The following is a 110,867-nucleotide window of genomic DNA, read 5'->3' on the forward strand; positions in this document are numbered from 1 at the left end:
TGGTGCGGCTGGCCAAGAGGACGGGTCTCCATTTGCGCCAGAGTTATGTGCGGGTCGGCAAGCTGGCGCTGATCAGCCACCAGCGCTATGCCCACGCCAAGCAGTTCAAGCGGGCCAACAAGGCGCTACGCAAGCTCAAGACCTATCTCGGCCGGACCATTCGCGACATTGGTCGCCAGATCGCCGGCGATCAGGGGCTGGACGCGCTGTTCAAATGGCCGCTCTACCAGGCCGCCACCGTTCTCGAGCAACGCCAGCGCCAGCGCGGCCGCAAGATCTACAGCCTGCACGCACACGAGGTGGAATGCATCGGCAAGGGCAAGGCGCATGCGCCCTACGAGTTCGGGGTGAAGGTGTCGGTGGCCACCACGCTGAAGCGCTCCAGGGGCGGCCAGTTCGCCCTGCATGCAAAAGCACTGCCCGGCAATCCCTATGACGGCCACACGCTGGCAAGCGTCATCCCCGACATGGAAAAGACCATCGGCAACGAGATCGGCCGCATCCTCGCCGACGCCGGCTATCGCGGCCACAACGCACCGCAGAGCCACAAGCTCAGGGTCTTCACCGCGGGCCAGAAACGCCGCGTCACCCCAGCCATCAAGCGCCAGATGCGACGGCGGTCGGCGGTCGAGCCCGTCATCGGCCACATCAAGAGCGAACACAGAATGGGCCGCAACTACCTCGCCGGCCAGCAGGGCGACACCCTCAACGCCATCCTGGCCGCCGCCGGCTACAACTTCTCCCTCCTGCTCAGGTGGCTGAAGGGGTTTTTGTCGCTCTTGATTGCCCTGCTTCAAATCCGGCCGAAGCCGGTCGCCGCTTAGGGCTCGGATTGTTCACGGTCGACGATTTGATGCGGTAGTCGCCTATGAGCGGTCAAAACGAACGCAGCTGGTTCGCCGATCGACCAAACGGCGAGCGCACTGTGCTTTGCTCAGACCGCCACCGAGTGCCTCGCCGTTCCCCCTTTGAAATATGTATCGAACTTGGCCGCGATGGTTCGAATGAAGGGGCGACTTTCAGTCCGTACGAGGAAACTGTCACCATCGAATTCAAGCGCTCGGGCAGGATCGTGGAGTGCGATGGACCTCGAGCGATGAAGGAGCTGCTCGCCGGCTTTGCCGAACCGCTCCACCAGGTCGACTGCCGAGAAGGCAAAATCACACATCAGCCGCTCGATGATCCAGCCACGGACGCGATCGTCGTCGGAAAGGGCAACGCCGCGGACGGCAGCCAACCCGCCATCCGCAACCATGCGCCCGTACCCGGCAGTCGAAGCCATGTTCTGCACGTAGCCTTGGCGAAAACGACCGATGGACGAAGGGCCAAGTCCGATCAGTGTCGGGCAGCGATCCTCAGTGTAGCCCTGAAAATTGCGATGCAAAACCCCTGCGCGGGCCGCTATGGCCAGCGCATCGTCGGGCTTCGCGAAATGATCGAGTCCTATTGCCTCATATCCCTTGGCGACAATTGCCCGCGCCGCGAGTTGAGATTGGGCGAAACGCTCAGTGGGACTCGGCAGCCATGCCTCGTCGATCATCGTCTGATGCTTCTTGAACCAGGGCACATGTGCGTAGCCGAACAGGGCCATCCGGTCTGGCTCCAAGGTCAGTGCCTGCGCCACCGTGGAACAGATCGTCTCGCGTGTCTGATTCGGGAGCCCGTAGAGCAGGTCCAGATTGACCGATTCGACGCCCCGCGAACGAACCCCGTCGACGACTGCCTTGGTCTGCAAAAAACTCTGCTCACGATTAATTGCTTTTTGCACTTGCGGATCGAAATCCTGCACGCCGAGGCTCGCCCGCGTTACGCCGATTTGAGCAAGTGCATCAAGGCGCGCCTTGTCCATGTCGTTGGTTTCGATTTCGATGCTGACCGTAGCATCCGGGAGAAGGTCGAAGCTGTCCCGCAAGGCCGCTCCAAGAGCAACCATATCATCGGGCCTCAGAATAGTTGGCGAACCGCCACCGAAGTGGATTGCACGGACATGTGCCTTGCCGCTCACCAGACCGGCAATCGTGACGATTTCGGCATTCAGCGAGCGCAGATAAGCGGCCACCGGCTCATATTGGTGCGTCTGCTTGGTGTGGCAGGCGCAGAACCAGCAGAGCTTGTCGCAGTAAGGAATGTGCAGGTACAGCGAGATTTCGTCGCCGCTTTCCAGCGTCTCCAACCAGCCACGGTAAATGGCAGCATCGATCCCCGAATGGAAATGCGGCGCCGTCGGATAGCTGGTGTAGCGTGGGACGTTCTCGCTGAGTTTGACAGCTATTTCCGATTGCATCTCGCGTTCACCGTGTTGCCCGCCGGAACACTGCACGCATCGCTGAAGCAGACCCTGATCTCGATCAGCCGCGCTCATGGACAAACCGCCGCAGGATTTCTCTACCCTGGATGGGTATCCTGCCGGCAGTTAGGATCGGGTAAGGCGAACGCATGACCTTTCGGCAAGACATTCATAGTTCCGGCATTCCTGTTCTTTGCTTCCCTTGCGAGGCACGGCGTCGCGGTGTCTGCGGTGCGCTCGATCCAGACAATTTGGTTGGGCTCGCCAAGACTTGCTCGCGTCGCCGGATCGAGTCAGGAATGGAGTTGACCGGCGAGGCACAGAACGTCGACAGCTACTCCAACGTGCTTTCAGGCGTGGTAAAGCTATCAAAGAGCCTGTCGGATGGGCGCCAGCAGATCGTCGGTCTCCAGTTTGCACCGGATTTTCTGGGACGTCCTTTCAAGGAGGAAAGCTCGATCAATGCGGAAGCGGCAACAGCAGTCACGCTGTGTTCGTTTCCGCGAGCGGCCGTCGAACGGATGATGAAGGCGTCACGGGAATTCGAGCATCGCCTGCTCAAACAGACGCTGAATGAACTCGATGAGGCGCGCGAGTGGATGGTGACGCTGGGGCGCAAGACAGCTCCGGAAAAGGTGGCGACTTTTCTCCTCATGATGGCCCGGAATATCGATTCCAGTCTCGATGCGGCTTCCGGGTCGGCCTCCTTCGATCTGCCGCTGACGCGTGCCGAAATGTCTGATTTCCTTGGAATCACCAGCGAGACCGTGAGCCGCCAACTGACGCGATTGCGGGCTGACGGGGTGATTCGGATTGAGAACGCACGCCATGTGACGGTGGACAGCATAAGCCGTCTGGAGAAGCGCTGTGGCGGCGGACGCGAGCGGCCCTAAGCGGCGAGGCCATGTCGCATGACTCCGGGGCGGGCCGTGTTTGCCTTTTAATGCGATGTCGCCGCGCCTTCGACGAAGCGGCGTCACGGTTGTCGAGACAAACAGCTTTCGGGCTTTGATAGGAACGTGACCAATCGCCAGGTGTGTTTCGGCACATACCGGCGAAGCATGGTCCTTAATCTGCCACGGCTCGGCGGAACGATCGCGTTCGTTTCCAATGGGATCCGAACAACGTTTGGCAGGGCATCGGCAATAGCATCCAACGCGCGCAGAGCCTCAGCTTTCGCCTCAGCGATCGCGTCTGCGCCCGCCCAACCCAGGGAACGCCTTCCATGAGGGAGTGAGCCCGCGCTGCGTTCCTCGTTCATTCGCCACCTGCTGATTGCGCCGCACAAAATCGTGCGGCCTGACATAGATCAGGGCGAGGGGGCGGCGGCTGCGCGATTAGTGCGCTGCGGATTTGGCATCCACCAGATTCGAGATCGGGATCTGCAATGAAATTCGGCACAGAGATCGTCCTTCTAAGCGTGTTCGCTTTTGCGGCCCTGGTGGCCGCCGGCTTCGGCGTGGATGAACCTTTCCGCCGACACATGTGGGTGTTGTTCTTCGCAGTGGCTGGTTTCACTGCGATCCTGTTGCGCAACACGGAGTTCAGGCCAGCAGCTCCGATTGACCCATCCGCTTACATGGATGGTCCGATCCGCTACGGCGCGATCGCCACCGTGTTCTGGGGTGTCGTCGGCATGCTGGTCGGCGTGGTGATCGCGCTGCAGCTCGCCTACCCCGATCTCAACATCCAGCCCTGGTTCAATTTCGGTCGTTTGCGGCCGTTGCACACATCCGGTGTCGTTTTCGCCTTCGGCGGCAACGCGCTGCTTTGCACGTCTCTGTATGTCGTGCAGCGCACCTGCCGCGCGCGCCTCTTCGGCCGTGATCTCGCCTGGTTCGTCTTCTGGGGCTACCAGCTGTTCATCGTCATGGCCGCGACCGGCTACCTGCTCGGCATCACCGAGGGCCGCGAGTACGCCGAACCCGAATGGTATGTGGATGTCTGGCTGACCATCGTCTGGGTCGCCTACCTCATTCTGTTCCTTGGCACGATCCTGAAGCGCAAGGAACCGCATATCTACGTGGCCAACTGGTTCTACCTGTCGTTCATCGTGACCATCGCGATGCTGCATGTGGTCAACAACCTGTCCATACCAGTCTCGTTCCTGGGCTCCAAGAGCTACTCCGCCTTTTCAGGGGTCCAGGACGCCTTGACGCAATGGTGGTACGGCCACAACGCGGTCGGCTTCTTTCTCACCGCCGGCTTCCTCGGCATGATGTATTATTTCGTGCCCAAGCAGGCGAACCGGCCAGTCTATTCGTACCGGCTGTCGATCGTCCATTTCTGGGCTATCATCTTTCTCTACATCTGGGCCGGGCCGCATCACCTGCACTACACCGCCTTGCCCGATTGGGCGCAGACGCTCGGCATGGTGTTCTCGATCATGCTGTGGATGCCGTCCTGGGGCGGCATGATCAACGGCCTGATGACGCTGTCCGGCGCCTGGGACAAGCTGCGCACCGATCCGATCATCCGCATGATGGTGATGGCCGTCGCCTTCTATGGCATGTCGACCTTCGAAGGCCCCATCATGGCGATCCGGGCGGTCAATTCGCTGTCGCATTATACCGACTGGACCATCGGGCACGTCCATTCGGGTGCGCTCGGCTGGGTCGGCATGATCTCGTTCGGCGCGATCTACTACATGGTCCCGAAGCTCTGGAACCGTCAACGGCTCTACTCGCTGAGGCTCGTCACCTGGCACTTCTGGCTGGCGACACTCGGGATCGTCGTCTACGCCGCGGTGATGTGGGTGTCCGGCATCATGCAGGGCCTGATGTGGCGCGAATATGGCGAGCAGGGCTTCCTGGTCTACTCCTTCGCCGAAACCGTCGCCGCCATGCACCCCTACTATGTCATGCGCGCCATCGGCGGCGCCATGTACCTCTCCGGCGCCCTGATCATGGCCTGGAACATCACCAGGACCATCCTCGGCCACCAGCGCGAGGAGGAGCCGATGCCGAGCCCCGTCGCCATCCGACCTGCGCGATCAGGAGCCAGGTAATGGGCTTGATGGACAAACACGCAATCATCGAGAAGAACGCCACGCTTCTTCTCGTTGGCTCGCTGCTCGTGGTGACGGTCGGCGGCATCGTCGAGATCGCGCCTCTCTTCTATCTCGACAACACGATCGAGAAGGTGGAAGGCATGCGCCCCTATTCGCCGCTCGAACTTGTCGGGCGCAACATCTATATGCGCGAGGGCTGCTACCTCTGTCATAGCCAGATGATCAGGCCGTTCCGCGACGAAGTTGAGCGCTATGGCCACTACAGCCTGGCTGCCGAGTCCATGTACGATCACCCCTTCCAGTGGGGATCGAAGCGCACCGGGCCGGATCTCGCCAGAGTTGGCGACCGCTACTCGAATGCATGGCATGTCGCGCATCTTACCGACCCGCGCTCGGTGGTGCCGGAATCGATCATGCCGAGCTATGGGTTCCTGAAAGACACGCCGATCGACGTGAAGGATTTCTCGACGCATCTGGTCGCCAACAGGCTTGTAGCCGTCCCTTACACCGATGACATGATCGCCCACGCCAATGCGGATCTGGCGGCGCAGGCCGATCCCAATGCCGACACATCAGGCCTTGAGGCGCGTTACCCAAAAGCCAAGATCGGCGACTTCGACGGCAACCCGCAACAGGTCACCGAAATGGATGCCCTGCTCGCCTACCTGCAGATGCTTGGCACACTGGTCGACTTCAAAAATTACGACGAAGCCGCCGGCTACCGCTGAGGAGAACGCTGATGACCTACAATTTGATGCGGGCGTTTGCCGACAGCTGGGGCCTGGTTGCGATGGCGCTGTTCTTCGTGGGGTGCATCGCCTTTGCCCTACGCCCCGGCAGCCGAAGGCTGGCCGACGAAGCGGCCCGCATTCCGCTCGAGGACGAGTGATCATGAGCGACGAGCATATCGATGAAATCTCTGGCGTCTCGACCACCGGTCACGAATGGGATGGTATCCGGGAGCTGAACAACCCGCTTCCCAGATGGTGGGTTATCACTTTTTACGTCACCATTGTCTGGGCGATAGGCTACACCATTGCCTATCCAGCATGGCCTCTGTTGCACTCGGCGACAACGGGTGTGCTCGGCTATTCCAGCCGCAACGAGGTCAGGAACGAGCTGACCGCGGCTGAGGCCGCCAAGGGCAAATATATCTCGGCGGTGGAGTCCAAGAGCGTCTCGGAAATCGCCGCGGACGACGGCCTGCGCGAATTCGCAATCGCCGCCGGTGGCGCCGCTTTCAAGGTCAATTGCGTACAATGTCATGGCTCCGGCGCCCAGGGTTCCAAGGGCTTTCCCAATCTCAACGACGACGACTGGCTGTGGGGCGGCAAGGCCGAGCAGATCCAGCAGACGATTACGCACGGCATCCGCTTCGCATCCGATCCGGACACGCGCCTGTCGGAAATGCCGGCCTTCGGCGACATCATTACCGCCGACCAGATCGCACAAGTCAGCGCCTACGTGGCCAGCCTTTCCGGCAAGGTCCGCGATGCAAGTCTGATCCAACCCGGCGCCAAGGTCTTTGCCGAGAATTGCGTGGCCTGTCACGGCGACAATGCAAAAGGCAACAGGGAATTCGGCGCCCCCGACCTGACCGATGCGATCTGGCTCTATGGATCCGGTGAGACAGCCATCGCCGCACAGGTCCGTGCGCCAAAACAGGGCGTCATGCCGGCCTGGGTTGGCCGTCTCGGCGAGATCAAGGTCAAGGAACTTGCAGTTTATGTCCATTCGCTTGGCGGCGGAGAATAGGAATGGAAGGTCCTATTCTTCGGTCCCCCCTGCCAAGCGGACGAGGCCCGGCGTGAGCCGGGCCTCGACACCATCCCTAATGCGATCTGCACAACCCGGCAAGGCTATCCTACGGCGAGGCTTTACGACAGGTGCCCCTGACATTGGCTGGGAAAGTGGAGTTGCACATGCGTGACAAGACGCAGTTGACAGGGCTCGAAACAGAAACTGTCAATTCCGCCAAAACCCGCAAGCCGCTTTATGCCGCGCGTCAAAAGATCTTTCCGAAGCGCGCCTCGGGCAACTTTCGTCGCTTCAAATGGCTGGTGATGACGATCACACTTGGCATCTATTACCTGGCTGCGTGGCTGCCTTGGGCTCGCGGTCCATTTGCCCCGGACCAGGCAGTCCTGCTCGATCTCGCGAACCGGCGCTTCTACTTCTTCTTCATCGAGATATGGCCCCAGGAATTCTTCTATGTGGCCGGCCTCCTGGTCATGGCGGGCGTCGGTCTTTTCCTGATCACCTCGACTGTCGGCCGTGCCTGGTGCGGCTATGCATGCCCTCAGACGGTGTGGGTCGATCTGTTCCTCGTCGTCGAACGTGCGATAGAGGGCGACCGTAACGCTCGCATGAAACTCGATGCAGGCCCCTGGACCGCCCGCAAGCTGATGCTGCGCTTATCGAAGCACGCCGTCTGGCTGGTCATCGGTGCGGCGACCGGCGGCGCCTGGATTTTCTATTTTGCCGATGCGCCGACGCTGGTTGGCGAACTCTTCACCGGCACCGCGCCACCCGTCGCCTACATCACTGTCGCCGTGCTGACGGCTACCACCTACACGTTCGGCGGTCTGATGCGCGAGCAGGTCTGCACCTACATGTGCCCATGGCCGCGCATCCAGGCAGCGATGCTCGACGAAAGTTCGCTCACCGTCACCTATAATGACTGGCGCGGCGAACCGCGTTCGCGTCATGCGAAGAAGGTGCAAGCTGCAGGGCAGTCCGTCGGCGACTGCGTCGACTGCAATGCCTGTGTCGCGGTCTGCCCGATGGGGATCGACATTCGCGACGGCCAGCAGCTCGAATGCATCACCTGCGCGCTCTGCATAGACGCCTGCGACGGTGTCATGGACAAGCTCGGCAAGGAGCGCGGGCTGATCGCCTACGCGACGCTCTCCGACTACAACGCCAACATGATGCTGGCGACCGCGGGCGGCTTCAGTTCAATCAATCCGTCGCTGGTCAGGACCGCTGATGGCCTGTTCTCCGACAAGGTGGCGCATTTCCATGTCAGCAAGATCTTTCGGCCGCGCACCTACGTCTACATGGGCTTGTGGTCGCTGATCGGCCTCGGCCTGCTCTGTTCGCTGCTGACGCGCGATCGGCTCGAAGTCAACGTGCTGCATGACCGCAATCCGCAATTCGTCACGCTGACCGACGGATCCATCCGCAATGGCTATACCGTCAAGCTGCTCAACATGATCCCCGAGCCGAGGACGATCGTCGTAACCATGCAGGGCCTTGAAGGCGCTGACATGGTCGTCGTCGGCGACGACATCCCCGCAGGCCGTTCCTTCGCCATTCCGGTCGAACCCGACCGCCTGAAAATGCTGAGGGTCTTCGTTCGCCAGCCGGCGGACCAGATCCGCGCTCCGGCACAGACCTTCAAGTTCCGCGTCGAGGACAGAGCCAGCTTCGAGTCGAACGAGTACACCGCCACCTTCAACGCGCCGGAGCCCCCCAAATGACTGCCAATGTACAAAAGCCTCGTGAATTCACCGGCAGGCACATGCTGGTCATCATCCTGGCCTTTTTCGGCGTGGTCATCGCGGTCAATCTGACCATGGCAACGCTCGCCAGCACAAGCTGGACTGGCCTCGTCGTCGAAAACACCTATGTGGCGAGCCAGCAATTCAACAAGCAGGCCGAGGAGGGGCGCGCGCAGGCAGCCCTTGGCTGGACCGGCAAGCTGACCATTGCATGGGGCGAAGTTCGCTACGGCCTCACCGACGCCGCCGGCAAGCCGGTTCCCTTGCACGGCGTCAAAATGCTGTTTCGCCATCCCGCGTACGAGAAGGAGGACAAGTCGGTCACCCTCGCACCCGCCTCGGGCCAGGAATTCGCAGCCCAGCACATGCCGAAGGACGGCGTCTGGATTGTCGAAGTCGACGCCGACGCCGGTCTGGATAAACCGTATCGCGACGTCCGCAGGATCATGATTTCCCATGGAGCGCTGCAATGAGTTGTTGTGCACCGGGCGCCGAAATGGCGCTTGATCTGGGCAGCACCACGTCGGTCCTGCCGTCTAGTCAAGAGATCAGGCTGGCGAGCCGATCGCTTGGAGATGATCTCCGCCAAACCGATCTTTCGGTGCCGAGCGTTCATTGCGCAGCTTGTATCCAGACGATCGAGACGGCGTTGGGAACGCTCGATCGCGTCGAGAGCGCCCGCGTCAACCTGTCGACGAAACGGGTCTCGGTCCGCTGGCGTGGCGACGAGGTTCCACCGTTCGTCGCCGCGCTTGGACGGCTCGGCTACCAGGCGCATCTCTTCGCCCCCGAGATTGATGAAAAGGACAGGACGCTTTCGGAGTTGATCCGCGCCGTCGCGGTTGCCGGGTTCGCGGCGGGCAATATCATGCTGCTTTCGGTCTCTGTCTGGTCCGGGGCCGAAGGGGCTACCCGCGACCTGTTTCACTGGGTCTCCGCATTGATCGCCATCCCAGCGCTCGCCTTCGCCTGCGGCATCTTCTTCCGCTCGGCCTGGAATGCGCTGCGTCACGGCCGCATGAACATGGATGTGCCGATCGCGGTCGGAGTATCCCTTGCCTACGCCATGAGCCTCTATGAGACGATCAACCATGGCGACCACGCTTATTTCGATGCATCGGTGTCGCTGCTGTTCTTCCTGTTGATCGGCCGCACGTTGGATCACGTGATGCGCGAACGTGCCCGCACCGCGGTGAAAGGCCTGTCGCAGCTGGCCGCACGCGGCGCCATGGTGCTGCGCGGCGATGGCGCGCGCGACTATCTGCCGGTTGGCGAGATCGAACCGGGGATGCAGCTGCTGATCGCGGCCGGTGAAAGGATCCCCGTCGACGGCAAGATCATCCACGGAGCGTCTGATCTCGACTGCTCGCTGGCCTCAGGCGAAAGCGCGCCGAAAAACGTGGCGCCGGGCGAAGCCGTGCAGGCCGGCGTGCTCAATCTTACCGGCCCGCTGACGATCGAGGCGACCGCCGCCGCGAAGGATTCGTTCCTCGCCGAAATGGTTCGGCTGATGGAAGCCGCAGAGGGCGGTCGCGCGCACTATCGCCGCATCGCTGATCGCGTGTCGGCACTCTACGCGCCCGTGGTTCATCTCACCGCCTTCGTGACATTCCTGGGTTGGATGGCGGCGACGGGCGACTGGCACCGGGCGATGACGATCGCCATTGCCGTTCTGATCATCACCTGCCCGTGCGCGCTCGGCCTCGCCGTACCGATCGTTCAGGTGGTCGCCGCGCGGCGTCTGTTCGAGAACGGCATCATGGTCAAGGACGGTTCGGCCATGGAGCGCCTGGCGACGATTGATAACGCAGTGTTCGACAAGACCGGAACGCTCACGCTCGGACAACCCCGGCTCCTCAATGCATCGTCGATCGATCCGGCCATGCTGGCAATCGCGGCAGACATGGCCGCGCACTCGCGTCACCCGTTTTCAAAGGCCATAACCGGCTTTGCCGCTCCTGGCGGGCAACACAAATTCGATGCCGTCACAGAGCATCCGGGGTTCGGGATCGAAGCCACTGTCGCCGGAAGCATCTGGCGGCTGGGTCGACGCGGATGGGCTGGATGGAAGGCCCGGACCGGTGGTGAAGGCAACCATGGCTATGGCGGAACGGTGCTGACAAAAGACGGGTTCATTGTCGCGACCTTCGATTTCGAGGATGCGCTGCGCGCCGACGCGGCGGCGGCGATCAAGCGATTGAACGATACTGGGGTGTCGATGCAAATGCTGTCGGGCGATACCGCAGGTGCCTGCGGTGAAGTTGCAAGAATGCTGGGTGTCGAGGACTTCGTTCCGTGCCTGCTGCCGTCGGGCAAGGTCGAGCGCATCGAGACCCTGGCGAAAGACGGACACAAGGTTCTGATGGTTGGCGACGGCCTCAACGACACGCCGGCGCTGAGCGCGGCGCATGTCTCGATCGCTCCGGCCACCGCCGCCGACATTGGCCGCAATGCCGCCGACTTCGTATTCCTGCGCGAAAGCCTTCTGGCAGTGCCTCTCGCGCTGGACGTCTCGCGCAAGGCGGGACACCTGATCCGCCAGAACATCGCGATTGCGATCGTCTACAATGCCGTCGCCGTGCCGATCGCCATCCTGGGCCACGCCACGCCTTTGTTAGCGGCGATTGCCATGTCTGCCTCATCGGTGCTTGTTATTGGAAACGCATTGCGCTTGCACGGCTTCGGGGCGAATGCGACGCTGCAAGTTATTCAAAAAGTCGGACGCTCCGCAGTCAGCTATTCGGCATAATCCTCGTGACGACGTTGCTCTATCTCATACCAGTGGCCCTTTTTCTGGGTGCACTGGGTGTGTCCGGCTTCGTCTGGGCATTGCGAAGCGGTCAATACGAAGATCTCGACGGAGCCGCCGAGCGGATACTAATTGATCGGGACGACAAACCGGAACGCTGATTTCAATCCGCTGTGCATAAGATGCGCGGATCGCGCTCGTCAGTCGAGCCGGCTCGGTCGGGAACAAGCTGTCCATGCTCCATGCTCCATGCTCCATGACCATCTTGACCTAAGCTGCACACTACATTTGTGAAAAGCCTCTGTCGTGCGAAGGACTGCCTCCCATTGCACCCAGTATGAGGCGTGTGATGCCACGAGAGTACCTCGCGTGGCCGGACGAGAGCTTGGCAATGTGCGCACGGGTTCCAAAGTGGAACGTCACGGTCGATCACCTGACCGTGAACCGCCAGTGCCGATTGGTCATGTCTGGCTGATCCAGATCAGGGTCATACTCATCGGCGTGGTCTATTGACCAGTCTTCGACGGAGAAATGCATGACTTACGGAAAGATTGGTCGTCATTATCAGCACCTTCACGGTTCTGGGTTTTCTGTCGTGTGGTCGGCCATGCCTTGTGCTTACGGCGCAGCCATTAGCTGACCGGCGTCGTGTGTATCTCGCTTGCTGGCTGACCATCCGCGTGGCTGCGCGGACAGGGGGCCGATCAACAGCTTTCGCCTTTGATGGGTTGTGTGCGTCGTTGCCGATCCATCCCGATTCCCGGCCCGCGCCTTGAGGCTATGCGACGGTACCGGAACCCAGCGCACGTCACGCGGTTCCGCGCGCGTGGTGTCCGCTCGTCACGACGATGAACGAACAAGCGGCTGGAGTACCATGAACACCGTACACATCATCGACTGCCACAATGCAAATGACTACTTCGCCGACAGGCAAGAGGGACCGATCGTGCAGCACTTGTTAAAGGCTGTCAACATCCGCGCGGAGCTCCACATGGCGTTGAACCGAACGAAATTTGGTGAGGCTGTAGTACGAGCGATGGAGGCGGAGTGCGACGTGCTTCACATCGCCGGGCACGGCAATGGTGACGGGATCGCTTCGTCCAGTGGGCGAAGTGGCCTTCTTTGGGCTGACTTCGTAAAAATGTTCCAGGGCTCGCATCCAGCGCCGAAGATCCTCGTGATGTCAACGTGCTGCGGAGCATCATCGGGGTTGGGACGTGCGTTTTCGAAATCGATCAACCGTCCGAAGTTGATCATTGGTTCGAGTGACGCGCGCTATTTCGACGACTATGTCGCCGCGTGGGCTTTGCTCTATCGGCGACTGAATTGCAAGGACATCGACATCGAAGCCATGCAGCAGGTTCTTGATGAGATATGCGCGGTCGTGGATAAAAGTTTCCGCTACCTTGGCTGGGATGACGAGAGAGAGCGCTACGTTCGATACCCTCACCCTCGCAAGAGAGCCCGCTTCGACGTCGTGGAGCGTGAGTAGTATGCGCAAGGGTTCCAGGTGGAATGTGGCGATCGATGCGGCGCGGCCGTCGCTGACCAGCGTCGCGAGTGTCTCGCTTGCTGGCGGCGATCTGCGCGGCTGCGCGGCGAAAGGGCGGGATCGGTTAGCCGCATCCACCTCTGAGCGCTTTGAGTGCTTCGTTGCCGATCGATGCGAATCTCCCGGCCCAGCGCCTTTAGGCAATGCGGCGGGCACGGAGCTCATGTCACTCGGCTCAGTTCCACCGTTACACGAGGATAGGCGACCGGATGGCGGCACGCTGATGGGCTCTGACGATAATTTTGACATCGTTGTCGTTGGAGCCGGCCCGGTCGGCCTTTCGTTCGCTGCGTCGCTTGCCCAAAGCGAACTCAAGGTGGCAGTTGTTGAACAGAACACATTCGATAGTCTGGCGAATCCGGCTTTCGATGGTCGCGAAATCGCGCTGACCAACGCTTCGATCAGAACCCTTCGCGAGCTCGGCGCCTGGGATGTCATCCCGGCTTCGGACAAATCAGCACTTCAAGGCGCGCGCGTGCTCAACGGCTCGAGCGCATTCGCTCTTCGTTTCGATCCTCCCAGCAACTCTGGAGAACCGCTGGGGGTTTTGGTTCCAAATTGCCGGATCCGCGAGGCGCTGTTCAAAATCGTCCGCTTGCAGGATCGCGCCCGGCTGTTGTGCGGCCACTCGGTCGTCGATGCAACAAACAGCCAAGAAGGAGCAGTCGTAACGCTCTCTAATGGCGCGCGTTTAACTGCTCGGCTGGTTGTTGCCGCGGATTCGCGTTTGTCCGCCACGCGTGATCTGCTAGGCATCGGCGCCGATATCAACCGGCTTGGCCACTCGATGCTGATTTGCCGAGTGAGGCACGAGCGCGCCCACCACCAGTTCGCCATCGAATGGTTCGATCACCATCAGACGATAGCGATATTGCCCCTCGCGGAGGGCATGTCGTCGCTGCTGCTCACATTGCGCTCAAACGAGGCCTATAGACTGCTTGCCTTCGATGATGATTTGTTCCTGTCGGAGTTGACGAAACGGTGTCGAGGGCGCCTTGGAAAAATGACCTTGGCAAGCAAGCGCCACACCTATCCGCTGGTCACGACCTGGGCGCACAAATTCCGGGCGCCGAGCGCCGCACTCATCGGCGACGCTGCCATCGGCATGCACCCGGTGACCGCTCACGGATTCAACATCGGTCTCAGCAGCCAGAAGCAACTCGCCCGTGGAATCATGACTGCGTGCCGCGACGGCCGCAATGTTGGCGACCCCGACATGCTGCATATATACGAAAGGCGGCTGCGCCTGTCGGCGGCGCCGCTCTACCATGCAACGAACATATTGGTTGGACTCTACTCCAGAGACCACCTGGCGGCACGGCTTGCAAGGCATCTGGGGCTTCGCTTTGCCCAACATGTTCCCCTTGTCCGGCATGGGATTTCGGCGGAGCTCCAGCGGTGATACTGCACCAGCAGTCGCATTTTTGCGCGTGCTGGGCGAGCGATGAGAGAGTGCATGATGCACCGGAGTAATCCTGCTCCCCGACGCTGATCTCCGATTGAAGAATTAACCCGTCCTTCAGGGGGGCTGCATAGGCTGCGGACAAGCAGGAGTAAGCAAGCTGACCCGTCCAGCCTTGGAAAAAGAAGATCCGCTGGAGGCGAGAATCCTTCAGGACCAGCTCGCTGATCTGAGGGCAGGCCTTTTCGTCTCAATGCCGATAAGCATTGTGCTGTCCGGGCTGATTTTGACCGTGCAGGCCCTTTCCGGGAACGGTCTTGCTGGCGCGGCCTGGTTTTCGGTCGTTAATGCGATAAATGCCGCCCGCCTTGCACTCGCCCGTCATCAGCTGAAGGAACCCGGAGTCCAGGATGATCTGACACGGGTTTGGCTGCGGCTTCGCTGGTTTGGCAGGCTTGCTCTTCTGGCGGGATTCACCTGGTCATTCCTTGCCGTCCTAACGGCTGGATACACGACGTCTCAAGCATCGCTGCATCTAATAATTCTGGCGGGCATTTCAGCTGGCGCGGTCACGTACGGCAGCTCATATGCTGCGGCAGCGATATGCTTCATCACACCGCCACTCCTCATTGCCGCCGCATGTTTGCTGACGAAGGGAGCCCCGGAAAACTACATTCTGGCTTTTGCCGTCCTGCTTTTCGAGGGCGGCCTGGTTCGATCCTCGTTCGTTGGACAAGCGCGCTTCCGTGACGCGAGCCGCCTGAGACATCAAGCCGAGCGGCTTGCCGCGGAAATGGAGCGCAATTCCAGGGAGGACCATCTTACCGCGCTCCTCAACAGGCGGGGCCTCGAACATGCAATCGATCAGTTTGAGAACACCGATGGACCCTTTGTGGCCATGCTGATTGATCTGGACGGGTTCAAATCTGTCAACGATACCTACGGTCACAGAACGGGTGACGAGCTGCTTGCCAGGATCGCCCGCCGAATAGAGGAAGAAGCACCGGAGGGCTCAACGCTCGCCCGCATCGGTGGGGATGAATTCGTGCTGGTTTTTTCTTCGCGAAAGAATTCTCCTTCTCCCACCAATCTCGCGTCCAATCTCATAGCCAAGCTTGCTCGCCCCTATCCTGGGATCGCATCAGTCCGCATTGGAGCGTCTATAGGAATCTACTTGGCTGAAAACCCCGGACTAACGGAAATGTTGTTGCGGGCCGACATCGCCCTTTACACAGCTAAGCGCCGCGGCAGGAATGAATTTTGTCTGTTCGATGCCGAGCTAGCCCGGGAGTTGCAACGCCGCCAGTCAATCGAACGCGATCTTCATTCGGCGATAACGATGAGAAGCTTGGTCGCTTGGTTTCAGCCAATCGTAAGACTCGAAACTGAAGCCGTCGTCAGTTTTGAAGCCTTGCTAAGATGGTCTCACCCGCTTCACGGTCCCATTTCTCCGCCCGAGATCATGACAGCGGCACGCGAAACTGGAATGCTTCAGCTGCTAACTCAAACGGTATTCGCCGACTGTTGCGCTCTTATCGAGGGCTTGGTCAAAGCTGACCGTCGTGATGTTCGTGTGGCGATGAATGTTTCACCGTGCGAGTTGGAAGCTGGCGATATTGACGAGATGATTCTTAATGGTCTGGCGGCAAAAGACCTCCCTGCAACGATGTTCGACATCGAGATTACCGAAGAAGCCCCAGTGGATCCGGACAGAGTGGATGAAAAGCTCGCCCGGCTTTCACATGCTGGCATTTCTATCGCGCTCGATGACTTCGGCACCGGTTTTTCGACGTTGGCATCGCTCAAGGACAGTCGGATCAGGAAGGTGAAAATAGATCAGGGCTTCGTTCGCGGCTTAGCCAAGTCCCGGGAGAATCGGCTGCTTGTCAAAGCGGTGATTGATCTTGGTAGGACGCTCGGGATCGAGGTCATGGCCGAGGGCGTTGAAACAGAGGCAGATCGGCAAACTCTGTACAAGCTTGGCTGCAGAACCGCGCAGGGCTTCCTGTTCTCTAAGGCAGTGCCTCTCCATTTGGCACTTGATTCGGTAGTAAAAGAGCACGCGAAGGAGTTGTGACCGGCCTCTCCGTCCGTGCTGCTCGCGGAACTTTCATGTGGGGTGGACCTGACGCGCGAAAGCCGTTTCGGACGGTAGAGTTATTACGGGGGCGAAACTGAGCACGTGGTTTGGATAGCAGCAATCCGGTCCACCGGCGCACATGCAGCGGCTTCATACAAGCGTTCAAGTTGCGAGATGAGCTTGAGTGAACGACGTCGGAGAATTGCGTCCTTTGGACGCTGGTTTCGCGGTTCCCGTAGGATTCGATTACGGGAAGCGTTCTTGGCTGCTTCTCGGCTCAGCGCTCATCGGGATGAACAACGTACCCGCGGTCAAGGTCTTCGCGACCTCAACCCAGTCACCATCCCGCAACAGCAGCGGTCGGGTCCTGATCAAGCGCTCAGCCTCAGCACAGGTGCTGGAGCAACGGTAGAGCGCGGAAAACGTGTATCGGAATGCGCTGGCTCACCATAGGAAGCTGCCACGGCATGTCGAATGTCCCCAGGGGGCGGACCGTTCCCTTGCATTTGTCTCGATGACGGGCTCTCAAAGCTAAAGCCAAGAGAGCTTTATAAAAATCGCACCCGATCGGCTGCGCAACGACGACCAGCTGAGGCCCGATCGGGTGCTAAGGTCGTGCCAAAAAAGGCGCGTCACTGTCGCATTTCTAGCCGGCTTGCGATCGGACGTCATCTCTTGGCGATCGCGGCCCCTTCTCTCAAATGCGCTTAGCGGCGCCGATGGCGAATAGCGCAAGCTTTTCCACCCGTTTCTACTCCACTACCGAGACTCGTCACCAACCTCCTTTTATTCGCTTCCATATGGCCCATCCTGTCTCCAATCGAGGAGGAGCGCGAACATGGGCCAAGCCGTAGAACGTCTCAGTCTCGGGAATTCTTCTGCTCGCCAAACTGCCGTTGTCGCCGGCACCATATTTGGCAGGGTGACAGTGCACGACAAGATATCAGGCGTTCTTGTCTGGGCTGAACTATGCTTGCAAGCCATAACCCAAAAATCGCCGATCCCTTTGAATTCGAGCCGGATGAATGGGTGTTTCAAAATTTTTGGCGGTTTTAGGCAGAACCCTCCGATGGCCCGCGTACCGGTCAAGCTTCGTGAGCACTTTAGGTTCGTCGATCAGGCATAGGTTTCTTTCCCATGCCACATGCTGGCCGTTTGCCTAGTTCGGAAGCCCTCGAGAGGCGTTGCTCGTCTTGGTATGGCGTCGCCCCTTTTTCCGATCCATCGGCCACGGAGCTAGAATGGTGTCTAGCTGTTGCCGCCTACTTGGTCATCCGGCATGGAGATGCCTATATACCGACCTTCGAAAGGCTGGAATACGAGGTCGAACAAATGCGGCGGAAGCTCGGAAATCGCGAGCGAGCGCAGCGCGTGCTGGCCACGCTCAACCTAAATGGCTCGGACAGCTGGAGCCGTGAGGTTGGTTCTCAAGGCCTGGATGGCGCCGCAATCACATTCGCCCGGGCGGGGTAAAAGCGATTTTTTGGAGCCACTCGCGCTTTTGCGCTAACGAAGGTCCCGCGCCGTATTTGGGCCGGATCCATTTGTGGCCCATCAGAGAAGCAATTACCTTCTCCGGCGCCTCAACTGCCGTCAGCCGGTCCTCGAAAGTGTGTCGCAGGCTATAAAGACTATGCTCGGAAGTCGGCAGAAGTTCCTTGCTGGCGAGCACCTTGTTGACGAGCGCTGAAAGTGACGCGGCCTTGTCGCGATAACGAGGAAAGCCGTCCGGATGGAGCTTGATGGCTGCAAGTGCGCCGCCAACCAAGGGAATGTCACGGGCTGAATGACCGGTCTTCAAGCGACGGCCATTGGGGCGCACCCGCACATGCGGGATTTCTCGATCGAGGTGGATTGTTTCGGTGGTGAGGTTTGCCGCTTCAGAAAGCCTGAGTCCGGTATCGGCAATCACATAGATTAGATGGCGGGCTTCGTCATTGAGTCCGTCGAGCGCGCCTTCAGCGAGTATCTTCTCCTGAATGAACTCCGCTGTGAACGCAGCGCGTTGCCCGGGGACGGCGCCGGAAAGACGCAGGTTTCGAAAAACCGGCTCCAGCTTGAGCTGGTGAGTCAGATCGACGACGCGCAGCATTTTCGAAACATGGCCGATGTCCTTGTTGGCCGTACCGATATCAAGTCCATCCTCAACGATCCGCTTTTGCCACCACTCGCGGAACGCGATTGCGTCGTCCCGAGTGAGGCTTGCGATCTCCTTGTCGCCAATGACTCCAACCAGATTGGCAACTGCGCGCTTTTTGGGGTTACGCCATTTCTTGATTTGGTTGGGCGACATGGTCAGCAAGTTCTGTTGCTCGATCGTCTCGAATTCCTTGATAAGACCGCTCAGGCGGACCGCTGGCCGCTTCTCCCCACCCATGACGGCCGAGACGTCCTGCGCGTCCTCGATCGATTTTTTGTCGAGGAGCAGCTTGATACGGGCCATGAGTTCGTCGAGCGGCCCCGCTGCTAGTTCCTCGTTAGTGCGATAGGCCAATCCAAATGACCGCGCGCGCTTCCTCGCGGCTTCGAAACGCAGCCCCGCCTCGGCGGATTGGCCTTCCCGCAGTCTACGCCAATACGCCTCCAGCCCCGCGCCGAGGCTTTGCACTGCATCTCGCGCCCGTACACCGCGGGGATCGTCAGCCACGGCGACGCCCGTGGAAATGCGTACTAGGCAGCGGCGATCAAACGCCGCGAATTCCTTCGGCACCCTGCGGACGAGATACCAGATGCCTTCACGTTTATGCGGCTTTGGCGCTGCGGAACGTCGCATTATCTTTCTCTAATGTTACACAGTTTGTTACACAGTCTAAGATATGTTTCGCTTCGTGCTGGTCAAGCGCAACAAGGAAGCTTTTGAAAGGAAAGGATTTTTATGGAAGCTAAATGGCGGAGAGGGAGGGATTCGAACCCCCGATGGGCTTGCACCCATGCCGCATTTCGAGTGCGGTGCATTCGACCACTCTGCCACCTCTCCGCGGTCATGGTCCGCCGTTGCCGGCGCGGCGCACTAGATAACGGCTGATCGGGCAGGTTACAAGGCCAAATCCGCCGGAAATTCAGCTTGCCGTCCCGGACCTTGCCTGGACCGATGCCGCCCGTCCCCGGCAGGCAATGTCGGCTGGTCCGCCAGGGCGAGGAATCGGGCTGTTTGCCTTGACTCCCACGCAACCTTCGGTTAGGGACAGCGCGCAATCGGCGTGGAGGGTTCTTCCGCGCCGCTTGTTTTTTGAACCCGCAGACTGACAAAAAGACGGCCGAACCGCCAGAGGCGGTTCATCAAGGCCGACCGAACAGCGAAAGGCAAAAAATGTTCGCAGTCATTAAAACGGGCGGTAAGCAGTATCGCGTTGCCGCCAACGATCTTCTGAAGATCGAAAAAGTCGAAGCCAATGTCGGCGACATCGTCGAGATCGGCCACGTGCTCGCGCATGGCGAGGGCGAGAATGTCACGTTCGGCGCACCGTTCGTCGATGGCGCTCTGGTCACCGCCGAAGTCGTCGAGCAGGGCAAGAACCGCACGGTCATCGCTTTCAAGAAGCGCCGCCGCCAGAATTCGCGCCGCAAGATCGGCCATCGCCAGCTTTTGACCACCGTGCGGATCTCCGAGATCCTGCTGGGTGGCGCCAAGCCCGCCAAGAAGGCCGCCGTCAAGGCGGAAGCCAAGGCTGAGGTTGCTGCCGAGGCCGCGCCGAAGGAAGCCAAGGCCAAGAAGGACGCCCCCAAGGAAGAAGCGAAGGCCGAGGCCGTCGCCGCGCCGCTGTTCAAGGCGCCGAAGGGCGAGCCGGACGACCTGACCGTGATCAAGGGCATCGGCCCGGTCGCCGCCAAGGATCTCGCCGAGCAGGGCATCATCACCTTCGCGCAGCTCGCCAAGCTCAGCGACAAGGATGTCGCCAAGATCGACGAGCACATGCCGTTCAGCGCCGACCAGATCAAGGACTGGCGCGAACAGGCCAAGGAACTGGCGAAGAAGTAATTTTTCCGGCGAAACATCAGCCGGATCGGACTTGAAACGGAACGCGAACGCGTTCATAAGGCCTTTTAGGCGCCTTGCGGCGCAACGGAGTTAGTTAGATGGCACACAAGAAAGCTGGCGGCTCGTCGCGCAACGGTCGCGACTCGCATTCCAAGCGTCTGGGCGTGAAGAAGTTCGGCGGCGAAGCCGTCATCCCGGGCAACATCATCATTCGTCAACGCGGCACGACCTGGCATCCCGGCGTCAATGTCGGCATGGGCACGGACCATACGCTTTTCGCGCTCGAAACCGGCGCCGTGACGTTCAACAAAAAAGCCAACGGCCGAACCTACGTATCGGTCAACCCGATTGCCAAAGCCGCGGAGTAGCCGGTTCCGCACTAGAACACCGGCGCCCATCTCGGGAACCGGTGTCTGGCAAAGCCAGGAAAAGGATCAGGGGAGATGGGTTTCCATCTCCCCTTTTTCTTTTGCCTGGAGGACGTTGAAATGGTTGCCGAAGCGGAAGACTCAGAAGACGAAAGTTACGCGATAGATTGTCCGGTGCTGGTTACTGAGCGGCTGGTCATGCGCGCTCCCGAGGAGCGGGATATCGCCCAACTGGTCGAGCTTGCCGACAACCGTCACGTCGCCGAAATGCTGGCCCGCATGCCGCACCCCTATGGCGAAGCCGAGGGGCGTGCCTTCCTCGCCATGACCAAGGCGCGCCGCGCCGGCATCGCCTATGCGCTGACGCTGGCCGGCACCGACACTTTCGTCGGCTGCGCGGGCTTGAACACCACCGATCGCGGGCTGGAACTCGGCTACTGGATCGGCGAGCCCCACTGGAAGCGCGGCTATGCGACCGAAGCAGCGCACGCGCTGGTCGATCTCGCCTTCCAGAAGACGTCGATCCAGGTGCTGCATGCCTCGACGCGGGTCATCAACCCGGCCTCGCGCCGGGTGATCCACAAGTGCGGCTTCCAGTATGCCGGCCAGGGCATGCTGAACTCGATCGTCGCCGGCCAGGTGCCTGTCGAGCGTTACCGGCTCGACAGGAAGACCTGGACCAGCCTGCGCAACTGGATCCATTTCTAGGCGCGTCGATATTCAGGTCAGGCCGGCCTGCGAATGGCGGCTTCCTGCGCTTCCGGTGCTCGCGTGCTTCAGTACGCTCCGCTCCGGTTCTCGGAAGCCATCATCTTCGGCTCGGCCTGACCTGAATCTCGGTGCGTGGTGCGGAACACGACAAAATCAACTGCGGACCAGACTTGATCAACTGCGGACCAGACTTGGCCTCAGCCCAGTTCGACCCAGACCGGCCGGTGGTCGGATCCGACGGCTTGCCGGTCGACCCACAGGCGCTTCAGCGAGCGGGCAAGCGACGCGCTGGTGAAGACATAGTCGATGCGCTTGTGGCGGCTGGCGTTGGTGGGGTCCTTGGGATCGACCCAGGAGACGAGATCCTCGCCGGCGACATCGAGGCGCACGGCGGCATCGACGGCGAAGTCGGCGGTCAACGGCATGCCGAATTCATGGTCCGGCTGGCCGGCAAGTTCGACATATTCCGGCGAGCCGGCCAGCATGTTGAAATCGCCCATGCCGACAAAGGCTTCCGGATGGGGCAGTTCCGGCAGGCCGATCTCGGCGACGCCGGACAATGCGCCGCCTTCGAGCGCATAATTCAACAGGCGCTGGCGCAGGAACTGAATCTGGCTGGCGCGCTCGACCGGGCTGCGGTGATCGAGATGGATGGAATAGAAGCGGATGAAACCAAGCGGCGTCTCGATCAGCGCTTCGAGTGCGCCGCGCTGGAAGTTCATCATCTCGAAGCTGCGGCTGCGCGGCAAGAGCAGGTTGCGCGACAGATGAATGGGCGTCCTCGACAAGACCATGTTGCCGAGCTGGAAGGTGGTGGTGATGGCGCGGCCGTTCTCGATGCGCGAGCCGATATTGGCCTCGAAATTGCTGCCATAGACGGCGAAATAATCGGGCAGCGCCTCGCCGATCTCGGCGACCATGTCGCGGCCGCCGTTCCTGGGATTGTTGCGGGTGACCTCCTGCAGCGCGATCACGTCGGCGCCGCGCACGGCATCGGCGATGCGCCCGACATCGTAGCGCCCATCGAGACCGATGCCGTACTGGATGTTGTAGGTTACAAGCTTCATTCCGACATCTCCGGCCGACCCCACACGGCCATTGTCACAAAACGGCCTCGCCCTTGGCCGCGCCTTGGTTTAGAGCAAGGCCCAAGGTTTAGAGCAATGCCGCAAGGCCAATAAAAGAAACTGCGATCCCATGAAATTTCTCGATCAAGCCAAGGTCTATGTCCGCTCCGGCGACGGCGGCGCCGGTTCGGTGTCGTTCCGGCGCGAAAAATTCATCGAATTCGGCGGGCCGGATGGCGGCGACGGCGGCCGCGGCGGCGATGTCTGGCTGGAAGCGGTCGATGGGCTGAACACGCTGATCGACTATCGCTACCAGCAGCACTTCAAGGCCAAGACCGGCGTCCACGGCATGGGCCGCAACATGACCGGCGCCAAGGGTGCCGACGTCACACTGAAAGTGCCGGCCGGAACGCAGGTCTTCGAGGAAGACAACGAGACGCTGATCTGCGACCTGACCGTGGTCGGCCAGCGCTTCCTGCTCGCCAAGGGTGGCAATGGCGGCTTCGGCAACCAGCATTTCAAGACCTCGACCAACCAGGCGCCGCGCCGCGCCAATCCAGGCCTGCCGGGCGAGGAGCTCAACATCTGGCTCAGGCTGAAGCTGATCGCCGATGCCGGCCTGGTCGGGCTGCCCAATGCCGGCAAGTCGACGTTCCTGGCGGCCGTCACCGCGGCCAAGCCGAAGATCGCGGACTATCCGTTCACGACGCTGCATCCGGGCCTCGGCGTCGCGCGCATCGATGCACGCGAATTCGTCATCGCCGATATTCCCGGCCTCATCGAAGGCGCGCATGAAGGCGTCGGCATCGGCGACCGCTTCCTCGGCCATGTCGAGCGCACGCGTGTGCTGCTGCATCTGGTTTCGGCACAGGAGGAAAATCCGGGCAAGGCCTACAAGACCGTGCGCGCCGAACTCGAAGCCTATGGCCACGGCCTGACCGACAAGGTCGAGATCCTGGCGCTGAGCCAGGTCGACACGCTCGACGCCGACGCACGCAAGAAGAAGGTTGCTTCACTCAAGCGCGCCGCCGGGCGTGCGCCGATGCTGCTGTCTGCCGTCACCGGCGAGGGTGTCGAGGCGGTGCAGCGCGCGCTGATGGCGGTGATCGCCGAAGCCCGCGCGCAAATTGCCGCCCCGGTCGAGACGCGCTGGGAAAAGTAGGGCCATGCAGTCGCTCAGGAAATACCGGCGCATCACCGTCAAGATCGGCTCGGCGCTGCTCGTCGACCGCACCAGCGGCCTGAAGCGCGACTGGCTCGCCTCGCTCGCCGACGATATCGCCGTGCTTGCCAATGGCGGCGCCGAGATCCTCGTCGTGTCGTCGGGCGCCATCGCGCTTGGCCGTACCATTCTCGACCTCGGCAAGAGGGCGCTGAAGCTCGAGGAAAGCCAGGCAGCGGCGGCCGTCGGCCAGATCGCGCTCGCCGGCGCCTGGTCGGATGCGCTCGGCAAAGGCGCCCTGAAATCGGGCCAGATCCTTTTAACACTCGGCGACACCGAGGAACGCCGCCGCTACCTCAATGCACGCGCGACGATATCGACGCTCTTGAAGATGAAGGCGGTGCCGGTCATCAACGAGAACGACACGGTGGCGACCTCCGAAATCCGCTATGGCGACAATGACCGGCTGGCCGCGCGGGTGGCGACGATGATGGGGGCGGACCTTCTGGTGCTGCTGTCCGACATTGACGGGCTCTACACCGCGCCGCCAGCGCGCGACCCGCAAGCCAAATTCATTCCGTTGGTCGACCGCATCACGCCTGACATCGAGGCGATGGCGGGTGCGGCGGCGTCCGAGCTGTCGCGCGGCGGCATGCGCACAAAGCTCGATGCCGGCAAGATCGCCACGGCCGCCGGCACGGCAATGATCATCACCTCCGGCACCCGGCTGTCGCCGCTGATGGCGATCGAGCGCGGCGAGCGCGCCACGTTCTTCAAGCCGAGCGCAAATCCGGTCAAGGGCTACAAGACCTGGATCGCCGGCCAGCTCGAACCGGCCGGGCGGCTGACCGTCGATGCCGGCGCCATCGGCGCGCTCATTTCGGGCAAGTCGCTGCTGCCGGCCGGCGTGAAACTGGTCAGCGGCAATTTCTCGCGCGGCGATACGGTGGCGATCCTGTCGCCCGAGGGCCGCGAGATCGCGCGCGGGCTGGTTGCCTACGATGCCGCCGATGCCGTAAGGATCGCAGGCCTGAAGACGGCCGAGATCGAAACCGTGCTCGGCTACGAGGCGCGTTCGGCGATGATCCACCGCGATGATCTCGTGGTGAGTCACGCTGGAGGCGACATAAGCGGAGGATGAGCCATGCTGAAGCTGCATGAAAAATCCGGGGACGATACCGTGGCGCTGATGGCCAATATCGGCCGCCGTGCCCGCGCTGCCGCGCGACCGCTGGCCATCGCCACCACCGCCGCCAAGAATGCCGCGCTTGTCGCCATGGCCGAGGCAATCCTCGCCCGGGAACGGGACATTCTCGACGCCAACGCCGTCGACGTCTCGAATGGTGAGGAATCCGGGTTGTCGGCCTCGTTCATGGACCGGCTGAAACTCAATCCGGCGCGCATCCGCGCCATGGCGGATGGCATCCGCGAAATTGCCGAGCTCAAGGATCCGGTTGGCGACGTCATTGCCGCATGGGATCGCCCCAACGGCCTGCACATAGAGCGCGTGCGTACGCCGCTCGGTGTCGTCGGCGTCATCTATGAAAGCCGGCCGAACGTGACGGCGGATGCCGGCGCGCTTTGCCTCAAGGCCGGCAATCCGGTGATCTTGCGCGGCGGCTCGGATTCGCTCAATTCCTCCTCGGCGATCCACGCCTGCCTGGTCGAGGGGCTGAAGGCGGCCGGTCTGCCCGAGGATGCCATCCAGTTGGTGCCGACCACCGACCGCGCCGCGGTCGGCGAAATGCTCAAAGGGCTTGGTGGCAATCTCGACGTCATCATTCCGCGCGGCGGCAAAAGCCTGGTCGGGCGGGTGCAGAGCGAGGCGCGCGTGCCGGTCTTCGCCCACCTCGAAGGCATCTGCCATCTCTACATCGACCGTTCCGCCGAGCTCGACATGGCGGTGCGGATCGCGGTCAACGCCAAGATGCGGCGCACCGGTGTCTGCGGTGCCGCCGAGACGCTGCTGGTCGACCGCGCGGTCGCCACCACCCATCTGGTGCCGATCCTCGATGCCTTGCGCGCCGCCGGCTGTGAAATCCATGCCGATGCCGAAGTGGTGAAACTGTTCTTCGACGCCAAGCCGGCGACCGATGCCGACTGGGTGACGGAATATCTCGACGCCATCATCGCGGTGAAGCTGGTCGACGGCATCAGTGGCGCGATCGACCACATTGAGACCTTTTCGTCGCATCACACCGAGGCGATCGTCGCCGAGGATGGCCAGGCGGTAGAACGGTTCTTCAACGAGATCGATTCGGCGATCCTGCTGCACAACGCCTCGACGCAGTTCGCCGATGGCGGCGAATTCGGCATGGGCGCCGAGATCGGCATCGCCACCGGCAAGATGCATGCGCGCGGGCCGGTCGGCGTCGAACAGCTGACCTCGTTCAAATACCGTGTACGCGGGTCCGGACAGGTGAGACCTTGACGCTGTTCGTCGCCAGAGCCTGAAGCGATGCTGGCTTCTTCCGAACCGGCGGTACCCTCCCACTATCTTCGCATGCCGCACGCCGAAAAGGGCCTCGCGGTGGGTCTGTTCGGCGGCTCGTTCAACCCGCCGCATGCCGGCCATGCGCTGGTTGCCGAAATCGCTTTGCGGCGCCTGGCACTCGATCAGTTGTGGTGGATGGTGACGCCGGGAAATCCGTTGAAGAGCACACGCGAACTGGCGCCGCTGGGCGAGCGCATCGCGTTTTCCGAGAAGATCGCCAAGAACCCGAAGATCAAGGTCACGGCCTTCGAGGCGGCACACAATGTGCGCTACACCGCGGACACGCTGGCTCTGGTCAAGGCGCGCAATCCCGGCGTCGACTTCGTCTGGATCATGGGCGCCGACTCGCTGCGCGATTTCCACCGCTGGCAGCGCTGGCGCGAGATTGTGCTCACCTTTCCGATCGCGGTCATCGACCGTCCGGGCGCCACGCTGTCGTTCCTGTCGTCGGTGGTTGCCAAGACCTTCGATTACGCCCGCATCGACGAGGGCGACGCGCCGCTGCTCGCCCGCATGAAGGCGCCGGCCTGGACCTTCATCCACGGTCCGCGTTCATCGCTGTCGTCGAGCGCGATCCGCGAGATGGCGAAGGGCTGAGCGGCCGGTTCGGATAACGGATTCCTCGGGCCAGCGATGTCGTTTTTGCGGCGGCATCCGCCCAATCAATAGGCGATGCTGATAAGGCATGCTGGAAAAGACCCACCCCACAGTCGATCCCGAGCGGGGCGACACGCCCGCGCCGCTGATCGCGATTGCCAGCGTCATCGTATCGATGGCGCTGATTGCCATCGGCAATGGGCTGATGTTCGCCTACATCCCCGTGCGGCTCGGCGTGGAGGGGTTCGATCCGGTCTGGGCCGGGCTGATCGTCACCGGTCTGTCGGCGGGCGGCCTTGCCGGCTGCATCCTGACCGGGCCGCTGGTGCGCAGGGTCGGCCATGCACGCGCCTTCATGGTGCTGTCGGCGCTGATCGCGCTGTCCAATGCCGCTATCGGCGCCGGACCGCACCCGCTGCTGTGGATCGTGGCGCGCGCGCTTTACGGCTTTGCCATATGCGGCCTGTTCATCGTCGCGCAGAGCTGGCTCAACGACGCGCTGCCGAACGCCATACGCGGCCGGGTGATGGCTGTGTTCTACGTCGCCTATATTGCCGGCCTCGGCGTCGGCTACGCGACGCTTGCCGTCATCGACATCCACACGGCCGCGGCGTCGTTGATCGGCATCACCTTTACCGCCCTGTCGATCCTGCCTGTCGGCATGACGCGGCTTGCCCAGCCGCCGGCGCCGCAGGCGGCTTCGGTGGCGTTGCGCCAGGCCTGGCGGATCTCGCCGGTCGGCGTCGCCGGCATGCTGGCGGTCGGCGGCCTGTCGATGATCATTTCCGGCTTCGCGCCCATCCACGCCACCGCCAAGGGCTACAGCCAGGCTGATGTCGCGCTGCTGCTGTCGGCGATGCCGGTCGGTACGCTGATCCTGCAGATACCGCTCGGCTGGCTTTCGGACCGCACCGACCGGCGTTACGTGCTTGCCGGCGCCGCGGCGCTCGCGGTCGTCGCCAGCGTGCTTGCCATCGCCTTCGACGGCGGTGCGCTGATGGTCCTGTTGGTGATCTACCTGATCTGGGACGGGGCGGCGGAATCGATCTACGCTCTCTCCAGCGCGCATGCCGCCGACCGCGCCAGGAAGGATGAACTGCTCGCGCTGTCGAGTTCGATGCTGTTTGCCTGGTCGCTCGCCGGCTTCATCGTGCCGGGCATCGTCACGGCGCTTTCGGCCGCCTTCGGCACGGCAACCTTCATCTATGTCGGCATCGTCATCGCCTCGGTATTCTGCCTGTTCGTGCTCTGGCGGGTGATCGCGGCGCGGCCCGTTCCGGCGGGCGCCACGGGCAGCTTCGCGCCGATGTCGGCGCAAGCACCGTTGCCGGTGGAACTCGCCTTCGCGCCGGACGAAGAGGTCCGCCACAGGGGCGGCTGATTATTGTTTGCGGGCCTCGGGTGGCGGCGCTTCCGGGGGTGGCAGCGGGATGGAGATGCCTTCGCTGTCGAAGGCCTGCTTGGCGCGTTTCGTCATGTCGATCTGGGTGGCGAAATAGTCCGCCGCCGCGGTCCAGTAGCGCAAGGTGAGCGAAACGGTCGTGTCGCCGAGTGCGGCCACGAAGGCGATCGGCGCCGGTTCGCGGCGGATGCGCTTCTCGGCGCCGGCAATGGCAAGCAATGTCTTCTGCGCCCCATCTATGTCGTTCCAGGAGCCGATGCTGAGCGTGATATCGGTGCGGCGCACGCCGTTGCGGGTGAAATTGCGTACCGGCTGATTCCACAGCGTCGAATTGGGGGCCAGTATGTAGACGCCGTCGGCGGTCCTGAGCTTCGTGGCGAAGAGGCCGATTTCCTCGACCGAACCGGCAATGGCGCCGACCTCGACGGATTCGCCGATGCGGAACGGCCGCAGCGCGAGCAGCATAATGCCGGCCGCGATGTTCTGTAGCGTGCCTTGCAGGGCGAGACCGATGGCCAGGCCGATGGCGCCGATCGCGGCGATGATCGATGCGGTCTGCACGCCGAACTGGCCGAGCACCATGATGACGACAAGGATCAGGATGGCGTAGCGCACGATCTTGGAAAAGAAATGCCGCAGCGTCGCGTCGAACCCGTGGATGTGGCCGAGGCCAGCCGAGATCGAGCGCTCGGCTAGGTTGGCAACGATGTAGCCAACCACCAGGAGGATGACGGCGCCGATGGCTGAGAAGGAATAGGAGACGATCAGCGTACTGAGCTGAGCGAGGCCGGCCTGGACGGTGAGAAGGGTGTTTTGCGGGTCGATCGGCATGGCGGGATTCCGGTTGGTCGGTCAGCCGATAACCGCTGCCGGACGCCTGGGTTCCGATGTTTTTTCGTGTCGCGCGGAACAATATGCCAGTCGGCAAGTTCGCGTCAGTTGGGGCTCCGTCTTGAAACTGCAACGGAACTCTGCCTATCTAAGTGGTGTCACCTGCTTTCAGGGGTGATTTGGTTGTTCTTGCTGCGAAAGGAAATACACTGAGAACAGCACTGCGGAAGAAGGCCGATATCATGCCTTCGCCGGCCAGGATCAGCGTAGACGACGCCGTGTCCCGTGCCATCAAGACAGTCCTTGCCAGTCTGGAAGACTCCAAGGCCGAAAATATTGTCTCAATCGACATTCAGGGGAAATCGAGCCTCGGCGACTATATGGTCGTCGCGTCGGGCCGATCGCACCGTCATGTCTCGGCTGTCGCCGACCATCTCCTCAAGGCGCTCAAGGATGCCGGCCTCGGCACGGCGCGCGTCGAGGGGCTGTCCGGCGCCGACTGGGTCCTGATCGATTCTGGCGATATCATCGTCCATGTCTTCCGTCCCGAAGTCCGCGAATTCTACAATCTCGAAAAGATGTGGCAGGCGCCGGATCTCGAGGAAGAGACCCTCCACTAAGCCGATTTTGTCTGATGCATGTCGTTGCCTAAACCGGTTCCCACTTGGGTGACATGCATTAGCGGCTCATAGAGGCGAGGATGAAGATTTCAGTTCATGCCGTGGGCCGAATGAAAGCCGGCCCCGAGCGGGAGTTGGCCGACCGCTATTTCGAGCGTTTCGCCAAGAGCGGGCCCGCCGTGGGGCTCGAATTCGCCGGGATCACCGAGATCGCCGAGGGCCGCGCGCAGAGCGCCAGCGAGCGCCAGCGCGACGAAGGCTCGCGCCTGCAGGCGCAGCTGCAGCCAGGCACTGCCCTCATCCTGCTCGACGAGCGAGGCAAGAGCCTGTCCTCCCAGGATTTCGCCAGCCATATCGGACAGTTGCGCGATGGTGGGCGCAAGGCGCTGGTGCTCGCCATTGGCGGCGCCGACGGCCACGATCCGCCGCTGCGTGACCAGGCCGAGCTGGTGATGTCGTTCGGGGCGCTCACCTGGCCGCATCAGCTGGTGCGCGTGATGCTGGGCGAACAACTCTACAGGGTGGCGACCATCCTGTCGGGCCATCCCTATCACAGGTCCTGAAAGCGCCGGGTCGCACCGAATTTAGCCCCAATGCCGCGTAAATTCATCTGGGGGCTGCTTTTGCTTTGCAGGGCGTTTTTGCGAACCCTTTGGGCGACGGGCGCTAACATGGTTGATGATTCGTTAACGAAGCCGCGGATAGGATCGATCGCGAATGTCTGAAGGCTATAAATCGACGACGGGCTCATCGACCGGGGGCTCCTGGAGCGCGCGCTGCGGCATCGCGGCGGCGGTGATGCTGCTGTCGCTCCATGCGGCGCGGGCGGAAAACACGCTCGACATGGCGCCCGATCCGGACCAGAGCCGCGCCGAATACGAGCAGGTTTCCAAGGAAATAACGCTGTCGTCGGAACGGCTGGCCAAGCTCGCCGCCGATATCGCCGCGGTCAAGAAGGACCACGCCTCGATCACCGCCGCGCTGATCCAGTCGGCGATGACCGAACAGAAGCTCGGCCAGGACATCGAGGACATCGGCGCCAAGCTGGAGGGGCTGAAGGGCCAGCAACAGAAGATACGCGCTTCACTGTCGGCGCGGCGCGACGTGCTGGCCGAAGTGCTGGGCGCCCTGCAGCGCATGGGGCTCAATCCGCCGCCGGCGATCCTGGTCAAGCCGGAGGACGCGCTGTCGTCGGTGCGCAGCGCCATCCTGCTCGGCGCCGTGGTGCCGGAACTGCGCCAGCAGACCGATGCGCTGCTGGCCGATCTCAAGGAACAGACCCGGGTGACGGCCTCGATCGAGGCCGAACGGGCGCGGCTGACGGCCGCGGTCGGCGACCAGGCGGCGGAGAAGAGACGTCTTGGCATGCTGCTCGAAGCCAAGCAGAAGCTCGAGGCCGACACGAAGGCGCAGATGGCGGCCGAACAGCAGCGTTCCGAGCAATTGGCGGCCAAGGCCAGCAGCCTGAAGGATCTGATCGCCTCGCTCGAAGCGCAGGCGGACAAGAACCGCAAGGCCGCGGATGCGGCGAAGGCAGCCGCCGCGAGCCAGGCCGGCGGTACCGAGCCCGGAGGCGACCAGACGGCATCGTTGCCGGTTCCCGAGGGCAACCGGTTGACGGCGGCAGCGCCTTTCTCGGCGCTGCAGGGACAGATCGCCCTGCCGGTCACAGGCCGCATCAAACGCCGGTTCGGCGCCGACGACGGTAACGGCGCCTTGATGCTTGGGGACATGGTTGCGACACAATCGGGAGCCATCGTTACCGCGCCGGCGGATGGGAATGTGCTTTATGCGGGGCCGTTTCGCTCCTATGGTCAACTCTTGATCCTCAATGCCGGCGACGGTTATCATGTCGTCTTGGCTGGGATGAGCAGAATCAGCGTCGCGACTGGCCAGTCAGTGCTCGCAGGAGAGCCGGTCGGCGCGATGGGAGAAGCCCGGGTGGCAAGCACCTCGGTTTCGAAGAATGGAAATGCCACGCCGGAACTCTATGTCGAGTTCCGCAAGGATGGAAAACCCGTCGATCCGGCCCCATGGTGGGCGGACCGTTTTTCTGGAAGGACGTGAAATGATGCGGAAACTGTCGCTTCTGTTTGCCGGTGCGCTGATGGGCGCGTCCGCCATGAGCCTTGTCTATGGCGCACCCGGCTCGGCGGCGAACGCTGCGGGGTCGGAGACCTACAAGCAACTGGCGATCTTCGGCGACATCTTCGAGCGGGTGCGGGCGCAGTATGTGACCCCGCCCGACGACAAGTCGCTGGTCGAGAACGCCATCAACGGCATGCTTTCCTCGCTCGATCCGCACTCCTCCTACATGAACGCCGAACAGGCGCAGGACATGCGCGTGCAGACCAAGGGTGAATTTGGCGGCCTCGGCATCGAGGTCACCATGGAGAACGACCTGGTCAAGGTGATCACGCCGATCGACGACACGCCGGCCGCCAAGGCGGGCGTGCTGGCCGGCGACTATATCGCCAAGATCGACGGCGAGGAGGTTCGCGGCCTGACGCTCAACGACGCGGTCGACAAGATGCGCGGCCTGGTCAATACGCCGATCAAGCTGACCATCCTGCGCCAGGGCGCCGACAAGCCGATCGAACTGACGGTCGTGCGCGACATCATCAAGGTCAAGGCGGTCAAGTTCCGGGTCGAGAACGACATCGGCTACATGAAGATCACCTCCTTCACCGAAAAGACCTATGACGACCTCGAGAACGCCATCGACACCATCAAGAAGCAGGTGCCGGACGACAAGTTGAAGGGCTATGTGCTCGACCTGCGCCTCAACCCGGGTGGCCTGCTCGACCAGGCGGTGAGCGTGTCGGATGCCTTCCTCAAGCGCGGCGAGATCGTCTCGACGCGCGGCCGCGATCCCAAGGACGTCACCCGCTTCGACGCCAAGCCCAAGCAGACCGACGACATCAACGGCAAGCCGATGATCGTGCTCGTCAATGGTGGCTCGGCCAGCGCTTCGGAGATCGTCGCGGGCGCGCTGCAGGATCTGCGCCGCGTCACGGTGGTCGGTACGCAGTCCTTCGGCAAGGGCTCGGTGCAGACCATCATCCCGCTCGGCGAGAATGGCGCGCTCAGGCTGACGACGGCGCTCTATTACACGCCGTCGGGCAAGTCGATCCAGGGCAAGGGCATCACGCCCGACATCAAGGTCGACCAGCCGTTGCCGCCGGAACTGCAGGGCAGGGACCTGACGCGTGGCGAGTCCGATCTCAAGGGTCATATCAAGGGCGCCGACGAGAGCAAGACCGGCTCCGGCTCCGCAGCCTATGTGCCGCCGGATCCGAAGGACGACCTGCAGCTCATCTATGCCGAGCAGCTGCTGCGCGGCCAGAAGACCGATCCGGCCTTCCCGCCCAATCCGGAAAAGGCCGTGCTCAACCAGTAAGGCGGGCAACCGGTCTGGCCGGTTGAACGAAGCAATGCGATGCTGCCGGGACCGTGAGGTTCCGGCAGTTTGATTCGGGGCAGGACCAGGCCTCCAGGGACGGCGCCAAGGGGGGCGCCAGGATTGATGAATTCGTGCATGTCTTCCCGAAGGAGGTCGCCTTCGGACCGTGCACCGGGGACAGGGCTTGGCTGATATCGGCAAGGACATCGAACGCCCGCTTGGACAGACGGTCCGGGCGCCGCGTGCCGCCGGCAAGATCAGCGTAGGCGTGATCGCGGCGAGCGCGGTCGTGCTGGCCGTGGTCGGAGTCTCGGCCGCGATCGCGCTCAGGGAAAAGCCGTTTCGAAAACCGCAGGAAGTCGCCGTTTCGACGCCGAAAGTGACCGCGGCGGCGGAGCCCGCCGTGTCGCCTCCCGCATTGGCCCCGGCAGCGACGCCAAAGGTGGAGACGCCGGCGAAGGACTTGTCGACCAAGAGCGGCGGTCCGCAGATCATCCATGTGCAGACGGAAGAAGGCGATGGCCCTCCCAAGGCGGCAATCGTCATTCGCGATCCGTCGACAGTCGGCCAGAACCTCAAGATCGCGCATATTCCCGACAGGGCGCTGATCGAAACCAGTGAAACCGGGCCTTTGCCGATGCGCTCCGCCGATGGCCGGCGGCCGTTCGACGTCTATGCGCGGCCATGGTCCGGCACGCGTGGCGCACGTGTTGCGATCGTCATTGGCGGCCTCGCTGTTTCACAGACCGGCACCCAGGCGGCGATCGCCAAACTGCCGGCGGAAGTGACGCTGGCCTTCGCGCCGCAGGGCAACAGCATCGGCCGCTGGATGCAGGCCGCGAGGCAGAGCGGCCATGAGATCGTCATGCAGGTGCCGCTCGAACCGTTCGACTATCCCAACGTCAACCCCGGCCGCAACACGCTGACGGTGGCGGCGACCCCCGACGAGAATCTCAGGAATCTGCACTGGGCGCTGTCGCGGACGACGAACTATACCGGCGTCATGAACTATATGGGCGCGCGTTTTTCCTCCGACGCGGCGGCGATGCAGCCGTTCATGGCCGAGCTCGGCAAAAGGGGCCTCGCCTATATCGACGACGGCTCGTCGGCGCGCAGCCTGGCTCCGGACATGGCGTTGAAGGATGGCGTGCCCTTCGTCGCCGGCGACACGGCGATCGACGCGGTGCAGGATCGCGGCGCCATCCTGAAGAAGCTCGACAGTCTCGAAGCGACCGCGCGTGCCAAGGGTACCGCTGTCGGTATCGGCTCGGCCTTCGACCTGACGGTTGACACCGTCACCGCCTGGATCGCTGAAGCGAAGAAGCGCGGCATCGAGATCGTGCCGGTTTCAGCGGTGGCCGTCGATCCGCAAAAAGGATAGACGATGTGGACAATCAGCTTGTGACGATTTCAGCGATGGCGAGAGAAGAGCTTTCTCTGTGCTTCGTTGAGCGCGCTATCCCAATCGACCTCGCGCTTAGATCGCGGGATTTGCCGATGTTCATTGTTGTAGAATAGTGTCCCATGGATTCCGAGCGCATCGCGCTTAAGGATAGGGCGGCTCCAAAGCGGAGCTAGCACGCGGCCAGCCTCCTCTTCGCCTAGCCGTTCGAAGAGGTCTTCGGCCAATTCCATATCTCGCCCGTCGGGAAAGATGGCGGCGAACTCCTCCTCGGTTGCCTGGAATATGCTGAAGGTAGCGTTCAGAGCGCCGTCGATGATTTGGATATTTTTCATAAGATGTATTTTCGCATTCGACCGCAACAGCGGCAACTGGCCGGGTGACAGCCAACTCGAACGCGGCGCAGTTTCCGCGCTTCCGGTGTAAGCCCAGTTTGGGTAGGCTCCGTTCTCGATCCGCCCAGTCGCACCGCGTCGTCGGAGCGATTCTCAAAACAGCTGGAAACTGACTAATGTCCAAAAAGACGATCGACCGCGAAACGCTGCCCTATCGGCCCTGTGTCGGGCTGATGATCCTCAATGGCGATGGCCTGGTCTGGGTCGGGCATCGCATTGCCGAACCCGACAGCGAATTCGCCGGCACGACGCAGCTCTGGCAGATGCCGCAGGGCGGCATCGACAAGGGCGAGGAGCCGCTGCAGGCGGCGGAGCGGGAGCTCTATGAGGAGACCGGCATGCGCAGGGTCTCGCTGCTGGCCGAAGCGCCGGACTGGATCAACTACGATCTGCCTGATCATCTCGTCGGCATCGCCTTCAAGGGCAGGTATCGCGGCCAGGCGCAGAAATGGTTTGCGTTCCGCTTCCACGGCGATACCAGCGAAATCCAGATCAACCCGCCGCCGGGCGGCCACACCGCCGAATTCGACAAATGGTCGTGGCGGCCGATGCAGGATCTTCCCGACCTGATCGTGCCGTTCAAGCGCAAGGTCTATGAAGATGTGGTGGCGGCGTTCCGGCACCTGGTGCCGTAGCTGGACGAGTTGCGACCGGGTTCGAAGGACCTTGGTTGCCGTGCCGGCGCGTCGGTCCTATTGATGTTAATCCGCTACAAGGAGGGTCGCCATGAACGACACCCCCGCAAGGTCGCTGCCCCATGACGTCGCCGCCGTAAGCCAAGCGGCTGCCGGGGCGATCTTGACCATCGATCTCGGTGCGATCCGCGAAAACTACCGGCGGCTGAAGGCAAGGCTGGGCGGCGCACGCTGCGCCGGCGTGGTCAAAGCCAACGGCTACGGTCTCGGCGCGAGCCAAGTGGCATCGGCGCTGATGAAGGAAGGCTGCGGCATCTTCTTCGTCGCGCTGCTGGCCGAAGGCATCGCGCTGCGCAAGGCGATCGGGGCCGGACCTGAGATCTACGTGCTGAACGGATTGCCGCCAGGCTCCGAGCCGGAGGCGGTCGCGTCGGATCTGTGCGCGGTCGTCAACAGTGGCGCGCAGTTGAAAGCCTGGCGCGCGGCGGCGCATCGCGTTGGCCGAAAACTTCCAGCCGCCATCCAGGTCGACAGCGGCATGTCGCGGCTTGGCATGGCGCCGGCCGAAGTCGAGGCGATGGCCGGTGATGCCGCCGCGTTCGACGGCATCGCCGTCAGATATGTGATGAGCCATCTGGCATGCGCGGACGAGCCGCGCCATCCCGCCAATGAACAGCAGCGGCTGGCCTTCGAGCGGTTGCGCGCCAGGCTGCCCGAGGCACCCGCTTCGCTCGCCAATTCCTCCGGCATTTTTCTCGGGCCGTCGTACCATTATGATCTGGCCCGCCCTGGCGCCGCGCTCTACGGCATCAATCCGACGCCCGCCGAACCCAACCCGATGCTGCCCGTGGTGCGGCTGCAGGCCAAGGTGGCGCAGACGCGCAGCGTCGAACAGGGCACCGGCATCGGCTATGGCCACACCTATCACGCGGAAGCGCCGCTCAGCCTGGCGACGATCTCGTTCGGCTATGCGGATGGCTGGCTGCGCCGGTCCGCGTCGGCCGCCTGGTTCGAGGGGGTGCGCCTGCCCTTCCTCGGACGGGTGTCGATGGATTCGATCATTCTCGACATTTCCGCCCTGCCGCCCGGCAAGCTTCGCGAAGGGGATCTCGTCGAACTGCTCGGCCCTTCGCAAACCGTCGACGACGCCGCCGGCCATGCCGGCACCATCGGCTACGAAATCCTGGCCAGTCTCGGCACGCGCTTCCACCGGCGCTTTGTCGGCGGTTGAGCGGTTTGGCCGCGCTTGACAAGCGGACGCCTGTCGGCAAGGTTCGGCGCATGAGCAACCTCGCTTATATCAGAACCTTGTTCAGGGTCTGCCCGATCGCGGGATCGTAGCCCCGGCGCGGCCGCCTTTCGGCGTTCGTCCGTACCGGGGCATCCATACATCCACCCATCGCCATCAAGCCGCACCGCTCTCCGCGGCTGCCGGCTTTCATCAGGCCGCCGTCAACGCGGCGGCAAGCGCGCATCCGCTCGATGCGCCGATCCATGAGGTTTGCCATGCAACATGCAACGGGACTGCATCCATCCGCCCAGATTCTAATCAGCGACACCGACCATGACAGATTGGCCGGCCTGGCCCGGACCGTGCTCGACCGCGCGCCCGAGACGGCCGATGAGCTGCTCGCGGAATTGGACCGGGCGGTGATTACGGAAGCGGCGGCAATTCCGGCCGGCGTCGTGCGAATGGGGTCGACAGTCACGGTTCGCGGTGAAGGCGGTGATATCAGGCGCATCACGCTGGTCTATCCAGGCGACGCCGACATTGCCGAAAACCGGATCTCGGTGCTGACGCCGATGGGAACGGCGCTTGTCGGCGTCAGCACCGGACAGGTGGTGTGCTGGAGCGGCCGTGGCGGCCGCAAACTGTCGGCAACCGTGGAGGCGGTCGATACGCCCGCCGGCGGCGGCGAGCACTGATCGTGGAGGCGATAATGAAAAACGGAAGCTGCCGCCTGACGACGAAGGATTTCGCCGTCCTGGAAGTAATGCTCGAGCGCCGGCGGGCATTCGCGGATCCGATGGTCGCGATGATCGAAGAGAAGCTTTCCAATGCCGGCGTCGTGCCCATCGAGTCGGTCGAACCCGATATCGTGACGCTGAACAGCCGGGTGGTGTTTTGCGTCGATGCCGGTGCGGCCGAGACGCGCACCCTGGTGCAGAACGACGTGCGCGGACCGGTCGGCTCCAGCCTGTCGGTGGCAACCAGGCGCGGCCTGTGCATGCTTGGCATGGCGCAAGGCCAGACGGCATCGCTCGAACACCCCGACGGCAGGCGCGAATCGATCCGGATCAAGGCGGTGCTCTATCAGCCGGAAGCCGCGCGGCGGGCAGCCCGGGAAAGAGCTTCCGCTGGCGGATCGCGGCCACATGGGCTGACCCTCGTCTACAGCGCTGACACGTCTATCCGGCCTCTTGGCGAGACGGCAGGAATGCGGCAGACAGGGAAAGACGACGATCCCGGTCCGTCGGCGGCGTGAAAAGCCACGGCGCATGGTTGAGAAGATCGGAATCGATTTTCGCCGGCGATCGTGCGCAAATCGCAGATGTGGCCGTGTCCTTCGGCATGAAGGACACGGCGTAAGGAGTGAATGATGAAGATCATGGTGCTGGGCAGTGGCGTCATCGGGGTGACCACGGCCTATTATCTCGCTGAGGCCGGCCATGAGGTGACGGTGATCGACCGCCAGAAAGGCCCGGCGCTGGAGACCAGCTTTGCCAATGCCGGCGAGATTTCGCCCGGCTATGCCTCGCCCTGGGCCGGCCCCGGCATTCCGCTCAAGGCGATCAAGTGGCTCCTGATGAAGCACGGCCCGCTGGTGGTGCGGCCGGCCTTCGACCCGCATATGTGGACATGGCTGGTCAAGATGCTGCGCAACTGCACCGCCGAGCGCTACGCCATCAACAAAGCGCGTATGGTGCCGCTGGCGGAATACAGCCGCGACACGCTGAAGGCGCTGCGCGAAGCGACCGGCATTGCCTATGACGAGCGGACCCAGGGCACGCTGCAATTGTTTCGCACGCAAAAGCAACTCGACGGCACCGGAGGCGATGTCGAGGTGCTGAAGAAATATGGCGTGCCGTACGAAATCCTCGACCAGGATGGCTGCATCGCGGCAGAGCCGGGGCTGGCCGGCGTGCGCGAGAAGTTCGTCGGGGGGCTGAGACTGCCGCATGACGAGACCGGCGACTGCAAGATGTTCACCGACAGGCTGACCGAGCTCTGCGTGGCGCGCGGCGTCAAGTTCGAGTACGACGTGACCATCTGGCGCGTCATCCGCAGCCGCAATCGTGTCGCCAATCTGAGCACCAGTGCTGGCTGGAAGGCGGCAGACGCCTATGTCATGGCGCTGGGCAGCTATTCGGCGGGTTTCATGCGCCGGATGAAGCGGTCGATCCCGGTCTATCCGGTCAAAGGCTACTCGATCACGGTGCCGATCAAGGACGCCGCCGCCGCACCGGTGTCGACCGTAATGGACGAGACCTACAAGGTCGCGATCACCCGGCTTGGTGACCGCATCCGCGTCGGCGGCACGGCCGAGATTTCCGGCTTCGATCTCAGGCTGCACGAATCGCGACGCCGCACCCTGGAACACTCGGTCGGCGATCTCTTTCCGGGCGCCGGCGCCATGCGCGAGGCGACGTTCTGGTGCGGGCTGCGGCCGATGACGCCGGATGGACCACCGCTGATCGGCCGCACCGAACTGTCCAACCTCTATCTCAACACCGGCCATGGAACGCTGGGCTGGACCATGGCCTGCGGCTCGGCCAAGGTGCTGGCCGACATCATCTCGAACCGGGTACCCGACATCGACGTGCGTGCCCTGGCGCAGGAGCGTTATCTTAAATAGCCCGCGCGCGTCTCGCCGGCGCGCTCTGTTCCTTGCTTTGATGCATGTCGTTGCCCAAAACCGGGGCCACTTTTGGGCGACATCTCTTGGGTGGATGCAGTTCCGGGCGGAAAACCGCTTCGCACTTTTCCTGGAATTGCATCAGAACGCCTGCCTGACCCAGGCCTCGTCGAACAGCAGCCGGTAGGCCCACGGGATCGTCAGTTTGGTGGAAACCGGGTTCGAGTGGGCGAGATAGTCGTCATAGACCGGCTTCATCCTGGCGTAGAAGGCGGGGTCGAGCACCATCATGCCGTTCTCGGAATCGTGGAAGAAGCTGCGGTTGTTGAGGTTGACCGAGGAGATGGCGACCAGCTTTTCATCGATCAGCATGATCTTGGAATGCAGCACCACGTCAGGTGCCTTGAATTCGCGGATGTCGATGCGGTCGCCATATTTCTCGACGAACAGCTTGTTGAGCGCGGTGAGGAACCTGCCGCCGATATCGCCCTTGAGGTCGATGCGGCCGACAATGTCGATCTTGACGCCTCGGGCGAGCGCCCGATCGAAGGCCCGGGCGAGGCTCGGCGTCAGATTGAGGTAAGGGTTGACGATCTGGATATGGTGCTGGGCGGCGTCGACCAGCTCGACGAAATAGGCCTCCAGCGCGTGGTCATCCTCATAGGGAACCGAAATGAAATGCCGGGCATTGCCAGATGGCAGGCCATCTCCGTGGAACGGGATGGAGAAGGGACGCGCCAGGTTTGTGTCGGCGTCGCGCAGCCATATTGTCGACAGATGCGCGGCGAGCGTCTCGACCATCGCCCTGTCGGCGAACTCGATGTCGAAGTCGCTCCAGTTCGAATAGTAGTTCAGCGAAAGGCCATCGGTCTTGCCGTATTGCTCGAGGTCCGGATAGCGGGACAGGTCGATCGGCCGATGGAACAGGAAGCCATCATGGATGTTGCGGCCGCCGATGATCACGCGCGAACGCGCGGGGTCCTGCGCCAGCGTCGCCAGCATCTTGATATGATGGGTCTTGTGCAGCTGTGAAATCTGCTCGTCGATCGGCGCGCCATGATCCGCCAGCCAGCGGTATTCCTGCAGCTCGACATTGGGGAATTCGGCCGCCAGGCGCTGCAGCATGGCGTCGTCCTTGTCACGTTCAAGCACGTCGGTGACCATGATGCGCACCTTGGCGCCAAGCGCTGCATGATGGCGGATCAGCCGTTCGATGATGCGCCCGGAAAAGTCGGCCTTGAATTCGAGCGAGGACAGATAGATCAGCTTCAGCCTTGGCGCCTTCGAGAAATCGAGCGGCAATTCCGGATCGCCCTTGTCTATTGCCGCATCGGACAGAGGCGCGCCCATCAGCGCCTCGACCTTGGCGTTGAAGCCGTCGCGCGATTTGCGCAGCAGCGTGGGCTCACCGATCGGCATGGCGCAGGTCTGCGACAGCCACCGGCCGGCATAGAAGGCGCGCTCGAGGGCGTCGAGGCCGACGCCGTCGGGGACCGGGCAGCGCTGGTAGCGGCTATCCAAACTGGCGAGCGCCGGATCGGCGGTCTCTTCGCGCCGGATGGTGAGCGGCGCGCCGGTGGGCGCGAGGCTGGAGCGGATCCTTGCCGTGCACCGGTTCAGGTCATCGGCCGGAAACAGGCTGACCGTGTCGTTCTCGCTCGACAGGCGAAGGCGGAATGCCGCGCCGGCGGCAATGGTGCGTGAGGCTCCGGCGGCGCGGATCGCCAATGCGCCGTCGCAACTGCCTTCGATATCGGCTGGCTGCTGGCCGGCCTGGCGCACGACGATCTCGGTGCTGCGTGCCTGCAAGCCGGAAAAATCGAAGGTCTTGGAAGCCGAGGCCCGCGCCGCCGCATCGATGTAGAGCGTCTGCCGCGACACCCGCCAGCGGCCGTCGAAATGGCCGTCGCCGCCGCCCCCACTGGCCGGCGGCAGATGTGCGTTGGCGACCGGTCCGGCCAGTTGCCGTAGTGTCGAATACGTTGCCTGGAAATCGCGGTTCTGGACATCGCGGCGGTTGCGCCCGAACGGGCCGGTGCCGTTGGCTCGGTCCATGGCGCCGAGCTGGTTGTTGGCAAGCAGCGCCAGGGACCGTCTTTCGTAGTCGCTGTCGATGGCATTGCCGAAGAACCACGCCGCCGCGACCTGTGGCCCGGGCGTGCCGGCCGACAGCGAGGGCCGCGCGCAAGCTTCCTGTCCCGCCAGGAAGTCGCAGGCATTGCTACCCGCACCGGCACAACCGGCAAGGGCAGCCAGCCCGAACAGGGCGAGGATGACGATCGTGCGGCTATTCACCCGTTGGCTCCGGCCTTCATGGCGCTCAACTGCGCCGGGTCGCGCGGCGGCATGAAACCTTGCGGAAAAACCTTGCAGACGGGTATGGCGAAGGTGGCGATCAGCAGTTCGGCCTCGCTGCGCGTCTTGCGCGGTGCCGTCTTGTCGTCGCGGATTGCCCGCGCCGAGGCGACAAGGGCGCCGTCGCAGTCGCAATGGTCGCGGCGGGCGATGTAGCAGGCGTCATGGGTTCGGCAAACGGCGTCGAGGCGGTCGACCGGCCGGGCCGACAGATCGCCGGTGCGGGTGCCGGGACCGCAGTAATTGCCGATGACGAAAGGCGAGGGGCGCGCCATGGCGTAGCGGATCGGCCTGGGCAATTCGGCTTCCGGTACCTTTGTCCATGGATTGGCGCATGCGGAGACAAGAAGCAGCGGCAGGATGGCAAGAACGGCTCGCATGTCTATCCGCGCCAGCTTTCTGAAAGATGTCCCCACCCGGCGCCCGCCTTGCGTGGCCGAGGGCCGCACGCCTGATGCCACACTGGCTGGTTTTGTGGCAAGGAAAAGGCGGCGTGTGGGGACCGGCCGTGTTTGTGCCGTGACGGCGCTTCTACAGGAAGAGGCCCCGCTCACGCTCAACCGCCTTGGTGATGAAGCTGGCGACGATCTGGACGCGGCGCAGCGGCCTCACCGATTCATGGTAGACCAGCCAGTAGGCGCGGCGGATGGGCGCGACCACGTCGACGGCCACCAGCTCCGGCATCGAGCGGGCGACGAAGGTGTGCAGGATGCCGATGCCGGCGCCCGAGCGCACGGCTTCGGCTTGGCCGAGCGCAGAAGAGATGGCGAAGCTGGTGCGCCAGTCCGCGCTGAATTCGGCCGCGTAGTCGAGCGACGGGCTGACGATGAGGTCCGGCACATAGCCGATGAGGGTGTGCCGGCCGAGTTCGGCGGCGGTTCTGGGCAGTCCATTGGCTTCGGCGTAGGCGCGCGACGCGAACAGGCCGAGCGAATAGTCGACCAGCTTTCCGGCAACCAGCCGCCCTTCGGTCGGCCGCTCGACGGTAATCGCGATATCGGCCTCGCGCCGCGACAGCGAAAAGGAGCGCGGCACCGGCACGAGCTGGATGGTGAGTTCGCGGTGCAGGGCGGTGAGTTCGCCCAGCCGCTTGGCCAGGAAGGCGACGCCGAAGCCGTCGGGTGCACCGATGCGCACGGTTCCGGACACGTCGTCGCCTTCGCCCGATATGGTCGAGCGGGCGGCGATCATGTCGCCTTCCATGCGCTCGGCGATGTCGAGGAAGCGCTCGCCTGCCGGCGTCAGCTCGCTGCCGGTGGTCAGGCGGCGGAAGAGTTTTGTCCTCAGTGCTTCCTCCAGGGCCGCGATGCGGCGCGAGACGGTGGCATGGTTGAGCTCCAGCCGCCGCGCGGCGCCAAGGATCTGGCCGGCGCGCGCCACGGCGAGGAAGATGCGCACGTCATCCCAGTTCAAGGGCGTGGTCCGACAGGACGGAGGGGCGTGTGAGGGAACTCAACTTAACGATTCCAGCGATGACAAACTCACCCTACCATTTGCGACAATTGATGCACAGGCACCCACCGTTATCTATTTTCCGCACAACGGTTGCGTTCTCCCTCGCGTTGCCTTCGCCACCACAAAGGCGGACAATGCGCCATCACAAACAAGGGAGAGAAATCATGATCGACTACGGTCATTTCATCGGCGGCAAGCGTGTCGCCGGCACCAGCGGGCGCAAGCAGGACGTCATGCAGCCGATGGACGGCTCGGTGCGCGGCACCGTGGCGCTGGCCTCGCAGGCGGAACTGCGCGCGGCGGTCGAAAATGCCAAGGCCGCGCAGCCCGCATGGGCGGCCACCAATCCGCAGCGCCGCGTGCGCGTGCTGATGAAATTCCTCGAACTGGTCGCCCGCGACTATGACGAACTGGCCGACATCCTGGCGCGCGAACACGGCAAGACCATCGCCGACGCCAAGGGCGACATCCAGCGCGGCCTCGAAGTGGTCGAGGTCTGCATCGGCGCGCCGCATATGATGAAGGGCGAATTCACCGACGGCGCCGGCCCCGGCATCGACGTCTATTCGATGCGCCAGCCGCTCGGCGTGGTCGCAGGCATCACGCCGTTCAATTTCCCCGCCATGATCCCGCTTTGGAAAATCGCGCCGGCGATCGCTTGCGGCAATGCCTTCATCCTGAAGCCTTCGGAGCGTGATCCGGGCGTGCCGATGCGCATTGCCGAACTGTTCATCGAGGCCGGCCTGCCTGCCGGCATCCTCAACGTCGTCAATGGCGACAAGGATGTCGTCGACGCCATCCTCGACGATCCCGACATCAAGGCCATCGGCTTTGTCGGCTCGACGCCGATCGCCCACTACATCTATTCGCGCGGCACGGCGGCCGGCAAACGCGTGCAGTGCTTCGGCGGCGCCAAGAACCACATGATCATCATGCCCGATGCCGACATGGACCAGACCGTCGACGCGCTGATCGGCGCCGGCTACGGTTCGGCCGGCGAGCGCTGCATGGCAATCTCGGTCGCCGTGCCAGTCGGCAACGACACCGCCAACCGGCTGATGGAAAAGCTGATCCCTCGCGTCGAGAGCCTGAAGGTCGGTCCGTCGACGGATTCGGCCGCCGATTTCGGCCCGCTGGTCACCGCCCAGGCGCTGGAGCGCGTCAAGGGTTATGTCGACACCGGCGTCAAGGAAGGCGCCAAGCTGGTGGTCGACGGCCGCGGCTTCAAGATGCAGGGTTACGAGGACGGCTACTATATGGGCGGCTGCCTGTTCGACAACGTGACCGCGGACATGCGCATCTACAAGGAAGAGATCTTCGGACCGGTGCTCTCGGTTGTGCGTGCGCCGCGCTATGAGGATGCGATCAAGCTCGCCAACGACCACGAGATGGGCAATGGCGTCGCCATCTTCACCCGCGACGGCGATGCCGCCCGCGACTTCGCCAGCCGGGTCCAGGTCGGCATGGTCGGCGTCAACGTGCCGATCCCGGTGCCGATCGCCTACTACACGTTCGGCGGCTGGAAGGCGTCTTCCTTCGGCGACCTCAACCAGCACGGCCCGGACGCCTTCCGCTTCTACACCAAGACCAAGACGGTGACCTCGCGCTGGCCGTCCGGCATCAAGGACGGTGCCGAGTTCGTCATCCCGACGATGAACTAAGCCGGACGGTTTCTTGGCTGCGCGTCCTCGCCTTCGGCTGCGGGCGCGCGGGCCGGCATCAAGGACGGAACCGAGTTCGTCATCCCGACGATGAGCTGACCTGACGCTCCCCTAAACCGAAGTTGAGAAAGCGCGGTGCAAACCGCGCTCCTTTTTCATGGGCGTCGGGAATGTGGGGGCTTTCGTCCGCTTAAGCCTTGCGCCGTCCAGCTGCGCCGCCGCGAGCGCAACGTCAGGTACATTATGCCAATGCCTCGCGCCCCGCGAGCATCTCCACATTCTAATAATTCCATCGCCGTGTGATGGAACCAACAGACCACCATCCGCCTTAGGCTTTATTCCTGCCACGCGTGCAGGCAATCAAACAGCGCCGGTGGCAGCCGGGGTTCTCGTCTGGCGCAAGGAGGTGTCAGATGACACGATTTCTTATGGCGACACTTTTGGCGGCGGCCGCGATGACCGGTGGAATCGCGCCAGCGAACGCGGCGGCGCAATGCGCGGCGCGCGCGGACATCATCAAGGCGCTCGGCGACAAATTCCACGAAACCGAGGCCGGGCGCGGCCTGATCAATCCGAACGTCGTCCTCGAGATCTTCATCTCGGATAAGGGTAGCTGGACCGTGCTGGCCTCGGACACCAAAGGCCAGAGTTGTGTTCTGTCGGTCGGCGAAGGCTGGGACAGCCCGACCATCACCGCGGCGATGCCGGGCGCTTGACGGCGCGACGCTGCAGCGGGACCTCCCGGCGGCGGCCTTCAGACCGTCGGAATTGTGCCGCCATCGATGACGTACTCGGCGCCGTGGATTGCGGATGCGCGATCCGAAACGAGGAAGGCCACCAGTTCCGCGATCTCTTGCGGCCATGCCGGCCGGCCGATCGGGATGCCGCCCATCGCGTCCATGATACCTTGGCGGGCGGTCTCCTCATCCGAGCCCGAATGGGCCGCCAGCCGCTTCACCATTGCCTCCGAGGCGGTGGTGTGGATCCAGCCCGGCGCCACTATGTTCACGCGAATGCCTTGTGGGCCGAGTTCCTTGGACAGCGCCTTGCTGTAATTTGAAAGGGCCGCCTTCGCCGCCGCATAGGCGATGGTGGATTCGTGGAGCGGCAACCGGCGCTGGATCGACGAGATGTGTACGATCGCCCCGGAGCCCTGCTCGATCATGCGCGGGACAAGCAGGCGGTCGAGCCGCACCGCCGCAAGCAGATTAAGATTGAGTTCATCCTGCCAGATCCGGTCGGACAGCGCCGCGAAACCGCCGCCTGGGCTTTTCGACCCGCCAACGCTGTGAATGACGATGTCGATGCCGCCAAGACGGTCGATGATGGCGGCGGCCACGTTTGCCGCACCGTCGAGAGTGGCGACGTCAGCTTGCACGAAGAGTTCCGCCGGTGATCCGGCGTCGGGCGAACGGGCTGTCGTCGCGACCGTTGCACCTGCTGCGGCAAGCCGGTGAACGATAGCTTCGCCGGCGCCTTTGGTGCCGCCGGTGACCAGCACGCGCCTGCCCCGGAACTCCTGGTCATCGATCGCGAATGTCTGCCGGATGGTCATAGGCCAATCTCCAGTTTCGCGATCCGGTCGCCGCCCAGCGTGAAATTGTAGTGGAGCGTTATCGGGCTGCCGGGGAAGTCCCCGGAGACGATACCGGCGATCCGCCATGCGTTGGCTGTGACACCGGCCTCCTTCACCTCGACTGTCGCGTGATATTTGTCGGTCGTACTTTGCATCCACCTGCGGATCGCTTCGGTTCCGCGATGGGTCTCGCCTTCGTCCTTGACGATGGCGTCCAGCGTGAAAGGCGCGAGCATCGCGCCGATGTCGTGGCGGTTGTTGGCGGCGAAATAATCCGCCAGCGGCGGAGGAAGGGTCACGGTCACGGTTTGTCTCCAATTGGATGCCGCCGTCTGTGGGAGGGGGCGGCTGTTGTCGGCCGCTAAGATGAGGTATGCTGGAGAAATGACAAGAACCGACGAAAAAGTAAGGTACTTACCCGAAAGTGAGGCTGAGACGCTGACGCCGCTCTCCGCAGCGAGCGGTGTGGAAAACGTGCTACGCATCCTCGAGGGCCGTTGGAAGCTGGTGATCCTGTTCCATCTGTTCGGCGGCAAAGTGCTGCGCTTTTCAGACCTCGAGCGGGCGATACCGGCTATTTCGCAGAAAATGCTGATCCAGCAGCTCCGGCAGATGGGCGCCGACGGGATTGTCCGCCGTATCGTTCACCATCAAGTACCGCCAAAGGTCGAGTATTGCCTGACCGATTGGGGTCAGGCCCTGTGCCCGGCTCTCGATGCCCTGTTGAAATGGGCGGCGCAAAAGGGCTCCGCCGACGCCTGACCGAGCCTATCGTGTCGCAGCCACCTCGGCATGGCCGCGCAGCAGCGCCATCAGCTTCTTGGCGTCCTTGGCGGCGCCCTCCTCGTCGCCGTCGAGGATCGAGCGGATCAACGCGACATGGTGCTCAGCGGATTCCGCCAGCCCGGTGTCCGCCTTGTAGCGGAACCAGAAGCGGCGGCTGTGGGTCTGCAACGGGGCGGCCAGCCGGGCGGCGAACGGATTGTCGGCGGCCAGCGCCAGCGCTTCGTCGAGCGCCTTGTCGGCCTGGATGAAGGCAAGCACATTGCCCGAGATCACCGCCTTCTGCATGGCAAGCGCGGCCTCGTGAAACAGGTCGGCGGCTTCGCGGGTGACGAAGCGTGCGGCCGATCGTGCCAGCACCACCTCGACGCCGCGCCTTGCGTCGAGCACGCGCAGCCAGTCGCCGGGATGCAGCGGTGCGATCGCGATGCCGGCACGCGGCCTGACATCGAGCAGTCCCTCCCAGGCCAGCCGCTGGATCGCCTCGCGCACCGGCGTGCGGCCGAGCGCCAGCCGCTCGATCAGGGAGCCCTCGGTGACAAAACTCGCCGGCGCCAGTTCGAGCGTCACGATCATGTGTTCGAGGACGCGATAAGCCCTGGTCGCCGCGGGCTCGGACACGGTGCTTGCTTCCATGGATATCAAAGGCGGTCTCCTGATATATCTAAAATATATCATAACAGATTCCGCATTGACAGCGGCTTTCCTAACAGATATACGGCTGATATATCAGATGGAGAGATAGTCATGTGGACCGGAGTTTTCCCCGCCGTCACGACCAAATTCACCGCCGACGACCGGCTCGATCATGCCGAGATGGAGCGTTGCTTCAGCCTGCAGATGGAGGCCGGCTGCGACGGCATCATCGTCTGCGGCTCGCTTGGCGAGGGGCCGATGCTGTCGCCTGACGAGAAGATCGAGGTGCTGAAGACCGCGCAGAAGGTCGCTGGCAAGAAGCCGGTGCTGCTGACGGTCAACGAGGCCGGCACCCGCGAGGCCGCCAGCATCGCCAGGCGCGCCGCCAAGGAAGGCGCCAACGGCCTGATGGTGGTGCCGAGCCCGATCTATCATACCAACGCGGAAGAGACCGTGGCGGCGCTGCGCGCCGTGGCCGAGGCCGGCGACCTACCGGTCATGATCTATTCCAATCGGCTCGCCTACCGCGTCGATGTCACCGTCGACCAGATGGAGGAGCTTGCGTCGGACAAGCGTTTCGTCGCCATCAAGGAATCCTCCGACGACATCCGCCGCTCGACCGAGATCATCAACCGCCTGGGCAGCCGCTACGACCTGTTCACCGGCGTCGACAATCTCGCCTTCGAGGCGCTGTCGGTGGGCGCCATCGGCTGGGTGGCTGGCCTGGTCACCGCCTTCCCGCGCGAGACCGTCGCCATCTACCAGCTGATGAAGCAGGGACGCCGCGAAGAGGCGCTCGCCATCTACCGCTGGTTCCGGCCGCTGCTCGACCTCGATGTCTCGACCTATCTGGTGCAGAACATCAAGCTTGCCGAAGTGTTCGCCATCAACACCAATGACCGCGTGCGCATGCCGCGCATGCCGCTGTCGGGCGAACGCCGCAAAGCGGTCGAGAAGATCGTCAAGGATGCGCTCGCGGTGCGGCCGACGCTGCCGCAGTTCTGAATTGGCGATGGCCCAGGCCCCCTCATCCGGCCGCTTCGCGGCCACCTTCTCCCCAAGGGGAGAAGAGTTCGCCAGCGTTGGCGTCAGCCTCTTCTCCCCAGCGGGGAGAAGGTGGCCCGAAGGGCCGGATGAGGGGGCTGGCACGGAGAAGCGAGAGAGGGCGTTTTGCACTGTGCGCCGCCATGAGTAACAATGCCGTAATCGACATCGCCATCATCGGTGGCGGCATCATCGGCATCTGCGCGGCGGCCTTCCTTGCCGAGGCGGGACTGGATGTCACGGTCTTCGACCGCACCGGTATCTGCGAGGAGACGAGTTCCGGCAACGCCGCCGCCTTCGCCTTTTCCGACGTGCTGCCGCTGGCGCACAAGGGCATGATCCGGCAGCTGCCGAAATGGCTCGCCGATCCGCTCGGCCCGCTCAGCATTCCGCCCGTCTACCTGCCGAAGCTGCTACCCTGGCTGGTTCGCTTCTGGCGCGCCGGCGCGCCAGGGAAATACGAGGCGAGCCTGGCGGCGCAGTCCGGCATGATGAAGCTTGCTGAGGCCGAGTGGATGGATCTGCTCGATCGTTCCGGCACGCGGCCGATGCTGCGTGAGGACGGTTCGCTCGAGCTCTATGAAAGCGAAGCCGAGTTTCGCGCCTCGATGTCGGGCTGGGCGGCGCGCGAGCGCTTCGGCATCGGCTTCCGGCACGTCGAGGGCAAGGACCTGGCGGACTTGCAGCCGGGGCTGTCACCGCGTTTCGTCAGGGGCACCTTCGTGCCGGGATGGAAGACGGTCGCCGATCCAAAACTGCTCGGCAAGGCCGTGTGGGCCTACGCGCAGTCCAAGGGTGCCCGTTTCGAGATGGCCCGCATCGACCGGGTCGCCGCCGGTCAAGACGGCGCGACACTGACGCTGGCAGACGGCTCGAACAGGCAGGCCAGGCACCTCGTCATTGCCGCGGGCGCCTGGTCGCACCTGCTGGCGCGGCAGCTCGGCGACCGCATTCCGCTGGAAACCGAACGCGGCTACAACACGACATTGACGAGAGCCGCGTTCGACGTGAGGCGGCAACTGATCTTCTCCGGCCACGGCTTCGTCATCACCCCGCTCGACACGGGCCTGCGCGTCGGCGGTGCCGTCGAGCTTGGCGGCATCGAACGGCCGCCCAATTTCAACAGGGCGAAAGCGCTCTTGCGGAAGGCGCAGGCATTCCTGCCGGGGCTCGATCCCACGGGCGGACGCGAATGGATGGGGTTCCGGCCCTCGCTGCCGGATTCGGTCCCCGTCATAGGCAAGGCAGCGCGAAGCCGGTCGGTCATCTATGCCTTCGGCCACGGCCATCTCGGCCTGACCCAGGCTGCGGCAACCGGGCGGTTGATCAGGGAATTCGTTCTGGGGCAGACTTCGTCCGTCGATCTGGTCCCCTTCAGCCCACAACGATTTTGATTTTTTCGGGTTTTGATTTTCGAGGAGCGACATGGCCAAGAAATCCTTCTTCTGCATCGACGGTCACACCTGCGGCAACCCGGTGCGGCTGGTCGCCGGCGGCGGCCCGCTGCTGCAGGGCTCGACAATGATGGAACGGCGCGCGCATTTCCTCGCCGAATACGACTGGATCCGCACCGGCCTGATGTTCGAGCCACGCGGCCATGACGTGATGTCGGGCTCGATCCTCTATCCGCCGACGCGCGAGGACTGCGACATCGCCATCCTGTTCATCGAGACTTCAGGCTGCCTGCCCATGTGCGGCCACGGCACCATCGGCACGGTGACGATGGCCATCGAGCACGGGCTGATCGTGCCGAAGACGCCTGGCGTGCTCAGGCTCGACACGCCGGCCGGCCTCGTCATCGCCGAATACAAACAGGTCGGCGAGTATGTCGAGGAGGTGCGCATCACCAACGTGCCGTCGTTCCTCCATGCCGAAGGGCTGACGGTCGAATGTCCAGGCCTCGGCGAGATTACGGTGGATGTCGCCTATGGCGGCAATTTCTACGCCATCGTCGAGCCGCAGGCGAATTATCGCGACATGGCGGATTATTCGGCCGGCGACCTCATCGCCTGGAGCCCGGTGGTGCGGCAACGGCTCAACGAGAAATATACCTTCGTGCATCCGGAAAACCCAGGGATCAACCGGCTGTCGCACATGCTGTGGACCGGCAAGCCGACGGTCGAGGGCGCGGATGCGCGCAATGCCGTCTTCTACGGCGACAAGGCGATTGATCGCTCGCCCTGCGGCACCGGCACCTCGGCGCGCATGGCGCAGCTCCATGCCAAAGGCAAGCTCAAGGCCGGAGACGCTTTCGTCCATGAATCGATCATCGGGTCGCTGTTCAAGGGCAAGGTCGAAAAGGAGGTCAACTTGGCCGGGAAGCAGGCAATCATCCCCTCGATTGGCGGTTGGGCGAGGATGACCGGACTGAACACCATCTTCATCGACGACCGCGATCCGTTCGCGCATGGTTTTGTGGTCAAGTAGGGAGAATCCTGACCCTACGGAAAGGAGTGTGACGAAAAAACGAACCGTGTCAGGAACGCAACGATTCTTCTCATCACCTAATTTTGACGGTGATTTCTTCGAAACGGAGCGCATGATGAGGCGCAATCGTCAAAGACATTGCGTTATGCCAATGATAGGGTCCGCGATAGTCCAGGGGCTGGGTGGAAAAAACGGGCGATCGGGAAGGCGTGGTTGGAAACACGCGGAGCGATCAAAAAAAATCACGTTGCAATCCGGCCTCGAAACTTTACGACTAGGGGAAATACGAAAAGGAATGCGTCTGCATGGGCGACATTCCAGGGGAGCCATGTACACATGCAGTACTTCGTCCAGCAGCTTATCAATGGGCTGACGCTGGGATCGATCTATGGGCTGATCGCGATCGGCTACACGATGGTCTACGGCATCATCGGCATGATCAATTTCGCCCATGGCGACATCTTCATGGTGGGCGCTTTCACGGCGCTGATCGTCTTCCTCATCCTCGGCGCGCTGTTTTATTCGGTGCCCGTGGTCATCGCGCTGCTGGTCATGATGATCGTGGCGATGCTGCTCACCAGCCTCTACAACTGGACGATCGAGAAAGTGGCCTACCGGCCGCTGCGCGGTTCGTTCCGGTTGGCGCCGCTGATCACCGCCATCGGCATGTCGATCGCGCTGTCGAACTTCGTCCAGGTGACGCAAGGGCCGCGCAACAAGCCGATCCCGCCGATGGTCAGCCAAGTCTACAACATCAACGGCGTCAGTGTGTCGCTGAAGCAGATCATCATCGTCATCGTCACAGCTTTGCTGCTGGCGGTGTTCTGGTACCTGGTCAACAAGACCTCGCTTGGCCGGGCGCAACGCGCCTGCGAGCAGGACCGCAAGATGGCGGCACTGCTGGGCATCGACGTCGACCGCACCATCTCGATCACCTTCATCATGGGTGCGGCCCTTGCCGCCGTCGCCGGCACGCTTTTCCTGATGTACTACGGCGTCATCGCCTTCTCCGACGGCTTCGTGCCGGGTGTGAAGGCCTTCACGGCTGCGGTGCTTGGCGGCATCGGCTCGCTTCCGGGGGCCGTGCTCGGCGGACTGCTGATCGGCTTCATCGAGAGCATGTGGTCGGCCTATTTCTCGATCGACTACAAGGATGTCGCCGCCTTCTCGATCCTGGCGATCGTCCTGATCTTCCTGCCTTCCGGCATATTGGGCCGGCCAGAAGTCGAAAAGGTCTGAGACCATGGCCGTAACCGTATCTCCAGAGCGCGACACCGTCGCCAGTCCCGTGCAGCGCGCCCTGCGCGAGGCCTTCTATGCCGGCGCCATCGCGCTTGGCCTGTTCGTGCTGTTCATCGGCCTCAAGACCGACCAGAACATGTCCAACGAACTGGTCGTGGTGCAGCGCTGGGGCCTGCTTGCCGCGGTGGTGATCGCCACCGCCGTCGGACGCTTCCTTTACGTTGCCTACGGCCAGCCCTTCATGGCCAACCAGAAGGTCGCCAACGTGACCACCGGCCTCATGCCGGCAAGCGTGGCATCCCGCTTCTTTACCCTGCCGGCCTTCATCGGAGCGGCGGTCGCCATGGTGCTGCTGTTCGTGTTCAACAGCTCTCTCGCCGGATGGGTTGGGGCAGAGCCGGCCGGCTATCTGCAATTCCTGCGTGCCCTGTCGGTCATCTATGTGCTGGCCTGCGTGATCTATTACTTCCGCGCCTTCATCCATGCCAACTTCACCAAATTGGGCATCTCGGCCCTGGTGCTGTACCCGATCCTCGTGGTCGCCGTGCTGTCGCTCAACGCCTGGTCGATCACCGGAGGGCTGCAGGGTTCGTTGAAATGGGTCGATAATTTCGGCATCCAGATCCTGATCTATGTGATGCTGGCCTGGGGACTGAACATCGTCGTCGGCCTCGCCGGTCTGCTCGATCTCGGCTACGTCGCTTTTTATGCGCTTGGCGCCTATGCCTATGCGCTTCTGGCCACGCATTTCGGCCTGTCGTTCTGGATATTGTTGCCCGCCGCGGGCGCCATGGCAGCGCTCTGGGGGGTGCTGCTCGGCTTTCCCGTGCTGCGCCTGCGCGGCGACTATCTGGCGATCGTGACGCTCGCCTTCGGCGAGATCATCCGCCTCGTGCTGATCAACTGGCGCGAGGTCACCAATGGGTCGGCCGGCATCTCCGGCATTCCCAAGGTCAGCTTCTTCGGCCTGATGACCTTCAACGTGTCGGACCCGAACTACATCGCCAAGGTGCTGAACATCGCCACGTCCAGCGCCTACTACAAGATCTTCCTCTACTACCTGATCCTTGGGCTCTGCCTGTTAACCGCCTTCGTCACCATCCGGCTGCGGCGCCTGCCGGTCGGCCGCGCCTGGGAAGCCTTGCGTGAGGACGAGATCGCCTGCCGCTCGCTGGGCATCAACACCACCACGACCAAGCTCACCGCCTTTGCCACCGGCGCCATGTTCGGCGGTTTTGCCGGCTCCTTCTTCGCCGCCCGGCAAGGTTTTGTCAGCCCGGAATCCTTCGTCTTCCTGGAATCGGCCATTATCCTGGCCATCGTCGTCCTTGGCGGCATGGGCTCGCTGGTCGGCATCGCCGTCGCCGCGATGGTGATGATCGGCGGCACCGAGGCGCTGCGCGAACTCGATTTCCTCAAGCAGGTCTTCGGGCCCGATTTCACACCGGAACTCTATCGCATGCTTCTGTTCGGCATGGCCATGGTCATCGTCATGCTATGGAAGCCGCGCGGCTTTGTCGGCAGTCGTGAACCAACCGCCTTCCTTAAGGAGCGAAGGGCTGTCTCAGGCTCCTTCACCAAGGAGGGCCACGGCTGATGAATGCGACCACGCAAATGAACGACGCCATCCTGCAGGTCGAGCATCTGTCGATGAAGTTCGGCGGTCTGGTCGCCATCGGCGACCTGTCCTTCACCGCCAGGCGCGGCGAAATCACCGCGCTGATCGGTCCCAACGGCGCCGGCAAGACCACGGTGTTCAATTGCATCACCGGCTTCTACAAACCGTCGGAAGGCATGATCACGCTCAACCGGGCCGACGGTTCCAGCTACCTGCTGGAACGGCTGCCCAACCACGAGATCCCGGCGCGAGCCAAGGTGGCGCGCACCTTCCAGAACATCCGCCTGTTCTCGGGCATGACGCTGCTGGAGAACCTGCTTGTCGCCCAGCACAACAAGCTGATGAAGGCTTCGGGCTATACGATCCTGGGCCTGTTCGGCTTCAGCGGTTACCGCAAGGCCTCGGCCGAATCGGTAGAGCTTGCCAAGCACTGGCTGGAGAAGGCCGATCTCGTCGATCGTGCCGACGATCCGGCAGGCGACTTGCCCTATGGCGCGCAGCGGCGGCTCGAAATCGCGCGCGCCATGTGCACCGGTCCTGAGCTGCTGTGCCTCGACGAACCGGCGGCCGGCCTCAACCCGAAGGAATCGGCGGCTCTCAACGAACTGCTGATGGGAATCAAGCATACGACCGGCACCTCGATCCTCTTGATCGAGCACGACATGTCCGTGGTCATGCAGATTTCCGACCACGTCGTGGTGCTGGAATATGGCCGCAAGATCTCCGACGGCAATCCGCAGTCGGTGCGCACCGATCCGCGCGTCATCGCCGCCTATCTCGGCGTCGATGACGAGGAGGTCGAGACCGTGCTCACCGAAGTCGGCGACGAGGACGTCATCGAACAGCTCGATATCGGCCCCGACTCCACGCATGGCCCGGGGACATCGGCGTCGTATCTGGCCGGGCCGGTGAGCGACACCGTCGGCCATAGCGAAGGCGAACGGGTGACCGTGTCGAAAGGCGCCTCGAAGGCAGCGCAGGTCGACGCCCGCGCCGCCACCGTGGCAAGCAGGCCTGTCGCGCCGACCCCGACGCCGGCCAAATCCGCCGCGAAGAAGGCGGCGCCAAGGAAAACGGCCGCAAAGGCGCCTGCCACGAAGGCCGAAGGTGTTTCGAACCGCCTCGCTGCCCCCCGTGGCGGCAAGGCCGACAATCTGACCCGCATCAAGGGCATCGGTACGGTCAACGAGAAGAAGCTCAACGAACACGGCATCTTCCACTTCGACCAGATCGGCGCCTGGAAGAAGGCCGACGTCGAGGCGGTCGAGGCCTATCTCGACTTTGACGGGCGCATCGCGCGCGAGGAGTGGGTCAAGCAGGCGAAGCTGCTCGGTCAGGGCAAGGATACGGAATTCTCGCGCCGCGTCGATGCGGGCAAGGTGGCGACGAGTCATGCTTCCGGCAAGGCCGCGAGCACAGGCAAGCCCGTTCAGGGCAAGCGTGGAGGGGGCAAGTGATGGCCACGACAACGCTGCTCGATATCAAGGGCGTGGAGACCTACTACGGCAACATCCGGGCGCTGAACGGCGTCAATGTCACCGTCAAGCAAGGGGAGATCGTGGCGCTGATCGGCGCCAACGGCGCCGGCAAGTCGACGCTGATGATGACCATCTTCGGGGCCCCACGCGCCCGCACCGGCACCATCACCTTCGCCGGGACCGATATCACCCAGCTGCCGACGCACGAAATCGCACGAATGCGCATTGCCCAGTCACCCGAGGGCCGGCGCATCTTCCCGCGCATGACGGTGATGGAAAACCTGCAGATGGGCGCCAGCCTCGACAACCTCAAATATTACGGCGAGGACGTCGAGAAGGTGTTCACGCTGTTCCCCAGACTGAAGGAGCGGATCGCCCAGCGTGGCGGCACCTTGTCGGGCGGCGAACAGCAGATGCTGTCGATCGGACGCGCATTGATGGCGCGGCCGAAACTGCTGCTGCTCGACGAGCCGTCGCTGGGCCTGGCGCCGCTGATCGTCAAGCAGATCTTCGATGCCATCCGCGAATTGAACCGCACCCAGGGGCTGACCGTGTTCCTGGTCGAGCAGAACGCGTTCGGCGCGCTCAAGCTCGCCACGCGCGGCTATGTCATGGTCAACGGCAATGTGACGATGAGCGGCACCGGCAAGGAGCTGCTCGCCAATCCGGAAGTGCGCGCCGCCTATCTCGAAGGCGGACATCACTGAGTTCAGGAGACTTCCCATGCAAGGCATTCTCTACGAGGAACCGTCGATCTGGCAGTTCTTCTTCGTCACCTGCCTGCTCGGCGGATGGGCGGCATGGATGACCGGCAAGGCCAGCGCCCAGACATGGCGCAGCTTCATCCAGCTGTTTGCCTATCTGCTCGGGCTCGGCATCGGCATCCGCTTCATCCATCACGCGCTGTTCGACGGTACGATGTTCTCGCTGCATTACTATATCGTCGACACAGTCGTGCTGATGATACTGGGCTTTGTCGGCTATCAATACACACGAACCCACCAGATGGTCACACAGTATAATTGGCTCTACGAAAGAGCTTCAATCTTGAGCTGGAAACCGAAAGGTTGACGGTCATCATTAACGCCGCGTCAGGGATGAATCGGCGTGACAAGTGCCTGAAAATCGGCAAACTATGCTTTCTGCGATAAGGGTGGGCATCGCATGAAAGCTTCATCCACGCCCACTCCGTTAATGGGAGCGTTTAAATGAAAAAGTCACTTTTGTCCGCCGTGGCCCTGACCGCGCTCGTCGCGTTCGGCGGCAACGCGTGGGCTGATGTAATGTTCGCCGTCGCCGGACCGATCACCGGTCCGAACGCGGCCTTCGGCGCGCAGCTGCAGAAGGGCGCGGAAGCGGCGGTCGCCGAGATCAATGCCAAGGGCGGAATCAACGGCGAGCAGATCAAGCTCGAAATCGGCGACGACGTCTCCGACCCGAAGCAGGGCATCTCGGTCGCCAACAAGTTCGTCGGCGACGGCGTCAAGTTTGTGATCGGCCACTTCAACTCCGGCGTGTCGATCCCGGCCTCCGAAGTCTACGCCGAAAACAACATCGTCGAAATCACGCCGGCCGCAACCAACCCGAAGTTCACCGAGCGCGGCCTGTGGAATGTGTTCCGTACCTGCGGACGCGACGACCAGCAGGGCAGCATCGCCGGCGGCTACATCGCCGCGAACTTCAAGGATGCCAAAGTCGCCGTGATCCATGACAAGACCCCTTATGGCCAGGGCCTCGCGGACGAAACCAAGAAGGCGATGAACGCCGCGGGCATCAAGGAAGTGATGTATGAAGGCGTCAATGTCGGCGACAAGGACTTCTCGGCGCTGATCGCCAAGATGAAGGAAGCCGGCGTCACCCTGATCTACTGGGGAGGCCTGCACACCGAAGCCGGCCTGATCATCCGTCAATCCGCGGACCAGGGCCTCAAGGCACCGATGATGTCGGGCGACGGCATCGTGACGGACGAACTCGCCGCGATCGCGGGCGACGCCGTCGCCGGCACGCTCAACACGTTCGGCCCCGACCCGCGCCTGATCCCGGCCAACAAGGAGCTCGTCGAGAAGTTCCGCGCGCAGGGTTTCGAGCCGGAAGCCTACACGCTCTACGCCTACGCCGCCGTGCAGGTGGTCGCCGAGGCAGCTGCCGCCGCCAAGACGAACGATCCGCAGGCCGTCGCCAAGGCGATGCATGAAAACGGCCCGTTCCCGACCGTCCTGGGCGATCTCGCCTATGACGCCAAGGGCGATCCGAAGCTGCCGGGCTACATCATGTACGAATGGAAGAAGAAGGACGACGGCAAGTATTCCTGGTTCCCGAAGTCGTAATTCATTCGGATCCGAAACCAAACGATGCCCGGCGCCTCGCGCCGGGCATTTTCTTTGATGCCCGCTGGCGCCGTGACACCCCTGCCAGCGTTCCTTAGCCAGCCGGGAAGATCGCATCCAGGATCGAAATTGTCGCCATTGTTCCGCCCATACGGACGAATGCATGCGAGTGTTGGCCGAATAATTGATTTAAATCGGTTTAAACCAACGTCGATTTTGTTTGCACTGCAGCATTTTCACGCTAATCATTGCCCCGATTTCCCGTCCCTTCCGCTGCTGGAGCCCAGTCCTTGGCCATCACGAAGATCCTCGTCGCTAACCGGTCAGAAATCGCCATCCGCGTCTTTCGCGCGGCCAATGAGCTGGGCCTCAAAACCGTGGCGATCTGGGCCGAGGAAGACAAATACTCACTGCATCGCTTCAAGGCCGACGAAAGCTACCAGGTCGGGCGCGGTCCGCATCTCAAAAAGGACATGGGGCCGATCGAGAGCTACCTGTCGATCGAGGAGGTGATCCGCGTCGCCAGGCTTTCGGGCGCCGACGCCATCCACCCCGGCTACGGGCTCCTGTCGGAAAGCCCCGAATTCGCCGAAGCTTGCGCGCAAGCAGGCATCACCTTCATCGGACCGAAGCCCGACACGATGCGGCGCCTGGGCAACAAGGTCGCCGCGCGCAATCTCGCCATCGAGGTCGGCGTGCCCGTGGTGCCGGCCACCGAGCCGTTGCCTGACGATATGGAGGCGGTCAAGGAACTTGCCAAGACGGTCGGTTATCCGGTCATGCTCAAGGCCTCGTGGGGCGGCGGCGGGCGCGGCATGCGCGCCATCCGTTCCGAGGCCGACCTCGCCCGCGAGGTCATGGAAGGCAAGCGCGAGGCGAAAGCCGCCTTCGGCAAGGACGAGGTCTATCTCGAAAAGCTGATCGAGCGCGCCCGCCATGTCGAAGTGCAGGTGCTTGGCGACACGCACGGCAATGCGGTGCATTTGTTCGAGCGCGACTGCTCGATCCAGCGCCGCAACCAGAAGGTCGTCGAGCGCGCGCCAGCGCCCTATCTCAGCGAGGACCTGCGCCAGGAACTTTGCGGCTACGCGCTGAAGATCGCGCGCGAGACCAGCTATATCGGCGCCGGCACCGTCGAATTCCTGCAGGATGCCGATACCGGCAAGTTCTATTTCATCGAGGTCAATCCGCGCATCCAGGTCGAGCACACCGTCACCGAAATGGTGACCGGCATCGACATCGTGAAAGCGCAGATACACATCCTCGACGGCTTCGCCATCGGCACGCCGGAATCGGGCGTGCCGGCGCAGCGGGACATCCGGCTGAACGGCCATGCCTTGCAGTGCCGCATCACCACGGAAGATCCCGAACACAATTTCATCCCGGACTATGGCCGCATCACCGCCTATCGCGGCGCCACCGGCTTCGGCATCCGTCTGGATGGCGGCACGGCCTATTCCGGCGCGGTCATCACCCGCTTCTACGATCCGCTGCTGGAGAAGGTCACGGCCTGGGCGCCGACACCGGCCGAGACGATCGCCCGCATGAACCGCGCCTTGCGCGAATTCCGCATCCGCGGCGTCGCCACCAACCTCACCTTCCTCGAAGCGATCATCAATCACCCGAGCTTCGCCGACAATTCCTATACGACGAAATTCATCGATACGACGCCGGAGCTGTTCCAGCAGGTCAAGCGCCAGGACCGCGCCACCAAGCTGCTCAACTATCTGGCCGACGTCAGCGTCAACGGCCATCCCGAGACACGCGGCCGGCCGACGCCGAAGGCAGACGCGGCGCCGCCCGTGGTGCCCTATCTCAACGGCAATGTGCCGAGCGGCAGCAAGCAGAAACTCGACGTGCTCGGGCCGGAGAAATTCGCCGCCTGGATGCGCGAGCAGAAGGAAGTGCTGGTCACCGACACGACGATGCGCGACGGCCACCAGTCGCTGCTCGCCACCCGCGTGCGCACGCATGACATCGCCGGCATCGCCGGCACCTACGCGCGGGCGCTGCCGCAACTTCTTTCATTGGAATGCTGGGGCGGCGCCACTTTCGACGTCGCCATGCGCTTCCTCACCGAGGATCCATGGGAACGGTTGTCGCTGGTGCGGGAAGCCGCCCCCAACCTGTTGCTGCAGATGCTGCTGCGCGGCGCCAACGGCGTCGGCTACACCAATTACCCCGACAATGTCGTGCAGCATTTCGTCAAGCAGGCAGCGGCGGGCGGCATCGACCTGTTCCGCGTCTTCGACTGCCTGAACTGGGTCGAGAACATGCGTGTCGCCATGGACGCCGTGGGCGCCGAGGGCAAGCTGATCGAAGCGGCGATGTGCTATACCGGCGACATTCTCGATCCGGCGCGGGCCAAGTACGACCTGAAATATTATGTCGGGCTGGCCAGCGAATTGCAGGCCGCCGGCGCCCATATCATCGCGGTCAAGGACATGGCCGGCCTGTTGAAGCCGAGTGCCGCCCGCGTGCTGTTCAAGGCGCTGCGCGAGGCGACCGACCTGCCGATCCATTTCCACACCCACGACACATCGGGCCTGTCGGCGGCAACCGTGCTGGCGGCGGTGGAAAGCGGTGTCGACGCCATCGACGCGGCGATGGATGCCTTTTCCGGCAACACTTCGCAGCCATGTCTGGGTTCGATCGTCGAAGCGCTGAAGGGCACCGAACGCGATCCGGGCCTCGACCCGCAATGGATCCGGAAAATCTCGTTCTACTGGGAAGCGGTGCGCAACCAGTACGCCGCCTTCGAGAGTGACCTGAAAGGTCCAGCTTCCGAGGTCTACCTGCACGAAATGCCGGGCGGGCAGTTCACCAACCTCAAGGAACAGGCGCGTTCGCTCGGGCTGGAGACACGCTGGCACGAAGTGGCGCAGACCTATCATGACGTCAACCTGATGTTCGGCGACATCGTCAAGGTGACGCCGTCCTCGAAGGTCGTCGGCGACATGGCGCTGATGATGGTGAGCCAGGATCTGACCGTTGCCGATGTCGAGAATCCGGCCCGCGACATCGCCTTCCCGGACTCGGTCGTCTCGATGCTGCGCGGCGACCTCGGCCAGTCCCCGGGCGGCTGGCCGCAGGTGCTGCAGAAGAAGGCACTGAAGGGCGACAAGCCGATCACGGCGCGGCCCGGTTCGTTGCTCAAGCCGGCCGACCTCAAGAAGAGCCGCAAGGAGATCGAGGACAAGCTCGAGCGCAAGCTGTCGGAGTATGAGTTCGCCTCGTGGCTGATGTATCCGAAGGTGTTTTCCGACTTCGTCGCCGCCCAGGAAACCTACGGCCCGGTCAGCGTTCTGCCGACGCCGACCTATTTCTACGGCATGAAATCGGAAGACGAGATCTTCGTCGACATCGAAAAGGGCAAGACCTTGGTCGTGCGCTGCCAGGCGTTCGGCGATGTCGACGACAAGGGCATGGTCACCGTGTTCTTCGAGCTCAACGGTCAGCCGCGGCGTGTGAAGGTGCCCGACCGCGCGCATGGCGCTTCCGCCGCCAAGGCGCGCCGCAAGGCCGAGCCCGGCAATGAGGCGCATGTCGGAGCGCCGATGCCGGGTGTGGTTTCGGCGCTCGCGGTTGCCGCCGGCCAGGCGGTCAAGGCCGGCGACGTGCTGCTCTCCATCGAAGCGATGAAGATGGAGACGGCATTGCATGCCGAGCGCGACGGCACGGTCGCCGAGGTTTTGGTCAAGGCCGGCGACCAGATCGATGCCAAAGATCTGCTGATAGCCTTCAGCTGATCTGCGCCCTGGCCGCGTGGCTGTCCGCATCATGGCGGCAGCCTCGGTTCCTTCATCGATAACAGCTTGACCCGCCGCCCGTGGTCGGGCATCGAACCGGCTCAAATTTGCCGCCGCTGCTTTCCGAGTCGCGGGGCAGGACCGTTCCTTTGGAGAAAAAAATGGCCGACGATATCACCGAGACCAGCCAGACTGTTGCCGCCGGCCAGCTGCGTGCCTTGATCGAGCGCATCGAGCGGCTCGAGGAAGAAAAGAAGACGATCGCCGACGACATCAAGGAAGTTTTCGCCGAGGCCAAGGGCACCGGCTTCGACACCAAGGCAATCCGCACCATCATCCGGCTGCGCAAGAAGGACCAGGCCGAACGCCAGGAAGAGGACGCCATCCTCGATCTCTACATGGCCGCGCTCGGCATGGAGTAAGGCTCACGGCCGGCGCCCGATGCGGTTGCCGGAGATACGGTTCGAACCATGAGCGAATTCGACTTCGGCGGCCGTCGCGCCTCGGAATTCCGCCATCGCGGCTTCTGGTCGCTGTTTGCCGAACGGCATCCGGAAGAAAGAGCCCGGCTGGCGCGGCGTGGGCCCTGGTTCTGGCAGCGCGGGCTGCCGGATTTCGCTTTGGTGCTTTCGATGTATGTCGCGCCGGCGCAGAACCATGTCGGCGTCTTCTTCGGCCGCAACGAGAAGTTCGGCGCCACGGACTCATGGTCGCGGCTGAAACCGTTTCAACCGGCGATCGAGGCCATGCTGAAGCTCAAACCCGAACAGAGCTGTGAGGGGCTCGGCATCAACTCGATGTGGCGGGTGAACTGCTACTCCGAGGACAATTGGCCGGCCATGACCGACTGGCTGGTGAGGGAGTGCTCACGCTTCGAGGAAGCCGTGACCGACGTTCTGGGGCAGAGATAGGTCGCCGGTGATGACGGACTTTTTCCGTACGCGCTGGAGAGGCGAAGCGCCGCTCGACCGCCTGTTCTGGCGCGACACGCTGCTTGTCGGCACCTTGATCAGCGTCGCCTCGTCGGCGCTGGCGCTTGCCCTGCTCGGGCTGAAGCTGCCGCTCTGGCTGGTGCTGATGGTGCATTTCCTGCCTGTGCCCTACAACGTCTTCCTGACCATTGCGGTCTGGCGCACGGCCGAGGCCGGCGGCTTCAAGGCCAACTGATGATGCTTGGCTCGGCGCTTTGGTTGATTGCGACGGCAGTCGCCTGAGCAGCGACACACTTTCCTGGAATTGCTCCATACGAAAAAGGGCGGCAGGAGCCGCCCTTCGCGAGAGATGTTGACGCCTTGCTCAGGCCGCCGGCTCGAATTTCAGCGCCACGCCGTTGATGCAGTAGCGCAGGCCGGTCGGCGGTGGGCCGTCCTCGAAGACATGGCCGAGATGGCTGCCGCAACGAGAGCAGTGGCACTCGGTCCGGACCATGCCGTAGCTGCGGTCAACGGTGTTCTCGACCGAGCCCGGAACGGGATCGTTGAAGCTCGGCCAGCCGGTGCCGCTTTCGAACTTCAGCGTGGATTGGAACAGCGGCTGGTCGCAGCCGACGCAGGAAAAAGTGCCGGCACGCTTCTCATAGAGCAGGGCGCAGCTTCCCGGCCGCTCGGTGCCGTGGTTGCGCATGACCGCGTATTGCTCCGGCGTCAGCCGGGCGCGCCATTCGGCATCGGTGCGGGTGACGGGGTAGGTGTGGGTGTCCATTTGATCTCCTCAGCCTTGTCAGCTCGTTCTTGGTTGCAACCGGATATTCGCCCCAACATAGGCATTTGTTACAGACCTGCCCAGTGCCTGGCATTGTAAGGTCGAATCGCTTGCTAGCTTTCGGCGTCTGTGCTGCCCCTCACCTGCCTGCCGGCATCCTCTCCCCGTACAGTGACGGGGAGAGGGGTGCTCCCGTCGCCGGTTTCGCCAATCGCCGGCATTGCAAGATGGGCATCGAGGCCACGGCCAGCTTCCTTCTCCCCGTCACTATACGGGGAGAAGTGCCCGGCAGGGCGATAAGGGGCAGCGCCAACCTTGTCCTGTATCTCCGACAACTAATGCTTTCTGGAAAGCTGCTTCGTCGCGGCTTCCAGCCCGGCCAGTGTCAGCGGGAACATGCGGCCGCCGAAGATGTCGCGAATCATGGCGATGGAATGCGTAAAGCCCCAATTCCTTTCACTCTCCGGATTCAGCCACACCGCGTTCGGCCATTGCTGCAGGAGCCGGCCGAGCCAAACGCTGCCCGCCTCGGGATTCCAGTGTTCCACCGAGCCGCCGGGGTGGGCGATCTCGTAAGGGCTCATCGAGGCATCGCCGACGACGATGACTTTATAGTCGGGGCCATATTTGTGGATGAGGTCAAACGTCGGAATCACCTCGGCATGGCGGCGGCGATTGTCCTTCCACACGCCTTCGTAGAGGCAGTTGTGGAAATAGAAATATTCGAGCTGGCGGAATTCGGCGCGAGCCGCCGAAAACAGCTCCTCGACGCTCTTGATGTGATCGTCCATCGAGCCGCCGACATCGAAGAACATCAGGAGCTTCACCGCATTGCGACGCTCGGGCCGTGTCTGGACGTCGAGATAGCCGTGCTCGGCGGTGGCGTGGATGGTGCCGGGCAGGTCGAACTCTTCCTCGGCGCCTTCGCGCACCCAGCGGCGCAGACGCTTCAGCGCGATCTTGATGTTGCGGGTGCCGAGTTCGACGGCATCGTCGAAATTCCTGAATTCGCGCTTGTCCCAGACTTTTACCGCGCGCCGGTTGCGGCTTTCAGCTTGCCCGATGCGCACGCCTTCGGGGTTGTAGCCATAGGCGCCGAAGGGCGAGGTGCCGCCCGCGCCGATCCATTTCGAGCCGCCCTGGTGGCGGCCCTTCTGTTCCTTGAGCCGCTGCTTCAGCGTCTCCATCAGCCTGTCGAAGCCGCCAAGCGCCTCGACCAGTCTTTTCTCCTCCTCGGTCAGGTGCTTATCGGCGAGCCGGCGCAGCCATTCCTCGGGAATGTCGGCGAAGTCGACGGCATCCGGGCCGCCGAGCGCCTCGATCCCCTTGAAGACATGCGCGAACACCTGGTCGAAGCGGTCGATATGGCGCTCGTCCTTCACCAAAGCGGCGCGGGCGAGATAGTAAAAACCCTCGACGTCATAATCGACAAGCCCGGCTTCCAGCCCTTCGAGCAGAGAGAGGTATTCCCTGAGCGAAACGGGAACGCGCGCTGCCTTCAGTTCAAGGAAGAAGGGGATGAACATGACTACAACAGATCATACTCGATAAAGCCGGTCCTACGCGCGACGTGGTCGTAGAGCTTGCGCGCGGTGGCGTTGGTCTCGTGCGTCATCCAGTAGACGTTTTTCACCCCGATCTTGCCGGCCTCCTGCTTCACGGCTTCGATGAGGGCCGCACCGATGCCCTTGCCGCGCACATCCGGGTCGGCGAACAGGTCCTGCAGGTAGCAGTTGTTTTTCTCCGACCAGCCGGAGCGGTGATAGAGGTAGTGGGTGAGGCCGACGGCCTTGCCGTCGAGGGTCGCGATAAAACCCTTCGGCTCGAATTCGCCTGTCGTGAACAGCCGCTTCCAGGTGATCGCGTAGACCTCTTCCGGCAGCTTGGTTTCATAGAAGGTCAGATAGTCGGTCCACAAGCGGCGCCAGTCGGCGTGGTCGGATTGCGCGAGCGGGCGGACAACAATCTCAGACATTTCATCTCCTCCGAAGGGTTCTGGCCGATGCTGACGTGCTCTGCGGCCGGCGGCAACGGTCCACATCAGGGGAAAGTGCTATTGCTGCCTTGCTATTGCTGCCGCTTGGCCATGAAGGCCAGCCGCTCGAACAGATGCACATCCTGTTCGTTCTTCAGCAGGGCACCGTGCAGCTTGGGCAGCGCGTTCTTGGCGTCGGCGCGCAAATCCTCGGGCGCGATGTCATCGGCGACCAGCAGGCGGATCCAGTCCAATGCCTCGGAGGTTGACGGCTTCTTCTTCAAGCCCGGCACGTCGCGAATTTCGTAGAACTGGGTGAGGGCGGCGCGCACCAGGTTCTGCTTGATGCCGGGATAATGGACATCGACGATCCGGTGCAGCGTATCGACGTCGGGAAAGCGGATATAATGGAAGAAGCAGCGGCGCAGGAAGGCGTCCGGCAGTTCCTTCTCGTTGTTGGAGGTGATGATGACGATCGGGCGGACGGCGGCGCGGATGGTCTCGCCGGTCTCGTAGACGAAGAACTCCATCCGATCGAGTTCCTGCAGGAGATCGTTGGGGAATTCGATGTCGGCCTTGTCGATCTCGTCGATGAGGAGCACGACCTTCTTGCCAGCCGCGAACGCCTCCCAGAGCTTGCCGCGCTTGATGTAGTTCTTGATGTCGTTGAACCTGACATCGCCGAGCTGGCTGTCGCGCAGCCGCGACACGGCGTCGTACTCGTAGAGACCTTGCTGCGCCCGTGTCGTCGATTTGACATGCCATTCGATGAGGTCGAGGCCGAGTGCCGCCGCCACCTGGCGGGCTAGTTCGGTCTTGCCGGTGCCGGGCTCGCCCTTGACCAGCAGCGGCCGTTCCAGCGCTATCGCCGCGTTGACCGCCACCATCAGATCCTTGTCGGCGACATAGGCCGCCGTGCCTTCGAAACGCATTTTTGCTCCTTGGTTCATTCCGGGAACCGTAAGGAGGCCCTCCGGTCCGCGCAAGGGCGGGCCTGCAAAGGCGATGATGCCGACCGGTGTGGAAAGAGCACCGTCTCTCTGGCGCTTGTGTCACCATCGGCCTATATTGATCGAGGCGGTCTGCGCTTCCCGGCAGGAGACACTTTTCCCCGGGGCCTTAACGATCCTTAGGGAGCTGTCCCTGGGAAGACCCGTGGGTTTTCTCACACGGCGCCCACCTACTTTGTAGGCACCCGGGATCGACCTCTCCACCGGTTGTGTGGACCGTCACTTGTCGCAAGGCGTCCACCCATCCTGGCGGATGATGCGGTGGAAAACGTCGCGCTTGAGACGTCACACAGCTCTGACCTTTTCTACCTTGGCCGCATGACCTCTCCCAAAGACCTGAAAAACCAGCTACGCCTCGGGGCACTCGCTCGCCGCGACGCGCTCGACGAATTCTGGCGGGTCGAGGCCGCGCTCGAAATGGCGGAGACGGCGCGCGACCATCTGGAGATCGGGCCTGGCCAGATCGTCTCCGGTTTCTGGCCGATGCGCTCGGAGGTCGATGTCAGGCCGCTGATGTTCGCCTTGCGTGAGCGGGGCGCACGGCTCTGCCTGCCTGCCATTCTCGACAAGACCACCATCGTCTTTCGCGAACTGGTGCGTGGCGCGCCGATGGTCGACATGGGTTTTGGCACGGTCGGACCGCACGCGGAGGCCGAGGTTCTCGACCCCTCGGTCATGCTGGTGCCGCTCGCCGCCTTCGACGCACGCGGCCACCGCATCGGTTATGGCGCCGGCTATTACGATCGCGCGATCGCGAAGCTCGTCGACAAGGGGCATACGCCCCGGCTGATCGGCATAGCCTTCGACTGCCAGGAAGTGGCGCAGGTTCCGGACGAGAACCATGACGTGATCATCCCGGAAATACTCACCGAGAGCGGGTTGCGCCGCTTCACGCCAAAATTGTAGATAATGGAGGCATGATCTTTTCGCGGATGTCATGCGGCATTTGCTTCGCTGACTTTCGGTGCAGGATCATATGAGACTTCTCTTCCTCGGTGACATGGTTGGAAAAACGGGACGCACGGCGGTGTGGGAACAGCTGCCTGGCCTGATCTCGGACTTCAAACTCGACTTCGTCATCGTCAATGGCGAGAATGCCGCCGGCGGCTTCGGCATCACCGAAGAGATCTTTCGGGAGACCATCGCTGCAGGCGCCGATGTCGTCACCACCGGCAACCATGTCTGGGATCAGCGCGATGCGCTGGCCTTCGCGCCGCGCGAGCAGCGGTTCCTGCGGCCCTCCAATTTTCCCAAGGGTACGCCCGGGCGCGGCTCCGGCGTCTACATCGCCAAAAACGGCGCGCGCGTGCTGGTCGCCAACATCATGGGCCGAGTATTCATGCATCCCGAGCTCGACGATCCGTTCCAGGCCGGCGAGCGTGAGCTTGCAGCCTGTCCGCTCGGCGAGCAGGCCGATGCGGTGATCATCGACTTTCATGCGGAAGCGACCTCGGAAAAGATGTGCTTCGCGCATTTCGTCGACGGCCGCGCCAGCCTGGTCGTCGGCACCCATACGCACCAGCCCACCGCCGATCACCAGATCCTCAATGGCGGCACCGGCTATCTGTCGGATGCCGGCATGTGCGGCGATTATGATTCCTCGCTCGGCATGGACAAGGAGGAACCACTCAACCGGTTCCTGTCGAAAGTACCGAAAGGGCGTTTCGAGGCAGCGACCGGCCCGGCGACCTTGTGTGGGGTCGGTGTCAATATTTCCGATCGTACCGGACTGACCGAGAAGATCGCGCCGTTTCGTCGCGGGCCGAGACTGGAAGAAACGGCTCCGTCGTTCTGGTCGTGACATTGATATAGGCGCGCGCAGTACCTAACTGCCGACGACATCTGCTTCAGATCGTTAAAAGAGGGGACAACGACCTCCATGCAGCTTATCGAATTTCTTGCGCCGCATTTTCAATTCGTTTCCGATCCAACCGCATGGGTCGCCTTGCTGACGCTGGTGGTGCTCGAGATCGTGCTCGGCATCGACAATCTGATCTTCATCTCCATCCTGACCAACAAGCTGCCCGTGGACCAGAGGGCTCGTGCGCGCCGGCTCGGCATCTCGGCGGCACTGATCATGCGCCTGCTGCTGCTCGCCACCATTTCGGTCATCGTCCAACTGACGACGCCGGTCTTCACCGCGTTCGGCCACGGTTTCTCCTGGCGCGACCTGATCCTGATCGCCGGCGGCCTGTTCCTGGTGTGGAAGGCGACCAAGGAGATCCACCACACGGTCGATCCCGACGACCACAAGGACACGATGATGGGAGAGACGCTCAAGATCTCGCTTGCCGGCGCGATCTTCCAGATTCTGCTGCTCGACCTCGTCTTTTCGATCGATTCCATCATCACCGCCGTCGGCATGACCGACGAGATCGCCATCATGTACATCGCGGTGATCGTGGCCGTCAGCGTGATGATGCTGGCGGCGGGTCCGCTGGCCAACTTCATCGCCAAGAACCCCAGCATCGTCATGCTGGCCCTGGGCTTCCTGTTGATGATCGGCATGACGCTGATCGCGGACGGCATGGGCTATCATGTTCCCAAGGGCTACATCTACGCGGCGATGGGTTTTTCGGCGCTGGTCGAGGGGCTCAACATGCTGGCGCGGCGGCGCAAGAAAGCGAAATCCGGCGACGGGCATTAGAGCGCGGACGCCACAGTCTGACGCAACCTTGCCAAACATGGGGTTGCATTCGATCTCGCCCAGAAGGTGTTCGATGACCCGCTTCATCTTATCGTGCCTGACCGCTTCGAAGACGGTGAGCAACGATGGCATGCGATCGGGATGGTCAAAACCGTAGTGGTTCTGCTGGTTGTCCATACCTACCCGGATCGCGAAGCTGAAGAGCGGGTTCGGATTGTCAGGGCTCGGAAAGCGACGCCGCATGAAAGGAGGCGCTATGAGCAGGAAGGACCTTAGCCACGACCAGCGAGACCAGCTTGCAAAGCTGGCCGATTTGCCTGACAGCGAGATTGATACTTCCGATATTCCAGAGGCTCCGGCCGAGAACTGGATACATGCCCGTCGTGGGCATCTTTACCGCCCAATTAAGCAGCCGGTGACCATTCGGCTGGATGCCGACGTGCTCTCCTGGTTCAAGGAACATGTCGGAGGTGGGGGCTATCAAACCGAGATCAATCGCGTGCTCCGCCACCATGTGATCGAACAGGAAAAACGGCGATCCTGAGTCGCTTAACCTGCCGGTACCCCCCTCGGGTGACGATCACCGATGAGGCTCAGGGTCAGGCCCTGCTCCAGCCAGGCCTTGGCGCCGGCGAGCACCAGCGTGAAGCCGCCGGTTGAGCCGACCGCTTCTTTCACCTGCTCGTCGCCATTGCCGGTAAAGCCAAAATTCCCGACTTCGAGGAATGTCGCCTCGCCAGGCATTTCAGTGAAGGTCCAGACCACAGTGGTCGGCGGGTCGCTCCACGTCATGACGATCTTCTTGTCCCGGACGATCTCGCTGACGTCGACGGTCGTCGAGACGCCATACATGCGCCACTCCCACTGAACAGGCTTGCCACCGTCAAGCCGGCCGCTGCCATGGGTGAACCAGAAGCGGGTCGTGATCGCCGGATCGACGATGGCCTCGAAAACATCAGCGACCGGCCGCCGGATCAGCATGGCGGCTTCGGCTGTCGGTGTTTCACGGATTTCCATGGCGATCTCCTTTCGAATACGCTCACCAGGCGTCGGGTTCGCGCACCATATGAATGATGTTGGCCGGATTGGTGATCCAGCCACCACGGAAACCCTCGCCCAATGGCTCGATGGCATCGCAACGCACAACGCCTGCCTTGGCCAGATGATCCGCGGCGCCCGGAAAATCCTGCGTGAAAAGCTCCAGCCAAATCTCGGCCTGGCTCATCATCGGCACTTCGTCGATCCACAGCCGGTTAGGCCCAAGTTCGAAGCCGATCGCCGGCGGCTTGGCGGTGAACGGCTTGAGGCCAACGACGTCGCGGTAGAAGGCGATCGTCGCTTCGTACTGGTGCGACGGCACCTTCATGGCGATGTTGATGCCGCCGGTGATCTTCGCGGTCATGGTTCCCGTCCTTGTTGGGGTGCTGGTTGGCTGGTTCAACTGGCGTTCCGTCATGGCAGGTTGATCTGCCAGGAGACGCCGAACCTGTCGTTCAGCCATGCGAAGCGGCGGCTAAAGCCATAGTTGTCCGGCGGCATCAGGAAGCCGCCTCCCTTCGCCAAGGTTTCGACGATGCGCTCCAGCTCCTGTTCGGAGGAACAGTCGACATAGAGCGAGAACGACGGCGTGAAGGTGAAAGCGTGGTGAACAGGGCTGTTATAGACCGTCACCTCCAGGCCGCAGATGGAAACGCGCGCGAGTTTGAGCATACCTTCCGCGCCGTCTTCACCGGAACCGTAACGTGTGACGTCGAGGATGCTACTGTCGGGAATGGCCTCGCAATAAAGGGTCATTGCCTCTTCGGCCTTGCCCTCGAACATCAGGAATGGCCTTACTTTCGTCATTGCGGGTTCTCCCCTTTTCCTATCGTCGTTCAAACATTGGCCTCGCTGGCGGGTTCGCCCCTCATCTCGCTGCGGTAATAACCGTCGCGCAGATTGATGCCGTATTCGACATAGGCCTTCATGCAGGCCAGCATCTGCGACCAGCCCTCGCAATTCAGGTAGGACTTCTTCAGGCCGACCGCGCCTTCCTGCCAGCCGCTCTCGGCGATGGTGACGAAGGTGCCGCCATCGTCGAGCGGCTCGAAATTCATCTCGATGCGGGTCTTGTAGGCGGGCTTGCCGTCGGTGTCGGTGGCATCCCAGCGCAGCACGATGCGGCTGTCCTTGACCACTTCGTCGACCTCGACCGGCACCTTGCCCCACCAGACGACACCCGAACCGGCAACCAATGGCGCGCTGGCGCCGCCGATGGTGGTGAAATAGCCGCTGAGCTTCTTCGGATTGACGACCGCGTCAAAGACTTCGGCGACCGGTTTGCCGATGCGCCCTGAAACACTGAATCCAAGAGACATATCCACAGCTCCTTGCTTGATCGCGACAACGATATGTTATAGAAACATAACATGTCAAGCCGATCGCAAGACGACAATGTTTTCAAGGCGCTGGCGCATCCGCGCCGGCGCGAAATACTGGATCAGTTGAAAGACGAGCCAAAGACCACCGGCATGCTGTGCGATGCCTTTCCCGCCATCGACCGCTGCACCGTCATGCTGCATCTCAAGGTGCTGGAGGAGGCGGATCTGATCGTTGCGCGTCGTGACGGACGCGAGCGCTGGAACCATCTGAATTCCCTGCCGATCAAGCAGATCCACGACCGCTGGATCAGCCAGTATGCCGGCCACGCGCTCAGCATCATCGACCGGCTGAGGTCCGATCTGGAAGCATAGACAAGGCCGGGATCGCCGTGGCGCGGCGCGGCTGGACGAATTGAGCCGATTTATCTATAAGCCGGCCATTCCGACAAGGAGCGCCGCGCGTCCACCCGGACGCATCAGGGTCGTTCTGAAATTTTGAATTCGAGCCTTTTGCAAAGGCGAGGTGACGCATCTCGCGGCAAGGGGCTCTAGCCGAACACGACAGGGGTGCCATGGCTGGCCATTCACAGTTCAAGAACATCATGCACCGCAAGGGCCGTCAGGACGCGGTGCGGTCGAAAATGTTTTCCAAGCTGGCGCGCGAAATCACCGTTGCCGCCAAGAGCGGGACGCCCGATCCATCGATGAACCCGCGCCTGCGCCTGGCGATCCAGAACGCCAAGGCCGTGTCGATGCCGAAGGACAACATCCAGCGCGCCATCAACAAGGCCTCGATGGGTGATGCAGAGAATTACGAAGCCGTGCGCTACGAAGGGTATGGTCCAGGTGGCGTCGCCGTGATCGTCGAGGCACTGACCGACAACCGCAACCGGTCGGCGTCCAACGTCCGCGCCGCCTTCACCAAGGCCGGCGGCGCGCTCGGCGAAACCGGATCGGTGTCGTTCATGTGGGACCGCGCCGGCGAAATCTACTATCCGGCCTCGGCCGGCAGTGCCGACAAGATCATGGACGCGGCCATCGAAGCCGGCGCCGACGATGTCGAGTCGGACGAGGAAGGCCACACGATCTATTGCGCCTTCGAGACTCTCGGCGAGGTGTCCAAGGCACTTGAAGCCTCGCTCGGCGAGGCCGAATCGGTCAAGGCGATCTGGAGGCCGCAGAACAATGTCCCCGTCGACGAAGAGCGGGCGCAGTCGCTGATGAAACTGGTTGCGACGCTCGAGGACGATGACGACGTGCAAAGCGTGTACGCCAACTTCGAAGTCGATGACGAGACCTTGGCCAAGCTCAGCGCGGCGTGAGTGAAGCCCGATCCGACATGAGCAAAGCTCGGTTGCCCGCCATCCGCATCACCTACTGCACGCAATGCCAATGGCTGTTGCGTGCCGGCTGGATGGCGCAGCAGCTGCTCTCCACCTTCGGCACCGATCTCGGCGAGGTGACGCTGGTGCCGGGCACAGGCGGCATCTTCACCATCTCCTGCAACGATGTGCTGGTCTGGGACCGCAAGCGCGACGGCGGTTTTCCGGACGCGGCTAAACTCAAGCAGTTGGTCCGCGATGTGATCGATCCGGATCGTGATCTCGGCCACGCCGACCGTAAGGCGAAGAGCTGAGATTTTGCTGCGAAAGCAGGACCATCATTTTCCGGGCCGGCGTCCGAAAACAGCACCGATGCCGGCACCGATCGCGATGCCCACGCCGACGCCGAGGGCCGAATCATCCATCGCCGCGCCAAGGGCAGCACCGAGGCCAACGCCGATCGCGATGCCGATGGCCATGGTCGAATAGGGGTCGTTCACGGCTCTTCTCCCGATAATGTTTGCGGCCGCCGCAACGCCCGATGCGGCGGCCCGCAAACATGTCAACGCGAGGCGAACCAGAAGGATGCCATCGCCACGATGGCGGTGACGGTGCGGACGTGGTTCCACATCACCCAGTCCCTGAGAAAGTCGGACCAGACCGCGGCACCATTGCTGCTGGCTGGATCGACTGCGGCCAGTGCATCGTTGAGCGGCACGTTGAAGACCATGGTCACGATCGGGTTGCCGACAAGATAGATAAGCGCGCCGGCGAGTAGCCAGAACGAACCCGGCTGGCTCCAGCCGATGATCGCGCCGGCGACGAGCACCAGGCAGATCAGCCCTGTGCCGAAAAGGGCGGTCATGAACATCGGCGTGATGACGGTGACGTTGATCGAATTCATGGCGGCGATGCCGCCCGCCGCCGGCAGACGGGCAAATGCCGGCATGACGAAATTGGAGAAGGCGAAGAACACGCCGCCGACGACGCCTGCGCCCAGGGCCGCGATGAAGGTGAGGCTGGGGAGAAGTTTGGCGATCATGTCAGTTGCTCCAGATGCCGGTTGCGGCGGTTTCGGTTGCGTAGGCGGAAAAGTCCCTGGGCTGGCGGCCGAGCACGCGCTGGACGCCGTCGGCGAGGGCCTCGTTGCGGCCGTCGAGAACTTGCGTGAACAGCTCGTTGAGCAGCCAGGCGAACTCAGGCGGCAGGTCATGCGCGGCGACCGCCGTGGTGAATTCGTCATGCGAGATACTGACAAAGCGGATATCGCGCCCGGCGGCCCTTGCGATCTCTGCGACCGCGTCGGCGAAACTCAGCAGCCGCGGTCCGGTTAGTTCATAGAGCAGGCCGACATGGTCGGGCTCGGTCAGCGTGACGAAGGCCACTTCGGCGATGTCGTCGGCATCGACAAAAGGTTCGCCGACAGGCCCGACCGGCAGCGCCACCTCGCCCGCCAGCAGCGGCTCGATGAGAAAACCTTCGGAGAAGTTCTGCGAGAACCAGGCGCAGCGCAGGATCGTCCACTCCGCGCCCGAGGCCTTCAGCATCTCCTCGGCGCGCTGGGCCTCGTGCTCGCCGCGCCCCGAGAGCAGCACCAGCCGGGTGACGCCACTGGCCACCGCAAGCCGGGAGAAGACGCCAACGGTTTCGGCGGCACCCGGCACGGCGAGGTCTGGATAGTAGCTGATGTAGACGGCGTCGACGCCATCGAGTGCGGGTCCCCAGGTGGCGGGAACTTCCCAGTCGAAGCGCGGCGCGCCGGAGCGCGAGCCGATGCGTACCGGCACGCCATGCGCGGTCAGCCGCGCCGCGAGACGGCTGCCGGTCTTGCCGGTGCCGCCGAGGATCAGGATTGGTTTGGTATCAGTCATGTCATTTTCTCCGCGTCAAAACATGAGTAATCCTCACATTTGCAAAACGTGATAAACCCTCGTATTTTGTAAGTCAAGTCATTCCCCGCGATTTGCCGAGCGGGTTTGTTGGAGACAGTCATGGACGGCACAGCGGCCAACGATCAGATTGCCTCGCCACGCCGGGCGCCGAGCCAGCAGCGCAGCCGCGAGCGGGTCGAGCGCATGCTGGCCGCCGCCTCGGCGCTGATCGCGGAGCAAGGCAGCGATGCCATGCGCATGGGCGAGGTGGCGGAACGGGCAGAGGTGTCGATCGGGTCGCTCTACCAATTCTTTCCGGACAAGCGGGCGATCGTCTGGGCGCTGGCCGAACGCTACACCGTGGAAAGCCAGGCCTGCATTTCGGCGGCGTTGAAAGACGTCAACGACGCCGAAGGGCTTGGCCGGGCGTTCTCGGAGCTGGTCGACATCTATTACGGGTTGTTCCTGGCCGAGCCGGTGATGCGCGACATCTGGTCTGGTACGCAAGCAGACAAGGCGCTGCGCCAGCTTGAGCTCGCCGACAGCCGGGCCAATGCCGAATTCCTGGTCGCGGTGCTGAAGCGGCTACGCCCCGGCGCCGACCCCGTCTCCCTGGAGACCACGGCGTTTCTCGTCTGGCAGATGGGCGAGGCGGTCATGCGCTTGGCGATCTCGGTCGAGCGGCAAGAAGGCGACAGGCTGGTCGCCGCCTACAAGCGCATGGCGCTGCGGGAGCTGCTGGCCGAGTAGAGAAGCCTTGAACTTCCCATAGTTTTAACATCTGGTGAAGCCGCCAAGGACGGAGCCCCTCTCCCCCGTCACTATACGGGGAGAGGATGCCGGCAGGCAGGTGAGGGCAGCGCGGGCCTGTGATATTTAAGAACAGCTTTATGACGGGGGGAGGGGAAGATGGTTCTGGTCAACAAAAAACCCGCCTCGAAGGCGGGTTCTTGATCTGCGAAAGCCCGATGCGGCTTAGAGGCCGAAACCCTCAAAACGCTTCTTGAACTTCGACAGGCGGCCGCCGCGGTCGAGCAGGGTCTGCTGGCCGCCGGTCCAGGCCGGGTGGGTGGTCGGGTCGATATCGAGGTTCATCGTATCGCCTTCCTTGCCCCAGGTCGAACGGGTCATGTATTCGGTGCCGTCGGTCATGACGACCTTGATGGTGTGGTAGTCGGGATGGATTGCGCTCTTCATGGCTCGGTTCCTGGCTTGCCGGCGCGGCTGACGGGCATAAGCCTGCGTCGATGCGCCTCTTTTTAAAACTCGAAGCCGCAGCTATTGAGGAGCCACGGCTTCTAAAACGGTCGGCGTGCCTATACATCAGCCGGAATTGAATCACAAGGCCGCGGCAAGCGCATATTCAAGGCGCATGAAGCTGAGGCGGCTAGAGGAAACAGCGAGATGGCGCAATCAAGCAGCGCAGACGAGCGCCGACGCTCGCTCAAGCCGCTCAGGCGCCTGTTTCCCTACATCACTGGATATCGCACGCTGGTGGTCGGCGCCCTCATCTCGCTGGTCATCGCAGCGGCAACGACGCTGGCGCTGCCGCTGGCGGTGCGGCGCATGATCGACCATGGTTTCTCGTCGTCCAGCACCAGTTTCATCGCCGAATACTTCGCCGCCCTGGTGGCGATGGCCGCCGTGCTGGCGGCGGCATCGGCCGGCCGCTACTATTTCGTCATCACGCTCGGAGAGCGCGTCGTCGCCGACATCAGACGCGATGTCTTTGCCCATGTGACGACGCTGTCGCCTGCCTTCTTCGACACCGCCCAGTCCGGCGAGATCGTGTCGCGGCTTGCCGCCGATACCACACAAGTCAAATCGGCGGTCGGCGCCACGGCCTCGGTCGCGCTGCGCAACGTCATCCTTGGCCTCGGCGCATTGGCGATGATGGTTGTCACCAGCCCGAAACTGTCCGGCTTGGTCATTGCCGCGATACCGGTCATCGTGCTGCCGCTGGTCGCCTTTGGCCGCTCGGTGCGTCGCAAGTCGAGGCAGGCGCAGGACACGCTTGCCGACGCTACAGCCTATGCCAGCGAACAGATCGGCGCGGTGCGCACGCTGCAGGCGTTCACCAATGAGACACTGGTCACTGGACGGTTTTCGGGTGCGGTGGAAGCGGCCTTCGAGGCGGCGCGGGCCTCTATCTTCGCACGTTCCTTCCTCACCTTCTTCGCCATCTTTACCATTTTCTCCTCGGTCGTTGCGGTGCTGTGGTTCGGCTCGCGCGACGTGCTTGACGGCAATCTGTCGCCCGGCACACTCGGGCAGTTCCTGCTTTATTCGGTGTTCGCCGCCGGCGCGCTCGGCGCGCTGTCGGAAGTCTGGGGCGAACTCGCGCAAGCAGCCGGCGCCGCCGAACGGCTGACCGAGATATTGGCCGAGACACCGGCGATCCAGGCGCCTGCCGATCCGAAGCCGTTGCCTGCGGCCGCCAAAGGCGCGATCATCTTCGATGATGTCTCGTTCTCCTATCCGGCAAGACCCGACCGCGCCGCCGTCCATGGCTTGAGTTTTTCGGTCAAACCCGGCGAGACGGTGGCCATCGTCGGTCCTTCAGGGGCCGGCAAGAGCACCGTCTTTTCGCTGATCCTGCGCTTCTACGATCCCGAAACCGGCAAGATCCTGATCGACGGCGTCGACGTGCGCGAAGCTGATCCGGTTTCGGTGCGCGAGCGCATCGCCATCGTGCCGCAGGATGTCACCATTTTCGCGGCGAGCGCGCGCGACAATATCGGCTTTGGCCGTCCAGGTGCCAGCGAGGCCGAGATCGAGACCGCGGCTAAGGATGCGCTTGCCGACGAATTCATTCTCAAGCTCGAACATGGCTATGACAGCCCGGTCGGCGAACGTGGCGTGACGCTGTCGGGCGGCCAGCGCCAACGGGTCGCCATCGCCCGCGCCATCCTGCGCGATGCGCCGATCCTGCTGCTCGACGAGGCGACCTCCGCCCTCGACGCCGAAAGCGAGACGCTGGTGCAGACGGCGCTCGAGCGGCTGATGCAGGGGCGCACCACCATCGTCATCGCCCACCGGCTGGCGACGGTGCTGAAGGCCGACAGGATCCTGGTCATGGATGGCGGCCGCATCGTCGAGGAAGGCACGCATCAGAGCCTGGTCGCCAAGGGCGGCATCTATGCGCGGCTGGCCAAGCTGCAATTCGAGACCGGCGCCAGCGCCTTCAGGGGCGCGGCTGAATAGCGGGCGCGTTTCGGCCGGCGACTACAGCGTCGCCTCACGCAGTTCCGTATCGTTTGCGCAAATGCTCCGTGAAATACATGGCGTTGAGTTTTTCGCCGGTGGCGCGTTCGAGCAGGTCCGGCGTCGACCAGCGCGACCCCTGCGACCAGATTTTCTCGCGACGCCAGCCGTTGATGGCCGCGAAATTCCCTTTCGCCAGGTCGTCGTCGGCTGAAGGATGTTCGCGCACCAGCGCGGCCCCTTGCTGCGCCGCCATCATCGCGCCCAACGTGTAGGAGGGGAAATAGCCGAAGGCGGCACCCGGCCAGTGCACGTCCTGCATCGGCCCATCGGCCGGATTGTCGATGGTGGAGAGGCCGAGATAGTCGCGCATCTTGGCATCCCAGGCTTCGGGCAGATCAGCCACCTCCAGGCGGCCGGAGACAAGCTCCTGCTCCAGTTCGTAACGCAGGATGACATGCAGCGGATAGGTCACTTCGTCTGCGTCGACACGGATCAGGCCACGCTCGACACGATGCACATGTGGCAGGATATCGTCGAGCGACCAGGCTTCGCCGAGATGCTTTTCCACCACCGGCAGCGCCCAGCGCCAGAAGGCGGGATTGCGGCCGATCTGCTTTTCGACGAACAGGCTCTGGCTTTCATGCACGGCCATGCCGCGGGCCTTGCCGAGCGGCCAGTGCGACCATGCCTTGGGCAGGTTCTGTTCATAGAGCGCATGCCCGGTCTCGTGCAGCACGCCCATCAGCGCCGACAGGAAATCCGATGTCTTGTAGCGGGTGGTGATGCGCACGTCGCTGGGCACGCCGCCGCAGAACGGATGGTGCGACACCGACAGCGAGCCGTGGGTCAGGTCGAAGCCGACCGCGGCCATCATGGCAAGGCCGAGTTCGCGCTGCCGGTCGATCGCATAGGTGCCCGAAAGCGGCTTCAGCGGATGCTTGCGCAGCCGCGCTTCCTGGATCGCCAGCGCCTCAGGCACGAAGCCTTTGAGGAAGGCCTTCAGGTCGGCGAAGACAGGAGTGATGTCAGCCGTGCGGTTGCCAGGGTCGAATTGCTCCATCAGCGCGTCATAGGGGGCAAGGCCTAGCACGTCGGAGCGCAGGGCCGCCTCTTCGCGCACCAGCGCCACCACGCCCTCGAGCGCCGGCTGGAAGCCAGCCCAGTCGTTCTTGGCGCGCAGGTCGCGCCATAGCTGCTCGCAACGCATGCGCGCCGTCGTCTGGCGTTCGACGAACTCGACCGGCAGGCAGGTCAGGTTGGTGTACTGCCGCCGCAGCTCGGCGAGAGCCGCCCGCTGCTCATCGTCCAATGCCTCGCCTTCAGCGGCGGCGATCCAGTCCGATATTTCCGGTGCGGTCGCCCTGGTGTGATACATGCCGGCAAGGGCCGCCATCGCCTCGGCGCGCTTCTCGCCGCCACCGACGGCCATGTGGGTCGCTTCATCGGCGCCGAGGATGGCCAGCGCATGTTCAAGCGCTTCGAGCTTGTGGCCGAGGTCGTCGAGTTTGTGAAAGGACATGGCGGCTTCCGTGATTGAGGACGGCGCGAAAAGACACCAACGCAAAAGCATTGGCAACCCTCGGATACCATCCGGCGGATGCAGCTTGCGCAGGCGAGGTCGAGCATGAAATGCTGCCGGCGACGCATGAAGGGGAGCAGAATGATCGGCAACATCCTGGTCGGGCTGGTGGCCTTGATCCATGCCTACATCGTCTATCTCGAGATGGTGCTTTGGGACACGCCGCGCGGGCACAAGACATTCCGCCTGACGCCGGAATTCGCCAGCGCCTCCAAAGTGCTCGCCGCCAATCAGGGCCTTTACAACGGCTTCCTCGCCGTCGGCCTGATCTGGGGGCTTTACCTCGGCTCCGCCGGTTTCCAGGTCAAGGTCTTCTTCCTGGCTTGCGTGGCCGTTGCCGGTCTCTATGGCGCGGCGACGGTCGGCCGCAAGATCCTGTTCATCCAGACCGTTCCGGCGGTGGTCGCCCTGATCGCGGTCTGGCTCGGTTGGTAGATGGGCTGGCGAGGAAAAAGGACGCCCGCGGGATTGGGGTCCCGAAGACGCCAGTTGGTCCCTTCCTCTGGGACGCTTCCAGGCAGATGGCCTCAGCCGTTCGGATAGTTTCCGCCGTCGGAGCCGTCGCCCATCAGGAAACCGGTGCCGGTATCGACCCTCAGTCGCTGGTCGACATTGTCGAGCCGGCGCAGCAGGTCATGGTATTGCGCGGCCGGTATCCTGCCGTGATCCGACGCGGCTATCTTCTCGGCGGCCTGACCGATGCGGGCCGTTCGCATTTCCAGGCGCTCCGCGACGGCCGGGGTGATGTTTTTGGCCCGCCTTGCGTCGGCGATGCCCTGGTGGACACCTTGAACCTGCTGAACGAGCGCCTCGACACGCGGACCCGTCATGTCGGTCGGGTCGGTCGCGTCGAGAGCGCCCTTGTGATGGCCCGCGGCATAGGCGCCGGCAAGCGGGGCGGCGACCAGAATTGCGGCAAGGATTGCAGTCTTGAGAGATGCTGAAGAGCGCATGACGGCGCCTCCTTTTGCTGGGAAGGGAGCGGTCTTGCCGCTCCGCGTTCCGGACGTGGGCCGTCCGGTTCCGTCGCGTCGCGATGTGAGAGGCATCGCCGGCGGTTCCCGGCCCTGGGCAGCAAGCTAGGAGTGCCTCGGCGCGAAGTGTAATTAAAAAAAGATAATCTTTTCAGGCCTTGCCGGCCGATCCCTGCGCCCTAGAGTTGAGCCGACGAACAATTTCGCGTGAGTTCGCGTGATGATGGATCAACGTTCGGTGAGCTTCAATTCAATGCGGCGGTTCTTGTTGCGCGCTTCGTCGGTGTCGGCGGGATCGAGCGGCTGGAACTCGCCGAAGCCGGCGGCGACCAGCCGGTTGGCTGGCACGCCGTTCTCGATCAGGAACTTGACCACCGAGGTCGAGCGTGCCGTCGACAGTTCCCAATTGTCGCGGTAACGGCCATTGCCGGACAGCGGCTTGTTGTCGGTGTGGCCGTCGACGCGCAGCACCCAGTTGATCTCCGGCGGGATCTCCTTCTGCAATTCGATGATGGCGTCGGCGAGTTTCTTCATCTCGACCTTGCCGGCATCGTTGATCACTTCGGAGCCGGTCGGGAACAGCACTTCCGACTGGAACACGAAGCGGTCGCCGACGATGCGGATGTTCTCGCGATCGGCGAGGATTTCGCGCAGGCGCCCGAAGAAATCGGAGCGGTAGCGGTTCAATTCCTGCACGCGCTGCGCCAGCGCCACGTTCAGGCGACGGCCGAGATCGGCGATCTTGGTGTTGGAATCGCGGTCGCGCGTTTCGGAGACGTTGAGGGCATCCTCGAGCGCGCCGATCTGCTTGCGCAAGGCCGCGATCTGCTGGTTGAGGATCTCGACCTGGCTCAGCGCCTGCTGGCTGATCTGGCGCTGGCTGTCCAGTTCGCCGCCCAGCTCGGCGGCACGCTGGTTGGCGGCGTCGCCGGCGCCGGCACCTTGTGCCAGCAACTGTTCGAGCCGGCTCTTTTCCGCCTGAGCCGCCGACAGCGACGCCTGCAGATTGGCGAGCGAATCCTCCTTGTCCTGCGCCGTCGAGCGCTCCAGCGCCAGAAGCTGGGTCAGTTCGTTGATCTGCGAATTGAGGCGCGACAGCGCCGTGTCCTTGCCGGAGATTTCGCGGCCGAGCAGGAACTGCGCCAGCACGAAGACGGTGAGCAGGAACATGATGGCGAGCAACAGGGTCGACAGCGCGTCGACGAAGCCAGGCCAATAATCGATGCGGCGATCGGTACGCCGGCCCCTGGCAAGCGCCATGCTAGTGCACCCCGGGCTTCTTCAGCGCGTCGGCGATCTTTTCCAGCGTGTTGCGCATCGCCTTCTGCTCGTCGGACTGGGCCTCGACCCAATCGCGCATGATCTGCTGCTCGGAACGCATGTTCTTGACCAGGCCGGAAATGCCGTCGGCGAGATTGGCCATGGCGGTGGCGACGCGCGGGTTGGAGCCGCCGCCATTCTCCTGCATGCTGCGCAGCCGCTCCGACAACAGGCGGATTTCGTCGGAGGGTTCGGTCCTGGCCGCGTCGGAGACGACGATGTCAGACGACAGGTCGGTGACCGAGGACAGCCAGTTTTCGAGTTCGGTGTAGAAGCGCGTCTGGGCGCGGCCGGCCTGCAGGTCGAGGAAGCCGAGCACGAGCGAGCCGGAGAGGCCGAACAGCGAGGACGAGAAGGCGGTGCCCATGCCGGCCAGCGGCGCCGACAGGCCCTGCTTCAGCGAATCGAGCACCGCCGCGGCATCGCCGGTGCCGGGATCGAGAGACTCGATGGTCTCGCGGATCGAGCCGATCGTATTCAACAGGCCCCAGAAAGTGCCGAGCAGGCCGAGAAACACCAGCAGGCCGACCAGGTAGCGCGAGGTGTCGCGGCTTTCGTCAAGGCGCGTGGCGATGGAATCCAGCATTGTGCGCATCGATGAGGTCGAAAAGGCCATCGACGACGAGCGGCCGATCATCGCCTTCATCGGCGCCAGCAGCACCGGTTCCGTGGTCTCCGAGCCGGCGCGGAAGGAGTTGACCCAGCGCACCTCGCGAAACAGCCGCCCGACCTGCGTGAAGGCCAGCAGGATACCGACGACGAGCACGCCGACGATGAGGCCATTGAGGCCGGGATTGGTGACGAAAGCGGTGGTGACCTGGCGGGTCAAGATGGCGGCGATGAAGGCGACGATGGCCAGGAAGATGACCATGGTGAGCAGAAAGACCTGCGGACTCGACAATTTGTGTGGATCGTAGACCAGTACGTCGGAGCGCCTGCCCATGCCGAAGGATCTGAGAAAAGCCATCCGTGCCCCGTTTCCGATGCCGCTGCCGCCGATCACGTAGGTGGCGACTCTAAACGGAATTGTGACCAAATTGAATGGTGCTTGGCAATATTGCCACAGGTAGCCTTAGGAGCCGGCGCCTCAAAGGCGGTTGATGACCAGGCAGTCGACCATGGCCGCCAGATGCAGACCGGCGCCGGTGACGACGAAGCCGTGCCACAGGGCGTTGTGGAAGCGCAGCGCCTTCCAGGCGAAGAAAATCACGCCGCAGGAATAGACGACGCCGCCGGCGACGATGAGCATGATCGACGTGGTCGGCAGCGTCTCGACGAGCGGTTTGACAAGGATGACGCCGCTCCAGCCGATGGCAAGGTAGAAGACGATCGCCAGCCTGTCGAAGCGGCCGGGGAAAAACACCTTGATGGCAATGCCCGTTGCCGCCGCGGCCCAGACCAGAACAATCATCCAGCGCGCCAGCGGCGAGTTTCCCAACTGGGCGAGGAAGGGTGTGTAGGTGGCGGCGATCAACAGATAGATCGCGGCATGATCGAAACGCCGCAAGATCCACTTCGCGGGCGAGGTCACCGGCCACAGATTGTAGGTCAACGATACCGACAGGACGGTGAGCAGCGAGACGACATAGAAGACGGCGGCGATGTATTCGCCGGGCCCGACCCGGAAGGCGGCGAGCGCCAGCAGCGCCGAGCCGGCCGTGATCGCCAGCACGATGCCCACCGCATGGACGATCCCGTCGGCGATCATCTCGGCGCGCGAATAATGCCAGCGTCCGATGAACGGAATCTCGATCTGTGGCGGCGTGTTGATCATCTATCGTCCTAGCGTCACCCTTTATCTGGGCAACCGCCGGACAGTATTTCAAGCTTTGTTTGCGGTTTTGCGACTGCGGCCGTTCAGCGCGGCGGGAGCGGCTTTTTCACCGTCTTCAGCAATGCGCGCTGGATGATCTCATTGCCGGCGACGACCGTGCCGGTGTCGAGCATATCCTGTCCGCCATCGATGTCGGAGGCGAAGCCGCCCGCTTCGCGGATCAAGAGCAGGCCGGCGGCGATGTCCCAGGCCGACAGGCCAACTTCCCAGAACCCGTCCATGCGCCCGGCGGCGACATAGGCAAGATCGAGCGAGGCGGAGCCCATGCGGCGGACGCCGGAGACCTCGGCCATGACGTTGCGCAGCTCGACCAGGAAATTGCCGTGGTGGCCGCGGCCGAGATGCGGCACGCCGCAGCCGATCACCGTGTCGACAAGCTTCGTGCGGCCGGCGACGCGCAGGCGGCGATCATTCATGAAGGCGCCGCCGCCGCGCTCGGTGGTGTAGAGCTCGTCCATGGCAGGATTGTAGATGACGCCGGCAACGATCTGGCCCTGGCGCTCGAGCGCGATGGAGACTGCGAAAAGCGGAATGCCGTGGAGGAAATTGGTGGTGCCGTCGAGCGGATCGACGATCCAGCGGTGCTGGCTGTCGTCGCCGGCGACGGCGCCGCGCTCTTCCATCAGAAAGCCGTAGCCCGGGCGTGCCTTCGACAATTCGGCAAAGACGATGTCCTCGGCCTTGCGGTCGGCCTGGCTGACATAGTCGCCGGGCCCCTTCATCGAAACCTGCAGGTTCTGGACCTCGCCGAAGTCGCGCGACAGCGAGCGGCCGGCCTTCATTGCGGCCTGGACCATGACGTTGAGGAGGGCTGAGCGTGCCATAGTGCTTCTTCCTGGTGCGGCGCTTTAAACTCTGTCTCGATGCATGCCGGTGACCCAAATCCGGGGCCACTTCTGGGCGGCACGCATCAGTCGGCGCGGCGCACGTAAGTGATTTCGTTGGTGTCGACGATGATGCGTTCGCCGGCGCCGATGAAGGGCGGCACCAGCACGCGAATGCCGTTTTCCAGCACCGCCGGCTTGTAGGAGGACGCTGCGGTCTGGCCCTTCACCACGGGATCCGCCTCGGTGATGGTCAGCGTCACATAGTCGGGCAGCGAAATGCCGATCGGCCGTTCCTCGTAGAGCTGAACCGTCACCATCATGCCGTCCTGCAGGAACGCGGCGCGGTCGCCGACGAAATCCTTGTTCAGTTCGAGCTGCTCGTAGCTTTGGGTGTCCATGAACACCAGCGCGTCTTCCTGCTCGTAGAGAAAGGAAAAATCCTTCAGGTCGAGCCGGATCTGCTCGACCGTCTCGGCCGAACGGAAGCGCTCGTTGAGCTTGGTGCCGTTGATGAGGTTCTTCAGTTCGACCTGGTTGTATGCGCCGCCCTTGCCGGGCTTGACGGTGTTGGTCCTGACCGCCACCCAGAGGCCGCCATCGTGTTCGATGACATAGCCGGGACGGATTTCGTTGCCATTGATCTTGGCCATGATGATGGGATCCGGGATGCTGCCAACGGCCAGGCCGTTGGTATGGGATGTTCGCCGTGACAAGCGATTTAAGGCTCCAAGACCACAAATCGCCCGGAGAGGCAAGGGAGGGCGGGTCGGCTCCGGCCGGCAAGCCGGCGTCAGGTCTCGACCTCCAGGACATCGCCGACGGTCTTTTCAATGGCCTGCGCGGCCGTTGCCAGGCGGTTGAGGTGCGGAGAGCGCAGGGCCACCACCTGCAATGAAAGATCGAGATCTCCGGTATCGACAAGCGCGAGGTCGTCGGGAAGTCCGCGCGCGGCAAGCCGCGACGGCATGAGGCCGAGGCCGTGTCCCCGACGTACCCATTCCATCTGCATCGCCGGGTCCTGAATTTCCGCCGCTATAACGAGCCGATGCCGTTCGCCGCCCAAAATGGCCAGGAGCCTCTGACGCGCGTCGCAAGGCTCGGGACTAAGCACCCAGGGCCTGGAAGCCCAGGCGGCGTCCGTGAGACGGGGTTTGGTGGTGCCAGCCGGCGCTATGATGGCGAGGCGTTCCGTGCCAAGCGCGTCCGGGCCTTGATGATCGGCGGATCGCAGAACGATCGCCATGTCGAGTTGGCCGCGTTCGAACTGCTCGATCAGCTCCGCGCTCCAGCCGGTCTTGAGCCGCAAGGATATTTTTGGAAACGCCCCAGCCGCGCTGGCTATACCGCCCGCAACGCCCGCGTCGGACAGGCCATGTGCCAGGCCGACACGCAGCACGCCTTGCGGCTCGGTGTCGGCGGCGAAGGCTTTCAGAGCCTCGACCGAAGCCAGTATGTCTTTCGCGCGCTCCAAGACCTCCAGTCCCGCCGTGGTCAGGCGCGGCGGCTTCTGCCGGCGATCGAGAAGCGTCGTCCCGAGCATATCCTCCAGTCGCTGCATCTGACGCGTGACGGCAGGCTGCGTCAGAGGCAGGCGGCGGGCCACGCTCTGGATCGAGCCCTCCTCGGCGAACAGGACGAGCGTGCGTAATTCCTCCAGCATTTCCAACATTGCTCCAAATGCATAATTATCCTGATTATTATGAATTTGAAATCAGGACCAAGGCAAGCGATTTTCCTTTCCATGAGCTCCAGACGGAAAGGAAAGACAATGAAGGCCATCGAACTGCAGCACCCGGGCGGCATCGACAACCTCAGGCTGGTCGAGCGGCCAATGCCGGAACCCGGGCGCCAGGAGATGATCATCAAGGTCAGGGCAACCGCGCTCAATTACCGCGACGTGGAAATCGCCCGTGGCATTTACCACACTGCCTTTGCGCTGCCGTTGGTGCCGCTTTCGGACGGCGTCGGCGAAGTGGTTGCGGTTGGCGCCGAAGTGACCCGCTTCAAGGTCGGCGATCGTGTCTGCGCCACATTCTGGCAGCGTTGGGTCGGCGGCAGTTTCGCCATGGCTGAGCCCTCCTATCAACGGGGCGGCCCGATCGACGGGTTGCTCAGCGAGTTCGCCAGGCTGGATGAACAGGCGGCCGTCCTTGCGCCGGAGCACCTGAGCGATGTCGAAGCCGCGACGCTGCCTTGCGCCGCCGTGACGGCCTGGCATGCGCTGTTCAGCGAAGGCCGGTTGAAGCCCGGCGAGACGGTGCTGAGCCTGGGCACAGGCGGCGTCTCGCTGTTTGCGGTGCAGTTTGCGGCTGCCGCCGGGGCACACGTCATCGTCACGTCGAGCAGCGACGACAAGCTCACACGCGCAAAGGCGCTTGGCGCCCATGACGGCATCAACTATCGCAGCGACCCGGATTGGGCGTCGGCCGTGCTGGCGCTCACCGGTGGGCGTGGCGCCGATCACATCATCGAAGTCGGCGGCCCGCAAAGCTTCGCCCAGTCGCTGAGGGCTTCGGAGCGCGGTGCCCAGATCAATGTGATCGGCTATCTCGGCGGCAGCGAGGGTGCAATCAATCCGCTCGACATCTTTCGCCGCCAGGTCCGGGCACGCGGAATTCCGGTCGGTTCACGCGAATCCTTCGAGGCGATGAACCGGGCCCTCGCCGTCAACCGGTTGAGGCCGGTGATCGACAAGGTCTTGCCGTGGCGGGAGGCAGCCGGCGCCTTCCGCCATCTCGAACGCGGCTCGCCCTTCGGCAAAGTCGTCCTGGATCACATGCAATGAGCGCGCGCTGTCCTCAGGGCAGGCGGTTCGCCTTCTGCAGGGCCTGCTTGGTCTGGTCATCGCTCAGCCCTTGCAGGAAATCGTCCATCTCCTGATCGATGAGGCCGGCGCGGCGGGCAACGATATACCAGGCGCCGGCGAGCACCAGGTCCGGATCGGTGCCGATGCCTTGCATATAGAGTTTTGCCAGGCGGTTCTGGGCCGCGACATTGCCGCCTTCGGCGGCCTGTTTCGTCCAGCCGAAAGCCGATTTCAGGTCGCGCGCGCCGCCGCGGCCCTCGATCATCCAGGCGGCGAGATCGATCTGCGCGGTGTCGTAGTTCTGACGGGCGGCCTGCGCCAGCAGCCGCCGTGCCTGTGCATCGTCGCGCGGCTTGCCGCCGACGCCGTTGGCATAGATCTGCGACATGGCGTATTGCGCGTCGGCGAGACCGGTCGCGGCAGCGCGCTCATAGTAGGAAACCGCCTTGGCCAGGCCGGCGTCGCCGGGATCCTGCTGGACCAGCATCTGCGCGAAATTGAATTGCGCCAGCTGGTTGCCGGCTTCGGCGGCGGCCTGCATTAGGGCATAGGCTCCCTTCGCGTCCTTCTTGACGTAACGGCCATCGAGCAGCATCAGCGCATATTGGAACTGCGATTCCGGCACGCCCTGCTCGGCGGCAAGCGCGTACCATTTGGCGGCCTCGGCGGAGTTCAACGGCACACCCAACCCACGCGACAGGATCTCGGCCACCAGCGTCTGCGCCGCCGGGTCGCCGTTCTGGGCACGGACCAGGGCCAGATTATAGGCGGTCTTGTAAAGCCCGCGCTGGAACGCGCCATAGGCGGCGTCCGCCGGCTTGGCGCCGAAGCGGTCGGGATTGACGCTGTCGACCGAGGGCAGCGGTGCGGGCTCCGCCGTGGTGGCGGGCTGCGGCAGCTGGTTTTCGATCGGCTTGTCGGTGTGCATGCCGGTTTCAGGCTTGCGCTGCGGCAAGGGTATAGTTTCGGCGGCGGCGGCCTGGATCATCACCGCCGCAAGCAGGGCCTGAAGGGAAAGCCTTGCCAGGGACACGTCAATCCTCGAAGCGCGGCGCTGTGTCGTCGAGCAGGGCATTGGCCCGGGCGATCGCCACCTTCGGATCGACGCCGTCGGCGAACACGGCGCTCGACAGCGCGACGAATTCGGCGCCGGTGGCGGCCACCGTTTCGACGGAGGCAAGATCGGAACCGGCCTCGACGATGCAAGGAATCTGGATCATCTGCGCCCACCATTGCCCCAATGACAGGTTGCGCGGATGCGGCTCAGGCTTGTTGTCGTAGCCGAAGCGGCCGAAGAAAATGTAATCGGGCCTGGCTTCGCCGAGCTCCAGCGCGTCGTCGCGGGTCTTGGCACCGCCGGTGCCGACCATCATTTTCGCCTGGAAATGCTCGATCGTCTCGGCGAGTTCGGCCTTGGAGACCTCGACATGGATGCCGTCGGCCTGGACCCGGCCGGCGATGCGGGTGTCGCCAGCAATGATGACCGCCACGCCCGCGGCCTGCGCGGCCGGCACGACCTGTTCGGCAAAGGCCTGGAAGGAGGCCTCGTCCATGCCGTTCTCGGGCAGGATCAGCGAGGCGATGTCGCCGCCGTCGAACGCGGCCGCGATGCGGGCGGCCGGCACGCCGGGTGGCGCGATCAGTACGATGCGGCAGCGGTTGGGAGGCGTGGCGTCATTCATGGTTCTTCGATCCCGGGTTTCGCCTATGCCGGGCGAAGATGGTTGGATTGCGGCATAGAGCAAACTGCCCGCTTTGAACAGGCGGACAGCCAGGATCGGATTTTTTGACCGCCGGGTAGCCGGCGTGCCGCCTTACTTGATCGGCTGCGGGCTCGCGGCGGACGGTCTCGATTTCCACAATGTCCAGCCGAGGTTCATGCCGGCGGCTGCGATCAGGATGGCGGCGGCGCCGACGACCTGGCTAAGATGCAGCCGATGGCCGAAAGCGATGACATCGACCAGGATGGCAACGACCGGATAGATGAAGGACAGCGACCCCTGCAGATGCGTCGGCAGCTTCTGGATGGCGCCGTACATCAGGATGTACATCACGCCGGTGTGGACGATGCCGAGCGTTGCCAGCATGGCCCAGCTCCATGGGTCGGCGGGAAGATGCGAGAGATTGGCGAAGGGCGCCAGCATGACGACGCCGACGCAGACCTGGATGAGCGCGATCAGATGCGGCGGCGTGCCCTTGAGCTTCTTGGTGACGATGGCCGCGACAGCCCAGAAAAAGGCGGCGGCCAGGGCCATCAGGATGCCGGCGAAATAGTTCGTGCCGACATCGCCGGCGTCTGGGGCGGCCCCGACGATCAGCACCATGCCGGCGAAGGCGATTGCCAGCCAGGTCAGCTTGGTCAATGTCAGCCGCTCGGCGAACAACAGCGCGCCGAAGCCGACCAGCATGAAGGGTTGCGTGTTGTAGACCGCGGTGGCGATCGAGATGGAGGCGCGTGAGAATGCGCTAAACAGGAGCAGCCAGTTGATGACGATCGCCGCGCCCCCAAGTGCTGCGAGGCCGACGATGCGCAACGACAGCCTGTTGCGCAACAATCCAAGCGAAGCGCAGATGATGAGCAGCGTCAGCGCGCCGAACGCGCAGCGCCAGAACACTACATCCATGATCGGCTGGCCGGACATGATGACGAACCATCCGATTGTTCCCAGGATCGCCATTGCGGCCGACATTTCGACCGTGCCACGTACCGTATCGTTCATGATAAGCCTCTGAACCCGTTGAGCCAGCATAATCTCATGTGACGCCGAGGCTTTCCATCCCTTCAGAAAGGCTATATGAGGAAGTGACCTAATTATATTAGGCATCTGCTCGAATCTGCGAGAAAAAGAAATGCTGGACGATCTCGACCGAAATCTCCTCGAAATCCTGGTCAGGGATGCGCGGACCTCGCTGAAGGATCTGGCGGCCCAGGTCGGGCTGTCGTCGCCGAGCGTTTCGGAGCGCTTGCGGCGGCTCGAGGAGCGCGGCGTCATCCGGGCGTTCACCGTCGAGATCGATCCGCTGGCGCTCGGCTATACGCTGCAGGCGATCGTGCGGATCAAACCTTTGCCGGGCAAGCTGCACATCGTCCAGAAACTGATCGAGGAGATTGAAGAGTTTGGCGAATGCGACAAGGTGACGGGAGATGACTGTTTCGTCGCCCGGCTGTTCGTGCGCTCGATCGGCGACCTCGACGGCATTCTCGACCGGATCGCCGACAAGGCCGAGACCAGCACCGCCATCATCAAGGCACAGCCGATCCGGCGGCGGCCGCCGCCACTGGGGTTGCCGTCGGGCTCATAGGCTTGACACCCCGAGGCCATGGTGGAAAGGCGCGGCCAGTCCACCAAATGTCAGTCTTCCGCCAGATGGCTGTCCGAAAGCGAGAAAAACATGGCGCAGAACATCTACGATCAACCGGAATTCTTCGCGGGCTACAGCCAGCTTGGCCGCTCGGTCGAAGGCTTGGACGGTGCCGCCGAGTGGCCGGCGCTGCGCGCGATGCTGCCTGATGTCACGGGCCTGAGGATCGTCGACCTCGGCTGCGGCTTTGGCTGGTTTTGCCGCTGGGCGCACGGGCAAGGGGCGCGCGATGTCCTTGGGCTGGACCTGTCGGAGAAGATGCTTGCCCGGGCCAGAGCTGCCGGCCCGGACACGGGCATGAGAGAGCCGACCTCGACCAGCTCAGCCTGCCGCGGGCCAGCTTCGACCTCGCCTACAGTTCGCTCGCCTTGCACTATGTCGAGGATGTCGAGCGCCTGTTCGGGACCGTGCATCAGGCCCTGTCGCCCGGCGGCCATTTTGTCTTCTCGACGGAGCATCCGATCTACATGGCGCCGACCAATCCCGGCTGGTCGATCGATGGCGAGGGGAAAAAGACCTGGCCTGTCGACCGGTATCTGGTGGAAGGGCCGCGCAAGACCGACTGGTTGGCCAAGGGCGTGGTGAAACACCACCGCACCATCGGCACCACGCTGAACACGCTGATCGGGACGGGTTTCACGATCGAGCATGTCGAGGAATTCCGTCCGACGGACGCGCAGATCGCGGCCATGCCGGGTCTTGCGGAAGAGCTCGAGCGGCCGATGTTCCTGCTGGTTTCGGCGCGCCGATAGCTATTCGAAGCCCGTCGGCCAGGCGCGTCGCGGCCAGCCCATATTTGCGGTCGCCGGGCACGCGATTCTGGGCTATTCAGGCGTTGATCCGCTTTCCCTCCAGACCAGTCCCTCCCCATGTCAGGCCTGCTTCTCGATCCGTGGTTCTACGCGGCCGCCGTCCCGGCGGTCATTCTGGTCGGCCTGTCGAAGGGCGGCTTTGGCGGCGCCGTCGGCTTCGTCGGCGTGCCGCTGATGGCGCTGACCATGCCGCCGGTGCAGGCGGCCGCCATCCTGCTGCCGATCCTGTGCCTGATGGACATCGTCTCGGTGTGGACGTGGTGGGGCGTATACGATCGCAAGATGCTGGTCGACATGATGCCGGGCGCCGTCATCGGCATCGGGCTTGGCTGGCTGACGGCGGCACTCGTCACCGAGGAAGCGGTGCGGCTGATCGTCGGCGCCGTCGCCATTATCTTCGTGCTGCGCTGGCTTTACCTGCAGTTTCGTCACGGCTCCGACCATGCCGCCGCACCCAATCGCGTGGCGGCGGCCATATGGGGCACCGTCGCCGGGTTTACCAGCTTCGTTGCCCATGTCGGCGGACCGCCCTTCCAGGTCTATGCCTTGCCGATCCGGCTCGACCCCAAGGTGCTGTCGGGCACGGCGGCGATCTTCTTTGCCGCCACCAATGCGCTGAAGCTCATCCCCTATTTCGCGCTCGGCCAGTTCGATACCGCCAATCTGACGGCATCGGCGGTGCTGATGCCGCTGGCGCCGCTGTCGACCATCGCCGGCGCGTGGCTGGTGCGGCGCATGCGGCCGGAGATTTTTTATCCCTTCACCTATGCGACCGTGGCGGTCGTGGCGGTGAAGCTTCTGTGGGACGGGATCGCCGGCATCATGTAGCACTCCAGCCCGCGTCAGGCGGCGCTGGGCACCATGCGTCTTGGCCGGCTGAGCGCCATGGCGGCACCGGCGGCAAGAACCACCACCATGCCCGCGAGAATGACGACGTCGTGCAGGGTCGGCTTCAGCACCATGTCGGTGATGATGACGAGCATGACCGCATAGTCGAAGCGCGCCGCCCGCAGGATGCGCTGGCCATAGGCCAGTGCCGCGGGCGTCACGCCGTCCCTGGCGATCATCGCGCCCATGCGGTCGGCAGTCGGCTTGAAAACGAACATTCCGATGCAGAAGGTCGTGGCGTAGCCGGCAAGGCCGATCAGGACCCAGAGATCGGAGAAGCCGACCCAGAACGAGCACATGATCAATCCGAAGGCCAATGTCAGCATCGACATCGGCGCGAAGAAGCGGTTGCCCAGCTCGCCGGTGGCGCGCATCGCCTGCAGCGTTCCCTGGATGTTGCCGGCTCGATCCGCCAGCGTCGCCAGCACCATCAGCGTGAAGCCGCCGCCGACCCAAAGCGTTGCCGAAAGGATGTGCAGCAATTTGACGATGGAATACCAATCCATGGCTTTCTCCCCGATGCCCAATGGTTGCTGGCGAGGGCGGGCCATTGCCCGTCCGCTTCGCCGCCGCCGCGTTTAGCGCCGCGGTTGTTTCGGGACGATGTCGTGGAAAAACCGGCTGTGTTTCAGGCCGCCGGCTAACGAAAGGCGTCGCTAATATGATGAAGGCGCCGCCCGGCTTTCTGCTATTGTCGGCATTGTCGGGGGGGGGCGTGACATCGTCCGGAAACAATGCCGATGCTAGTGCCGACGGCGGAGGTCCGGCGGCGGCAGCGCTTGCCTGACGATCAACTCATTCCCAACTTGGGAAAAGGCAATTCGGGGGACTAATATATGCAAGGGGTAGCACGGAATTTCTTCACGCTGGCGATCATCTACGCGCTGTGCGGCATGGCACTCGGCATCCACATGGCGATCAGCGAGGATCATGGCCAGATGCCGACCCACGCCCACACGATGGTGGCTGGCTGGCTCATGTCGGCGGTCTTCGCGTTCTTTTACCACCTGTTTCCGGCTGCCGGGCAAAAGACGCTGGCCCTCGTCCATTTCTGGCTGACGGCAATCAGCGGCATCGGGCTCATGATCGGCCTTTATATACTGCTTGCCGGAAATCCGGGGATCGAGCCGTTGCTGGGGATATCTTCGATCGGCTTCTACGCAGGCATGCTGCTGTTCGCCTTCATCGCCCTGCCGGTGGTGTGGAAAAAGGCCTGAGTGAGGCCGAAACCTTGCCTGCGCGGCTGTGCTGTTACGGCACAGGAGTAGTGTGTAGGGTCAAAAAATATCAGGGATGTTAAGGGTCCATTAAGCTTTACAGGCGTTTACTATGTGCATCCAGTGATCTGGATTCTTACCGAGTGGTTGGAGCCACTTTGTTTGACGCCTCCCTGTTAAACTCCTGAGAGCCGCCTTATCCGCGGCTCTTTTTTTGTCCGCATTCCGGTGGCTTCCCGCGACGCCGGTCGCTGTTAACCTTCTGTTAAACATGTGCTTGCCTTCACCCCGGACGAAGCGCATTTTCAAGCTTCAGTTTTATAGGGTCACGGGTGTATCGGCAGAGAGCCGAATCGGCCGGTTGCAAGTGCAGGGGCGTTATCAATGAACGAGCCGTCGAAAGGCGTTGTGAAAACCGTCAAGCTGGCGGAACGCCGGGTGTTTTCGCACTCCTTCAAACCGCTTTACCAGGAAGGCATGGGCCTGGTCGAACAGGCGGCGGAGTATCTCGACGGCAAGGGCCGGGCCGAGGCCAAGAAACTGTCGCGGCTGGCAGCCACGCTCTACGCGGCCGAGTCGATGCGGCTGACCACCAGGCTGATGCAGGTTGCCTCGTGGCTGCTTTTGCAGCGCGCGGCGAATTCCGGCGAGATGACCCGCGACCAGGTCGCTTCGGAAAAGTCCAAGGTGCGCCTCGACACCGCTTCCGCCCATGACGAGGCGGCCGGCTGGGCCGAACTGCCGAGCGATTTCCTCGACCTCGTCAACCGGTCGCTGCGCCTTCAGGCATTGGTGCGCCGCATGGACGAAGAGATCTACGGCGCCGGCGCGATGGTCGACACGCAGCCCGTGGCTCGCCGGCCCAATCCGGTCTCCGACCAGATCAGCCTGCTCAACACCGCCTTCGCCCGCAACTGAGAAACTTCGAAGCCTTCCCCAGTTGGCGGGGTGGGCGTTTCCGGTTTGTTCACTTTTCGCTGGCATCGCTGTCCGCCGGAGGTACACTCACGGCATGGGGGACGCGATTCGCATCATCGGTATCGATCCGGGGCTCAGGCGCACCGGCTGGGGCATCATCGAGAGCCTCGGCAATTCGTTGCGCTTCGTCGCTTCGGGCACCGTACGCTCCGAGGACAAGGCGGCGCTGGCGACGCGGCTCTGCCAACTGCATGACGGGCTCGCCGAAATCCTGCATCAGGCCATGCCGCATGAGGCCGCGGTCGAACAGACCTTCGTCAACAAGGACGCCGTTGCGACGCTGAAGCTCGGGCAGGCACGCGGCATCGCCATGCTGGTGCCGGCGCGCGCCGGCCTCGTTGTCGCCGAATATGCGCCAAACGCGGTGAAGAAGGCGGTGATCGGCGTCGGCCACGGCGACAAGAAGCAGATCCACATGATGGTGAAGGTGTTATTGCCGAAGGCGGTCTTCGACACCGAACACGCCGCTGACGCGCTGGCCATTGCGATTTGCCACGCGCATCACCGGCAAAGTGCCGCCTATAGGCTGGCGCTCGCCGGTTAGTGATGTTCTTGACTTGTTCACGGCTATGGGGTAGGTAATACCTTTGAGGTATTACCATGCGCGTCACCGTCAAGGGGCAGGTCACGATCCCCAAACCTATAAGGGACCATCTGGGCATAGGCCCAGGCTCCGAGGTGGAGTTCGTGGCCACCAATGGGGACGTTCGGCTGGTTGCCGTCGACGGGGACCTCTCCGAGGAGGAGAAATTGCGCAGGTTCAGCGATGTTCTCGACCAAATGGAGGGGACATTGGATCTGGGAGGCATGACCAGCGACCAGTACATGGAGTGGTTGAGAGGCCCACGTGAAGATCTCGACGTTGATTGACACGAATGTCCTGATCGATGTTTGGGGGCCAACTGGGCCTCTGAAAAAATGGTCAGCGTCTAAAATCACCTTGTGCCGAGGCGACGGCGCATTGGTCGTCAATGCCATCGTCTGGTCCGAGTTGGCGCCGCTGATCGCGACGGAGACGGCGCTTCGAAAAGCAGTCGACATGCTCGAGATGGATCGCGAACTTGTACCTTGGGACGCGGCATTCCTTGCGGGCGTCACGCATTCCCGCTATCGCCGGGCCGGCGGTGTTCGGGAGCGCACTCTGCCTGATTTCTTTATTGGCGCTCATGCGACCGTTGCCGGACATCGTCTTTTGACCCGAGACGCAGCACGGTATCGCAGTTACTTCCCCGATCTCGATATCATCTCTCCGGAAACGCACCCATGAGGGCCTATCTTCCATGAAAGATCTGGCATGATCGGCAAGCTCAAGGGCACGCTCGATGAGATCGACGAAGACCATTGTCTCGTCGATATCCATGGCGTCGGCTATGTCGCTTACTGCTCGACCCGCACGCTTGCCGCGCTGCCTTCGCCCGGCGAAGCGGTGGTGCTGTTCATCGAGACCTATGTGCGCGAGGACATGATCCGGCTCTATGGTTTCCAGTCGCAGCTCGAGCGCGAATGGTTTCGGCTGCTGATGAACAATGTGCCGGGTGTCGGCGCCAAGGTGGCGCTGGCCATACTGTCGACGCTGGCGCCGGCCGACCTCGCCAATGCGATCGCGCTGCGCGACATCGCCATGGTTTCCCGCGCGCCCGGCGTCGGCAAGAAGGTGGCCGAGCGCATCGTCACCGAATTGAAGGCCAAGGCACCGGCCTATGCCGGCGCTGCCTCCGGTACGATCGGGCTGAAGCAGGAGCTCGGCGAAGGCGTGGCGCCGGCGCCGATCACCGACGCCGTCTCGGCCCTGGTCAATCTCGGCTATTCCCGCGACACCGCCGCCAATGCGGTATCGGCGGCGCTGAAGACGGCAGGAGAGGGAGCCGATGCCTCCAAGCTGATCCGTTTCGGGCTGAAGGAACTGGCGCGGTGAGCCTTCGCTTGTCCGGGGCGCTACCCTGTGCGAGGAAGGCCCCATGAGCCTTTCCCCCCGTCTCATTGCTCCGGAAAAACGCGGCGAGGATGCCGAGCAGACCTTGCGGCCGCAGACGCTCGACGATTTCGTCGGCCAGGCGGCGGTTCGGGCAAACCTCAAAGTCTTCATCGAGGCCGCCAAGGGCCGCAAGGAGGCGCTCGACCACGTGCTGTTCGTCGGACCGCCGGGGCTGGGCAAGACGACGCTGGCGCAGATCATGGCGCGCGAACTCGGCGTCAATTTCCGCTCGACCTCCGGGCCGGTCATCGCCAAGGCCGGCGATCTCGCGGCACTGCTGACCAATCTCGAAGAAGGCGATGTGCTGTTCATCGACGAGATCCACAGGCTCAACCCGGCGGTGGAGGAAATCCTCTATCCGGCGATGGAGGATTTCCAGCTCGACCTGATCATCGGCGAGGGACCGGCGGCGCGTTCGGTCAAGATCGACCTTGCCCGTTTCACGCTGGTGGCAGCCACCACGCGGCTCGGCCTGCTCACCAATCCGCTGCGCGACCGGTTCGGCATCCCGGTGCGGCTCAATTTCTACACGGTCGAGGAGTTGGAGCAGATCGTGCGGCGCGGCGCCCGCATCCTGCAGATGCCGCTCGGCGACGACGGTGCACTCGAGATCGCCCGGCGCGCGCGCGGCACGCCGCGCATTGCCGGGCGGCTGTTGCGGCGCGTGCGCGATTTCGCCGCGGTCGCCGGCGACGGCCATGTCGACCGCCTGATCGCCGACGAGGCCTTGACCCGGCTCGAAGTCGATGCGCTCGGCCTCGACACGCTCGACCGCCGCTATCTCAGCATGATCGCCCGCAATTTCGGCGGCGGGCCGGTGGGAATCGAGACGATCGCGGCGGGCTTGTCCGAGCCGCGCGACGCCATCGAGGACATTATCGAGCCCTATCTGATCCAGCAGGGCTTCATCCAGCGCACGCCGCGTGGCCGCGTGCTGACCGCCAATGCCTGGCGCCATCTCGGCCTTGATGCGCCGAAGGACCTGGCGCAGCAGCAGATCAGCCTGTTCCAGGAAGAATAGCGGGGCAATCGATCAGTCACGGGTTCCCGGACCAGTGATCAAGCATCAGTGAACGGGCCTGCGCAAATTCTCCTCATCTTTGCCGGCTTACCGGCGTATTCCTGGATTGTATCGGGTTCGCTGCCTCCATGCATGTCGTCCGCCCAAATCAGGATCGACACGCACCAGCGCATGCCGAAATGAGGTGCCGGAGCCACTCAATGATAACCAGACGCGGGTTCATGCGCTTTATCGGCGGGTCGCTGCTGTCGGTCGCCTCGTTCAGCGCCTACGCCGTCGGCATCGAGCCGATGCTGCTGACGCATGTGAAGCGCTATGCGCTGACGCCACCGCATTGGCCTGATGGATTGAAGCTGCGCGTCGTCGCCCTTGCCGACATCCACGCCTGCCGGCCTTGGATGACGCCGGAGCGGATTGCCTCGCTTGCCGAAGAGGCGAATGCGTTGCAGCCGGACCTGATCGTTCTGCTCGGCGACTACATCGCCGGCATGCGCCTGGCGTCACGTAGGGTCACGCCGCCGGAATGGGCTGGCGCCCTGTCGGGCCTCAAGGCACCGCTCGGCGTGCTGTCGATCCTCGGCAATCACGACTGGTGGGCCGATGGCTTCGCGCAGCGTGCCGGAGTTGGTCCGACGATCGCGCGCAAGGCATTGGAGAAGGTCGGCATCCCGGTTCTGGAGAACGACGCCGTGCGTCTGGAAAAGGACGGACATGGCGTATGGATCGCCGGCCTCGCCGATCAGTTGGCGCTATTGCGGAAAAAGAACACCGAGCGTCCCAGGGGATTGGACGATCTCGACGGCACGCTGGCCAAAATCAGCGACGCCGCGCCTGTCATCCTGCTGGCGCACGAACCGGACATTTTTCCAAAAGTGCCGTCGCGTGTGTCGCTGACGCTAGCGGGACACACCCATGGCGGCCAGGTGCGGCTGTTCGGCTATTCGCCTATCGTGCCGTCGCAGTTCGGCAATCGCTACGCCTATGGCCATGTCATCGAGAACGACCGCAACCTGATCGTCTCGGGCGGGCTCGGCTTCAGCAATTTGCCCATCCGTTTCGGCATGCGTCCGGAAATCCTGCAGATCGACCTCGGCTGACCGGGACTTCAGGGGAGGCTTCGGATTGCGTCCATCACGTCTGGCTCGGCCTTGTCGCCATTGAACGCATCGACGACGCCGAAAGCGCCGCCATAGCTCCACAGCGACCATGAGAAGCCGTGCGCTTCGGCTCGCGCGATCATATCCTTGACATAGGCGGCCCGATACTCCGCCGGCATCACATAGGCATTGCCATATTCCTGGCGGATCATGCCGAACTCGCCCAGGGTGATGTCTTGCGGCTTGATGCCGTTGGCCTTCGCCCACGTCTCGACGGTCTTGAACGGCGCATCCATCAGGCCAAGCAGCTTGTCGGGGCTGTCCATGCTGGCGACCTGCTCGTCGAGATAGGCAAGCAGGCCGCTCTGCCGTGTCCACGGCGCCTCGGCCTTAATCCGGGCGCGGATGGTGTCGAGCGTGACGTCGAGCTGCGCCTTGGGAACCGCGGTCAACGGATAGGGCAGGCCGGTCACGTAGGGGATAAAGTCGCCGGCCCAGGTCGCGCCCTGATGGGTGAGCAGGAATGGATCGTAGGAGTGGAAGGTCCAGATGATGTTGTCGTCGGGGATGGTCCTCGGGTCGATCCTCCCCAGCGACGAGGCGGCGGAATAGCAGGCTCCGGTCAGGACCAGCGTCAGCTTCGTCGCCGAGGCGCGCGCCGCGGCGAACAGTTCGCGCTGGCGGCCGGGCCACAGGCTGGTGCCGTCGCTGTCGCAATCGACGATCGGCTCGTTCATCGGTTCGAAAGCGACCTTTTCGGGCTCTTCGTCCGCCAGCGTGCGCGCCATGCCGCGAACCATCTCGACGTAGCGGTCGAAGGTCGCGGGATCGTCCATCACCTCACCCATGCCGATCTTGCGGCTGCCGCCGGCCGGGATCAGGTGCATGTCGACGATGACCTTCAGCCCGGCTCGGTTGATCATGCGCGCCGAGTCCAGCACGCTGGCATAGAGTTGGTCACGCAGGTCCGTTGTATTGTCCGAGAGGAAAGGCGACGGATCGACCGGCATGCGCAGGAAATCGAAGCCGGCATCCTTCAACGCCTTGAGGTCGTCTTCCCCAAGGAATTTTCGCCATTCCGGGTAGGGCAGGATGGCCTTGGCATCACCCCACCGATCCTCGCCGGGCCAGGTGACCCACTGGTCGAGATTGAGACCGCGCTTCATCGAGAAGGTGGCCGCTTCAGCCGAAAGTGTAGAAGCCGCCAGCGCTAGCACGACTGCCATCAAGGTCTTGATCATCGTCGTCAACAGTGCCATCGGGTTCATGCGCCAAAAATACCTGCCGCGTCGGCATCCAAAAGGGAAGCGCAATGGGCGATCATGGTGAATCCGCGGCATTGCTGGCTGGGCTTTCCGGCGCGCTGACCGAGTTCGGCCACCGGTTGATGGCGCGGGTCTATTACGCCGACACCGATTTTTCGGGCGTCGTCTACCACGCGCGCTATCTCGAATTCCTCGAGCGCGGCCGCTCCGACTATCTCCGGCTCACCGGCGTGCACCACACCGAACTCGCCGAAGGCAAGCATGGCGAGAAGATCGCATGGGTGGTACGCCGCATGGAGATCGACTTCCGCATTCCCGCTCGCATCGACGACATCCTGACCGTAGACACCCGCACCGATGCCATTTCCGGTGCGCGAATCTTCATGGCACAGCAGCTCAAGCGGGGCGACGAGGTGCTGGTCGAGGCCAAGGTCGAGGCGGCGATCATCGGCGAGAACGGCCGGCCGAGGCGCTTTCCCAGGGAATGGGTGGCGGCGTTCATGCCACGGGTCGGCTGATATTCAGGTGATGCCGGCCTGCGATACCCAGGCGCGGCAATGCGCCGCGCCTTATACACTAACCCATCCTTAACCATAACGGTTCATGAAGAGACTGGTGAAGATTGGCGTTATCCAGCGCCTTCCTTTCACCAATATTTGCCCCGAAAAGGCCGCTAACGGCACGGTTTGGGGTGTCCGGTAGCTTCGTGCGAACCGACCACAAGGGATGCCATGGGCCAGCCGCCAGCTTCGCCCGGAAAATCTTAAGGACGTAACGATGGAAAATATCGCACTCGCCGAACCGGGCGCGCAATTGTCGATTTGGGCCTTGTTCATGCAGGCCAGCTGGGTGGTCAAGCTGGTCATGATCGGGCTGCTCTGCGCTTCGGTGTGGACCTGGGCGATCATCGTCGACAAGCTGGTCGCCTATGGCCGCATGCGGCTGGCGCTGAACCGCTTCGAGCAGGTTTTCTGGTCCGGGCAGTCGCTGGAGGAGCTCTACCGCACGCTCGCCGACCGCAAGACGACAGGCATGGGCGCCATTTTCGTCGCCGCCATGCGCGAATGGAAGAAGAGTTTCGAAAAAGGCGCCAAGTCGCCGCTCGGCCTGCAGACCCGCATCGACAAGGCCATGGACCTGGCGCTGACCCGCGAGATGGAGAAGCTGGAGGGGCGCCTCGGCTTCCTCGCCACCACCGGATCCGCGGCACCTTTCATCGGCCTGTTCGGCACCGTCATCGGCATCATGACCTCGTTCCAGGCCATCGCCGGCTCCAAGAACACCAGCCTCGCGGTGGTCGCGCCCGGCATCGCCGAGGCGCTGCTGGCGACGGCCATCGGCCTGCTCGCCGCGATTCCGGCGGTCATCGCCTATAACAAGCTGTCATCGGATGCGAGCAAGATCGCCGTGCGCATGGAGGGGTTCTCGGATGAGTTCTCCGCCATACTCTCGCGCCAAATCGATGAAAAAGTCGCGCCTAAGGCCTGAGGAGTAACGAGATGGGTATGTCCGTAGGCATGGGAGGGCGCGGCGGGCGCGGCCACCGGCGGCGCGGCCGTCACCATGCGCTGATGTCGGAGATCAACGTCACGCCGATGGTCGACGTGATGCTGGTGCTCTTGATCATCTTCATGGTCGCGGCACCGATGCTGACGGTCGGCGTGCCGATCGACCTGCCGGACACCCAGGCCAAGGCGATGAATGCCGACACCCAGCCGATCACCGTCTCGATCGATGCGACCGGCAAGATTTTCCTGCAGGAAACCGAGATTCCGATCGAGGAGCTGGTGGCCAAACTGCAGGCTATCTCGAAGACCGGTTATGAAGAGCGCATCTTCATCCGTGGCGACAAGTCGACCGACTATGGCACGGCCATGAAGGTCATGGCTCGCATCTCGGCCGCTGGCTACAAGAACATCGGCCTGGTTTCACTGCAGGAACAGGATCAATAGACTCACGATGAGGACCGGCCTCACCACATCGGTGATCTTGCATACGGCGGTGCTGGCCTTCGGCCTGTTCACCCTGTCGGCGCCGGCCGCGCTTCCGTCCGCCGACGTGGAGTCGGTCGCGGTCGACATCGTGCCGATGGAAGCCATCGCGCAGACGCTGCAGGGCGACAAGAAGGCCGTGATGCATGAAAAGCCGGCGCCGCTGCCGACGCAGCGTCCCGATATCGTACCCAACGCGCAGAAGGTCGGCGAAAACAGCGTCGACACCGACAAGCCGATAACGCCGGAAGCCAAACCAAAACCAGTCGACACGACCTCGGCGCCGCCACCCGCGCCGACCCCGAAGGAAATCCCGAAGACCGAGGACGTTCCGAAGCCGCAGGAAAAGCCCAAGCCCACTCCGGCGACGGAAGTGGCGCCAGCGCCGACGCCCAAGGAAGAGGTGAAGCCCGAGCCGGTCAAGCAGACCGAGCCCAAGCCGACGCCGGCCAAGCCGGCGCCGACCCCGCCGCCGCAGGACAAGACAGCCGCTATCGATCCGACGCCCGAGGTCAAGCCCGACGCCGTCGCCGAGGCCATAGCGAAGGACCCGCCAACCGAAGAGACGCAATTGCCGAATTCGGCGCCCGCGCCGGAAGCGCGGCCAAAGCCGCAGCCGGCACAGGCCGAAAGCGCCAAGGCGCCGGAACGCAAGGATGCCGACAAGCCGGTCAAGGAAGCCTCGTCCAAGCCGAAGTCCGACGACAAGCAGTTCAACGCCAATGAGATTTCGGCCTTGCTCGACAAGCAGAAGCCGTCCGGCGGTGGCGCCAAGCGCTCGACCCAGCAGGCGTCGCTCGGTGGTGACAAGGATCAGGGCCAGAAGCTGTCGAAGTCGGAGCAGGGCGCCCTGGAAAGCCAGTTGGGCGGTTGCTGGACATTGCCGGCCGGGCTTGAAGGTTCGGAGAATTTCGTCGTCGTGGTCCGCTTCAACCTGGACAATTCGGGCAAGCTCGACGGCCGCCCGTCCGTCGAAAAGTCGAGCGGCAACCGGCAATTTGACGAAAGCGCGGTGCGCGCGGTTCAGAAATGCGACGTGGCCGGCCTGCAGGTTCCCGCCGGCAAACAGGACATCTGGAACGACATCCGGGTCACCTTCGATCCAAGGGAAATGCTTGGCCTCTAGGCCGGGCGTCCACCCAATCAAAGAAGAGAAGCGAGAAGATATGCGATCTTTCCTCAAGCCGCTCCTGACGATTGCAGCGATGGCGCTGGGCATGACGGCCGTCGTTCCGATGCCTGCGTGGGCGCTGGTCGAACTCAACGTCAACAAGGGCAATGTCGAGCCGCTGCCGATCGCCATCACGGATTTCCAGGGTGGCGATGCGCTTGGCGCTCAGATCTCACAGATCGTCACCGCCGATTTGAAGCGCTCCGGCCTGTTCGCGCCGATCGACAAGAGCGCCTTCATCGAGAAGATCGCCAATCCGGACGCAACCCCCCGCTTCGACGACTGGAAGGTGATCAACGCGCAAGCGCTGGTCACCGGAAGCGTCAGCAAGGAAGCAGACGGCCGCATCCGCGCCCAGTACCGGCTGTGGGATACATTCGCGGGCCAGCAGATGGCCGGCGAGCAGTTCTTCGCCAACGACGCCAATCAGCGCCGCGTCGCTCATATCATCGCCGATGCCATCTATGAGCGGCTGACCGGCGAGAAGGGCTATTTCGACACGCGCGTCGTCTTCATTGACGAGTCCGGCGCCAAGAACGCGCGCAAGAAGCGTCTCGCCATCATGGACCAGGACGGCGCCAACATCCGCTACCTCTCGGATGGGCGGTCGATCGTGCTGACGCCGCGCTTCTCGCCGAACCGGCAGGAAATCACCTACATGTCCTATGAGAGCGGCCAGCCGCGGGTCTATCTCTTGCAGATCGAGACCGGGCAGCGCGAACTGGTCGGCAATTTTCCCGGCATGACGTTCGCGCCGCGCTTCTCGCCCGACGGCCAGAAGGTGATCATGAGCCTGCTGCGCGACGACGGCAATTCCAACATCTTCGCGATGGACCTGCGCAGCCGTTCGACCACGCGTCTGACCAACTCGACCGCCATCGACACCTCGCCCTCCTATTCGCCCGACGGCAGCAAGGTGGTGTTCACTTCCGACCGTGGCGGCCGCGCGCAGATCTACGTCATGGGCGCCGACGGCTCGGGCCAGACCCGCATCTCCTTCGGCGACGGCGTCTATTCGACGCCGGTGTGGTCGCCGCGCGGCGACCTCATCGCCTTCACCAAGCAGAGCGGCGGCGAATTTCAGATCGGCGTCATGAAGACCGACGGCTCTGGCGAGCGCATCCTGTCGTCCGGCTTCCAGCAGGAAGGCCCGACCTGGGCGCCGAACGGCCGCGTGCTGATGTTCTTCCGCGACTCCAATGGCGGCCCGAAGCTGGTTTCCGTCGATCTCACCGGCCGCAACGAGCAGCCGATCCCGACCGCGAATTTTGCTTCTGATCCGGCCTGGTCACCGCTGCTGGAATAATACGGGAATTGGCGAATTGAAGAATTGAAGAGATGGAGAAAGCAGAAGGCTACGTAAAGCGAGCAAAGGATCTGGAGGTCTACAAGCGCGCTTACATGGTCTCTCTTACGGTTCACAAGGCCACGCTCGCTTTCCCCAAAATAGAGCAATACGCGCTGGCCGATCAGCTGCGGCGTTCCAGCAAAGGGATTTGCGCCAATCTGGCCGAGGGGTTTGCCAAACAGACCCACTCCAAAGCCGAATTCGCCCGGTTCGTTTCGATGGCCATGGGATCGTGCAGTGAAGTCGAGACGTGGATTTCATACGCATTCGACCTCGAATACATCTCACAGGCGCAACGGGACGAGTGGCTACAATCGTATGCCCATGTGTACGGAATGCTGGTGAACCTCAGAGAGAAGTTAAGGTGAACATCCTTCTTCAATTCTCCAGTTCTCCAACTCTTCAATTCCCCTTACATTCCCCCTTTTCCACGCCTTCGTCGCGTTTTGGCCGCATTTCCGCCTAGGGTCCGCGCCAACTGTGGCTTACGACAAACGGCTGCGGACGGGCGGCCTAAACCAAATTTTAACCGTGTTTCTTGAATGCCGGTTAACCCAAACGTGGTTACTGGGTGATCAACGAAATCACTCGAATACGAAGGAGAGGCGGCATGGGCCGTATCGCAGCACTTACCAGAAACCCGGTCATGATCGCGCTGGTGGCGATGCTCGCCGTCGCCGGTTGCGCCTCGAAGAAGACGCCGAACAACGCGGCCGATCTTGGTCTCAACGGCGCAGGTGCCGCAACGCCCGGCTCGGCGCAGGACTTCACCGTCAACATCGGCGACCGCATCTTCTTCGATACGGACTCGACCTCGATCCGGGCCGACGCGCAGACGACGCTTTCGCGCCAGGCGCAGTGGCTGAACCAGTACAAGCAGTATGCCATCGTCGTCGAAGGCCATGCCGACGAACGCGGAACGCGCGAATACAATCTGGCGCTCGGTGCCCGTCGTGCCGCCGCCACCCGCGACTTCCTGGTTTCCAAGGGCGTTTCGGCCAGCCGCCTCAAGACGATTTCCTACGGCAAGGAACGTCCGGTCGCCGTGTGCGATGACATCTCCTGCTGGTCGCAGAATCGCCGGGCCGTCACCACGCTCAGCGGCGCCGGTTCCTGATCGGCAAAAATACAACACACCTCTGCGAAAGGCGGCCTCCCGGCCGCCTTTTTCATATCCTGGGGCCCGAAACAAAATTTGGCCGAAGTCTCGCGCCCTGCTATGAGCCGAGGGCGCTTGGCTGGTCTCACATCGATTGGAAGGCGCGAACAAGCTAACGATTGGACGGCGAGAGGCACATGCATTTGAGATCGGTTCTGAGCGGCACGCTTGCGCTGCTGCTCCTATCAGGCGTAACCGCTTTGGCGAGCGGTTCGGGGCAATCAACCGAGAGCGGGTTTTCGTTCCATCTGCCGACACTTGAGTTGCCCAGCCTTTTCGGTGAGAAGAAAAAGCAGGATCAAGTCCAGCTCGCGCAGTCGAGCGGCGTCGGCGTGACCGGGCTCGAGGACCAACTGCGGCAGCTGACCGGCAAGGTCGAGGAACTCAATTTCCAGATCTTGCAGATGCAGGAGCAGATCCGCAAACAGCAGGAAGACAACGAGTTCCGTTTCCAGCAGCTGGAAGGGGGCTCGCAAGGCGGACAACCGCCGGCGCAGAAGAAATCAGATGCCACCACCGGAACCAACACCGACGTGGCCTCGGCCCCGGCAACCCAGGCGCCGGCTGATGCCGGCGCCGCGCCCGGCGGCGATCAATCCACAGGCGGCAAGACGGTCGAGGACGTCATCGTCGAATCGCCCGACGGTGACCCCGGCAAGCTGATCCCCGGCAAGGGAGCGCCCGAAAAGACTTTTGGGTCCATCACCGTCGACAAGAACGGCAATGTGATCGATGCCGGCGGCAGCACGCAGGCAACCGCGCCGGCACAGGACACCGCACCTGCCGCCAGCGCACCTGCCAAGGCTGGCAAGTCCGGCGGCACGCAGGTCGCGGCGCTGCCCGCCACCAACAATCCCGAAGAGCTCTACCGCAACTCCTACCAGTTCATCCTGTCGGGCGACTACGGCACGGCCGAACAGGGTTTCCGCGACCATATCTCCCGCTTCCCCAAAGACGCCAAGACGGCGGACGCGCATTACTGGCTGGGGGAATCGCTGCTTGGCCAGCAGAAATACCGCGATGCGGCGGAAGTCTTCCTCGCTGCCAGCAAGGACTATCCCAAGGCCAAGAAGGCACCCGACATGCTGTTGAAGCTCGGTGTGTCGCTGGTCGGCCTCAAGCAGCATGATGTCGCCTGCGCCACCTTCAGCGAGGTCGGCAAGCGCTATCCCGATATTTCCAGCACACTCAAGGAACGCGTCAAGCAGGAGAAGGCCCTGGCTGCGTGCTGATCTTTCCCGGGGATGTCGCAGTCCCAAACCGGGGACTTTTGGACGAATGCATTGATGCTCGACACCGGGCCTGAGTTTTCGACGAGACTTTTTTCGCATATCGAATTTACCAACGGCGCCGTTGCGGCCGTATCAGGCGGCAGCGACTCGATCGCGCTCCTTCTTCTTCTCAAACAGCATCTCGACAATACCGCGCCGTCCACGAGGCTGCTCGCGATCACGGTCGATCACGGCTTGCGGCAGGGTTCGGCTGGTGAGGCGCAGGCCGTGGCGCAGCTTTGCGCGGAGCGCGGCATCGCCCACCGCATCCTCGCCTGGTCGGGAGAAAAACCATCGACCGGCCTGCCTGCGGCAGCGCGCGAGGCGCGCTACCGGCTGCTCGCCAGCGCCGCCCGGGCGGAGGGCATCGGCCTGATCGTGACCGGACATACATCGGACGACCAGGCCGAGACGGTGCTGATGCGGCGCGATCGCAACGATGCGGGCCGCGATGAAGGACGGGGCCTTGCCGGCATGGCGCCCGCCACCTTGCATGACTGGCGCGACTGGATCGTGCGACCGCTTCTTGGCGTCCGGCGCTCTGTGCTGCGCGATTTCCTGCACCGCCAACAGGTCGGCTGGGCCGAGGACCCGACCAATGCCGATGAAGCCTTCGAGCGGCCGCGCATGCGCGCGGCCCTTGCCGGGGAGGCCGGCGCACAGCGCATGAACGACGCGCTGGCGTTGGCGGCACAGGCGGCCGGCGCCCGCATGCGGCTTGGCGCCAAGGCCGCCTCTCTGGTCGAGCGCTTTGCCAGCCGGCCGGCGACGGGTCTCGTCCGGCTCGACCCGGCCCTGCTCAGCGCCGGCGACGACCAGGCGGCCGTCTACGCGCTGCGCATTCTCCTGGCGACGACAGGCGGGATTGCCTTCCTGCCGGACCAGGCTCGCAGCGAGGCGTTGTTCGCCCGGCTGAAGGCGGGGTTTCTTTGCGCCACATTGTCGCGGACGGTGATCGACTTCCGGCGCGCCGGCATCTTCCTGCGCCGGGAAATGCGGGGCTTGCCGGCGGCAGCGGCAACGGTCGACGCCACCATCTGGGATGGCCGCCGCCAAATCACATTGCACGACGCCAGCGGCGCATTGTTGATCGCCCCATTCGGGGCGTTGGCGGCGAAGCGGCTGGCTGTAGGCCGGGGCGAAACCCCGCCAAGCCTGATGCGCGCGGCATTGGCGGCTGAACCAGGCCTGCTGCAAGCCGTCGAAAAGGCCGGTTCGGCGCCTGATTGGCCGACATCGCAAGGGTTTGCGGCCTCGCCAGTCGTTGCTCCCTTCGCCCGCTTCCTGCCGTCCTTCGATCTGGCCCCGGCGCGCGCCGTCGCCGGGTTGATCGGCGCGGCGCCGTTTCCCGCCTTGCCATTCGCCGGCCACAGTGCCGGTTGATGCTGCGCGAAAGCTTAACCCAGACATGCTGTTCTGCTTGGCAAGGGGGGACGCTCTCCCTATGTTAGGCCCAAGTTTCCTCTCATGATGCTGTCCGCTCGCGGACACCAACGGGACAATTGATGAATCCGAACTATCGCAACCTCGCGCTCTGGGCGATCATAGCGGTCCTGCTCATCGCCCTCTTCAATCTGTTCCAGACGCCGCAGACGCGCGGGGCTTCGAGCGATGTGCCTTATTCGCAGTTCCTGCAGGATGTCGCGGCCGGCCGGGTCAAGACGGTGACCATCGCGGGTGCCCGCATCACCGGCACCTACACCGACAATTCCAGCGGCTTCCAGACCTATTCGCCCGGCGATCCCCAACTGGTCTCGCGGCTGCAGGACAAGAACGTCACCATCAATGCGCGGCCCGAGACCGACGGTTCCAATTCGCTGTTCGGCTACCTGATCTCGTGGCTGCCGATGATCCTCATCCTCGGCGTGTGGATATTCTTCATGCGTCAGATGCAGTCCGGCTCCGGGCGCGCCATGGGCTTCGGCAAGTCGAAGGCCAAGCTCCTGACCGAGGCGCATGGCCGCGTCACCTTCCAGGACGTCGCCGGCGTCGACGAAGCCAAGGAAGATCTTGAAGAGATCGTCGAGTTCCTGCGCGATCCGCAGAAGTTCCAGCGCCTCGGCGGCAAGATTCCGCGCGGCGTGCTGCTGGTCGGTCCTCCCGGCACCGGCAAGACGCTGCTTGCCCGCTCGGTCGCCGGCGAAGCCAACGTGCCGTTCTTCACCATTTCAGGTTCGGATTTCGTCGAGATGTTCGTCGGCGTCGGCGCCAGCCGCGTCCGTGACATGTTCGACCAGGCCAAGAAGAATGCGCCCTGCATCATCTTCATCGACGAAATCGACGCCGTCGGCCGCCATCGCGGTGCCGGTCTCGGCGGCGGCAATGACGAGCGCGAGCAGACGCTGAACCAGTTGCTGGTCGAGATGGACGGCTTCGAATCCAACGAAAGCATCATCCTGATCGCCGCCACCAACCGGCCCGACGTGCTCGATCCGGCGTTGCTGCGTCCCGGCCGTTTCGACCGCCAGGTGGTGGTGCCCAACCCCGACATCGTCGGCCGCGAGAAGATCCTCAAGGTGCATGTGCGCAACGTGCCGCTGGCGCCCAATGTCGACCTCAAGGTCGTCGCTCGTGGTACGCCAGGCTTCTCCGGCGCCGACCTGATGAACCTTGTCAACGAATCCGCGCTGATGGCCGCGCGGCGCAACAAGCGCCTCGTCACCATGGCCGAGTTCGAGGACGCCAAGGACAAGATCATGATGGGCGCCGAGCGCCGCTCGTCGGCCATGACCCAGGCCGAGAAGGAGCTGACCGCCTATCACGAGGCCGGCCACGCCATCCTGGCGCTCAACGTGCCGTCGGCCGATCCGCTGCACAAGGCGACCATCATCCCGCGCGGCCGCGCGCTCGGCATGGTCATGCAGTTGCCGGAAGGCGACCGCTACTCCATGAGCTACAAATACATGGTCTCGCGCCTCGCCATCATGATGGGCGGCCGCGTCGCCGAGGAGTTCAAGTTCGGCAAGGAGAACATCACGTCGGGTGCCTCCTCCGACATCGAGCAGGCGACCAAGCTGGCGCGCGCCATGGTCACGCGCTGGGGCTTCTCCGACAAGCTCGGCCATGTCGCCTATGGCGACAACCAGGAAGAGGTCTTCCTTGGCCATTCGGTGGCGCGCACGCAAAACATCTCGGAAGAGACGGCGCAGATCATCGATGCGGAAGTGCGCCGGCTGATCGACGACGCCTATTCGACGGCGAAGTCGGTGCTGACCAAGAAGAAGAAGGAATGGATCGCGCTGGCGCAAGGCCTGCTCGAATACGAGACACTGTCCGGCGAGGAGATCAAGCAGTTGATCGAAGGGCAGAAGCCCTCGCGCGACCTTGGCGACGACACACCGCCGAGCCGTGGCTCGGCCGTTCCGAAGTCCGGAGGCCGCCGCAAGAAGGGTCCCGAGCCCGAAGGCGGCATGGAGCCGCAACCGCAGGGCTAGAGCGGTTCAGCGTTTGATAGAATCGCTAACCCGCTCTAACTCTTTGTTTTCACGCAATTCCGGACGGAAAGCCGTTACGCACTTTCCTGGAAATTGCTCCAGAACTCAAGGGGCGTGCCGGACGTACATTGGAGCGTCACCCCTCGGGCTTGTCCCGATGACCTGCAAACGCAGTTGGCGGTTTCCAACTCATACCCGGCGCCCAGATGTCGCCCGACAGCAGATCCTCGGGACAAGCCCGAGGATCACGGCTCAACGTCTGCGTGAAAAACTGTGAACCGCTTTATCCGCCGTATTCGACTTTTATGATTCAGCTTTCAGCCGCGCATTGCAAAGGCTGTAATAACCGCCGCCCTTCTGGATCCAGCGAAGGCCGTTCAACGTACCCGCCTCCTTGTTGCCGTGGTAACCCTGCAGGCAGGTCTTCATCCGCGCCTTCGCGGGCTTTTCGGTCTTGAACTCGGCGGCGAGGCTGGTCGGGAATGTCACGCCCACCGGCGCTACAGTTGGGGCGACCGCCGCGCTGGTTTCCTTTTTCGGCTGCGGCGTGGTTTCGACCGTATCCGCGCTGACACTCTCGGCGGCGG

The 110,867-nt window shown here is 63.0% G+C and carries 117 protein-coding genes, 1 tRNA gene, 1 other RNA gene and 2 pseudogenes (1 of these 121 running past the window's edge); 82 read left to right on the forward strand and 39 right to left on the reverse strand.

Features of this window, described 5'->3' with window-relative positions:
* Positions 1-824: transposase (locus EN845_RS16330; protein ID WP_145972538.1), on the forward strand; the 824-nt coding region annotated here is incomplete at its 5' end.
* Between the two features lie 110 nt (positions 825-934).
* On the opposite strand, the gene hemN is transcribed toward EN845_RS16330, so the two are convergent.
* Positions 935-2,284: an oxygen-independent coproporphyrinogen III oxidase gene (hemN, locus tag EN845_RS16335; RefSeq protein WP_063169226.1), complete on the reverse strand. Its 1,350-nt coding sequence runs from the start codon at positions 2,282-2,284 to the stop codon at positions 935-937.
* Positions 2,285-2,436: 152 nt separating this feature from the next.
* On the opposite strand from hemN, the gene EN845_RS16340 reads away from it, so the two are divergent.
* The 12 genes from EN845_RS16340 to EN845_RS16395 all read left to right on the forward strand — a co-directional run bounded on the left by EN845_RS16340 (position 2,437) and on the right by EN845_RS16395 (position 16,580).
* Positions 2,437-3,180 (forward strand): Crp/Fnr family transcriptional regulator, encoded by a 744-nt coding sequence (locus EN845_RS16340; protein WP_024502861.1) that lies wholly within the window; start codon positions 2,437-2,439, stop codon positions 3,178-3,180.
* 494 nt (positions 3,181-3,674) lie between these two features.
* The gene (gene ccoN, locus EN845_RS16345; protein ID WP_024502862.1) at positions 3,675-5,294 is read left to right on the forward strand and encodes a cytochrome-c oxidase, cbb3-type subunit I; all 1,620 of its coding nucleotides are present in this window, start codon (positions 3,675-3,677) and stop codon (positions 5,292-5,294) included.
* Positions 5,294-6,025 carry a cytochrome-c oxidase, cbb3-type subunit II gene (ccoO, locus tag EN845_RS16350; RefSeq protein ID WP_063169224.1) on the forward strand — a complete coding sequence of 244 codons (732 nt, stop codon included), beginning with the start codon at positions 5,294-5,296 and terminating at the stop codon, positions 6,023-6,025. The genes ccoN and ccoO overlap by 1 nt, the downstream gene beginning before the upstream one ends.
* A gap of 11 nt (positions 6,026-6,036) precedes the next feature.
* A complete protein-coding gene (locus tag EN845_RS16355; protein WP_024502864.1) occupies positions 6,037-6,186 on the forward strand; it encodes a cbb3-type cytochrome c oxidase subunit 3 in 150 nt (49 codons plus the stop codon).
* Positions 6,187-6,188: 2 nt separating this feature from the next.
* Positions 6,189-7,052 carry a cytochrome-c oxidase, cbb3-type subunit III gene (ccoP, locus tag EN845_RS16360; RefSeq protein ID WP_063169223.1) on the forward strand — a complete coding sequence of 288 codons (864 nt, stop codon included), beginning with the start codon at positions 6,189-6,191 and terminating at the stop codon, positions 7,050-7,052.
* A gap of 167 nt (positions 7,053-7,219) precedes the next feature.
* On the forward strand, positions 7,220-8,779 hold the full coding sequence (gene ccoG / locus EN845_RS16365) for a cytochrome c oxidase accessory protein CcoG (protein ID WP_127309307.1): 1,560 nt from the start codon (positions 7,220-7,222) through the stop codon (positions 8,777-8,779).
* Positions 8,776-9,273, forward strand: coding sequence for a FixH family protein (locus EN845_RS16370; RefSeq protein WP_127309308.1), 498 nt, complete (start codon positions 8,776-8,778; stop codon positions 9,271-9,273). The genes ccoG and EN845_RS16370 overlap by 4 nt, the downstream gene beginning before the upstream one ends.
* A complete protein-coding gene (locus EN845_RS16375) occupies positions 9,270-11,549 on the forward strand; it encodes a cation-translocating P-type ATPase (RefSeq protein ID WP_127872164.1) in 2,280 nt (759 codons plus the stop codon). Before EN845_RS16370 ends, EN845_RS16375 begins: the two co-directional genes overlap by 4 nt.
* Positions 11,550-11,554: 5 nt before the next feature.
* A complete protein-coding gene (gene ccoS / locus EN845_RS16380) occupies positions 11,555-11,710 on the forward strand; it encodes a cbb3-type cytochrome oxidase assembly protein CcoS (protein WP_081714250.1) in 156 nt (51 codons plus the stop codon).
* Between the two features lie 713 nt (positions 11,711-12,423).
* A complete protein-coding gene (locus EN845_RS16385) occupies positions 12,424-13,041 on the forward strand; it encodes a hypothetical protein (protein ID WP_127247245.1) in 618 nt (205 codons plus the stop codon).
* A 280-nt stretch (positions 13,042-13,321) separates the two neighbouring features.
* Entirely contained in the window at positions 13,322-14,503 is a 1,182-nt protein-coding gene (gene ubiM, locus EN845_RS16390; protein WP_189340299.1) for a 5-demethoxyubiquinol-8 5-hydroxylase UbiM, read from the forward strand.
* 175 nt (positions 14,504-14,678) lie between these two features.
* On the forward strand, positions 14,679-16,580 hold the full coding sequence (locus EN845_RS16395; RefSeq protein ID WP_082826564.1) for an EAL domain-containing protein: 1,902 nt from the start codon (positions 14,679-14,681) through the stop codon (positions 16,578-16,580).
* Between the two features lie 1,453 nt (positions 16,581-18,033).
* Here the strand turns inward: EN845_RS16395 and EN845_RS16400 are convergent.
* Both EN845_RS16400 and EN845_RS16405 read right to left on the reverse strand, forming a co-directional pair.
* Positions 18,034-19,356, reverse strand: coding sequence for an integrase (locus EN845_RS16400; RefSeq protein ID WP_063169217.1), 1,323 nt, complete (start codon positions 19,354-19,356; stop codon positions 18,034-18,036).
* Between the two features lie 114 nt (positions 19,357-19,470).
* Positions 19,471-19,560, reverse strand: a tRNA-Ser gene (locus EN845_RS16405).
* Positions 19,561-19,893: 333 nt separating this feature from the next.
* Between EN845_RS16405 and EN845_RS16410 the strand changes: the two genes are divergently transcribed.
* From EN845_RS16410 to EN845_RS16420, 3 genes are all read left to right on the forward strand, one after another.
* Positions 19,894-20,562, forward strand: coding sequence for a 50S ribosomal protein L21 (locus EN845_RS16410; RefSeq protein ID WP_127275341.1), 669 nt, complete (start codon positions 19,894-19,896; stop codon positions 20,560-20,562).
* Positions 20,563-20,660: 98 nt separating this feature from the next.
* Positions 20,661-20,930 carry a 50S ribosomal protein L27 gene (gene rpmA / locus EN845_RS16415; protein WP_013529063.1) on the forward strand — a complete coding sequence of 90 codons (270 nt, stop codon included), beginning with the start codon at positions 20,661-20,663 and terminating at the stop codon, positions 20,928-20,930.
* Positions 20,931-21,050: 120 nt separating this feature from the next.
* Complete coding sequence (locus EN845_RS16420; protein WP_167531417.1) at positions 21,051-21,638, forward strand: GNAT family protein; 588 nt, start codon at positions 21,051-21,053, stop codon at positions 21,636-21,638.
* A gap of 200 nt (positions 21,639-21,838) precedes the next feature.
* On the opposite strand, the gene EN845_RS16425 is transcribed toward EN845_RS16420, so the two are convergent.
* Positions 21,839-22,708: an endonuclease/exonuclease/phosphatase family protein gene (locus EN845_RS16425; RefSeq protein ID WP_127872162.1), complete on the reverse strand. Its 870-nt coding sequence runs from the start codon at positions 22,706-22,708 to the stop codon at positions 21,839-21,841.
* A 130-nt stretch (positions 22,709-22,838) separates the two neighbouring features.
* On the opposite strand from EN845_RS16425, the gene obgE reads away from it, so the two are divergent.
* The 5 genes from obgE to EN845_RS16450 all read left to right on the forward strand — a co-directional run bounded on the left by obgE (position 22,839) and on the right by EN845_RS16450 (position 28,342).
* Entirely contained in the window at positions 22,839-23,870 is a 1,032-nt protein-coding gene (gene obgE, locus EN845_RS16430; RefSeq protein WP_127872161.1) for a GTPase ObgE, read from the forward strand.
* 4 nt (positions 23,871-23,874) lie between these two features.
* Positions 23,875-25,011 carry a glutamate 5-kinase gene (proB, locus tag EN845_RS16435; RefSeq protein WP_127872160.1) on the forward strand — a complete coding sequence of 379 codons (1,137 nt, stop codon included), beginning with the start codon at positions 23,875-23,877 and terminating at the stop codon, positions 25,009-25,011.
* Between the two features lie 3 nt (positions 25,012-25,014).
* Positions 25,015-26,301, forward strand: a complete 1,287-nt coding sequence (locus EN845_RS16440) for a glutamate-5-semialdehyde dehydrogenase (RefSeq protein ID WP_127275336.1) — start codon at positions 25,015-25,017, stop codon at positions 26,299-26,301.
* Positions 26,302-26,328: 27 nt separating this feature from the next.
* Positions 26,329-26,961 carry a nicotinate-nucleotide adenylyltransferase gene (locus EN845_RS16445; RefSeq protein ID WP_245464225.1) on the forward strand — a complete coding sequence of 211 codons (633 nt, stop codon included), beginning with the start codon at positions 26,329-26,331 and terminating at the stop codon, positions 26,959-26,961.
* A gap of 88 nt (positions 26,962-27,049) precedes the next feature.
* Entirely contained in the window at positions 27,050-28,342 is a 1,293-nt protein-coding gene (locus tag EN845_RS16450; RefSeq protein WP_127275335.1) for an MFS transporter, read from the forward strand.
* Here EN845_RS16450 and EN845_RS16455 read toward each other — a convergent pair whose 3' ends face one another.
* Entirely contained in the window at positions 28,343-29,194 is an 852-nt protein-coding gene (locus EN845_RS16455; protein WP_127275334.1) for a mechanosensitive ion channel domain-containing protein, read from the reverse strand. It abuts the gene before it with no gap.
* A 242-nt stretch (positions 29,195-29,436) separates the two neighbouring features.
* Between EN845_RS16455 and rsfS the strand changes: the two genes are divergently transcribed.
* The 5 genes from rsfS (at position 29,437) to EN845_RS16480 (ending at position 34,598) form a co-directional block, all read left to right on the forward strand.
* Positions 29,437-29,814, forward strand: a complete 378-nt coding sequence (rsfS, locus tag EN845_RS16460; protein ID WP_023777607.1) for a ribosome silencing factor — start codon at positions 29,437-29,439, stop codon at positions 29,812-29,814.
* Positions 29,815-29,894: 80 nt separating this feature from the next.
* Positions 29,895-30,377 carry a 23S rRNA (pseudouridine(1915)-N(3))-methyltransferase RlmH gene (gene rlmH, locus EN845_RS16465; protein ID WP_127872159.1) on the forward strand — a complete coding sequence of 161 codons (483 nt, stop codon included), beginning with the start codon at positions 29,895-29,897 and terminating at the stop codon, positions 30,375-30,377.
* Between the two features lie 154 nt (positions 30,378-30,531).
* Positions 30,532-31,881, forward strand: a complete 1,350-nt coding sequence (locus EN845_RS16470) for a murein hydrolase activator EnvC (protein WP_127275332.1) — start codon at positions 30,532-30,534, stop codon at positions 31,879-31,881.
* Position 31,882: 1 nt separating this feature from the next.
* Positions 31,883-33,214, forward strand: a complete 1,332-nt coding sequence (locus tag EN845_RS16475) for a S41 family peptidase (protein ID WP_167531416.1) — start codon at positions 31,883-31,885, stop codon at positions 33,212-33,214.
* 187 nt (positions 33,215-33,401) lie between these two features.
* The gene (locus EN845_RS16480; RefSeq protein ID WP_127275331.1) at positions 33,402-34,598 is read left to right on the forward strand and encodes a divergent polysaccharide deacetylase family protein; all 1,197 of its coding nucleotides are present in this window, start codon (positions 33,402-33,404) and stop codon (positions 34,596-34,598) included.
* 29 nt (positions 34,599-34,627) lie between these two features.
* Here the strand turns inward: EN845_RS16480 and EN845_RS16485 are convergent, their stop codons facing one another.
* Positions 34,628-34,954 (reverse strand): hypothetical protein, encoded by a 327-nt coding sequence (locus tag EN845_RS16485; protein ID WP_127872158.1) that lies wholly within the window; start codon positions 34,952-34,954, stop codon positions 34,628-34,630.
* 176 nt (positions 34,955-35,130) lie between these two features.
* Between EN845_RS16485 and EN845_RS16490 the strand changes: the two genes are divergently transcribed.
* Positions 35,131-35,649, forward strand: coding sequence for an RNA pyrophosphohydrolase (locus tag EN845_RS16490; RefSeq protein ID WP_127275329.1), 519 nt, complete (start codon positions 35,131-35,133; stop codon positions 35,647-35,649).
* A 91-nt stretch (positions 35,650-35,740) separates the two neighbouring features.
* Positions 35,741-36,880, forward strand: a complete 1,140-nt coding sequence (gene alr, locus EN845_RS16495; RefSeq protein WP_127872157.1) for an alanine racemase — start codon at positions 35,741-35,743, stop codon at positions 36,878-36,880.
* Between the two features lie 64 nt (positions 36,881-36,944).
* On the opposite strand, the gene EN845_RS16500 is transcribed toward alr, so the two are convergent.
* A complete protein-coding gene (locus EN845_RS16500; RefSeq protein WP_127281267.1) occupies positions 36,945-37,145 on the reverse strand; it encodes a hypothetical protein in 201 nt (66 codons plus the stop codon).
* Positions 37,146-37,155: 10 nt separating this feature from the next.
* Between EN845_RS16500 and rnk the strand changes: the two genes are divergently transcribed.
* The 3 genes from rnk (at position 37,156) to EN845_RS16515 (ending at position 39,506) form a co-directional block, all read left to right on the forward strand.
* Positions 37,156-37,575 carry a nucleoside diphosphate kinase regulator gene (gene rnk / locus EN845_RS16505; protein ID WP_127281266.1) on the forward strand — a complete coding sequence of 140 codons (420 nt, stop codon included), beginning with the start codon at positions 37,156-37,158 and terminating at the stop codon, positions 37,573-37,575.
* Between the two features lie 14 nt (positions 37,576-37,589).
* Positions 37,590-38,135 carry a GreA/GreB family elongation factor gene (locus EN845_RS16510; protein WP_127872156.1) on the forward strand — a complete coding sequence of 182 codons (546 nt, stop codon included), beginning with the start codon at positions 37,590-37,592 and terminating at the stop codon, positions 38,133-38,135.
* A gap of 114 nt (positions 38,136-38,249) precedes the next feature.
* Positions 38,250-39,506 carry a D-amino acid dehydrogenase gene (locus tag EN845_RS16515; protein WP_127280556.1) on the forward strand — a complete coding sequence of 419 codons (1,257 nt, stop codon included), beginning with the start codon at positions 38,250-38,252 and terminating at the stop codon, positions 39,504-39,506.
* Positions 39,507-39,647: 141 nt separating this feature from the next.
* Here EN845_RS16515 and EN845_RS16520 read toward each other — a convergent pair whose 3' ends face one another.
* The 3 genes from EN845_RS16520 to EN845_RS16530 form a co-directional block, all read right to left on the reverse strand.
* Positions 39,648-41,801 carry a phosphatidylserine/phosphatidylglycerophosphate/cardiolipin synthase family protein gene (locus EN845_RS16520; protein ID WP_127872155.1) on the reverse strand — a complete coding sequence of 718 codons (2,154 nt, stop codon included), beginning with the start codon at positions 41,799-41,801 and terminating at the stop codon, positions 39,648-39,650.
* Positions 41,798-42,241, reverse strand: a complete 444-nt coding sequence (locus tag EN845_RS16525; protein ID WP_127281232.1) for a hypothetical protein — start codon at positions 42,239-42,241, stop codon at positions 41,798-41,800. The genes EN845_RS16520 and EN845_RS16525 overlap by 4 nt, the downstream gene beginning before the upstream one ends.
* 151 nt (positions 42,242-42,392) lie before the next feature.
* Positions 42,393-43,274, reverse strand: coding sequence for a LysR family transcriptional regulator (locus tag EN845_RS16530; RefSeq protein WP_127872154.1), 882 nt, complete (start codon positions 43,272-43,274; stop codon positions 42,393-42,395).
* Positions 43,275-43,480: 206 nt separating this feature from the next.
* Between EN845_RS16530 and EN845_RS16535 the strand changes: the two genes are divergently transcribed.
* Both EN845_RS16535 and EN845_RS16540 read left to right on the forward strand, forming a co-directional pair.
* On the forward strand, positions 43,481-44,977 hold the full coding sequence (locus tag EN845_RS16535) for a CoA-acylating methylmalonate-semialdehyde dehydrogenase (RefSeq protein ID WP_127872153.1): 1,497 nt from the start codon (positions 43,481-43,483) through the stop codon (positions 44,975-44,977).
* Positions 44,978-45,390: 413 nt separating this feature from the next.
* On the forward strand, positions 45,391-45,693 hold the full coding sequence (locus EN845_RS16540; RefSeq protein WP_127280981.1) for a hypothetical protein: 303 nt from the start codon (positions 45,391-45,393) through the stop codon (positions 45,691-45,693).
* Between the two features lie 38 nt (positions 45,694-45,731).
* On the opposite strand, the gene EN845_RS16545 is transcribed toward EN845_RS16540, so the two are convergent.
* Together EN845_RS16545 and EN845_RS16550 are read right to left on the reverse strand one after the other, a co-directional pair.
* Complete coding sequence (locus tag EN845_RS16545; protein WP_127872152.1) at positions 45,732-46,532, reverse strand: SDR family oxidoreductase; 801 nt, start codon at positions 46,530-46,532, stop codon at positions 45,732-45,734.
* Entirely contained in the window at positions 46,529-46,858 is a 330-nt protein-coding gene (locus EN845_RS16550; RefSeq protein WP_127276538.1) for a nuclear transport factor 2 family protein, read from the reverse strand. The genes EN845_RS16545 and EN845_RS16550 overlap by 4 nt, the downstream gene beginning before the upstream one ends.
* A 79-nt stretch (positions 46,859-46,937) precedes the next feature.
* Here EN845_RS16550 and EN845_RS16555 point away from each other — a divergent pair, with 79 nt between their 5' ends.
* Positions 46,938-47,315: a winged helix-turn-helix transcriptional regulator gene (locus tag EN845_RS16555; protein ID WP_127276536.1), complete on the forward strand. Its 378-nt coding sequence runs from the start codon at positions 46,938-46,940 to the stop codon at positions 47,313-47,315.
* Between the two features lie 6 nt (positions 47,316-47,321).
* Here EN845_RS16555 and EN845_RS16560 read toward each other — a convergent pair whose 3' ends face one another.
* Positions 47,322-48,014 carry a GntR family transcriptional regulator gene (locus EN845_RS16560; protein WP_167531415.1) on the reverse strand — a complete coding sequence of 231 codons (693 nt, stop codon included), beginning with the start codon at positions 48,012-48,014 and terminating at the stop codon, positions 47,322-47,324.
* A gap of 69 nt (positions 48,015-48,083) precedes the next feature.
* Here EN845_RS16560 and EN845_RS16565 point away from each other — a divergent pair, with 69 nt between their 5' ends.
* From EN845_RS16565 to EN845_RS16630, 13 genes are all read left to right on the forward strand, one after another.
* Positions 48,084-48,977, forward strand: coding sequence for a dihydrodipicolinate synthase family protein (locus EN845_RS16565; protein ID WP_127276532.1), 894 nt, complete (start codon positions 48,084-48,086; stop codon positions 48,975-48,977).
* A 182-nt stretch (positions 48,978-49,159) separates the two neighbouring features.
* Positions 49,160-50,410, forward strand: coding sequence for an FAD-dependent oxidoreductase (locus EN845_RS16575; protein ID WP_167531414.1), 1,251 nt, complete (start codon positions 49,160-49,162; stop codon positions 50,408-50,410).
* Positions 50,411-50,441: 31 nt separating this feature from the next.
* Complete coding sequence (locus tag EN845_RS16580) at positions 50,442-51,443, forward strand: 4-hydroxyproline epimerase (protein ID WP_127872150.1); 1,002 nt, start codon at positions 50,442-50,444, stop codon at positions 51,441-51,443.
* Between the two features lie 336 nt (positions 51,444-51,779).
* Positions 51,780-52,682, forward strand: coding sequence for a branched-chain amino acid ABC transporter permease LivH (locus EN845_RS16585; protein WP_127276526.1), 903 nt, complete (start codon positions 51,780-51,782; stop codon positions 52,680-52,682).
* Between the two features lie 4 nt (positions 52,683-52,686).
* Positions 52,687-54,282, forward strand: coding sequence for a high-affinity branched-chain amino acid ABC transporter permease LivM (gene livM / locus EN845_RS16590; protein ID WP_127276524.1), 1,596 nt, complete (start codon positions 52,687-52,689; stop codon positions 54,280-54,282).
* Positions 54,282-55,760, forward strand: a complete 1,479-nt coding sequence (locus EN845_RS16595) for an ATP-binding cassette domain-containing protein (protein WP_127276522.1) — start codon at positions 54,282-54,284, stop codon at positions 55,758-55,760. Before livM ends, EN845_RS16595 begins: the two co-directional genes overlap by 1 nt.
* Positions 55,760-56,488, forward strand: a complete 729-nt coding sequence (locus EN845_RS16600) for an ABC transporter ATP-binding protein (RefSeq protein ID WP_127276520.1) — start codon at positions 55,760-55,762, stop codon at positions 56,486-56,488. Before EN845_RS16595 ends, EN845_RS16600 begins: the two co-directional genes overlap by 1 nt.
* 16 nt (positions 56,489-56,504) lie before the next feature.
* The gene (locus tag EN845_RS16605; protein ID WP_127276518.1) at positions 56,505-56,852 is read left to right on the forward strand and encodes a DUF6867 family protein; all 348 of its coding nucleotides are present in this window, start codon (positions 56,505-56,507) and stop codon (positions 56,850-56,852) included.
* A gap of 137 nt (positions 56,853-56,989) precedes the next feature.
* Complete coding sequence (locus EN845_RS16610) at positions 56,990-58,108, forward strand: branched-chain amino acid ABC transporter substrate-binding protein (RefSeq protein ID WP_127276516.1); 1,119 nt, start codon at positions 56,990-56,992, stop codon at positions 58,106-58,108.
* A 290-nt stretch (positions 58,109-58,398) separates the two neighbouring features.
* The gene (gene pyc / locus EN845_RS16615; RefSeq protein ID WP_127276514.1) at positions 58,399-61,857 is read left to right on the forward strand and encodes a pyruvate carboxylase; all 3,459 of its coding nucleotides are present in this window, start codon (positions 58,399-58,401) and stop codon (positions 61,855-61,857) included.
* A 161-nt stretch (positions 61,858-62,018) separates the two neighbouring features.
* Positions 62,019-62,279 (forward strand): DUF2312 domain-containing protein, encoded by a 261-nt coding sequence (locus EN845_RS16620; RefSeq protein WP_027053014.1) that lies wholly within the window; start codon positions 62,019-62,021, stop codon positions 62,277-62,279.
* A 48-nt stretch (positions 62,280-62,327) separates the two neighbouring features.
* Entirely contained in the window at positions 62,328-62,768 is a 441-nt protein-coding gene (locus EN845_RS16625; RefSeq protein ID WP_127872149.1) for a hypothetical protein, read from the forward strand.
* Between the two features lie 10 nt (positions 62,769-62,778).
* Positions 62,779-63,024 carry a hypothetical protein gene (locus tag EN845_RS16630; protein ID WP_335930840.1) on the forward strand — a complete coding sequence of 82 codons (246 nt, stop codon included), beginning with the start codon at positions 62,779-62,781 and terminating at the stop codon, positions 63,022-63,024.
* A 129-nt stretch (positions 63,025-63,153) separates the two neighbouring features.
* On the opposite strand, the gene msrB is transcribed toward EN845_RS16630, so the two are convergent.
* The 4 genes from msrB to EN845_RS16655 form a co-directional block, all read right to left on the reverse strand.
* A complete protein-coding gene (gene msrB / locus EN845_RS16635; RefSeq protein WP_027141754.1) occupies positions 63,154-63,558 on the reverse strand; it encodes a peptide-methionine (R)-S-oxide reductase MsrB in 405 nt (134 codons plus the stop codon).
* Between the two features lie 335 nt (positions 63,559-63,893).
* Positions 63,894-65,084 (reverse strand): VWA domain-containing protein, encoded by a 1,191-nt coding sequence (locus tag EN845_RS16645; protein ID WP_127278132.1) that lies wholly within the window; start codon positions 65,082-65,084, stop codon positions 63,894-63,896.
* 2 nt (positions 65,085-65,086) lie between these two features.
* Complete coding sequence (locus EN845_RS16650; RefSeq protein WP_127278131.1) at positions 65,087-65,533, reverse strand: GNAT family N-acetyltransferase; 447 nt, start codon at positions 65,531-65,533, stop codon at positions 65,087-65,089.
* A 92-nt stretch (positions 65,534-65,625) separates the two neighbouring features.
* Positions 65,626-66,465, reverse strand: coding sequence for a MoxR family ATPase (locus EN845_RS16655; RefSeq protein ID WP_127872148.1), 840 nt, complete (start codon positions 66,463-66,465; stop codon positions 65,626-65,628).
* Between the two features lie 144 nt (positions 66,466-66,609).
* On the opposite strand from EN845_RS16655, the gene ssrS reads away from it, so the two are divergent.
* The 6 genes and pseudogenes from ssrS (at position 66,610) to EN845_RS16685 (ending at position 69,734) form a co-directional block, all read left to right on the forward strand.
* Positions 66,610-66,765, forward strand: a non-coding RNA gene (gene ssrS, locus EN845_RS16660) — 6S RNA.
* Positions 66,766-66,861: 96 nt separating this feature from the next.
* Entirely contained in the window at positions 66,862-67,449 is a 588-nt protein-coding gene (locus EN845_RS16665; protein ID WP_127872173.1) for a 5-formyltetrahydrofolate cyclo-ligase, read from the forward strand.
* Between the two features lie 70 nt (positions 67,450-67,519).
* The gene (locus tag EN845_RS16670) at positions 67,520-68,344 is read left to right on the forward strand and encodes a YmdB family metallophosphoesterase (protein ID WP_127278128.1); all 825 of its coding nucleotides are present in this window, start codon (positions 67,520-67,522) and stop codon (positions 68,342-68,344) included.
* Positions 68,345-68,422: 78 nt separating this feature from the next.
* Entirely contained in the window at positions 68,423-69,190 is a 768-nt protein-coding gene (locus EN845_RS16675; RefSeq protein WP_127278127.1) for a TerC family protein, read from the forward strand.
* A gap of 33 nt (positions 69,191-69,223) precedes the next feature.
* Positions 69,224-69,466 (forward strand): annotated as a pseudogene (locus tag EN845_RS16680) (BrnT family toxin); the annotation flags it as partial.
* The gene (locus EN845_RS16685; RefSeq protein WP_127278125.1) at positions 69,447-69,734 is read left to right on the forward strand and encodes a BrnA antitoxin family protein; all 288 of its coding nucleotides are present in this window, start codon (positions 69,447-69,449) and stop codon (positions 69,732-69,734) included. The pseudogene EN845_RS16680 and the gene EN845_RS16685, both read left to right, overlap by 20 nt.
* A 5-nt stretch (positions 69,735-69,739) precedes the next feature.
* On the opposite strand, the gene EN845_RS16690 is transcribed toward EN845_RS16685, so the two are convergent.
* Genes EN845_RS16690 through EN845_RS16705 form a run of 4 tightly spaced genes read right to left on the reverse strand, consistent with a single transcriptional unit; the run spans position 69,740 to position 71,547 of the window.
* On the reverse strand, positions 69,740-70,207 hold the full coding sequence (locus EN845_RS16690) for an SRPBCC family protein (protein WP_127278124.1): 468 nt from the start codon (positions 70,205-70,207) through the stop codon (positions 69,740-69,742).
* Positions 70,208-70,229: 22 nt separating this feature from the next.
* The gene (locus EN845_RS16695) at positions 70,230-70,592 is read right to left on the reverse strand and encodes a hypothetical protein (RefSeq protein WP_127278123.1); all 363 of its coding nucleotides are present in this window, start codon (positions 70,590-70,592) and stop codon (positions 70,230-70,232) included.
* Positions 70,593-70,642: 50 nt separating this feature from the next.
* The gene (locus EN845_RS16700) at positions 70,643-71,035 is read right to left on the reverse strand and encodes a VOC family protein (protein WP_127278122.1); all 393 of its coding nucleotides are present in this window, start codon (positions 71,033-71,035) and stop codon (positions 70,643-70,645) included.
* 29 nt (positions 71,036-71,064) lie between these two features.
* The gene (locus tag EN845_RS16705; protein ID WP_127278121.1) at positions 71,065-71,547 is read right to left on the reverse strand and encodes an SRPBCC domain-containing protein; all 483 of its coding nucleotides are present in this window, start codon (positions 71,545-71,547) and stop codon (positions 71,065-71,067) included.
* A gap of 51 nt (positions 71,548-71,598) precedes the next feature.
* On the opposite strand from EN845_RS16705, the gene EN845_RS16710 reads away from it, so the two are divergent.
* The 3 genes from EN845_RS16710 (at position 71,599) to EN845_RS16720 (ending at position 73,186) form a co-directional block, all read left to right on the forward strand.
* Positions 71,599-71,922 (forward strand): helix-turn-helix domain-containing protein, encoded by a 324-nt coding sequence (locus EN845_RS16710; protein ID WP_127278120.1) that lies wholly within the window; start codon positions 71,599-71,601, stop codon positions 71,920-71,922.
* Between the two features lie 200 nt (positions 71,923-72,122).
* Entirely contained in the window at positions 72,123-72,872 is a 750-nt protein-coding gene (locus EN845_RS16715; RefSeq protein ID WP_127278119.1) for a YebC/PmpR family DNA-binding transcriptional regulator, read from the forward strand.
* 17 nt (positions 72,873-72,889) lie between these two features.
* Entirely contained in the window at positions 72,890-73,186 is a 297-nt protein-coding gene (locus EN845_RS16720; RefSeq protein ID WP_127872147.1) for a SelT/SelW/SelH family protein, read from the forward strand.
* A 24-nt stretch (positions 73,187-73,210) separates the two neighbouring features.
* Here the strand turns inward: EN845_RS16720 and EN845_RS35505 are convergent, their stop codons facing one another.
* The 3 genes from EN845_RS35505 to EN845_RS16730 form a co-directional block, all read right to left on the reverse strand.
* Entirely contained in the window at positions 73,211-73,372 is a 162-nt protein-coding gene (locus EN845_RS35505) for a hypothetical protein (RefSeq protein ID WP_167531406.1), read from the reverse strand.
* 62 nt (positions 73,373-73,434) lie between these two features.
* A complete protein-coding gene (locus tag EN845_RS16725) occupies positions 73,435-73,914 on the reverse strand; it encodes a DUF1772 domain-containing protein (protein ID WP_189343584.1) in 480 nt (159 codons plus the stop codon).
* Position 73,915: 1 nt separating this feature from the next.
* A complete protein-coding gene (locus EN845_RS16730; RefSeq protein ID WP_127278118.1) occupies positions 73,916-74,743 on the reverse strand; it encodes an NAD(P)H-binding protein in 828 nt (275 codons plus the stop codon).
* A gap of 120 nt (positions 74,744-74,863) precedes the next feature.
* On the opposite strand from EN845_RS16730, the gene EN845_RS16735 reads away from it, so the two are divergent.
* The gene (locus EN845_RS16735) at positions 74,864-75,493 is read left to right on the forward strand and encodes a TetR/AcrR family transcriptional regulator (protein WP_127278117.1); all 630 of its coding nucleotides are present in this window, start codon (positions 74,864-74,866) and stop codon (positions 75,491-75,493) included.
* A gap of 225 nt (positions 75,494-75,718) precedes the next feature.
* On the opposite strand, the gene rpmE is transcribed toward EN845_RS16735, so the two are convergent.
* Entirely contained in the window at positions 75,719-75,940 is a 222-nt protein-coding gene (gene rpmE, locus EN845_RS16740; protein WP_096451251.1) for a 50S ribosomal protein L31, read from the reverse strand.
* A gap of 207 nt (positions 75,941-76,147) precedes the next feature.
* Here rpmE and EN845_RS16745 point away from each other — a divergent pair, with 207 nt between their 5' ends.
* Positions 76,148-77,947, forward strand: coding sequence for an ABC transporter transmembrane domain-containing protein (locus tag EN845_RS16745; RefSeq protein ID WP_127872146.1), 1,800 nt, complete (start codon positions 76,148-76,150; stop codon positions 77,945-77,947).
* 34 nt (positions 77,948-77,981) lie between these two features.
* Here the strand turns inward: EN845_RS16745 and EN845_RS16750 are convergent, their stop codons facing one another.
* A complete protein-coding gene (locus EN845_RS16750) occupies positions 77,982-79,469 on the reverse strand; it encodes a carboxypeptidase M32 (RefSeq protein WP_127872145.1) in 1,488 nt (495 codons plus the stop codon).
* Between the two features lie 141 nt (positions 79,470-79,610).
* On the opposite strand from EN845_RS16750, the gene EN845_RS16755 reads away from it, so the two are divergent.
* On the forward strand, positions 79,611-79,964 hold the full coding sequence (locus tag EN845_RS16755; protein WP_127872144.1) for a DUF1304 domain-containing protein: 354 nt from the start codon (positions 79,611-79,613) through the stop codon (positions 79,962-79,964).
* A gap of 92 nt (positions 79,965-80,056) precedes the next feature.
* Here the strand turns inward: EN845_RS16755 and EN845_RS16760 are convergent, their stop codons facing one another.
* From EN845_RS16760 to EN845_RS16790, 7 genes are all read right to left on the reverse strand, one after another.
* Positions 80,057-80,482: a hypothetical protein gene (locus tag EN845_RS16760; protein ID WP_127872143.1), complete on the reverse strand. Its 426-nt coding sequence runs from the start codon at positions 80,480-80,482 to the stop codon at positions 80,057-80,059.
* 249 nt (positions 80,483-80,731) lie between these two features.
* Positions 80,732-81,763, reverse strand: coding sequence for a peptidoglycan -binding protein (locus tag EN845_RS16765; RefSeq protein ID WP_127277953.1), 1,032 nt, complete (start codon positions 81,761-81,763; stop codon positions 80,732-80,734).
* Between the two features lies 1 nt (position 81,764).
* Positions 81,765-82,790: a MotA/TolQ/ExbB proton channel family protein gene (locus EN845_RS16770; RefSeq protein ID WP_127277952.1), complete on the reverse strand. Its 1,026-nt coding sequence runs from the start codon at positions 82,788-82,790 to the stop codon at positions 81,765-81,767.
* A gap of 120 nt (positions 82,791-82,910) precedes the next feature.
* Positions 82,911-83,597 (reverse strand): hemolysin III family protein, encoded by a 687-nt coding sequence (locus EN845_RS16775; RefSeq protein WP_127872142.1) that lies wholly within the window; start codon positions 83,595-83,597, stop codon positions 82,911-82,913.
* An 83-nt stretch (positions 83,598-83,680) separates the two neighbouring features.
* Entirely contained in the window at positions 83,681-84,481 is an 801-nt protein-coding gene (locus EN845_RS16780) for an inositol monophosphatase family protein (protein ID WP_127277950.1), read from the reverse strand.
* Positions 84,482-84,567: 86 nt separating this feature from the next.
* Positions 84,568-85,134, reverse strand: a complete 567-nt coding sequence (gene efp / locus EN845_RS16785; protein ID WP_027141779.1) for an elongation factor P — start codon at positions 85,132-85,134, stop codon at positions 84,568-84,570.
* A 140-nt stretch (positions 85,135-85,274) separates the two neighbouring features.
* On the reverse strand, positions 85,275-86,144 hold the full coding sequence (locus tag EN845_RS16790; protein WP_168247799.1) for a LysR family transcriptional regulator: 870 nt from the start codon (positions 86,142-86,144) through the stop codon (positions 85,275-85,277).
* Positions 86,145-86,252: 108 nt separating this feature from the next.
* On the opposite strand from EN845_RS16790, the gene EN845_RS16795 reads away from it, so the two are divergent.
* Positions 86,253-87,269, forward strand: a complete 1,017-nt coding sequence (locus EN845_RS16795; protein ID WP_127872140.1) for an NAD(P)-dependent alcohol dehydrogenase — start codon at positions 86,253-86,255, stop codon at positions 87,267-87,269.
* A 13-nt stretch (positions 87,270-87,282) separates the two neighbouring features.
* Here the strand turns inward: EN845_RS16795 and EN845_RS16800 are convergent, their stop codons facing one another.
* The 3 genes from EN845_RS16800 to EN845_RS16810 form a co-directional block, all read right to left on the reverse strand.
* Positions 87,283-88,323 (reverse strand): tetratricopeptide repeat protein, encoded by a 1,041-nt coding sequence (locus EN845_RS16800; RefSeq protein ID WP_127277947.1) that lies wholly within the window; start codon positions 88,321-88,323, stop codon positions 87,283-87,285.
* Between the two features lies 1 nt (position 88,324).
* The gene (locus tag EN845_RS16805) at positions 88,325-88,972 is read right to left on the reverse strand and encodes a thiamine phosphate synthase (protein ID WP_127872139.1); all 648 of its coding nucleotides are present in this window, start codon (positions 88,970-88,972) and stop codon (positions 88,325-88,327) included.
* 132 nt (positions 88,973-89,104) lie between these two features.
* Entirely contained in the window at positions 89,105-90,010 is a 906-nt protein-coding gene (locus EN845_RS16810) for a DMT family transporter (protein WP_127872138.1), read from the reverse strand.
* Positions 90,011-90,140: 130 nt separating this feature from the next.
* Between EN845_RS16810 and EN845_RS16815 the strand changes: the two genes are divergently transcribed.
* The 4 genes and pseudogenes from EN845_RS16815 (at position 90,141) to EN845_RS16825 (ending at position 92,293) form a co-directional block, all read left to right on the forward strand.
* Complete coding sequence (locus EN845_RS16815) at positions 90,141-90,593, forward strand: Lrp/AsnC family transcriptional regulator (RefSeq protein WP_127872137.1); 453 nt, start codon at positions 90,141-90,143, stop codon at positions 90,591-90,593.
* A gap of 198 nt (positions 90,594-90,791) precedes the next feature.
* Positions 90,792-90,890 (forward strand): annotated as a pseudogene (locus EN845_RS36780) (SAM-dependent methyltransferase); the annotation flags it as partial.
* A complete protein-coding gene (locus EN845_RS16820) occupies positions 90,851-91,405 on the forward strand; it encodes a class I SAM-dependent methyltransferase (protein WP_348631101.1) in 555 nt (184 codons plus the stop codon). The pseudogene EN845_RS36780 and the gene EN845_RS16820, both read left to right, overlap by 40 nt.
* A gap of 117 nt (positions 91,406-91,522) precedes the next feature.
* A complete protein-coding gene (locus EN845_RS16825; RefSeq protein ID WP_127872136.1) occupies positions 91,523-92,293 on the forward strand; it encodes a sulfite exporter TauE/SafE family protein in 771 nt (256 codons plus the stop codon).
* A gap of 14 nt (positions 92,294-92,307) precedes the next feature.
* On the opposite strand, the gene EN845_RS16830 is transcribed toward EN845_RS16825, so the two are convergent.
* Positions 92,308-92,859 (reverse strand): DUF2269 family protein, encoded by a 552-nt coding sequence (locus EN845_RS16830; RefSeq protein ID WP_127872135.1) that lies wholly within the window; start codon positions 92,857-92,859, stop codon positions 92,308-92,310.
* Positions 92,860-93,189: 330 nt separating this feature from the next.
* On the opposite strand from EN845_RS16830, the gene EN845_RS16835 reads away from it, so the two are divergent.
* From EN845_RS16835 to EN845_RS16870, 8 genes are all read left to right on the forward strand, one after another.
* Positions 93,190-93,570: a hypothetical protein gene (locus EN845_RS16835; RefSeq protein WP_023771684.1), complete on the forward strand. Its 381-nt coding sequence runs from the start codon at positions 93,190-93,192 to the stop codon at positions 93,568-93,570.
* 384 nt (positions 93,571-93,954) lie between these two features.
* Positions 93,955-94,488, forward strand: coding sequence for a DUF1465 family protein (locus tag EN845_RS16840; RefSeq protein WP_127872134.1), 534 nt, complete (start codon positions 93,955-93,957; stop codon positions 94,486-94,488).
* A gap of 94 nt (positions 94,489-94,582) precedes the next feature.
* Complete coding sequence (gene ruvC / locus EN845_RS16845) at positions 94,583-95,092, forward strand: crossover junction endodeoxyribonuclease RuvC (RefSeq protein WP_127872133.1); 510 nt, start codon at positions 94,583-94,585, stop codon at positions 95,090-95,092.
* Positions 95,093-95,148: 56 nt separating this feature from the next.
* On the forward strand, positions 95,149-95,418 hold the full coding sequence (locus EN845_RS16850; protein ID WP_127280066.1) for an AbrB/MazE/SpoVT family DNA-binding domain-containing protein: 270 nt from the start codon (positions 95,149-95,151) through the stop codon (positions 95,416-95,418).
* A complete protein-coding gene (locus tag EN845_RS16855) occupies positions 95,396-95,815 on the forward strand; it encodes a type II toxin-antitoxin system VapC family toxin (protein ID WP_127280067.1) in 420 nt (139 codons plus the stop codon). The genes EN845_RS16850 and EN845_RS16855 overlap by 23 nt, the downstream gene beginning before the upstream one ends.
* Before the next feature lie 27 nt (positions 95,816-95,842).
* A complete protein-coding gene (ruvA, locus tag EN845_RS16860; protein ID WP_127280068.1) occupies positions 95,843-96,463 on the forward strand; it encodes a Holliday junction branch migration protein RuvA in 621 nt (206 codons plus the stop codon).
* A gap of 43 nt (positions 96,464-96,506) precedes the next feature.
* Positions 96,507-97,544 (forward strand): Holliday junction branch migration DNA helicase RuvB, encoded by a 1,038-nt coding sequence (gene ruvB / locus EN845_RS16865; protein WP_127872132.1) that lies wholly within the window; start codon positions 96,507-96,509, stop codon positions 97,542-97,544.
* A 200-nt stretch (positions 97,545-97,744) separates the two neighbouring features.
* Entirely contained in the window at positions 97,745-98,641 is an 897-nt protein-coding gene (locus EN845_RS16870; protein WP_127872131.1) for a metallophosphoesterase, read from the forward strand.
* Positions 98,642-98,649: 8 nt separating this feature from the next.
* On the opposite strand, the gene EN845_RS16875 is transcribed toward EN845_RS16870, so the two are convergent.
* Complete coding sequence (locus EN845_RS16875) at positions 98,650-99,900, reverse strand: cellulase family glycosylhydrolase (RefSeq protein ID WP_127872172.1); 1,251 nt, start codon at positions 99,898-99,900, stop codon at positions 98,650-98,652.
* A gap of 53 nt (positions 99,901-99,953) precedes the next feature.
* Between EN845_RS16875 and ybgC the strand changes: the two genes are divergently transcribed.
* The 10 genes from ybgC to ftsH all read left to right on the forward strand — a co-directional run bounded on the left by ybgC (position 99,954) and on the right by ftsH (position 110,280).
* A complete protein-coding gene (gene ybgC / locus EN845_RS16880) occupies positions 99,954-100,424 on the forward strand; it encodes a tol-pal system-associated acyl-CoA thioesterase (protein WP_127280352.1) in 471 nt (156 codons plus the stop codon).
* Positions 100,425-100,683: 259 nt separating this feature from the next.
* A complete protein-coding gene (tolQ, locus tag EN845_RS16885; RefSeq protein WP_015315267.1) occupies positions 100,684-101,394 on the forward strand; it encodes a protein TolQ in 711 nt (236 codons plus the stop codon).
* 11 nt (positions 101,395-101,405) lie between these two features.
* Entirely contained in the window at positions 101,406-101,858 is a 453-nt protein-coding gene (gene tolR / locus EN845_RS16890) for a protein TolR (protein WP_027141797.1), read from the forward strand.
* A 7-nt stretch (positions 101,859-101,865) separates the two neighbouring features.
* The gene (locus EN845_RS16895; protein ID WP_127872130.1) at positions 101,866-103,023 is read left to right on the forward strand and encodes a TonB family protein; all 1,158 of its coding nucleotides are present in this window, start codon (positions 101,866-101,868) and stop codon (positions 103,021-103,023) included.
* 40 nt (positions 103,024-103,063) lie between these two features.
* Entirely contained in the window at positions 103,064-104,374 is a 1,311-nt protein-coding gene (gene tolB / locus EN845_RS16900; protein ID WP_127872129.1) for a Tol-Pal system beta propeller repeat protein TolB, read from the forward strand.
* 32 nt (positions 104,375-104,406) lie between these two features.
* Positions 104,407-104,784: a four helix bundle protein gene (locus tag EN845_RS16905; RefSeq protein WP_127872128.1), complete on the forward strand. Its 378-nt coding sequence runs from the start codon at positions 104,407-104,409 to the stop codon at positions 104,782-104,784.
* Positions 104,785-105,026: 242 nt separating this feature from the next.
* Entirely contained in the window at positions 105,027-105,533 is a 507-nt protein-coding gene (gene pal, locus EN845_RS16910; RefSeq protein WP_127279987.1) for a peptidoglycan-associated lipoprotein Pal, read from the forward strand.
* Between the two features lie 179 nt (positions 105,534-105,712).
* The gene (gene ybgF, locus EN845_RS16915; protein WP_127872127.1) at positions 105,713-106,807 is read left to right on the forward strand and encodes a tol-pal system protein YbgF; all 1,095 of its coding nucleotides are present in this window, start codon (positions 105,713-105,715) and stop codon (positions 106,805-106,807) included.
* Positions 106,808-106,861: 54 nt separating this feature from the next.
* A complete protein-coding gene (gene tilS / locus EN845_RS16920; RefSeq protein WP_127872171.1) occupies positions 106,862-108,229 on the forward strand; it encodes a tRNA lysidine(34) synthetase TilS in 1,368 nt (455 codons plus the stop codon).
* 122 nt (positions 108,230-108,351) lie between these two features.
* Positions 108,352-110,280: an ATP-dependent zinc metalloprotease FtsH gene (ftsH, locus tag EN845_RS16925; RefSeq protein WP_127872126.1), complete on the forward strand. Its 1,929-nt coding sequence runs from the start codon at positions 108,352-108,354 to the stop codon at positions 110,278-110,280.
* 303 nt (positions 110,281-110,583) lie between these two features.
* On the opposite strand, the gene EN845_RS16930 is transcribed toward ftsH, so the two are convergent.
* Positions 110,584-110,867, reverse strand: partial view of a hypothetical protein gene (locus EN845_RS16930; protein WP_127872125.1) — the 3' portion only. Its footprint extends 175 nt past the window's final position; only the last 284 of its 459 coding nucleotides appear in the window; its start codon lies off the right edge, out of view — the gene reads right to left on this strand; its stop codon occupies positions 110,584-110,586.

This window comes from Mesorhizobium sp. M8A.F.Ca.ET.202.01.1.1, assembly GCF_004791595.1.
Lineage (GTDB): Bacteria > Pseudomonadota > Alphaproteobacteria > Rhizobiales > Rhizobiaceae > Mesorhizobium.

Excerpts from the sequence above, each read along its gene's own strand:
- hemN (WP_063169226.1), bottom strand. The coding sequence starts at position 2,284 with ATGCAATCGGAAATAGCTGTCAAACTCAGCGAGAACGTCCCACGCTAC.
- EN845_RS16340 (WP_024502861.1), top strand. The coding sequence starts at position 2,437 with ATGACCTTTCGGCAAGACATTCATAGTTCCGGCATTCCTGTTCTTTGC.
- ccoN (WP_024502862.1), top strand. The coding sequence starts at position 3,675 with ATGAAATTCGGCACAGAGATCGTCCTTCTAAGCGTGTTCGCTTTTGCG.
- ccoO (WP_063169224.1), top strand. The coding sequence starts at position 5,294 with ATGGGCTTGATGGACAAACACGCAATCATCGAGAAGAACGCCACGCTT.
- EN845_RS16355 (WP_024502864.1), top strand. The coding sequence starts at position 6,037 with ATGACCTACAATTTGATGCGGGCGTTTGCCGACAGCTGGGGCCTGGTT.
- ccoP (WP_063169223.1), top strand. The coding sequence starts at position 6,189 with ATGAGCGACGAGCATATCGATGAAATCTCTGGCGTCTCGACCACCGGT.
- ccoG (WP_127309307.1), top strand. The coding sequence starts at position 7,220 with ATGCGTGACAAGACGCAGTTGACAGGGCTCGAAACAGAAACTGTCAAT.
- EN845_RS16370 (WP_127309308.1), top strand. The coding sequence starts at position 8,776 with ATGACTGCCAATGTACAAAAGCCTCGTGAATTCACCGGCAGGCACATG.
- EN845_RS16375 (WP_127872164.1), top strand. The coding sequence starts at position 9,270 with ATGAGTTGTTGTGCACCGGGCGCCGAAATGGCGCTTGATCTGGGCAGC.
- EN845_RS16385 (WP_127247245.1), top strand. The coding sequence starts at position 12,424 with ATGAACACCGTACACATCATCGACTGCCACAATGCAAATGACTACTTC.
- EN845_RS16400 (WP_063169217.1), bottom strand. The coding sequence starts at position 19,356 with ATGCGACGTTCCGCAGCGCCAAAGCCGCATAAACGTGAAGGCATCTGG.
- EN845_RS16410 (WP_127275341.1), top strand. The coding sequence starts at position 19,894 with ATGTTCGCAGTCATTAAAACGGGCGGTAAGCAGTATCGCGTTGCCGCC.
- rpmA (WP_013529063.1), top strand. The coding sequence starts at position 20,661 with ATGGCACACAAGAAAGCTGGCGGCTCGTCGCGCAACGGTCGCGACTCG.
- EN845_RS16420 (WP_167531417.1), top strand. The coding sequence starts at position 21,051 with ATGGTTGCCGAAGCGGAAGACTCAGAAGACGAAAGTTACGCGATAGAT.
- EN845_RS16425 (WP_127872162.1), bottom strand. The coding sequence starts at position 22,708 with ATGAAGCTTGTAACCTACAACATCCAGTACGGCATCGGTCTCGATGGG.
- obgE (WP_127872161.1), top strand. The coding sequence starts at position 22,839 with ATGAAATTTCTCGATCAAGCCAAGGTCTATGTCCGCTCCGGCGACGGC.
- proB (WP_127872160.1), top strand. The coding sequence starts at position 23,875 with ATGCAGTCGCTCAGGAAATACCGGCGCATCACCGTCAAGATCGGCTCG.
- EN845_RS16440 (WP_127275336.1), top strand. The coding sequence starts at position 25,015 with ATGCTGAAGCTGCATGAAAAATCCGGGGACGATACCGTGGCGCTGATG.
- EN845_RS16445 (WP_245464225.1), top strand. The coding sequence starts at position 26,329 with ATGCTGGCTTCTTCCGAACCGGCGGTACCCTCCCACTATCTTCGCATG.
- EN845_RS16450 (WP_127275335.1), top strand. The coding sequence starts at position 27,050 with ATGCTGGAAAAGACCCACCCCACAGTCGATCCCGAGCGGGGCGACACG.
- EN845_RS16455 (WP_127275334.1), bottom strand. The coding sequence starts at position 29,194 with ATGCCGATCGACCCGCAAAACACCCTTCTCACCGTCCAGGCCGGCCTC.
- rsfS (WP_023777607.1), top strand. The coding sequence starts at position 29,437 with ATGCCTTCGCCGGCCAGGATCAGCGTAGACGACGCCGTGTCCCGTGCC.
- rlmH (WP_127872159.1), top strand. The coding sequence starts at position 29,895 with ATGAAGATTTCAGTTCATGCCGTGGGCCGAATGAAAGCCGGCCCCGAG.
- EN845_RS16470 (WP_127275332.1), top strand. The coding sequence starts at position 30,532 with ATGTCTGAAGGCTATAAATCGACGACGGGCTCATCGACCGGGGGCTCC.
- EN845_RS16475 (WP_167531416.1), top strand. The coding sequence starts at position 31,883 with ATGATGCGGAAACTGTCGCTTCTGTTTGCCGGTGCGCTGATGGGCGCG.
- EN845_RS16485 (WP_127872158.1), bottom strand. The coding sequence starts at position 34,954 with ATGAAAAATATCCAAATCATCGACGGCGCTCTGAACGCTACCTTCAGC.
- EN845_RS16490 (WP_127275329.1), top strand. The coding sequence starts at position 35,131 with ATGTCCAAAAAGACGATCGACCGCGAAACGCTGCCCTATCGGCCCTGT.
- alr (WP_127872157.1), top strand. The coding sequence starts at position 35,741 with ATGAACGACACCCCCGCAAGGTCGCTGCCCCATGACGTCGCCGCCGTA.
- EN845_RS16500 (WP_127281267.1), bottom strand. The coding sequence starts at position 37,145 with ATGGATCGGCGCATCGAGCGGATGCGCGCTTGCCGCCGCGTTGACGGC.
- rnk (WP_127281266.1), top strand. The coding sequence starts at position 37,156 with ATGCAACATGCAACGGGACTGCATCCATCCGCCCAGATTCTAATCAGC.
- EN845_RS16510 (WP_127872156.1), top strand. The coding sequence starts at position 37,590 with ATGAAAAACGGAAGCTGCCGCCTGACGACGAAGGATTTCGCCGTCCTG.
- EN845_RS16515 (WP_127280556.1), top strand. The coding sequence starts at position 38,250 with ATGAAGATCATGGTGCTGGGCAGTGGCGTCATCGGGGTGACCACGGCC.
- EN845_RS16525 (WP_127281232.1), bottom strand. The coding sequence starts at position 42,241 with ATGCGAGCCGTTCTTGCCATCCTGCCGCTGCTTCTTGTCTCCGCATGC.
- EN845_RS16535 (WP_127872153.1), top strand. The coding sequence starts at position 43,481 with ATGATCGACTACGGTCATTTCATCGGCGGCAAGCGTGTCGCCGGCACC.
- EN845_RS16540 (WP_127280981.1), top strand. The coding sequence starts at position 45,391 with ATGACACGATTTCTTATGGCGACACTTTTGGCGGCGGCCGCGATGACC.
- EN845_RS16545 (WP_127872152.1), bottom strand. The coding sequence starts at position 46,532 with ATGACCATCCGGCAGACATTCGCGATCGATGACCAGGAGTTCCGGGGC.
- EN845_RS16555 (WP_127276536.1), top strand. The coding sequence starts at position 46,938 with ATGACAAGAACCGACGAAAAAGTAAGGTACTTACCCGAAAGTGAGGCT.
- EN845_RS16560 (WP_167531415.1), bottom strand. The coding sequence starts at position 48,014 with ATGATATATTTTAGATATATCAGGAGACCGCCTTTGATATCCATGGAA.
- EN845_RS16565 (WP_127276532.1), top strand. The coding sequence starts at position 48,084 with ATGTGGACCGGAGTTTTCCCCGCCGTCACGACCAAATTCACCGCCGAC.
- EN845_RS16575 (WP_167531414.1), top strand. The coding sequence starts at position 49,160 with ATGAGTAACAATGCCGTAATCGACATCGCCATCATCGGTGGCGGCATC.
- EN845_RS16580 (WP_127872150.1), top strand. The coding sequence starts at position 50,442 with ATGGCCAAGAAATCCTTCTTCTGCATCGACGGTCACACCTGCGGCAAC.
- EN845_RS16585 (WP_127276526.1), top strand. The coding sequence starts at position 51,780 with ATGCAGTACTTCGTCCAGCAGCTTATCAATGGGCTGACGCTGGGATCG.
- livM (WP_127276524.1), top strand. The coding sequence starts at position 52,687 with ATGGCCGTAACCGTATCTCCAGAGCGCGACACCGTCGCCAGTCCCGTG.
- EN845_RS16595 (WP_127276522.1), top strand. The coding sequence starts at position 54,282 with ATGAATGCGACCACGCAAATGAACGACGCCATCCTGCAGGTCGAGCAT.
- EN845_RS16600 (WP_127276520.1), top strand. The coding sequence starts at position 55,760 with ATGGCCACGACAACGCTGCTCGATATCAAGGGCGTGGAGACCTACTAC.
- EN845_RS16605 (WP_127276518.1), top strand. The coding sequence starts at position 56,505 with ATGCAAGGCATTCTCTACGAGGAACCGTCGATCTGGCAGTTCTTCTTC.
- EN845_RS16610 (WP_127276516.1), top strand. The coding sequence starts at position 56,990 with ATGAAAAAGTCACTTTTGTCCGCCGTGGCCCTGACCGCGCTCGTCGCG.
- EN845_RS16620 (WP_027053014.1), top strand. The coding sequence starts at position 62,019 with ATGGCCGACGATATCACCGAGACCAGCCAGACTGTTGCCGCCGGCCAG.
- EN845_RS16625 (WP_127872149.1), top strand. The coding sequence starts at position 62,328 with ATGAGCGAATTCGACTTCGGCGGCCGTCGCGCCTCGGAATTCCGCCAT.
- EN845_RS16630 (WP_335930840.1), top strand. The coding sequence starts at position 62,779 with ATGACGGACTTTTTCCGTACGCGCTGGAGAGGCGAAGCGCCGCTCGAC.
- msrB (WP_027141754.1), bottom strand. The coding sequence starts at position 63,558 with ATGGACACCCACACCTACCCCGTCACCCGCACCGATGCCGAATGGCGC.
- EN845_RS16645 (WP_127278132.1), bottom strand. The coding sequence starts at position 65,084 with ATGTTCATCCCCTTCTTCCTTGAACTGAAGGCAGCGCGCGTTCCCGTT.
- EN845_RS16650 (WP_127278131.1), bottom strand. The coding sequence starts at position 65,533 with ATGTCTGAGATTGTTGTCCGCCCGCTCGCGCAATCCGACCACGCCGAC.
- EN845_RS16655 (WP_127872148.1), bottom strand. The coding sequence starts at position 66,465 with ATGCGTTTCGAAGGCACGGCGGCCTATGTCGCCGACAAGGATCTGATG.
- EN845_RS16665 (WP_127872173.1), top strand. The coding sequence starts at position 66,862 with ATGACCTCTCCCAAAGACCTGAAAAACCAGCTACGCCTCGGGGCACTC.
- EN845_RS16670 (WP_127278128.1), top strand. The coding sequence starts at position 67,520 with ATGAGACTTCTCTTCCTCGGTGACATGGTTGGAAAAACGGGACGCACG.
- EN845_RS16675 (WP_127278127.1), top strand. The coding sequence starts at position 68,423 with ATGCAGCTTATCGAATTTCTTGCGCCGCATTTTCAATTCGTTTCCGAT.
- EN845_RS16685 (WP_127278125.1), top strand. The coding sequence starts at position 69,447 with ATGAGCAGGAAGGACCTTAGCCACGACCAGCGAGACCAGCTTGCAAAG.
- EN845_RS16690 (WP_127278124.1), bottom strand. The coding sequence starts at position 70,207 with ATGGAAATCCGTGAAACACCGACAGCCGAAGCCGCCATGCTGATCCGG.
- EN845_RS16695 (WP_127278123.1), bottom strand. The coding sequence starts at position 70,592 with ATGACCGCGAAGATCACCGGCGGCATCAACATCGCCATGAAGGTGCCG.
- EN845_RS16700 (WP_127278122.1), bottom strand. The coding sequence starts at position 71,035 with ATGACGAAAGTAAGGCCATTCCTGATGTTCGAGGGCAAGGCCGAAGAG.
- EN845_RS16705 (WP_127278121.1), bottom strand. The coding sequence starts at position 71,547 with ATGTCTCTTGGATTCAGTGTTTCAGGGCGCATCGGCAAACCGGTCGCC.
- EN845_RS16710 (WP_127278120.1), top strand. The coding sequence starts at position 71,599 with ATGTCAAGCCGATCGCAAGACGACAATGTTTTCAAGGCGCTGGCGCAT.
- EN845_RS16715 (WP_127278119.1), top strand. The coding sequence starts at position 72,123 with ATGGCTGGCCATTCACAGTTCAAGAACATCATGCACCGCAAGGGCCGT.
- EN845_RS16720 (WP_127872147.1), top strand. The coding sequence starts at position 72,890 with ATGAGCAAAGCTCGGTTGCCCGCCATCCGCATCACCTACTGCACGCAA.
- EN845_RS16725 (WP_189343584.1), bottom strand. The coding sequence starts at position 73,914 with ATGATCGCCAAACTTCTCCCCAGCCTCACCTTCATCGCGGCCCTGGGC.
- EN845_RS16730 (WP_127278118.1), bottom strand. The coding sequence starts at position 74,743 with ATGACTGATACCAAACCAATCCTGATCCTCGGCGGCACCGGCAAGACC.
- EN845_RS16735 (WP_127278117.1), top strand. The coding sequence starts at position 74,864 with ATGGACGGCACAGCGGCCAACGATCAGATTGCCTCGCCACGCCGGGCG.
- rpmE (WP_096451251.1), bottom strand. The coding sequence starts at position 75,940 with ATGAAGAGCGCAATCCATCCCGACTACCACACCATCAAGGTCGTCATG.
- EN845_RS16745 (WP_127872146.1), top strand. The coding sequence starts at position 76,148 with ATGGCGCAATCAAGCAGCGCAGACGAGCGCCGACGCTCGCTCAAGCCG.
- EN845_RS16750 (WP_127872145.1), bottom strand. The coding sequence starts at position 79,469 with ATGTCCTTTCACAAACTCGACGACCTCGGCCACAAGCTCGAAGCGCTT.
- EN845_RS16755 (WP_127872144.1), top strand. The coding sequence starts at position 79,611 with ATGATCGGCAACATCCTGGTCGGGCTGGTGGCCTTGATCCATGCCTAC.
- EN845_RS16760 (WP_127872143.1), bottom strand. The coding sequence starts at position 80,482 with ATGCGCTCTTCAGCATCTCTCAAGACTGCAATCCTTGCCGCAATTCTG.
- EN845_RS16765 (WP_127277953.1), bottom strand. The coding sequence starts at position 81,763 with ATGGCGCTTGCCAGGGGCCGGCGTACCGATCGCCGCATCGATTATTGG.
- EN845_RS16770 (WP_127277952.1), bottom strand. The coding sequence starts at position 82,790 with ATGGCTTTTCTCAGATCCTTCGGCATGGGCAGGCGCTCCGACGTACTG.
- EN845_RS16775 (WP_127872142.1), bottom strand. The coding sequence starts at position 83,597 with ATGATCAACACGCCGCCACAGATCGAGATTCCGTTCATCGGACGCTGG.
- EN845_RS16780 (WP_127277950.1), bottom strand. The coding sequence starts at position 84,481 with ATGGCACGCTCAGCCCTCCTCAACGTCATGGTCCAGGCCGCAATGAAG.
- efp (WP_027141779.1), bottom strand. The coding sequence starts at position 85,134 with ATGGCCAAGATCAATGGCAACGAAATCCGTCCCGGCTATGTCATCGAA.
- EN845_RS16790 (WP_168247799.1), bottom strand. The coding sequence starts at position 86,144 with ATGCTGGAGGAATTACGCACGCTCGTCCTGTTCGCCGAGGAGGGCTCG.
- EN845_RS16795 (WP_127872140.1), top strand. The coding sequence starts at position 86,253 with ATGAAGGCCATCGAACTGCAGCACCCGGGCGGCATCGACAACCTCAGG.
- EN845_RS16805 (WP_127872139.1), bottom strand. The coding sequence starts at position 88,972 with ATGAATGACGCCACGCCTCCCAACCGCTGCCGCATCGTACTGATCGCG.
- EN845_RS16810 (WP_127872138.1), bottom strand. The coding sequence starts at position 90,010 with ATGAACGATACGGTACGTGGCACGGTCGAAATGTCGGCCGCAATGGCG.
- EN845_RS16815 (WP_127872137.1), top strand. The coding sequence starts at position 90,141 with ATGCTGGACGATCTCGACCGAAATCTCCTCGAAATCCTGGTCAGGGAT.
- EN845_RS16825 (WP_127872136.1), top strand. The coding sequence starts at position 91,523 with ATGTCAGGCCTGCTTCTCGATCCGTGGTTCTACGCGGCCGCCGTCCCG.
- EN845_RS16830 (WP_127872135.1), bottom strand. The coding sequence starts at position 92,859 with ATGGATTGGTATTCCATCGTCAAATTGCTGCACATCCTTTCGGCAACG.
- EN845_RS16835 (WP_023771684.1), top strand. The coding sequence starts at position 93,190 with ATGCAAGGGGTAGCACGGAATTTCTTCACGCTGGCGATCATCTACGCG.
- EN845_RS16840 (WP_127872134.1), top strand. The coding sequence starts at position 93,955 with ATGAACGAGCCGTCGAAAGGCGTTGTGAAAACCGTCAAGCTGGCGGAA.
- ruvC (WP_127872133.1), top strand. The coding sequence starts at position 94,583 with ATGGGGGACGCGATTCGCATCATCGGTATCGATCCGGGGCTCAGGCGC.
- EN845_RS16850 (WP_127280066.1), top strand. The coding sequence starts at position 95,149 with ATGCGCGTCACCGTCAAGGGGCAGGTCACGATCCCCAAACCTATAAGG.
- ruvA (WP_127280068.1), top strand. The coding sequence starts at position 95,843 with ATGATCGGCAAGCTCAAGGGCACGCTCGATGAGATCGACGAAGACCAT.
- ruvB (WP_127872132.1), top strand. The coding sequence starts at position 96,507 with ATGAGCCTTTCCCCCCGTCTCATTGCTCCGGAAAAACGCGGCGAGGAT.
- EN845_RS16870 (WP_127872131.1), top strand. The coding sequence starts at position 97,745 with ATGATAACCAGACGCGGGTTCATGCGCTTTATCGGCGGGTCGCTGCTG.
- EN845_RS16875 (WP_127872172.1), bottom strand. The coding sequence starts at position 99,900 with ATGGCACTGTTGACGACGATGATCAAGACCTTGATGGCAGTCGTGCTA.
- ybgC (WP_127280352.1), top strand. The coding sequence starts at position 99,954 with ATGGGCGATCATGGTGAATCCGCGGCATTGCTGGCTGGGCTTTCCGGC.
- tolQ (WP_015315267.1), top strand. The coding sequence starts at position 100,684 with ATGGAAAATATCGCACTCGCCGAACCGGGCGCGCAATTGTCGATTTGG.
- tolR (WP_027141797.1), top strand. The coding sequence starts at position 101,406 with ATGGGTATGTCCGTAGGCATGGGAGGGCGCGGCGGGCGCGGCCACCGG.
- EN845_RS16895 (WP_127872130.1), top strand. The coding sequence starts at position 101,866 with ATGAGGACCGGCCTCACCACATCGGTGATCTTGCATACGGCGGTGCTG.
- tolB (WP_127872129.1), top strand. The coding sequence starts at position 103,064 with ATGCGATCTTTCCTCAAGCCGCTCCTGACGATTGCAGCGATGGCGCTG.
- EN845_RS16905 (WP_127872128.1), top strand. The coding sequence starts at position 104,407 with ATGGAGAAAGCAGAAGGCTACGTAAAGCGAGCAAAGGATCTGGAGGTC.
- pal (WP_127279987.1), top strand. The coding sequence starts at position 105,027 with ATGGGCCGTATCGCAGCACTTACCAGAAACCCGGTCATGATCGCGCTG.
- ybgF (WP_127872127.1), top strand. The coding sequence starts at position 105,713 with ATGCATTTGAGATCGGTTCTGAGCGGCACGCTTGCGCTGCTGCTCCTA.
- tilS (WP_127872171.1), top strand. The coding sequence starts at position 106,862 with ATGCTCGACACCGGGCCTGAGTTTTCGACGAGACTTTTTTCGCATATC.
- ftsH (WP_127872126.1), top strand. The coding sequence starts at position 108,352 with ATGAATCCGAACTATCGCAACCTCGCGCTCTGGGCGATCATAGCGGTC.